This is a genomic window from Rufibacter roseolus (assembly GCF_017916365.1).
Classification (GTDB): Bacteria; Bacteroidota; Bacteroidia; order Cytophagales; family Hymenobacteraceae; genus Nibribacter; species Nibribacter roseolus.
In genome coordinates, this window is record NZ_JAFMSU010000001.1 from 57,672 (window position 1) to 173,014 (window position 115,343).

Here is a 115,343-nt window from a genome sequence, read left to right on the forward strand (position 1 = left end):
GCTCGGGGCTTCCGTTGCCGCTCTTGATTCTCTTTATTAATGCCCCGTTCCTGATTGCCGGCTACACGCAGGTGGCCCGCTCCTTCGCGCTCAAAAGCCTGCTTGCGGTAATGGGCTTGTCGGTTCTTCTGCTTACCATAGAATTTCCTATCATTACCCATGACAAACTGCTCACGGCGGTGTTTGGCGGGTTCTTTCTGGGGGCGGGCATTGGCCTGTCTATCAGGGGTGGTTGCGTGCTGGATGGCACCGAGATCATGGCGCTGCTTTTGAGCAAACGCACCAGCCTCACTATTGGCGACGTGATCTTGATCATCAACCTCTTCCTTTTCCTAGGCGCGGCTTTTCTGTTGGGCGCGGAGCCGGCCATGTACTCGGTGCTTACTTATCTCACCGCCTCCAAAACCATTGACTTTATCATCAACGGGATTGAGGAATACACCGGCGTCACCATTGTATCGGTGCACAGTGATACCATGCGGCAAGCCATCCTGACCCAGCTGGGCCGGGCGGTGACCATCTATAAAGGTCAGCGTGGTTTCACCGGCGAGGAGATTGACATCCTCTACTGCGTGGTGACCCGCCTGGAGGTACAAAGGCTGAAAACCCTTATCAATGAACTAGATGCCGGGGCCTTTATTATCATGCACAGCATTAATGATACCTCGGGCGGCATGATCAAGAAAAGACCGCTGTCGCACTAGCCCAGCCCGGACAAAGTCAATTTATCTCATTTTTATTGGGGCGGGAAACCTGAGATTGTTACTTTTGTTTTTCGGCCCAGGATCTTTGAAGAAGAATCTGGCCTTTGTGCTTCCTTTTTCAAAAAGCAGGCAAAAAACTTTTCAGGAGTTTTATAGCGTCAAACCCTAGTATTTTTTGGTGGTTTGAGGCCTTAAAAACCGCCAGAATGGGCGCCTGCTGCCTTTTACTGGTGTGATATTTGAGGCGGTTCCATTTTCTGCGTTTAACTGTTTTAAAGCGGGTTTATGGAAAAGGGCTCTAAAACGAAAAAAAAGTTTTTCAGAATATTTTTCGGCGTTGCATTTCAATGCCCTATTTTCTATATTTGGTAATCACATAAAACCAATCTTAATAACCTAACCTCACAATATGGCATAAACCTCTACGTTACCTTATTTGTAGATTTAGATGAATACAGTACAGCTAAATGATTCGGCGTTAGTAACGTCGTATATCGCTGGTAACGAGAGCGCCTTTGAGGAATTGGTTAACCGCCACAAGAGCAAGGTTTACACCACTATTCTGCTTATAGTAAAAGATACCTACACAGCCGAAGACCTGCTACAGGAGACTTTTGTGAAGGCTATCCATACCATGAAGAGCGGTCGTTACAACGAAGAGGGCAAATTTTCATCCTGGATCTGCCGTATCGCCCATAACTTGGCTATTGATTACTTCCGTCGGGAGAAACGGAGCCCAATGATTACTTTGGAAGACGGCAGCAATGTGTTCAACACTTTGAGCTTCTCTGAAGAATCAGTGGAATCCATCCGGATCAAAGAGGAAACGCATGCCCGTTTGCGGGAACTGATTCAACAGTTGCCGGCTGCGCAGAAAGAGGTGCTGATCATGCGCCACTACGCTGACATGAGTTTCCAGGAGATTGCAGAGGCTACCGGTGTAAGCATTAACACGGCTTTGGGCAGAATGAGATACGCATTAATTAACCTGCGGAAAAAAATGTCCAATGATAAAACAGCCTATGACCAAAACCTTTACTCATCATGATCTAGTACAGTACCTTTATAACGAACTGCCTAAAAAGCAACGTCTGGCCCTGGAAGAAGCCTTAATGGTGGACCAGGTACTAGCCGAAGCCTGTGCTGATCTGCTCCTCACCCAGCTTAGCTTGGAGGAAGCGCTCACCGTACCAAGCGAGCGGGTCACCGACGCTATCATCAGTTACTCCAAAACTGTAAGCCTGCATCCGTAAAAATCAAGATTAAGTAAAACAAGAAGCCCTGGCTACTACCAATAGTCAGGGCTTCTTGTTTTAAGCCTGTTTTTAAAAAAAGAGCATTTTTATAGATACTGGCCAATATTATCACGGCTACGCTTAATCATTCAGCTGATTCTTGCGCCTTGCAATTGAATATATTGCATTTGGAATGTAAAGGAGAAAACAATGTTAACCCGAACGGTTAGATTATTGAGCGCAAGTGGTTTTAAGCATTATCTTTGAAGGTTATTTAAGACCAACTTCGGCAACCGAAGGGTAAAAGACAAGACCCTGAGAATGCCTTATCCACTCCATACCAAACCAATGAAGAACACGTTCGGCTTGCCGATTATACCAGAGAATGAAGAAGAGAGACTGGACAAATTGCGGAGCCTGTACATTCTGAACACCCACCGTGAGGAAGGCACTTTCAAGCACATCGCCAGCATGGCCGCCCATATGTTTTCTGTACCCATTGCCCTGGTAAACCTGGTAGACAGTGAGTTTGTGTACACCAAAGCCAGCGCGGGAATGGAAGTCACCCCTCCGGTACCCAGGGGCACCAGCCTTTGCTCACTTGCCGTACTCAAAGATGGGGCCACTGTTTTTGAGAACGCACTGGGAGAACCCTGCCTTCTGGCCAATCCTATGGTGACGGGCGAGTTTGGGCTACGCTTCTACGCCGCAGCCCCTCTAAGAACCAACGATGGCTTTAATATTGGCGCGCTCTGCATTGTAGACAAGGAACCAAGAGGATTCTCAGAGGCCGACCAGCGGGTGCTGGAGAGCCTAGCCTCCGTAGTAATGGAGAACATAGAGCGGGGCACTACCTAAAAACAAAGCCATTGAATTCTGAATGAATGAAGCCATTCTCTACCACTTTCCAGAGCAGGCAGGTGGCCAGAAGAATGGCTCATGTCTTTGTTAACCCGCTGAGAACCTTTTCTAGCCAATTCTTTGCCTTTGACTTGCTTTCAAAAGAAACTTCTTACAACTTACCCCAATGTGGGGCAAAATACCATATCACAGTATCTCAGCAGCTTACGTTGTTGAAGCAATGAAGTGATACCCTGGTTACCCACAATTGGTAACCAAGAAACCTTCAGTCGCCAATCCGTATATATTCTTGACAAAAATACTGACAAATGACAACTGAAACGGGTCTCCAAGACATGATGCACGGCTCCATCTTCGTGCTGCTGAAGCGTTTTGTGGAAGGCACCTACGATTACAGCACCTGGGTGCGGCTGCTGGAGAAAGTGGGCGTGGAGCACGCTTCCTACCAGATGCAGGGAATGTACCCCACAGATGAGCTTTTCGCCATCGTACACCAGGCCTCTGAAGACACGGGCATTCCGGCCTATGAACTGATGGAGCAATACGGAGAGTTCTTAGTGCCCGACCTGCTGCTTGTCTACAAGAAATACATCAAGCCTGAGTGGCGCACCTATGAGATGCTGCTCAATACTGAGAAGTCTATGCACGGAGCAGTCAAAAAAGAAGACAGCAGAACTTCTCCCCCAAAGCTTCTGGTGACGCAGCAGGGAGAAAACCGCCTGGTTATTGATTATTATTCCAAGCGGCGCATGTGTGGGGTGGCCGTAGGTATCATCAAAGGCATTGCCAAGTACTACGGCGAGTCAGATATGGTAACGGTTACCCGCATGAGTGATCCTTACGCAGAAAGGGTGCAGATTCTGGTTGACTTTAAAAAGTGAGCCCATCCCTTTTAGTTTGGTTTAACCTGTCCGCACCTGAACGTGATGAATAGTTCTAAATATTGAAGCCTTGGTTATGCAAAGTAATCAAGGCTTCAATTTTTAGGGCCGATAGGTTTGACCTTCCTGGCCGTTGCGTTTTGTGCGAATCAAAAAACTTTTCCTCTTCGGCAAAGCCACATCTTCTTTCAGATTTAGGCTCTAATTTTTACAAAGAGTACCTTTTCTGGAAAGCCAGTATGTTCTGGCAAAGAGCCTCCTTTTGCCTAAGTTTGTATTCTAAACCTTCTACCCCGATGCGCAAACCAGAGCGGTACCGCCATTTAATATCTTATTTCACCCAGAACTTCCCCGAAGCGGAGACCGAACTGGATTACCGCAATCCGTATGAGCTGCTGGTAGCTGTGGTATTAAGCGCCCAGTGCACCGATAAGCGCGTGAACCTGGTCACCCCGGCTTTGTTTGAGGCTTTTCCCTCGCCAGACATCCTGGCTACCGCAACCTCAGATGACATTTTCCCTTACATCAAGAGCATCTCTTACCCCAACAACAAAGCAAAGCACCTGGCCGGATTGGGCAAAATGCTGACGGAGCGTTTCGGGGGTGAGGTACCTTCTTCTATTGAGGAGCTACAGCTACTTCCAGGCGTAGGGCGCAAAACTGCCAATGTCATTGCCTCCGTGATTTTCAACATGCCCGCCATGGCGGTGGATACGCACGTGTTCAGGGTTTCCAAACGGTTGGGGTTGGTAAGTTCCAAAGCCAAAACCCCGCTGGAGGTAGAGAAAGAGCTGTTGAAGCACATTCCGGTAGACCTGGTACCCAAAGCCCACCACTGGCTTATTTTGCACGGCCGCTACATCTGCCTGGCCCGTACCCCGCAGTGCGAACGCTGCCCCCTCACTCATTTCTGCGCCTATTACCAAAAGAACTGGCCCAACAAACCTGATGACCCGCAGAACAAGCTCGGCTAACCAGGCCGCTTTTGTTTTGGGGCTGTTTTGCTAAAAATGTACCTAAAACCATTTGCCCTTTCTTTCCTATCGCAAGACATAGTATATTAAAGATATTATTGGGGCATTGGGTTAATCTGTTCCTTTCAACGGGTAAGCTCCCAATGCCGGGTCTGGCCATTAGGTAAAAACCATTAAGAGAAAATGGATAAGATAGAAATCTACACCAGTAAGAAGAAGTCAGTATTTATGCTACTTGGCGCCTTGGTGTTCGTGGTTTTAGGGATATGGCTGTTCCTGGATGCAGAGCACCTCACCGGCTGGCCCGCACGAAATCCGCTCATCACGCAGGGAGTGGGAATAGCCTCGGTTTTGTTCTTTGGGTGCTGCGCCCTGGTGGCAGTCAAAAGAGTGATCAAAACAAAGCTGGCCTTAACACTTGACCCTAAGGGCCTGGGGTTTTACGCCAATAAACCTGCTCCTCTTCTGCTGGAATGGAAAGACATCCTCGGCTTTGACGAGGTAAGAATCCAAAGCCAGAAATTTTTAGTCATTATGGTGACAGAGCCCAACTTCTGGATTGAGAAAGAAACAAGTTTCTTCCGCCGGAAATTGATGCAGCTCAACCTGAAGAACTATGGCTCGCCCTTTAATACCGCGGCCGCCGGGCTCGACATCAGTCATGAAGAACTGACCGGAAAATTGAATAGCTATTTAGAAGAATATGGCTCTGGGGCCCATCAACCTGTATAGCACCTGCTTTAGGTGTTACTTTCTATCAATTACAAACAATTGGCTGACCATTAACTAAACTGAGAGAATATACCGCAACTTCCTTCGAGTGATATTAAAGTATGACCAATAGAGAAGAAATAATCCGGAACTACATAGACAGCTATAATCAGTTTGATGTGGACAGAATGGTACACGACTTTGATGAGACCATTGTATTTGAAAACATCTCTAATGGCGAAACTAACCTGTCCCTGACTGGCTTACAGGCCTTCAAAGAGCAGGCCGAGCAAGCTAAAAACTATTTTTCTTCCAGGAGGCAGACCATCACCTCCTTCAATCATCAAGGAAACCAAACCGAGATCGAGATTGCTTACAGCGCCACCTTGGCGACAGACTTGCCCAATGGCTTGAAAAAAGGAGAGGAACTGAATCTCCAAGGCAAATCAATCTTCACTTTCTCAGGAGATAAGATCATTAAGCTGACGGACATCAGTTAAGAAGTAGTCTCCAGAACAATTTTCAATAACGATAGGGCAAAATAGCCTTGCCGCAGGATTTCCTTGGTTTTACCTGTTGCCTGTTTTAGGCACTAATCTTCAAAAACATACCTAAAACATACCGGAAATTAATTTACTCTTTGCACAGAGGGTAAACGTCATCTTGACTGTCTCTTCTTGTAGTACTTTGGTTGTGAATCCCTTCCTCAATAAAGAACTACACTGATGACTCCTTCCACTAAACACAGGATACTGGTCCTGCTCCTCGGTTTTCTTTCTGCGCCCTTCATAGGCCAGGCGCAGGAAGCGCCCAACTCAAAGCTGTACAAAGCAATTATGGCGCAGGACAGCCTCCTCTTCAATGTGGGGTTCAACACCTGTAACATTGCCCAGTTTGAAAGCGTGGTCAGCAACAATTTTGAGTTCTACCATGACAAGGGTGGCATCACACCCTCTAAGGAGGCATTTATCTCGGGTTTTAAGAATGGCTTATGCAAATCGCCTTCTACCTACCAGTCGCGCAGGGAGTTGATACCGGGCAGTACTGAGGTGTTCCCTCTTTACAAAGACAACCATGTGCTGTATGGGGCCATCCAGATGGGAAGACACCGCTTCTATGAAAAAGAGGCCGGAAAAGAAGAGACCTTCGCCAGCACCGCCCGGTTCACGCACGTATGGCAACTGGAAAACGGCGCCTGGAAACTTATCCGTAGCCTGAGCTATGACCACGCGAATGCTACCGGTGTTACCTTTGGCGCCGCTGCATTTGCCAATGACGCCGAAATAGAGACCTGGCTCAAAGACAACAAGTTTCCGGCCATGGCCATCGGGGTTATCAATGACGGAAAGCTCCAGCAGATCAAAGTCTTTGGCGAACTGAAGAAAGGGGCCCCTGCTCCTTACAACACCATCTTCAATGTGGCATCGCTGGCTAAACCTATTACCGCCATGGTGACCATGAAACTGGTGAATGCCGGCAAGTGGAAACTGGATGAGCCTCTGGCTACCTATTGGACCGACCCCGACATTGCCCATGACCCCAGAAGCAAAAAGCTCACCACCCGCCACGTTTTAACCCACCAGACGGGTTTCCCCAACTGGCGCTGGATGAACGAATCCAAAAAGCTGGCTTTCCAGTTTGACCCGGGCACCAAGTACCAGTATTCAGGCGAAGGCATGGAATACCTGCGGCGGGCTCTGGAAAAGAAATTCCACAAAACCCTGGACCAGCTTGCCGATTCGCTCATCTTCAAGCCCTTGAACATGAAGGACACCAAATACGTCTGGGACAAAGGCGTGGATGAATCAAGGTTCGCGCTGTGGCACAACACCAAAGGCGGCCTGCATGACACCTATAAGAACACCAGCGCCAACGCCGCCGATGACCTTTTAACCACGGTGGAAGACTACAGCAAATTTCTGATCTCAGTGATGAATGGCGGCGGGCTTTCCAAAGAGACGTTCAATGAGATGGTGTCGCATCAGGTAAAAACCAAGGATAACATCTTCTTTGGATTGGGCATGGAAGTGTATGACCTGGGGAACGAAGAATACGCCTTATCGCACAGCGGCTCAGACCACGGTACCGCTGCTCTGTTCTTTATTCTACCCAAGTCTAAAAAAGGCATGATTATCATGACCAACGTGGATGACGGGTACCGGTCTTACGAGAAAATGGTAAAAACCTTCCTGGGGGATAATGGCCAGAAGATCATTGACATCGCCATGAAAGAATAAGCATCCGGCAAAAGGAAACCTGGCTCTCCCACGTGGAACGCTGCTTTTGGCAGAATCACAGGATTACTTTTTCTGCTGCACCACCTGCTCAAAGATCCTTTCTAACATAGGTATCATTTTGAGGCGATCAAACTGCTCACGGGCCACAAGGGCTGCATTCTCGCGCATGGTGGCCATAGCTTCAGGTTGGGATAACTTCTGCTCCAGGGAATGAGCCGAAGCCTGCGCATCGCCGGCCGGGACGTACCAGCCACAACCCTGCGTTTCTACCAGTTTCTTGGTCCAGCCGGGATTAGTAACGATGACAGGGGTACCTGCCGCCAGGCTATCGAACAGTTTTCCCGGAGAGTTGGCTTCTAGCACTGGCAAGTGGATAAAAGACACCACCGATACATCCGCGATAGAAAACAGCCGGAAAATTTCGTGGCGGGGCAGGGGCGGCAACAGCTTGATGTTGGTTTGCTGTTTAGCGGCCGTTTCCAGCAAAGGAGCATCAAAACCCTGCCCGGTGAAAACAAAGCAGATATCCGGCTGATGTTGCAGCAGCTTGGAGGCGTTCACCAGCATAGGAATATCATTGGCCCGGCCGTAGGTACCAGCATACAAAACCACCCTTTTCCCCTGCAACCCTAGACGCTCCCGCAAAGCCTGCTGTTCTGTCAAAGAAATTGGCGCCGGAATTTCCGTCCCATTGACCAACGTGGTCACTTTCTGGGGAGAGATGCCTTTGTCCAGGATGTACCGCTCCATATCAGAAGACAGCGGAATGATGTGGGCGGCCTGCCGGTACAAGGAGGCTTCCATGCGATACAACTGGCGCTGCGCAAGGGTAGATGGTACTGCGCCCATCTGGATGGGGAAAGAAGGCCAGAGATCCTGCACCTCAAACACCCAGGGCACCTTCCTGAACCGGGATACCTGTGCTGCCGCCCAGGCGGTAGTCAAAGGCGTGGAGACACCCCAGATGACATCGGGTTTGGGCATGCGCAGCCCTTTCACAAAGGCATGCGTAGCGAAGGAACTGAAAGCCTTCACGCGCTGCACCACGCCCATCTTGTTAGAATACGGCACATCTATGGACACCAGTTCTACACCCGGCGGTACCCAATCATACAACTTCGTGAGGCGTTTGCTCTCCCAGGCATTGGAAGTGATGAGGGTGATCTGATGTTGTTTCGCCAGTTCAGCCATAAACGTGTAATGCCGGCAGGTGGCCGGGCAGTCTGGGTTATGGTGGTATTGGTGAAACAGCGCAATGTGCATGGCAAAGGGCAAGGAGTAAAGTTTAGGGGCTGTTTTTATGAAAACAGCCCCTAAACAGAAAGTCTATTTTTTCTGCGGCTTGTATTTAGATCGCTCCAGAATCTTCCGGGCGTCTTTCTCCTCCATGAGTTGCTGCAGCGTCACGTCTGGGTTGTTTTCCATGTACTTGCGCACAATCTGCCAGCCTACCCAGGTGGCAATACGGCCCGGGCAACGTTCACTGATCTCAGGTACGTTAGGGCGCTCGCCAATGTACTTCCTAATGGTGAATTGGCTGGTCTCATACAGCAAACCTTTCTCTACCAGATGCGCCCAGATTTTGCCTTCGTTGTAGTTCACGTCGGCCAGTTCCTGGCCGGTGTACCAGATAATGAGCGAGTCTGGCGTGCAGGGCAGCACTTTCTGGGTAAAATAGTAAGATTTGCCATAATCTATCATCTCGTCCAGCATCTCCTTGTTCACAAAATCAGTCTTGTTGAATTTGTTGGAGACCAGCAGCATGACAGAGGGCACCAAGTTCTCTTTCTCGTAGCGATTGAGGATGTACTCCGGCGCCTGCGGCCGAAAAGAGGCTTTCTTCCCGATGAAGAAGTCCAGGCCCAGCACCACCAAGCTATCGCTCACGAGTAAGTCACGGCTGAGGCCCGAGATAAAGGACTGCACCTTGGGCAGGTGGAAAGAGGGGTAATAGTATTTCACGTGCTTGAACCCATTCTCCAGCCCTTGCTCCACAGCCTTCAGGTCGCCAAAGGTGGCATTACTCTGCTGGTAAAGTTTATGGATGCTGGTATCGGTGGCCAGGCGGAGCAGGTTCTGGGCCATGAGTTCTTCTGAGGGGTAGCGGTCGCGCAGCAGGAACCTGTCTCTCAGGAGCGGCTCCTCTTTGAGGTAGGCCTGCATCTCTGGCACAGTTTTTATCTTGAAAAAGCGTTCCTCCAGTCGGTCAATCTTTATGTCTACCGGAACACGGGATACTTCATCCGGAATCTCGCACGTTTCTTTCTTTGAACAACCAAAAAACAACACAACAGTAAACAGCAGCAATAAATAGCCTCGCATCCTTTTTCTTCCTTTATCTTTAAGCAAATTTAACGTACTAATTTTTAATACCCTCTTACCCTATGAAGATGATTCGTTTTACTCCCCTGGTTTTGGTTCTGGCCGCTCTTTTATTTCTCTCGCAGGAAGCGTCTGCACAGATAGAAATAGGCGTGAAAGTAGCCCCATCTGTTACCTCCACCCGCACCATTGCCAAAGACCAGTACAACTTTAAGAATGAAGGCGCCGGCGTAGGGTTTGGCATGGGCGTGATCGCCGACTATTTCTTCGGGGCGAACTACGCGTTCAGCACCGGCCTGCTCTACAACGTAAAAGGAGGCGAAGTATCGTATGATTACCGCCAAATGAATGGCACCGCTGAAACCCGCATCACTGGTTCAGACGATATCAACCTCCAATACCTGGAGATTCCGGTTTCTTTGAAGCTCTTCACCAACGAGGTAGCCACCGATACGCGTCTGTATTTCCAGGCGGGCACATCTCTGAACACCATGCTGGCCGCCAAGGTAAATGACAAGAAAGTGGACACTGAAGGCGACAAATACACCAAGCGTTTCAACACCTTTGAGATTGGCGCCGTGCTGGGTGCCGGGGCCGAGTGGCAACTGGGCGAAAGTACCAAGCTGTTCGGGGGCTTGTCTTACCACCGCGGCCTTACCGATGTGGATGATGACTACTATGCCGGTACTTTCAGCGACAACAAGGTAGAACTCAAGAACAGCTCTTTCGCCCTTGATTTCGGGATCAAGTTCTAATTCCATTCTGGGCCTCTTTCTCCAGAAACAGGCCCAGAACAGATCAACCTTATGCAACGAAAAAGCCCCCGTTTCACAACGGGGGCTTTTCTTTTATATCGCAGGCGATGGAAACGTTTTACTCTGTCTCTATCGCGCGGTCTTGTAACCCATTTACTTCAGTGTAAGCCGATTTCAGCTCAATTTCGTCGCCGTGTTCATCCATCACCTTGAAATCTGTGAGGGCGAGCGCCGTATCTTTCATCACGTTCACCCGCTTGAAGTGCTTCAGGAACCATCTCCGCTGTTTGGAGAGGATGCCTTTGGTGTAGTACGCGTGCAAGAACGGATGCACGTACAGCGTAATGTTCTTTTGATTCTGGCGGGTCAATAGATCTTCAATGGTCTGATCTATCTCGTCGGTTACCAGAATACTGGCGGATATCTTGCCGCTGCCTCCGCAGGTAGGGCATACCTCGCCGGTTACAATGTTCTGCTCAGGCCTTACGCGCTGGCGGGTGATCTGCATGAGGCCGAACTTGGAAATGGGCAGCACCGTGTACTTAGACCGGTCTTTCTTCATTTCCTCCTTCACTACATCCTGCACGCGTTGCCGGTTCTCGGCTGACTTCATGTCTATGAAGTCCACTACAATGATTCCGCCCAGGTCCCGGAGGCGCAACTGACGCGCAACCTCTTTTGCCGCAGTAAGATTCACATTGAGGGCGGTCGCTTCCTGGTCCGTCTCGGAGTTGGATTTGTTTCCGCTGTTCACATCTACCACGTGCAGGGCCTCAGTATGTTCTATTACCAGGTACCCCCCGCCGGGGATGCTCACCGTCTTCCCGAAAAGGGATTTCAGCTGCTTTTCAATGTTAAAGTGTTCAAAGGTTTTCACCTTACCCGAGTAATGCTTCAGGATCTTCAGCTTATCCGGGGCTATGGATTCAATGTAAGTTCTGATCTCGTCGTGCAGTTTGGCGTCATCCACCACAATGCTGTCAAAACTTTCATTCAATATGTCTCTCAACATGGAGGAGGAGCGTCCTAGCTCCCCAATTACCTTGTCGCGTTCCTTGGCGGTGCGCAACTTGGCAATGCCTTCTTCCCAGGTAGCCAGCATGGTGCGGAGGTCTTTGTCTAACTCCGCCACCTCGCGGCCCTCGGCCACGGTACGGATGATGACCCCAAAGTTTTCCGGTTTAATGGAAGTGATGAGGCGCTTTAGACGCGTACGCTCTTCTTTGCTTACAATCTTCTTTGACACGCTTACCGTGTTAGAGAAGGGCACAAGCACCAGGTAGCGGCCAGCCAGGGAAATCTCACAAGAGAGCCGGGGCCCCTTGGTAGATATTGGCTCTTTTACAATCTGTACTAAGATCTGCTGCCCTTTTTTAAGGACATCGGCCATCTTACCCAGCTTGTCTATTTCGGGCTCAAACTTTACAGAATTAAGCTTGGCGGGCGTGTTCTTCTGGGTCTGCACCATCTTCACGAATTTATTGAGAGTCTTGATATTCTCTCCTAAATCATGGTAGTGCAGGAACGCGTCTTTGGTGTACCCAATGTCAATGAACGCGGCGTTCAGACCAGGCATCACCTTTTTCACGGTTCCCAGGAAAATGTCTCCCACTGAGTAGTTCGTATCATTCCGGTCGAAGTGATACTCTACTAATCGCTTATCCTGAAGAAGGGCTATTCGTTCTCCATCTTGAGTAGAATTAATAATTAATTCGTTACTCAATGTATTAGATGCTTAGGTGGAAGAATATACCAAAGCCCATCATTACCTTAAAGGGTAATGTGGGCTCTCAGAATCAAAGGCCGGGCCTTATTTTTTCTTATGTCTATTCTTACGAAGACGCTTCTTTCTTTTGTGAGTAGAGATCTTATGTCTTTTTCTTTTCTTACCGCAAGGCATAGTGTTGATTTTTTATGTGTGAAAAATATTTTAACTCTCTTTTACTGTGCGCCGTTCAGGCGCTGCAGGTAACTTTCTACCGAGGCCTGCACCTCAGGGTCTTTGCTGATCTGCTTCACCTTAAGGAAAGCTTTTTGGGCATCTGCCTTTTTACCTGTCTCAGACAACGCCACGCCTAGGTAAAAGGTGCCCTCTACGTGGTTAGGATTTACCGCCAGTAGTTCATTGAACCGGTCTACCGCCTTCTCATACTGGTTAGACTGGATAGACAGCACGCCAAGGTTGAACAGGGCTTTCTCGTTCTTAGGGTCAGCGGCAATCACTTCACGCAGGAGGGTAATGCCCCGCATGGGTGTACTGCTGGAGATATAGGTCATGGCCAGGTTGTTCTTGGCATCCAGGTTAGAAGGGTTGTTTTTCAGCACCTGCTCATACAGCCCCTGCGCCTTGCCGCCCAGCTCCTGGGAGCGTTCCTGCGTGGCGGCAAAGGTGAATGCCTCAAAGTACTGATCAGCCGCCTTCTGGAAGCTTTTCTCGCCTGGTCTCACCAACGCTACCTGCTCATAGTAGTAGCCAGCGCTGTCATGTTTGGCAATGGCGGCGTATTTCTGCGCCAGCTCATCGGCCAGTTTGCCTTTGGCTTGTGAATTGCTCTCCCGGCTGAACTTGGTGCGCAGTTCTGCGATCTCCTTCAACTGGGCGGGGGTAGCCTCCACGTGCGCTGCGGCGGGAGCTGCTGCTTCTGCGGCGTGGTCTTCGTGGCCCTCATGATTAGGGTCATGGGAAGACTCGCCAGCCGAGGCAGGGGCTCCGTTAGCGGCAAATTCGCCTTTCTTATCTTTATTGATAATCACTTTCGGTAACAACGCCATCAATACGGCCAGCACCACGGCAGAAAGAATGAGGGCTATCCGACCTTTTGACATATTCTCGTTATCCGGAAATTATTATGAAGCAAATAGTTAAGGCTGCAAAGGTACAAAAAACTAAGAAACTACTGGTTCTTTGATTTTTTTGCTGTTTTTGATCTTAGCAACAAAGGTTTTAGACGGCTTGAAGGAAGGGATAAAGTGCTCGTCAATGATGATGGACGTGTTCTTGGAGATATTGCGGGCAACCTTCTTAGCGCGCTTCTTGTTTACAAAGCTCCCAAAGCCACGCACGTAAATGTTATTACCATCGGCCATGGAGTCCTTCACCACTTTGAAGAACGCTTCTACTGTGGCTGCAACATCAGACTTCTCAATCCCTGTCTTATCCGCAATTTCTGATATAACTTCTGCTTTAGTCACTTGTTTAATCTTTTAAAGTAATTGAGTAAAGATGAATATGTTTGTACAAACGTTTACTGTATCGCTACAGCACCCTGAAATCGGGGCACAAAGGTAGTCGGCCTTTTCGGAAAGTAAAACAATTTATGTAAAAATCTGCTTCTCTTATGCACGGCGTAAGAACAGCAAACCAATATGTTAAAGCCTTTTCATGGCCACCAGCACCCCCACCTTCTTTAGCAATACCCTTATAGAATGGTACCACCGCCACCAGCGCTCTTTGCCCTGGCGGGAGACCACAGACCCTTACGCCATCTGGCTCTCGGAGATAATTCTGCAGCAGACCCGGGTACGGCAGGGCCTTCCGTACTACCTTAAATTCATGGAGCGTTTCCCCACGGTGCATGACTTAGCAAACGCCCCCGAGGATGAAGTATTGCGTCTCTGGCAAGGTTTAGGTTACTACTCCCGGGCCCGGAACCTGCACCACACAGCCAAGCAGGTGGTGGCGGAATTCGGTGGTCAGTTTCCGGATAACTATCACAACCTGTTGCAGTTAAAGGGTGTGGGTTCTTATACGGCAGCGGCTATTGCCTCCTTTGCCTACCGTGAACCGGTGGCGGTGCTGGACGGGAACGTGTACCGGGTGCTGGCCCGCGTGTTTGGCCGCCACGAAAACATTGCCGCACCCTCCAGCAAGAAAGTCTTTGAGGAAATAGCCAACCACCAGATCCCCGTGGATCACCCGGATACCTACAACCAGGCCATCATGGAGTTCGGGGCCATCCAGTGCACCCCGGTGAACCCAGATTGCCTTTTCTGCCCTTTGCAGCAGGAGTGCTTCGCATTCCAGAACGGCTTGGTGAATGTGCTGCCCGTGAAAGAGAAAGCCAAAAGCAGCCGCCACCGTTTTTTGCACTATCTGGTTCTGCAGCACGAAAACAGGCTGTATTTGAGAAAACGCCCCGGAAACGACATTTGGCAAGGGCTCTATGATTTCTTCACCGTAGAGACAGACACGCTGCACCCTAACCCAAAACGTTTACAAGAAGAGGTTTCTGCGGCGTTGAATATTCCAACCGTTGCCCTCACCAGTACCGGCAAAGTGTACAAACACATCCTCACCCACCAGAAAATATCCGCGCAGTTTTATCTGATTTCGCTTCCTTTCCGTTTAAGGGAAGAAACAGAAGAATCTATAGGAATCCAGCTATATACTATTGATAAAATAGAAGAACTTCCTAAGCCTATTTTGATTCATTCATTTTTAAATGAGCATTTTTTTTAGTATTTTTATAAGCTAAATCAAAATTAAACCACCAGATTTCAATCTATGGCTAGCATTAATAAAGTTATCTTAATTGGCAACCTTGGCAAAGATCCGGAAGTGCGTCACTTAGAAGGCGGCGTGGCGGTAGCCCGTTTCCCGCTGGCTACTTCTGAAACGTTCAAAGACAAGAACGGCGATAGACAGGAGCGCACCGAGTGGCATAACATTGTGGTATGGCGCGGCCTGGCAGAGGTGGCAGAGAAATACCTGAAGAAAGGCCAGTCTGTCTATATTGAAGGAAGAATCAGAACCAACAGCTACCAGGACAAGGATGGCGTGCAGCGCTACAGCACTGAGATTGTGGCCGATAACATGACCATGCTGGGTGGCCGTTCTGAAGGCGGGGCAGCCCAAAACGGCGGAAGCTACGGCAACGACGCCGCCTCTGCCAGCGTAAGCAATACCAGCGGCAACGCCGGCCAAAGCAAAGGTGGAAGTTCTAAGTCTGTGGCCTATGACGAGGAGCCAGACGATCTGCCTTTCTAACCTATTGTTGAACCAAACATTGACTTTTGGAAAGTATACCTCCATTAGGAGAGCCCTCCAGTTGGGGCTCTCTCTTAACTTTATCCCTTCCAGCTGTCAAAGGGGTGGATTGGGTTCCTTCTGCTCTCCTGGCACTGCTCTTAGTCTGCACACTGGCCATTACCGCTGCCCTGGCGGCTTTTCAACAGTTTCTTAGCACCACCTCTTTAACGTCTGCCCAGAAGACGGCGGCCTTGCCTGCATCCCTGTATGCCGAGCCAGAGAACGCTGTGCTGGCCGGAGTATTCCTGGCCTCTACCCTACACCTTTTAGCTGGTATAACTGGCTTCTGGCTTTTAAGAGACCTCATCGCTGCTTCCACGAGTTATCCCTGGATTTGGGTTAGTGTGGGCCTTGCCGTAGTGGCAACCATCTTCCTCATGCTGCGCGGGTATTTCGCCAACTGGGGACGTCGCAGGCAGGAATCTTCTTCTACACCGGTTTTTTTGGGGGTTATTAAAGCCATTCAGGCCATTGGGGCGCCATTTGTTTCCCTCATTCTGCCGTTAAAAGGACTGGTGGGCCAGACCCGGGTGGCATTCGGCACGCCTTCACCTACAGAAGAACTTTCCCTTTCTCTTGACCAGGCCCCCACAGAACCTGCCTCGCCAGAAGAAAAAGGGCTTTTGAAAGCCATCGTGAATTTCAGTTCCATTACCGTAAGGCAGATCATGCGGTCCAGGGTAGATGTGATTGCCTTGCACCGCCGCCTGCCTTATTCTGCCCTGCTGAAGCAGATCCAACAATGGGGTTACTCGCGGGTACCGGTCTACAGCCAGGGTCTGGATAAGTTGGATGGAATCCTGTATGTGAAGGACATTCTCCCCTACCTCAACGCCCACGCAGATTTTGTGTGGCAAAACCTCATCAGAACCCCTTACTTTGTACCGGAGACTAAGAAGATAGACGAACTGCTGCGCGAGTTTCAGGAGCGGCGCGTGCACATGGCCCTGGTGGTGAACGAGTACGGCGAAACCACGGGCCTTATCACCTTAGAGGATGTGATTGAGGAGATTGTGGGCGAAATCCACGATGAGCTGGACGAGGAAGAAGACCACTACTATACGCAACTGGACGAGCACACGTTCTTGTTTGAAGGACGCACCTCGCTGCACGATTTCTGCAAGATAGTAGACCCGCCCACCGATCTCATGAAAGAGATCAAAGACAACGTGGAGTCTGTGGCTGGCCTCATGCTGCGTCTTTTCTCCCGCATACCGCATACCGGCGAAGAAATGCAGTGGGGTCCGTACCTCTTCCGCATTGAAGCCGCCGACAGTAAAAAAATAAAGAAAGTACGGGTACACGAGCCGGTACCCCATCCGCATAATGAAAAAGAATAACCTCTTCTATCTGGTTGCCCTGCTGGGCGGATTTTTGTTTCTGTCTGGCTGCGCCGAAGAGTACACTCCCAAGCCCAAAGGCTTTAACCGCATAGACCTACCGGAGCCCCGGTACATACAACTGCAAGAGAAACACCCTTACACCTTTGAGCACTCTGTTTACGCCAAGATCCTAAAAGACTCCTCGCGCATAGCAGAGCCGCACTGGATTGACATTTACTACCCCCGTTTCAAGGCCAATATTCAGATAACGTACAAGAACTTCAACCAGGATCCTAAGGTATTCAACGGCCTGGTAGAGGATGCCCGTAAACTCACCTCCCGCCACCAGATCAAAGCTTACGCCATTGAGGAAAGCCAGATCAAGACGCCCACCGGCATTACCGCCAGCGTGTTTGAACTGGAAGGCGAGGTACCCAGCCAGTTTCAGTTCTATTTGACAGACAGCACCAAGCACTTCTTCCGCGGCGCGCTCTACTTCAGAACCGCCACCTCTAATGACTCCCTTGCCCCGGTGATTGAGTACCTGAAGAAAGACGCCGTGCACCTCTTGAACACCCTCCATTGGACTGAGCAGATAAAGTAAGTTCCGATTAAGGATCATTTTTGAGGAAATCAGCCCTAAAACAGCTAGCCAATTCTAAAAGCCGAGTAGTATCTTGTGGATGCTATTCGGCTTTTTTATTTCTATTGTCAAATGAACTGGTTAGAAGCAAGCCTACAAAAAGGCCATAGGTGCACCTGAAAAGGAGAGCACTGTTATACACCTTTGCTTTTTCCTGCAGTGAAATAAAGCCTAACGAGAGGTTCATCAAAGAAATTGAGGAGAGCAGCTATTTTGATGAGTTTTCAATGCCGAAATAAACTACCTTGAAGTAAAGGAAAACACGCCTCAAGTCCCGCATTCCCATGCATCCATCACCCCGTGTTTTTGACTTAATTTTAAGGTTTTCCATCTAAAACATTGCTGCTAAATGGCCCGGGCAATTTGCATCCTTTTATGGCTGATTTCTTTTTCCATGGCCTATGGCCAGGTGGGTAGGCAGATAGTGATTGGCGTAAGAGACACCGTGGCCTCAAAGGTTTTGGACGAGAAAAGGGGTTTACTGGTGCATCTGCCCATGACAGAGCCAGACGTGTTTTCGCCAGACCAGAAGTACCCGGTTATCTATGTTCTGGATGGCGACGGAAGCCTGTTTTACTCGGTGGTGGCGATTACGGAAGGGTTGAGCGGCGGAAGCGGGAACTTCATGTTTCCGAAGATGATAGTGGTAGGCATCCCCAACACAGACCGCACCCGCGACCTGACGCCCACCCACAGCACAGATTCTACCGTAATGCCCGGCTTCTTACTCGCCAACTCCGGCGGCGGCGAGAAGTTTCTCTCCTTTTTTCAGAGGGAACTCATTCCCCATATAGAGACTCATTATCCGGCGGCGCCTTACCGGGTCATTATTGGGCACTCTTTTGGCGGGCTCACCGTGCTCAATGCCCTGGCAAACCACAAAGGGCTGTTCAACTCTTTCGTGGCCATTGACCCCAGTATGTGGTGGGACAACTTGCGCTACAGCCAGGCTCTGAAAACCACCTTGCGGCAAGGGAATTTCGCCAATAAGGCGCTGTACGTGGCCATCGCCAATTCCATGGAGAAAAAATTCACCCTGCAAACGGTGACCAAAGACCAGACCGCAGCTACCCTCCCCATCCGCTCTATTCTGGACTTCGATAAGTTTCTGAAAGAAAACCCAAAGCCCGGACTAATTTACAGATCAAAGTTCTACCCAGATTATGACCACGGAGGGGTTCCGTTGGTGGCCATCTATGACGCTCTGCCCTTTGTCTTTGACTTCTTTTCGCTCAACTTCCCGTTCTCCACCTTTTTCAACCCCACTTACAAAGACGATGGGCTTCTCGTAAACCATTACCAAAAGGTGAGCGCCAGAATGGGCTACACGGTATCGCCGCCGGGAGAATTGGTGAACGCCCTGGCCCACCAACTTATGGATACCCGCCAGTTTGACCGCGCCTACAAACTGCTCCAGTTGAACATAGACAACTATCCTAAAAGCTATAGGCCTTACAGCGCCATGGCCGAGTATTTTGAGCTGAAGGGAGACAAACGGAAAGCTAGGGAATACTACCTGAAATCGGTAGAGATCAAGCCCCTGCCCGAGACTAAGGCGAAATTAAACAACCTGAAATAAAGGAATCCGCTTGTAGCAGATGTCTTCCGTTTAGGATGTTTTTTCAGGAAACAGGGGTTAAAATACGGCTTCAGCTCTTATCTGCTGTCTTACGCTTGGCAAGGGCTATTTTATGGTTCCAACCAATTCTTTCCTTACAGGTTTACCTCAATCCAGACGGGGCCATGGTCGCTGGATTTTTCCCAGCCTCTCACCTCACGGTCTACGCCGGCGGAGACTAGCTTTCCCGCCAGATCGGGGCTGAGCAACAGATGGTCAATCCGGAGGCCGGCGTTTCGGCCGTAGGCGTTCCGGAAGTAATCCCAGAAGGTGTAGATGGTTTCGTTGGGGTGAAGCTGCCGGAGCGCATCAATCCAGCCCTGGGCTTTCAGTTCCTCAAACGCGGCGCGGCTCTCAGGCCGGAACAGCGCATCTTCTACCCAACGCTCGGGTTTGTAGGCATCCAGCTCAGTGGGGATCACGTTGTAGTCACCAGCCAGCACCACGGGGATATTGGAAGAAAGCAAATCGGCGGCATGGGCTTTCAGCCGATCAAACCACTGCAGTTTGTAGTCGAACTTTGGTCCTGGAGCCGGGTTGCCGTTGGGCAGGTACAGACAACCTATCAACACGCCGTTCACCATAGCCTCCAGGTAGCGGCTTTGCTCATCCTCTGGGTCACCAGCCAGCCCCCTGCCCACCTCCTCGGGTTTCTGTTCCTTTGCCAGGATTGCTACGCCATTCCAACTCTTCTGCCCGTGCCAAACGGCCTGATAGCCTATATCAAGTAAGGCTTGTTCCGGAAACTTCTCCTGCGGCGTCTTCAATTCCTGGAGGCAAGCCACATCTGGCTGGGTTTCTTCAAGCCAACGCAGTAAAACCGGTAGGCGGGCATGGATTCCGTTCACGTTGTAAGTCGCTATTTTCATGGGTAGAATAGTTGTGGGGAGCTGTGCATTTGATGAAACTTCCAGTAACATACGGCTTCCGCTTGTAGAAAGCTATAGGGTGTAAAGGAAAGGCTTGCCAGCCTCGGACCTTATGGCTAGTTTCACCCCACAGACCCCTAAGACGATTTGCTTTGCCCCAGATGACCTCGCAATCTTACACCATCAGAAACGCAGACCCAAATGAATTTGAAGCACTAGGCCAACTCATGGTGCAGGTCTACTCCCAGTTAGAAGGCTTCCCGAAGCCCGATGAGCAGCCCGCCTATTATCAGATGTTTTCTAACATCGGGGAGTTTACCCAAAACCCGGGCGTGGAGATTTTGGTGGCAGTATCTCAAAAAGGCACCATAAACGGAGGCGTAGTTTTCTTCCGGGACCTGCAGTATTACGGCTCGGGCGGCACGGCTACCCAGGAGAAGAACGCCGCTGGTTTCCGGCTGCTGGCGGTTTCCCCTGAATCCCAGGGACTAGGCATCGGCAAGGCCCTGACCTTGGCATGTATCCAACGCGCGAAAGATCACCAACTTTCACAAGTCATTATCCACAGTACCAAAGCCATGCAGACCGCCTGGCAGATGTACGAGAGACTGGGTTTCAGAAGGTCCGAGGACCTGGACTTTATGCAGGGAGAGTTACCGGTGTATGGGTTCAGGCTGCACCTCCCAGCCTAGGAAGAACCAAAGCCACCCGCTATCGACAGCACTTTCCCCGCGTCTATCTGATCTGCAGTCTGAGTATACAATTAAGCTGTACCAGTCCTCCATTTCGGGCCTGATTTCGGGAAAACAGCTCTGAAACGGAATCAATGTATTTTCCACGGGCTACAAAACCTGCTAATCTCATTAGCCTGCCTCCTATCTTTTGCGTAATTTTACAGGGCGGCTTTCTTTCCATTTCCGGGGTGATTTCTCAGAAACAGGTTTAAAACACGGCTGCTTCTCTTATCAGTGTCATCAGGCTTTTTCCATACCAAAATTGAGTTCTTGAAAGGGGTTGGTCCGCAACGCGCCACGCTGTTGCAGACCGAGCTGGGCATTTTCACCTACGGCGACCTTATCCAGCACTATCCTTTCCGGTACATGGACCGCACCCAGTTCCACGCCGTCGCGGACCTGAACGAGGACATGCAATACGTGCAGATCAAAGGCCGAATTTTGGAGAAGAACCTGCTGGGCGAAGGCCGAAAACAGCGCCTTTCCGCAATTATCCGCGATGCCTCTGGTGAGCTGGAGCTGGTCTGGTTCAAAGGCGTGAAGTGGCTGAACGTGCAGCTGAAAGTAAACCAGGAGTACATCGCCTTCGGGAAGCCCAGCCTGTTCAACGGCAAATTCAACATGGCTCACCCCGAGTTGGAGGAAGCCACCGAGGTAAAGCAGGGCCAGAGCTTTCTTCAGCCCGTCTACAACACCACCGAGAAACTCAAAAACCACCGGGTAGACAGCAAGGCCATCGGCAAAATGATGGCCGATCTGCTAAAACAGTCGCCCACGCACCTCTCGGAAACCCTCACGCCTGAGTTGGTGGACCATTACCGCATGGTTTCCAAACGCGAGGCCATGCTGCAGGTGCATTTCCCCACCAACTGGGATACCTTGCAGGCGGCTCGCTTCCGGTTGAAGTTTGAGGAGCTTTTCTACACCCAGCTCAAGCTGCTACGCACCCGCACCAAACGCAAAGCCGAGCTAGCCGGGCAGATCTTCAGCAAAACGCCCACGCTCACCGAGTTCTATAAAAACCATTTGCCCTTTGACCTCACCAACGCCCAGAAACGGGTGGTGCGCGAGATTTACCAGGATGTAACCGCCGGGAAGCAGATGAACCGCCTCCTACAGGGCGATGTGGGCAGCGGCAAGACCATCGTGGCCTTCGTGACCATGCTCCTGGCTACGGACAACGGCGCCCAGGCCTGCATCATGGCCCCTACCGAGATCCTCGCCGACCAGCACTACCAGGGCCTGAAGAAATACGCCGATGCCTTGGGCATTGTGCTAGGGAAACTCACTGGTTCCACCAAAAAAGCCGAGCGCCGGATATTGCACGAGCAACTGCGCAGCGGCGAAATGAAGATGATTGTGGGCACCCACGCGCTGCTGGAAGACGAGGTGCAGTTCCATAACCTTGGTTTGTGCATTGTAGACGAGCAACACCGTTTTGGCGTGGCCCAGCGCTCTAAACTATGGCAGAAGAATCCTCGCATCATCCCGCACGTGCTGGTCATGACGGCCACCCCCATCCCCCGCACCCTGGCCATGACCCTGTACGGCGACCTGGAGGTATCGGTGATTGACGAGCTGCCCGCCGGCCGTAAGGAGATCATCACGGTGCACCGCTATGACAGCAACCGCCTTAAGGTGTTTGGGTTCATCAGGGAGCAGATCAAACTGGGCCGCCAGGTGTACATTGTGTATCCTTTGATTGAGGAGTCTGAAGGCCTGGAGTACAAAGACCTGATGGACGGTTACGAAAGCGTGACCCGGGCTTTCCCGGAGTTCCGGGTGAGCATGGTGCACGGCAAGATGAAACCGCAGGACAAGGACTTTGAGATGCAGCGCTTTGTAAAGCACGAGACCCACATCATGGTGGCCACCACTGTGATTGAGGTAGGCGTGAACGTGCCCAACGCCAGCGTGATGGTGATTGAGAATGCCGAAAGGTTTGGCCTGGCCCAGTTGCACCAGTTGCGCGGCCGGGTAGGTCGGGGTGCCGAGCAAAGCTACTGTATCTTAATGACGGGCTACAAATTGAGCAAAGAAGGAAAAACGCGCATTGAGACCATGGTGCGCACGAACAACGGCTTTGAGATTGCCGATATTGACCTGAAACTGCGCGGACCCGGAGATTTGATGGGAACCCAGCAAAGCGGCGTGCTGGATTTATTGATCGCTGACCTGGCCAAGGATGCCAAGATTTTGAAGGAAAGCCGCCACGCGGCCCTGCAGATCATAGAAAAAGATCCAGACTTAAGTCTTCCGGAGCATGCCAACCTCTTGCGGCACATCCGGTCGCTGAGTGCCAACGCCGTAAACTGGAGCCGGATCAGCTAGACCAAAGTCTGGATCTTCAGGTGTTGTATACTAATTGATTGAGTAAGTAAAAGTAGCTTCAGTATTTTGTTTTTTTGAGGTTGGTACTACTAAGTTCTTGGTTTGCTGGGTACTTGGGTAACTCTCCTGGATGTTCAACGAGTAAGCGTCTTCAGTTGTACTATTACTTTTCTTACTGATTTCACTAGTGGCCTCCTCTTTCAGAAATTTTCCAACTAAGATCATCCCCACCAAAAAGAGCATTTTAAAAATGAATTTCATAAACTAACTAGAAAAAGATATTTTATCAACAATACAAGCAAAATACGTGTCTCAATTACTAAGAACCATCAACAGAAAATCATGTTTTTGTTAAGTATACATTAACAGATTTCCACCGGAGCTTCCATTTTATCTTATCACTATTTTGACAAGCCTAGGCATTTACGGCTACACTACAATTGGGTTAACCTAATGTCCAAAAAGTTATCCACAAGTTGTTTTTTGCCTGTATTCCTATATTTTAATATAATTTATTTTAACTATTTGTATACTCTTCCGCTTGACTCACAAACGGCTGCAAAGGTAGAGATTAATTTCTTAATTACATTATTCCGTTACACATTTAACATTTCTATTAAATAACCCTTATTCTTCTCCCATATAATTAATGTCTTACATAAACATATGGGGTATATTTGCCAAAATTCAAATTATACATTTATGCGTTACCCTTTCCTGCTTCTATTTTTATTCTTTCTGGTAAACTTACTGCCCGGAATAAGCCCGGCGCAGGCCCAAAAAATAAAGTCATCTCCTTTCTCCTATATCCCCGAGGCCGCCGGCGATCAGTACAACCAGCGGATTCCCAAAAAAGCTTACACTGTAAGCCCCACCGATTTCGTGATCCTTAGCCGCACCGCCGACAACACCTATGCAGTTATCCGGTACGGGGCAGACCTGAAACCTTCCTGGACCACTCCGGTTGCCCTTGTAGGCCAGGAAACTGTGGAAGCTTTCTCCCACAACAATCAGACCGTTCTCCTGATCACGCACCGGGTACAAGCCGAGCAAGGAAGCCAGGCCCTCTATGGTCGTCTTTTTGACGTGGCTACTGGCAAAGAGATAAAGCAAACCAAGCTGCTGGAAGCCCCCAGCAAAAGCCGCCGCCTGGCAGTCGCTATCTCCGCCGACGGCTCTAAACTGGTAGCTTACCATTCCATTACCCGTAATGAGGAACTGCGCTCCATGCAAGCCGCGGTCTATGACGCCTCTCTCACCAAGATCAAGGACCGAACCTATGATTTCGCCGGTGCCGGCACCCAGGTGAGCGCCCAGGTACAGATTGACAACCACGGCAACCAGTTCGTGAGCATCTTAACCAACAACTCCATGCGCCTGAGCGTGCGCCGCTACAACAACCGTGACAATGAGATCAAAGTGATGGAGGTCCAGGTGGGCGGGGTGTTCAACGGCGAGAAGGTCTACGTGATGGATACTTATTTCAAACTTCACCAGGACAGCAGCTTGTATGCGGCCGTGCTGGTGGCCGAGGAGAAAAAAGGCGAGTACCACAGCCTCAAAATGGTGCGGTTTGACTACGCCGCCGGCAACATGCGCTTCGCGGATGAGTTCCGTTTCACGCCAGAATTCACCGAAAAGCTCAACAAAGCCACCAGTGCCAAACGCCTGGAAGACATCTACCTCTCAGACATCCTCATCAGCTCGGAAGGGCAGACCCTGATCATAGCGGAGAAAAAGTACACCGAAGGCGGCGAAAACAGTGATTACCACGCCAAGGAACTCCTGCTGTTTGCCTATGACGAGTACCTGCACCCCACCTGGAATTCCGTAATCCTCAAGAACCAGACCGCCCCCGCCGCCGAGGGATTTGCCGGTATTTCCTATAATGCCCACCTCACCGGGAACCGCCTGCAGATGCTTACCCTAGAAACCCTCAAAGACAAAACCGATCTCTACACCCGATCCATCCATCTGGTGACCGGCGCCGCCGAGCCGCCCAAAGCCGTAGGCCTCAACGTGGCCAATGACCAGCAGGTAGCCTTCGTGAAAGACTTTACCACCTGGCTCAACGAGCGTACCATCACCGCCGTGAACCGACCTAACAAATCCTCCAAAGGCCTGCGCCTGAGCCGGATCACCTTTAAGGATTAAGCTGTTTCAGGGTCAGTTTCAGGAAAACACACCTAAAACGGAATCATCTGTTCATCACTTGGCAGGAATAAAAGGTCAGCAGTTCAGGCTTTTTATTCCTGCCCATATTTTTTGCTTTTCACAGTCACTTTACTTCAGTTTAATCTGCCACTTTCTAACCCTGGTTCATGCAAGACCTTTACTTTCCATTAGAATTCCAGTTTAAAATCTCTACTCTCGCCAATGACTTTTCGGTGAAGGATGCCGGTGGCCTCCCCGTGTGCTATGTACGGCAGAAGCTTTTCAAGTTAAAGGAGGAAGTGATCGTATTCAACGATGAGTCCCAGTCTGAACAGCTTTACACCATCAAAGCCAACCAATGGATTGACTTTTCAGCTGCCTATGTCTTCAGGGACAGAACCGGTCAGGAAATTGGCCGTGTGGCCCGTAAGGGTTGGGCTTCTTTGTGGAAAGCGCATTACGAGGCATATGACCAAAACCAGCAGCAGGATTTCACCATCAGGGAAGCAAATGCCTGGGTTAAGGTAGCCGATGGACTGCTGAGCGAACTTCCGATAGTAGGCATACTGACCGGGTACTTTTTCAACCCCAGCTATACCGTGACCCGTCCGGACGGCACCCTCATCGCCACCCTCAAAAAGCAGAAGTCCTTTTTCGGCCGGAAGTTCACGGTAACCCAGGAAAGCGCCTTTGAACCCGGGGAGCAGGAACGAATTGTCCTAAGCTTAATGATGATGATTCTGCTTGAGAGACGAAGAGGATAGTTTTTTTTTGCTTGGGCACCTAACCCCTGCGCCTAGTTCACCTTACTAAAAACAGAAAGCCCCGCCAAATAGCGGGGCTTTCTGTTTTACAGGCTGTTTTGGCCAAAATGGCCCCTAAACGCAAATTAGTACACGTACTCGTTCGCTTTGATCATCTCAGCAGCAATGCGGCGGCGGGCTTCTTTGGTGTTGAACGGCTCCAGTTTAGTAAAGCGCTTCAACCCAATCAGCAGCAGTTTTTGCTCATCGCCGGGCTCGCTCATGGCCGCGATGGCTTCTTTCCCGGCTTTGTTGATACGGTCGGCAGCATCGTTGATGACCACGCGAACCATGTCCAACTGGCGGGAAGTGGCCTCTTCGCCGTTACGGCTCACCAGTTTCTCCACGCGCAGCAACGTAGACTCCGCGATGTAGGCCTGGATGGCCATATCCGCGATGTACATCAACACTTCCTGCTCTTTCTCCAGGGTCATCATGAACTTCTGCACGGCGGTACCGGCAGTCAGCAGCATGGCTTTCTTGAACTTGCTGATGGCCTTTTTCTCATAGGCAAATAGGGTGGTGTCCTCGTCCCCAAAATCAGGAATCTCCATCAACTCTTGTTGCACAGCCGCGGCAGGTCCCATCAAGTCCAGTTCGCCTTTCATGGCTTTCTTCAAGACCATATCCACGATGAGCATGCGGTTGATTTCATTGGTACCTTCAAAGATGCGGTTGATGCGGGCATCGCGGTAGGCGCGGTCCATGGGGTAATCGGCGGAGAAGCCGTAACCTCCATAAATTTGCACGCCTTCGTCCACCACGTAATCCAGCACCTCAGAGCTGTCCACTTTCAGGATGGCGGCTTCCACGGCAAACTCACGGGCGGCTTCCAAAACGGCTTCGTTGTAGCTTTTACCGGCGGCCAGCAGCTCCTGCTCTTTGTTGTAGATGTCATGCCCGGCACGGTACAGCGCAGATTCCACCGCGAAGATCCGGATGGCCTGCTCGGCCAGTTTGTGGCGGATAGCCCCGAACTTAGAGATCGGAATCTTGAACTGGATGCGCTCATTGGCATACTTCACTGACAAATCAGCCACGCTCTTACAGGCTCCTAAACAAGCCGCAGCCAGCTTAATCCGGCCGATATTGAGGATGTTGAACGCAATCAAATGGCCTTTGCCAATCTCGCCCAACACGTTTTCTTTCGGCACTTTGCAGTCGGTGAAGAACACCTGACGGGTGGAAGAACCCTTGATACCCATTTTATGCTCTTCGTTGCCCAGACTCAGGCCTTCGGTGCCTTTCTCCACAATGAAGCCGGTGAACTTGTCGCCGTCTACCTGCGCAAACACAATGAAGACATCGGCGAAGCCCGCGTTGGTGATCCACATCTTCTGGCCGTTCAGGATGTAGTTGTCGCCTTCCACATCCAATATGGCTTTGGTTTTGGCGGCCAGCGCATCGGACCCGGAGCCCGGCTCAGTCAAACAGTAAGACGAGGTCCACTCGCCGGTAGCCAACTTAGGAATATACTTGGCTTTCTGCTCCTCGGTACCGAAGTACAGGATTGGCAAGGTTCCAATCCCCGTGTGCGCCGCAAAAGCCACCGGAAACGAGTGCCCTGGACCAACCGATTCGGTCACGAGCAGAGATGAGTTGAAGTCCATGTTCAGGCCGCCGTACTCCTCCGGAATGGCGATACCGAACAAGCCTAACTCGCCAGCCTTTTTCATGAGGCCTTCCAAAAGACCCTCCTCATGGTTATCCATGCGCTCCACCAACGGCTGCACCTCGGTGTCCACAAACTGCCGGGCCGTCTCAGCCATCATGCGCTGCTCCTCAGAGAAATCCTCGGGGATGAAAACGTCCTGGGCGTTGGTTTCTTTGATGATAAACTCACCGCCTCTTAATGTTCTGCTTACAGTTTCCATATGTTTAGATGCTGTTTATTTTAAAAACTCATAAATACCGGCTACACCCTGGCCACCGCCCACGCAGGCCGTCACCATGCCGTACTTCTTGTTCATCCGGCGCAGGTCACTGAAGAGTTGCACGCTCAGTTTGGCGCCGGTACAACCCAGCGGGTGACCCAAGGCAATGGCGCCGCCGTTCGGATTCAGCTTGTCTGGGTCAATGCCCAATTCGCGCATCACGGCAATGGACTGCGATGCGAAGGCCTCGTTCATTTCAATGATGTCGATGTCCTGCAGGTTCATGCCGGCATTTTTCAAGGCGCGCGGAATGGCTTTCACCGGTCCCATGCCCATGATGCGTGGGTCCACTCCTTCGGCGGCGTAAGACACCAGACGGGCAATGGGTTCAATGTTCAGTTCTTTCACCATGCGTTCGCTCATCACAATCACGAAGGCTGCGCCATCTGAAGTTTGGGAAGAGTTACCAGCGGTTACGCTACCATTCGCGGCGAATACCGGCCGCAACTTGGCTAATTTCTCAATAGACGTGTCAGCGCGCGGGCCTTCATCAGTGTCTACCACGTAGGAGCGGGTTTTCTTTTTGCCGTTCTCATCTAGGTAAGTTTCCTCCACGTTGATGGGCACAATCTGATCCTTGAACCGTCCTTCCTCAATAGCTCTGATGGCTTTCTGGTGCGAGGCAAAGGCAAAGGCATCCTGGTCTTCGCGGCTCACTTTGAAGTCATTGGCCACGGCCTCAGCGGTCAAGCCCATGCTCAGGTAATACTCGGGGTGCTCCTTGGCTATTTTGTAGTTAGGGGACGTTTTCCAGCCCACCACCGGCACCAGACTCATAGACTCCGCGCCCCCGGCAATGATACAATCGGCCATGCCGGACTGGATTTTGAAGGACGCCGTAGCGATGGTCTCAATCCCCGAGCCACAATAGCGGTTCATGATGGCGCCGGGCACGTTGATGGGCAGGGACAAAAGGGAAATCATGCGTCCCATCTGGAGTCCTTGCTCCGCCTCGGGCACTGCGTTTCCTACCAACAGGTCGTCTACACGGGCGGGATCTAATTGCGGCAACGAGGCCAGCAGATGCTTGATGACATCAGCGGCTAAATCATCGGGCCGGGTGAACCGGAATACCCCGCGGGGCGCTTTCCCCACGGCGGTTCTGAATCCGGCAACTATATAGGCAGTTTGCATTTTCTTTTCTGTTTTTGAGGTGTTTTGGAGAAAAAGGCCGCTAAACGCGACTTCCTCTTCTCCTGAAACAATTAAACTTTAACGCTAATTCCGCAGGGGCTTACCGGTGGTTAAAATGCTCTTGATGCGTTCCAGGGTTTTGCGCTCGCCGCAGAGACTCAGGAAGGCTTCGCGCTCCAGGTCCAGCAGGTACTGCTCTGAGACTTCTGATGGCATAGACAAATCGCCGCCGCACATTACGTAGGCCAATTTCTCAGAGATTTTGCGGTCGTGGTCGGTGATGAAACCGGCGGCGTGCATGGCGTGGGCACCCGTAATGAACATTCCCAGTCCGCCGCGGCCTTGCACTTTGATGTTGGTCTTTGGCGTGGGTTTGGTGTAACCGGCTTCGGCCAGAAGAATGGCTTCTGCTTTGGCTTCTGCGAGCTGACGGTTTCTGTTCAGGGTGATACCGTCTCCATGACGCATAAAGCCCAGGTCATACGCTTCGGCGGCCGAGGTGGAGACTTTGGCGGTACCAATGGTCATGAACACGTTCCGCAGCGAGTTGTATTCCGTATCGCCTTCTTCGTAGGCCGCCGAGGTGCGCAAGGTCATCTCTTTCGTGCCGCCGCCGCCCGGGATTACCCCCACGCCAAACTCCACCAACCCGATGTAGGTCTCAGCCGCAGCCTGTACTCTATCGGCGTGGAGGCAAAGCTCGCAACCGCCGCCCAGCGTTAATCCGTGCGGGGCGGCCACTACCGGTATAGCGGAGTAGCGCATGCGCATCATGGTATTTTGAAACTGCCGGATCATGAGGTTCAGCTCGTCGTACTCCTGGTCCAGGGCGTACATGAACACCAGGCCCAGGTTTGCGCCCGCGGAGAAGTTAGCGGCCTCATTGCCTACTACCACGCCCCTGAAGTTCTGCTCGGCCAGGTCAATGCCTTTGTTCAGTCCCTGGATGATCTCGCTCCCGATGGCGTTCATCTTGGAATGAAACTCCACGTTCAGGATGCCGTCACCCAGGTCAATGATGGAGCAGCCGGCATTTTTCCAGACCACGTTGGTACCCCGCAGCACGTCCAGCAAGACGAAGTTTTCGGTGCCTGGAATCTGCTTGTATTCTTTGGTGGGGATGTCGTAGTACTGACGCTGGTTGTTCTGACTGCGGTAAAAGGTCTCGTGGCCCGCCTCCAGCATGTGGTACACCCACTCTGCCGGTTTGTAACCAGCGGCTTCCATGGCGGCCACAGTCTCGCGTACGCCAAAAGCATCCCAGGTCTCAAACGGACCAAGTTCCCAGCCGAAACCGGCGCGCATGGCATCGTCAATGCGGTAGAGTTCGTCGGAGATCTCGGGAATACGGTTGGTCACGTACTGGAACAGACCGAAGGAAGTCTCCCGGAAGAAATCGCCGGCTTGGTCCTGGGCCTGGCTGAAGGCTTTGAGGCGCTTGCGCAGGTCTTCAATGGGCTTGAGCGTTTCCATGCTCTGGAATCGGACTTTCTGCTTAGGCCCGTACTCCATGGTTTTCAGGTCCAGCGTCAGGATTTCGGTGGCGCCTTCAGGGGTTTTGGTTTTCTTGTAGAAGCCCTGGCGGGTTTTATCACCCAACCAGTTGCGCTCCAGCATCTGCTGAATGTAGCCAGGCAGTTGAAACAGGTCACGCTTTTCATCGGCTTCGCCGGTTTGGTACAGGCCTTGCGCTACTTTGGCCAGCGTGTCCAGGCCCACCACATCGGAGGTTCTGAACGTCGCGGATTTTGGGCGGCCCACTACCGGACCGGTCAAGCGGTCTACTTCGTCCACGTTCAGGCCCAGTTTCTCCATTACGTGCAGCACCTGCATAATACCGTAGATACCCACGCGGTTCGCGATGAACGCGGGGGTGTCTTTGGCCAGCACGGTGGTTTTGCCCAGGTACAGATCGCCGTATTTCAGCAGGAAAGCGGTGATCTCAGGTTCGGTCTCCTCGGTGGGGATGATCTCCAGCAACCTGAGGTAACGGGGCGGGTTGAAAAAGTGGGTTCCGCAGAAATGTTTCCGAAAATCCTCGGAACGGCCTTCCAGCATCAGGTGGATGGGAATGCCCGAGGTATTGGAGGTAATCAAGGTGCCGGGTTTGCGGAACTGCTCCACACGCTCAAACACGCTCTGTTTTATCTTCAGGTTCTCCACCACCACTTCAATGGTCCAGTCGCAGGTGGCGATGCCGGCTAGGTCATCGTCGAAGTTCCCGGTCTGAATAAGGCGGGCATCGGTTTTCTTGTAGAGCGGCGCGGGGTTAGAAGTGATGGCCGTCTGCAGCGCGGTGTTCACTATGCGGTTACGCACCAACTTGTTTTCCAGCGTGAGGCCTTTGGCTTGTTCTTCGGGCAGCAGCTCGCGGGGCACCATGTCCAGCAGGAGCACCTGCACGCCAATGTTAGCGAAGTGGCAGGCAATACGCGAGCCCATAATGCCTGAGCCCAGCACCGCCACTTTCTTGATGATTCTCTTCATAGTTACTCTTTTTTGTATCTGGATGTGCGTTTCTAGGGGCGCACGTTTTTTTCTCTTAGGCACTTCTCAGGGTTCCTTCTAAAGAAACGAAGGTTTTGACAGGCTTATGCTTTAGGTCTTTTTCCCGGAAAACAGGCGCAAAACAGAAAGCTCTTTCTCTGCCTCCCAGCCTTAGAACACTTTCTTAGACTCTATGAGGTTGTTGATCTGGCCTACCACCTGGAAGAACACCTGCAACTGGCTCTCGGGGATTACCTCACGTACCTTCTGGTTGAACCGCCGCACGGTGATCCGACTCACTTCGCGCTTCTCCAGGCCCAGCTCGGTGAGCAGAATCCGCACCGACCGCTTGTCCTGCTCATCGGCTACCTTGTAGATGAGGCCTTTCTCCTCCATGCTTTTGAGGATGCGGGTGAGGCTTCTGGCCTCCAGCCCCAGCAAAGGCGCAATCTTGGTGGCCGGCGTTCCTTTTTCGGGATCTATATTGAGCAGCACAAACCCTATAGAGGTGGTAATGTCATTCTTCACCGCCTGGGTATTGTACATGCGCGCGATGGCGTGCCAACATACCTTGATGTTATAGTCTACCGTCTCGTTTGCTTTCATGTGGTGTTTCTGTCTCTTACCAAATTTAGAAAAAAATGTTATGCTTGCATACTATAAACTAAAAAATTTTCAAACTGTTAAAAGATCAAACGGCATCCTTTACTAGAATTCGGTTGTGGCAAAAGATGATTCAGTGCGTTGCCACTTTGATAACGAACAAAGGTTCTGCCTCTTTTGCAGAACTCCATTTATACGCTACTTTCTGAAAAACAAGGCCAAAACAGCTTGGCTTAAAAACAGAAGAGGAGACCCGGTTAGGGGTCTCCTCTTCTGTTTTATTCTGACCTATGCCGTGCGGTACAGGCTTTCAATTAAGCTCCGGTAATTGTTGGTGATGACCTTACGCTTGATGCTGAGTTTAGGCGTCATCTCGCCGGTTTCCACGCTCCAGAGCTTAGGCAGCAGCACAAACTTCTTAATCTTCTCGTACTGCGCCAAGTGCTCATTCGCTTTGTCTATCTCCTTCTGGAACTTGGCAATGATCTCAGGCTTCTTCACCATTTCTTCGTTGGTAGTATACGGGATGCTGTGGATGCGGCACCACTCCTGCAAGCCTTCAAAGGCGGGCACGATGAGCGCGGCCGGGAATTTCTCTCCCTCGCCTACCACCATCACCTGCTCTACCACCAGAGACTCCTTCAGTTTGTTCTCAATCAGCTGCGGTGCGATGTACTTACCGCCCGAGGTCTTGAACATCTCCTTCTTGCGGTCGGTGATTTTGAGGAACTTGCCCTCCACCAGTTCGCCTATGTCGCCGGTATGGAACCAGCCATCGGGGTCAATCACCTCAGCGGTGAGGTCTGGGCGCTTGTAGTAGCCTACCATCACGCTCTCAGAACGGGTCAAAATCTCACCGTCTTCGGCAATCTTTATTTCCACGTTGTTGATAGCCGGACCAACGGTGCCGATCACGTTGTTTTCAGGTTCGTAGCGGTTCACGGCAATTACCGGCGATGTCTCAGTAAGGCCGTAGCCTTCCATGATGCGGATGTTGGCGCCCCAGAACACGCGCGCCAACCGTGGTTGCAAGGCAGCCCCACCAGACACAATCACTTTCACGTTTCCGCCTAGCGCTTCCTGCCACTTGGAGAAGATCAGCTTGCGGGCTAATTTCAACTGGGTATCATAGAAGAAGCCCGGCGAGGTACGGGTGTCGTATTTCTGCCCTAAGGCCAGCGCCCAGAAGAACAGGCCTTTCTTCACGCCGGTCAGCTCGCCGCCTTTGGCCACAATCTTGTCATAGACTTTTTCCAGCAGACGCGGCACGGTCACAAAGATGTGCGGCTTCACTTCCTTGAGATTATCGCCTACTTTTTCAATACTCTCGGCAAAGTAGATAGACACGCCCACCGAGAAGTAAATGCAGGACACCATGCGTTCATAGATGTGGCAGAGCGGCAAGAAGCTCAAGGCGCGGTGCTCCTGGTTTACCGGCACAAAGGGCTTCACGTTGGTGAAGTTGCTCACCAGGTTGTTGTGCGACAGCATCACGCCTTTAGGGGCACCGGTTGTACCGGAGGTGTAAATAATAGAAAGCAGATCTGTTGGTCTTACGTCTGCTTTGTAAGGCTCCAACGTAGCTGGGTCCTCGCCCTCGGCGAGTTTCAATAACTCAGACCAATGTTTGGCGCCGGGCACGTGGTCAAAGGTGTAGATCTGCTGCACCTCGGGCAGGTCAGACACGGCTTCTTTGACCTTGTTATAGAGGTCCTCAGTGGAAACCAGGATGAGTTTGGTCTCAGAATCCTTCAGGATATAGCGGTAATCCTCCACCGTAATGGTAGGGTACAGGGGCACGCTCACCGCGCCGGTCTGCTGGATGCCGTAATCGGCGAAAGTCCACTCCGGGCGGTTCATGGAGATAAGCGCCACCTTGTCGTCTTTCCTGATTCCAGACTTGATCAGGGCCAGGCTCAACTTGTTAGCCGTTTCCAATACTTGCTGGGTACTGTACTTCACCCATTCTCCGTTGATTTTTGCGGCCAGACAGTCTGGTTGCGGGAACTGTTCTAACTGGTTGGTCAGTAAATCAAAAACCCGGGTCACCTTCATAGATTCTTCTTTCTAAGTGGAATAGTCGGTTAATATAACGCAAAATCATTTAAAAAAAACAAAATATGGCCGAGCCTCTTTAACCGAATTGTTAAAAATGCTTGTTCCTGCTGGCTTATAAATACCTAAATTTGATTTTTGCCACACGTAATGCATGAACCTTTCCATATTCTTTGAACCTCTTCCGGAAGAACTCTTCGGGGAGGCAGACGCCCCTAAAACCGTAGGTGGTTACCTGGCTCCTTTTATCCACTCTTTCCCAGACTGGCGCTCTGCCGAGGTGGTGCTCATTGGCTTACCGGAGTACCGCGGCACCTCCAACGCTACGGACCTCACTTACCAGGGTCCCAACCTTATAAGGCAGGAACTGTACCGCCTCATGAAAGGATCCGGCTCCTGGCTGGTCATGGATTTGGGCAACCTGCTGCCGGGCATCCACCTGGAAGACACGTACCTGCGCCTGAAAGAAGTTATTGAGATTCTGGTAGACGCCGGCAAGTTCCCTATCCTGCTGGGTGGCTCGCATGACCTCACCTACGGCCAGTTCCTGGGGTATGAGCATTTGTCTAAAACGGTGAACCTGGTGATGATAGACAGCCAACCCGATATGGCCCATGTAGAAGATACCGCTCCGGACCAACATCACCTGCACCGCATACTCCTGCATGACCCTAACTACCTTTTTGGGTTCAGCCATATAGGTCACCAGACCTATCTCACGGATACTACCACACTGGCCGCCTTTGAAAAACTCCATTTTGAACTGTACCGTCTTGGCCAGGTACGCCAGCAGATGCAGGAGATGGAACCCATCATCCGGCAAGCCGACCTGATCAGCTTTGACGTTTCCGCCATCCGGCACCAGGATGCGCCCGGCCAGGCCGTTGCCAATCCCTTCGGGCTCACGGGCGAGGAGGCCTGCCAACTGTGCTGGTACGCCGGCCAGAACGACCAACTCAGCTCGCTGGGTTTCTACGGATACCGCCCTGAGTTTGACCACCGCTCCCTTACGGCTATCACCCTGGCTACTATGGTCTGGTACAGCATTGAAGGCTTCTACCAACGGCAGGGCACGCTGGACTTCCACAGCAACCAGTTCCTGCGGTTCTCGGTGGGTTTCCATGACAACCCCAACAAGATGTACTTCTTCAAAAACCGGCAGACTGAGAAATGGTGGATGCAGGTAGACGACCTATCGGGCCGGCGCCCGTCCCTCATCGTGCCCTGCAGCTACCAGGACTACCTCACCGCCGCTGACGGCGAAGTCCCGAATAGATGGATTGTAATGCAGGCGAGGCTTTAATGTGCTAATGACTTAATGTGCTGATGTGCTAATTTTGGAAATGTGCTGATGGGTTAATTTGCTGATGTGCTATTTCAAGGAGCAAGCATTTTGTTTATGGAACTGGCATTATGAACCGACAAGACCTTAATACCAGTACCTAAGGCCTGTGCTAGCAACGTTCATCCTGGCCAATACCCTTTCCCACTTTGTCATCCTGGAAGGATCTTGTGGGCAAACTAGGTAGGCCGCTGCAATGAAACAATAGATTATTTAGCCGGCTTTCTAAGGAGCACTCCCAAAAGGAGCCTTTTGTGCATAGCCAGCAGCATTACAGTTCGCCCACAAGATCCTTCCAGGATGACAAAGAGAGAGATGACAAAAGAGGGAAGGGAAAGAAGGGTGTGTTAAGGAATTTAAATAAGTACTAGAACTGAGAAACTACTAGCGTAAAGCAAAAGACGTTTCCAGCCAATTTTCAGAAAACTGCCTTAAAAAGGAAAACAATTAGCACTACTGAACATCCATAATTAATAATTCACACATCCTCACATTTTCTAATTACCACATTACTCATCTTAGCACATCAGCACATTAACCCATTAGCACATTAAACCCATGCAAGAATACACCCGCGCGCAGTTAGCCCTTAGGAACGGACAGGACCGGGACGAGATCTGGGTGGCTTACAAGGGCGAGATCTATGACGTGACCAAGTCTAGGTTATGGCGGCGGGGGAACCATTATGAGCACTGGGCCGGGCAGGACCTCACCGAGGAACTGAAGGACGCGCCCCACACTGAGTATGTGTTCGATAAGTTTTCCGTCATCGGAATCTTAAAAAAATAGCTCTGTTTTGAGCGGTTTTTCAGAGATTTGACCTTAGTTCCTGATCCAACTTTTATGATCCTTATTGCTGACAGCGGCTCTACCAAGACCGCCTGGCGTTTACTAGACCACGAAGGCGTCAAAGCCCAGGCCCATACTCCGGGCATTAATCCGTATTACCAGAATACCCAGGAAATCCTGGTGGCTCTGAAGGACAGCCTTTTAGCGCAACTAGCTGGCCAAACTCCCCGGGAGATTTACTTCTACGGGGCCGGTTGCAGCGCCAAAGACAAACAGGAAGTAGTGGCATCGGCGCTGCGGGAGATTTATCCTGCCGCCCAGGTGCATGTGCACCATGACCTGGAGGCGGCAGCCCGCGCGCTTTGCGGCCAGAAAGAAGGTATCGCCTGCATCTTGGGGACCGGCTCCAACTCCTGCCTCTATGATGGCGAGAAGATTGTGCAGAACGTGCCCAACCTGGGCTTTATCTTGGGCGACGAGGGCAGCGGCGGCTACATGGGCAAACTGCTGGTACAGGCGTTCCTGAACCAGGAACTACCCCAGGATGTGCATGAGCTGTTCATGGCCCGCTATAACACCAACCGAGACGAGATTGTGGACCACGTGTACCGTCAGCCGTACCCTAACCGCTATATGGCCACTTATGCCCGATTCCTGTCAGACCACCGGCAGCACCCGTTTATCTACGGGCTGATTTGCCAGTGCTTTAGTGATTTCTTCCGGAAGACCGTGATGAAGTACCCAGATTACCAGCAGAAGGAAACCCATTTTGTGGGCTCCATCGCTTTCTACTTCGCAGACATCCTGCGCACGGTAGCCAAAGAGCACCAGATTAACGTAGGTCAGATATTAGAGAGTCCAATTGAAGGCCTGAGCCTGTACCACCAACAGAAAATAACCGCATGAGTACTACTGAAACCGCATCTAACTACGATCATCTAGAGCAGATGAGCGTGCAGGAACTCCTCACCAACATCAACAAAGAAGACAAAACCGTGCCTTTGGCGGTGGAGAAAGCCATTCCGCAGCTGGAGAAACTGGTGAAGGCCACGGTGGCTAAACTGAAAGAAGGCGGCCGCCTGTTTTACATTGGCGCGGGTACCAGCGGCCGTTTGGGCGTGGTAGATGCGTCTGAGTGCCCACCTACGTTTGGGGTGCCGTTTGATCTGGTCATCGGGATCATGGCCGGCGGCGACAAAGCCATCCGGAAAGCCGTGGAGTTTGCCGAGGACGACGACCAGCAGGCCATCATTGACCTGGACGCGTACGGCGTGAACGAGAAAGACGTGGTAGTGGGCATCGCGGCCTCGGGCCGAACCCCTTACGTGATTGGCGGCCTGCAGGCCTGCAACGAGCGCGGCATCACTACGGGCTGCATTGTCTGCAACGCCGACAGCAAAGTGGCCGCCGTGGCCAAGTTCCCGGTAGAGGTAGTGACCGGCCCCGAGTTCCTGACCGGCAGCACCCGCATGAAAGCCGGTACCGCCCAGAAACTGGCCCTGAACATGCTCACCACCTCCACCATGATCCAGCTGGGCCGTGTGAAAGGCAACAAGATGGTAGACATGCAGCTCACGAACCACAAACTGGTAGACCGTGGTGTACGCATGATCATGGATGAACTGAATATCTCTGAAGAGAAAGCCAAGGAGCTACTGGAGCTGCACGGCAGCGTGCGGTCGGCCATCACCTCGGCGGCTGAGCACTAGGATTTCTGTTTAGGGGCTGTTTTCTGCAAAATGGCCCTGAAACAAATCCAGGAAGATCCGCCCGTGACCGGCGGATCTTTTTTTATGCCGTTCTGCCATCCATCTAAAGAGTTTCTGCGTTATGCAATTCTGCAGTCATTCACTATTGCCATGCACACCATTGAACCTTTCTATAACTGGATAGAGGCGTACTCTGCCTCCGAAGACGAACGCTCGCCGCTGTATGGCGCCGAGAACAACGAGAACGAATACACGCACACCATCTACGGGTACTACATCCACCCGCAGTGGGACGACATTGATTCTGAGACGCTCTTCATCAAAATACTGTACGTTGACTACCATGACAACTACGCCGTGATAGAGCTCATTGGCGAGTGGAACGATACGCTCAACAATGACATCATGACCCTGAAGCGAAACGTGCTGGACTTGATGATTGGGGAGGGCATCAACCACTACATCCTCATTGGGGAGAACGTCTTTAATTTCCATGGCTCAGATGATTCTTACTACGAGGAGTGGTTTGAGGAAGTGGAGGAAGGCTGGATTGCGGCCATCGGGTTTCAGGAGTTTGTGGTGCAGGAGATGCAGCAGTACCACCTGGACTATTACATCAACTTTGGCGGTAACCTGGACAAAATTCCATGGCGCACCCTGGCGCCGCCGCAACTCTTCAACGTGGTAGACAGCATGATCCAACGCCGGCTGGGTGCCTGAGTTTCTGCGCCGTTTTCTGTAAAACAGGCCCTAAACACATCTGCTTCCCAGTAAGGAAACCTTGTAAACGATCTTCCTTTATCGGTCCTCATGAGGCATAAACAAAAAGAGACGGCACCAATCGGCACCGTCTCTTTTTGTTTGTTCTTACGGAAGAACTTAGTTTGGATCCGCAGCGTCAACGCTGTCTTCCCGCTCCTCGGCAGCTTCCTCTGGTCCGGAGTTGTCAGCGTCGTCTTGAATGTCCTCGGTTTTTTCTGTTTGGTCTTCAACCTGGTTTTCTTTGGCAGAATCACAGGAAGCGAAGGTCATCATACCAGCGGCCATGGCCACCATTAAGAATGTCTTTTTCATAGTTTTATTTTGTGTGTAGGGCTAATGTGCGGTGCGAGATCAGGTTTGCCTTATTCTGGATCTACCTGATCAATACTATCCTTGGCTTGTCTGGCTTGTCGGGCCAAAGTAGTGTCTCCGGCCATCTCGGCATGGGTTTCTACTTTTTCTGCTTGATCTTCCATGTTATTTTCCTTCTTAGAATCGCAGGCGGAGAAACTCACCAGGCCACCCAAGAAAGCAAACAGAACCAATGTCTTTTTCATAGTTTTATTTTGTCTGAACGGATAATCTCTTCTAAGCACTCTTTCTTTCTAGCGCACAGCAAATGAGCGGCTTACACAGAAAGCTTTATGCTTCTTGGGCATATGTACGCATGTATGGGAAAATGGATATATTTTCAAGACCTGATATAAGAACAATGCAATCACATTCTTTTAAACGAACAAAGGCGCAGACCCTTCCTGAAATTCAACAGGAGTGGCCCGCGCCTTTGCAAATAAGGTTATGTGAAACTGGTACTTAGTTTCCGTCTGACAGAGAATCTGTAGCCAGAGAATCAGTGCTTAGCCCGGCAGTATCCACGGGCGCTGCGGTGGTCTCGGCAACATCTGTGGCATGGGTGGCATCTTCCATGGTAGCGGAAGACGGGGCGGCGGTTTCCTGTGCTTCTTTTGATTCACAGGCAGAGAAAGACAACAAAGCTGCTGCTGCCACAAACGATAAAATAGTCCTCATAGATAAAGGTTAATAATACAGGGTTAGGTAGTAGTAGGTATGTCGCGGGTAGAAAGAAACAGGCAGTAGCCGCCTATTTCTTTCTGAATACTAAGTTAACGGGCACGCCCTCAAAACCAAAATGCTCGCGCAGACGATTCTCCAGGTAGCGTGTGTAAGACTCTTTGATATACTGCGGCAGGTTGCAGAAAAACGCGAACGTAGGTGTGTGCGTGGGCAACTGCGTCACATATTTGATCTTCACAAACTTGCCTTTGATGGATGGCGGCGGATAGCGCTCAATCTCCTTCAGCATGGCATCATTCAGCTTGGAGGTTGGGATCTTCATGGAGCGGTTTTCATACACGTCTATGGCGGTTTCAATGGCCTTGTGCACGCGCTGCTTGTTCAGCACGGAGATAAACACGATGGGTGGGTACGCGATAGGCGCGATCTTCTCCCGGATGGCGTTCTCCATGTCACGCATGGTGTTGGTTTCTTTCTCCACCAGGTCCCACTTGTTCACCAGAATCACCAATCCTTTGCGGTTTTTATCGGCTAGCCCGATGATGTTCATGTCCTGGGCTTCCAGACCACGGGTAGCATCCAGCATCACAATCACAATGTCGCTTTCCTCCAATGCCCGCACTGACCGCAGCACAGAGTAAAACTCTATGTCTTCGTGCACTTTGCTTTTCTTCCGGAGCCCGGCGGTATCCACAATGATGAACTCTTTGCCGTAGGCGTTGTAGTGCGAGTGGATAGAGTCACGGGTGGTACCGGCGATATCGGTCACGATGTTGCGGTCCTCGCCCAGCAGCAGGTTCACGAACGACGATTTACCTACGTTTGGTCTACCTACCACGGCAATGCGCGGAATACCAGCCTCGGGGTTCTCAATGCCTTCCTCGGGGAAATGGGATACTACGGCATCCAGCAATTCACCGGTACCCGAGCCGTTCTGGCTGGAAACCGGGAAGATCTCGTTCTCAAAACCCAACGCGTAAAATTCCCCAGACAAGTGACCGCGGGCGTGCGTATCGGCTTTGTTGGCCACAATGTACACGGGCTTATCGGTGCGGCGCAGCACGTTGGCGAACTCCTCGTCCAGACCGGTGAGGCCTGCCTCCACGTCTACCATGAACAGAATCACATCGGCCTCTTTGATGGCCAGTTCCACCTGCTTCCGGATTTCCTCCTCAAAAATGTCATCTGACCCGTGCACGTATCCGCCGGTGTCAATGACAGTGAAATATTTGCCTGTCCACTCGCCGTGGCCATAATGCCGGTCACGGGTAACGCCGCTCACGTTGTCCATGATGGCTTTGCGCTGACCTACCAGACGGTTAAACAGGGTTGATTTGCCCACGTTGGGGCGTCCTACAATGGCGATTGTATTTTGTGCCATATCAATTGGAATGTGCGTTTTGAGGCTCCTTTTCGGGAATCGCTCCCAAAACGCGGGTTAAACCTGCGGTATCGCCTCCGTGGCGCCGCTAGGGAATTGTTGGTATTTAGTTATTAGTGTTTGGTTGTTAATTGATCAGCTCTTAGCTTCTCTCCAACCGCAACTACTTAATTTACGCTTTCTTCTCTTTGTCATCTTGGAAAGATCTTGTAGGCGAACTAGAATGGCTTTGATTAACCATTCTACCGTTTGCTACCAAGATCCTTTCAGGATGACAGAAAGGAGATATAAACATGTGTACAATGAAAAATTTGCACATTTTCACATCTCCAAATTTTCAAATCTAAATGCTGTTATAGCCGAAACGGTCCAGGAGGCGTTTGTCGGCGCGCCAGTTCTCGTTCACGCGTACGTAGAGATCCAGGAACACTTTCTTCTGGAAGAACTCTTCCATGTCTATACGGGCCTGGGTGCCTACTTTCTTGAGCGCGGCGCCTTTGTCACCAATCACAATGCCTTTCTGACTTTTGCGCTCCACGCTGATCTCGGCACGCATTCTGATGATGTCGTCATCTTCCTTGAACTCCTCAATCACCACCTCGCAACTGTAAGGGATTTCTTTTTTGTAGTTGAGAAAAATTTTCTCCCTTATCATCTCAGCCGCAAAGAAACGCTCAGGCTTGTCGGTTAGTTCATCTTTGGGATAATACGCCGGATGCTCGGGCAGCAAGTCCAGAATTTTCTGGAACACCCCCTCCGTACCCTGGCTGTGCAGCGCCGAGATGGGCAGGTATTCCTGTGCCGGCAACTGCTCTTTCCAGTATTCTATTTTAGCGACTACCTCTTCCTGGTTGGCCTGGTCAATCTTGTTAATGAGCAGCAGAATGGGCGCTTTGGCTTTGCGCAGCCGCTCTACCACCTCGCTCTCATCGTGCTTTTCGTAGATATCAGTCACGAACAAGATCACATCGGCGTCTTCCAGGGAAGCGTGTACAAAGCGCATCATAGACTCATGCAGCTCATACTGCGGCTGAATGATGCCGGGCGTGTCTGAGTACACAATCTGGAAATCCTCTGAGTTGAGGATACCCATGATGCGGTGGCGGGTAGTTTGGGCTTTAGAGGTGATGATGGAGAGTTTCTCGCCTACCATCACGTTCATCAACGTGGACTTGCCTACGTTAGGCTTGCCTATGATGCTTACAAACCCTGCTTTGTGCGGCTTCTCTGCCATTTTCACCTCCTTTTTAAAATAGTTTGCAAAGGTACGGCTTTTTAACGAGTTCTCCCTCAGGAGCTAAAAGTCTGTCTTTTAGGTACGCAGTAACCCGGCTTACGTTTTGTAGCTGTTTTCTGGAAAACAGCTCAGAAAAATATCAAAGGTCTTCCTGGCCTCCGCTGGCGCGAGCTTCCAGCTCGTGTCCGCACGCGTTGCGGGATTACCCCTGTTGATTGTTCCGGAATATTATTGTTCTGAAAAAGAGGATCAGGAACGCGTGCGGACACGAGCTGGAAGCTCGCGCCAGCGGAGGAATGTGTTTTTGGGAAAGTGAAGTCTGCTTTATTCTCAAAGAAGAGTTAAAACATTTTCCTGTCCTATCCGCTTATCAGCTTTAGGCTTGTTTCCCAGAAAACAACCTTGAAACAGAAGTAGTCGTCTCTATAAGACATTGTTATTATCTATAGGAAAATGATGCATATCATGCCTTTGGCCCGTGCCAACTGCTTCTCAAATCCGTATCTTTGCAGCTCAATTGAAAGCGTATGAAAAGTGGAGCCACTGGCAAAACAGGAGTATTATTAGTGAACCTCGGCACGCCGGACTCTCCCAGCGTACCGCACGTGCGCAAATACCTGCGCGAATTCTTATTAGACAAACGGGTGCTGGACATTGCGGCGCCTAACAGATACATGCTGGTGAACGGCGTAATTGCCCCTTTCCGGGCCCCAAAATCGGCGAAGATCTATGCTCAGTTATGGACCGAGCGCGGCTCGCCATTGCTATTCCACGGCTTGGACCTACAGCGGATGGTGCAGGAGAAACTGGGCAAGGATTACCACGTGGCGTTTGGCATGCGGTACCAGAGTCCCAGCATTGAGAAGGCGCTAAGGGAGTTGCAGGAGAAAGTGGTGGACCGCATTGTGGTGTTGCCGCTGTTCCCGCAGTACGCCTCGGCCAGTACCGGATCTGTACAGGAGAAGGTGATGGAGATTGTGAGCAAGTGGGAAGTGATTCCCGATATCAGGTTCATCAGCACGTTCTGCAACCATCCTGGCTTTATTGGTACCTTCGCCGAGATCGCCCGCGAGCACATGGCCAAGCGCGACTATGACCATTTCGTGTTCAGCTACCACGGTCTGCCCGAGCGCCAGATTTTGAAGGCCAGCACCAAAGGCTATTGCCAGCTAGGTGCCTGCTGCAACACGTACCACAGCCGTAACCGCTACTGCTACCGGGCCCAGTGTTTTGAGACCTCGCGGCAATTGGCCAAAGCCCTGAACATCCCCGAAGACAAGTACACCGTCTCTTTCCAATCCCGTTTAGGAAAAGATCCGTGGCTGCAACCCTACACCGATTTTATCTTGAAAGACCTGGCCGCTGCCGGCGTGAAAAGCGTGCTGGCGTTCAGCCCCGCCTTTGTGGCCGACTGTCTGGAAACTACCATTGAGGTAGGAAAGGAATTCAAGGAGGAATTTGAGGCGGCTGGCGGAGAGCACTGGCAACTGGTGGAGAGCTGCAATACGCATCCCATCTGGATCAATGCCGTGACGCAGATGGTGCTGGAAGCCTAGAGCAGGATTTTCTGGATTAGAATAATTTTCAGGATTAGGTTATTAATTAAAGAAAGAGGCGTTTGGGGCTGTTTATGTAAAAACAGCTCCCAAACGCCTTCTTATTTTTAGCTGATACGAGACTTCTGCCTCCAGGCAGAAGTCTCGTATCAGCTAAATCCTGAAAATCATTATAATCCAAAAAGTCCTGCTTCTAGATACGCTTGAAATCCACCCATTTCTCAGTAATCACGGGTGAATGGTTGAGGATTTGGTCTAGTAAGACATCGCCCTTATCAGCGATGATGATGTTGTTGCGCTGCTCGGCCTTTACAAAACCTTCTGTGACGCTGTGATCCATCATCTGCAGGAATGGATTGAAGTAGCCGTTCACGTTGTACAACGCGGCCGGCTTCTGGATGATTTTGAGTTGGTTCCAGGTCACGATTTCGCAGAACTCATCAAACGTCCCGAAACCGCCGGGCATGGCCACAAACGCATCTGACTCAGCGGCCATCAAAGCCTTGCGCTCGTGCATGGTTTGCACCACATGCAGTTGGGTGAGGCCGGTATGCGCCACCTCCATGTCTACCAGGCTTTGCGGGATTACGCCCACTACTTCGCCGCCTCCGGCTAAAACGGCATCGGCAATCACGCCCATCAACCCTACCTTTCCGCCACCATATACCAGCCGGATGCCTTTCTCCGCGAACAAAGTTCCTAATGCTTGGGCAGCTTCTCGGTAAACAGGATTGTGGCCGCTGCTGGCTCCACAGAAAATAGCGATGCTTTTCATGATCTACTGACTTAAAGGTTTGTAGCGGTAAAAGTACGAAAGCCCCGATTTTCACGGCTTTGTTTTGGGGCTATTTTCCCGGAAACAGGCCAAAATCACACGCTCTACCGCTTTTGCTAGATCTGTAGCGTCGTTACACCGTAACGACGTGTTTCAACGAAGCGACAGTTGGTGTAAACAAACCCATCCCCTCGCAACGATTACTTGGCAATGATTTAAGGTTGACCCGGGAGAGACATTCCCGTTTCATAGAGACACGTCGTTACGGTGTAACGACGCTACGTTTTTGATTTAATTCCCAGAAAACAGACCCAAAACAAAACGGGAGCCGCGTAAGTGGCTCCCGTTTTTTATCCTAGTCAAAATGAGAGACATTTTCACAACTCCACATTCCCAAATCTTCAAATCTTAGTACGCTCTGGCGAAGTACACGCGTCTGCTGGAAGATTTACCGGTTACCATGTCCACGCCTTCTTCCTCTGGTGAATCCAGGGCGATGCAGCGGATGGTGGCTTTGGTTTCTTCCTTGATGCGTTCCTCGGTCTCAGGGGTACCGTCCCAGTGGGCTAATACAAAGCCTGGCTTTTCGTCCAGGATGCGCTTGAATTCGTCGTAAGTATCAACTTTGGTGGTGTTGGCTTCTCTGAAGTCCAGGGCACGTTGGAAGATGTTGGCCTGAATTTCATCCAGTAGGGCTGGGATGGTGTTCACCAGGTCATCAAAAGCTTGCGAGCCTTTTTCTTTGGTGTCGCGGCGGGCCACTTCGGCGGTGCCGTTCTCTAGGTCACGGCCTCCGATGGCGATGCGAACCGGAACGCCCTTCAACTCCCACTCGGCGAACTTGAAGCCCGGGCGCTCGGTGTCGCGGTCATCGTATTTCACGGAGATGCCTTTGGCCTCCAGTTGCTTTTTCAGGCCAAGCACCTTCTCGGAGATCTGTGCCAGCTGCTCCTCGCCTTTGTAGATAGGCACAATCACCACCTGGATAGGCGCCAGCTTTGGCGGCAGCACCAGACCTTCGTCATCAGAGTGCGCCATCACCAGGGCACCCATCAGACGGGTACTCACGCCCCAGGAAGTTCCCCATACGTGCTCCAGTCCGCCTTCCTTAGTGGCGAATTTCACGTCAAACGCCTGCGCGAAGTTCTGGCCCAGGAAGTGGGACGTACCGGCTTGCAGGGCTTTGCCGTCTTGCATCAAGCCTTCAATGCAGTAGGTATCCAAGGCTCCGGCGAAGCGCTCGTTGGGCGTTTTCTTTCCCCTGATCACCGGCAAGGCTAGGAAGTTTTCCGCGAAGTCAGCGTAAACGTGCAGCATTTGCTCGGTCTCGGCAATAGCCTCCTGGGCGGTGGCGTGGGCGGTGTGGCCTTCCTGCCACAGGAACTCGGCGGTACGCAAAAACAGACGGGTCCGCATTTCCCAGCGCACGACGTTCGCCCACTGGTTGATAAGCAAAGGCAGATCGCGGTAGCTTTGGATCCAGCCTTTGTAGGTGCTCCAGATGATGGCCTCAGAAGTTGGCCGAACAATCAGTTCTTCCTCCAGTTTGGCGTTGGGGTCAACGCGCAGTTTGCCGGGTTTGTCTGGGTCAGTTTGCAGGCGGTAGTGGGTAACTACGGCGCATTCTTTGGCGAAACCCTCGGCGTTCTGTTCTTCGGCCTCAAACAAACTTTTGGGCACGAATAGGGGAAAATAGGCGTTGGAGTGTCCAGTAGCTTTAAACATGTCATCTAACACCCGTTGCATCTTTTCCCAGATGGCGTACCCATACGGTTTTATGACCATGCACCCGCGCACCGCCGAGTTTTCGGCCAGCCCGGCCCGTTTCACTAACTCATTATACCAGAGAGAATAATCCTCACTTCGTTTAGGCAACCCTTTGCTCATTTTTTGTATCTTTGATAGAGAAGAAATATATAGCGATTCTTAAATAACGCGGCATAGATTTTGCTTTATTTCTTGGGCGAATCCATACCTTTTCGGCTCAAAAATACGTTAATATATCCGAATAGAAACGTTGGCGAACCGGATACTCTTGTTTGGGCTCGTGAATTGATCTAGCATCCATTACCAACAACTATACTCCAATGAAATATTATACAAATAAACTGCTCATACTGCCGCTGCTGGGCTTCCTGGCGGCCGGGTGTAGCACGTCATCCAATCTGCAGACCAGCGAGGCAGATGACGTGTATTTTTCCTCTTCAGACAAAGTAACCTACGTTGAGCCTGTGGCGCAGGAGCAAGAGGTGAGCGAGGCAGACGCCGCAGGAGTGGATGACGCTGACCGGGACATCACCGAGCGCGTGAGCGACCCTGAGTCTTATGCCCAGAACCGCCGCAACAGCACGCCTTACCAGTACTCTTACTATGACGCGCCGTTCGGGAACCCGTACTACGCTTACCAGGCTCCGTTCTATTATCCCGGCCGCTACTACTCCAGAGCCGTGATGATGAACCCTTGGATGGATCCTTTCTATGATCCGTTCTACGGACCAAGTATGGCAAGCATGGCTATGTATGATCCTTTCTGGCCAACCCCTGGTCTCTCTATCGGTATAGGTCTGGGCTTTGGCCGATATTATAACCCTTGGGGATATGGCCTTGGTTATGGCTATGGTTATGGTTACAACCCTTACAGATACGGCGGTGGATACTATGACAGCTTCTACGGTGGCAGGGTGATCGCTAACCGGGTGGCTTACGGACGCAGAGATGACAGAAGTTCTAACGTAGGCGGCCGCAACCCCAATATTTCCCGTGATGGCCGTGGCAGCATTGCCGCCCCAGGCACCCACAGATCCAGCAATGTAACGGCCCTGGAGCCAGGTTACAGAAACCGGTCTTCTTCCCGTAACAGTGTAACCAACGCAGACGGAACTGTACAGCCACGCCGCAGACAGATGCCAACCGGCACTCAGTCACAGGAGATAGGCGTTTCGTCTCAGGAAAGAAGAGTGCGTACCAGCTCCGGAAGCTCTGAAGGCGTACAGCCAACCAGACGCCAACGCTCAGTTGACTACACACCTGCTCCGGTTCAAAGACAAACAGAAACCCGTACCCGCTCTTATGACCCAAGCCCTTCTTATGAGCCTTCCCGTTCATCCTCCTCTGGTTCTTCTGGTGGCGGCGGAAGCAGCTCTGGTGGCGGTGGTCGCAGAGGCAGAAATTAATCCCCCTTCTCTTTAACTACATGAAACGATATAGCTTTCTTTTGGCCTGCCTGGCTTTGCTAGGCAGTGCCGGGAAGAGCTTTGCCCAGAATGAGGTAGATGCTCTCCGTTATTCCCGTACTGAATTTGGCGGCACTGCCCGCTCTATGGGCATTGGCGGTGCCAACGTGGCCTTGGGCGGTGATGCCGGTTCTTTTTCCACCAACCCCGCTGGTTTAGGTCTTTTCAGACGTTCTGAGATCACAGTATCTGCCGGGGTGAACGTGAACGAGGTCAACAGCACGGTCTATGGTTCACAGGCCACCAACAGCCGAAACAACCTCAATATCCCAGGCTTCTCGGCGGTATTCTCTACCCGCAAAGCCGATGACGAGGAAGGTGACTGGCGTTCCAGCTCTTTCGGGATTGGTTTCACCAGACAGAACAACTTCAACCAGCGTAGTTTCTACCGGGCTACCGGCCCTGAGCAGAACCTGAAGTTTGGCGAGTATGCAGCCCAACGAGCGAATGCCTTTGGCCTGAACACCAATTCACTCCAGGAACTGGCCTATGAGACGTACCTCATTGACCAGGATGCGCAGGGATATTATTATCCTAACTGGGTAGAGACAAACGCCTTTCAGGAGAACATCCAGACCACAGGCTCGCAGAACCAGTGGGACTTTGCCTACGGCGCCAGCTTTAGAGACAAGATCTTTGTGGGCGCGTCTCTGGGCTTGACCACCCTGCGTTTCAAGCAAACCAGAACGTACTCTGAGGAAGGCCCAGCCACTGACATCACAGACCTGAGCCTGCGCGATGACCTAACCACCGAAGGATCTGGTTTGAGCCTGCGGGTAGGCGCCATCTACCGGCCGAGTGATGCCTTGCGTTTAGGCTTCTCGGTGCAGACGCCTACCTGGTACACGTTAACAGACCGGTATAATACCAGCCTCACCGTGAACTTCAACCAGGCTCCGGAAGACGGCGCATCGCTGAACCAATACTTCTCCACCGATCCGGGTGAGTACGAGTACAGCCTTACCACTCCTTTCAGAGCCAGCGGTGGGGCAGCGTTCTTCCTGGGTAAAAACGGTTTCATCACTGCTGATGTGGAGTACGTAGACTACAGCAACGCCCGCCTGGACTCTGATGATTCTTTCCAGAACGAGAACCAGACCATCAAGAATGTGTATGATAAAGCCATGAACTACCGCTTAGGTGCCGAGGCTCGGTTCAACATCTTCAGGGTGAGAGCCGGCTATGCCCTGTACGGAGATCCGTTCAAAAACAGTGACGTAGATCAGGCCCGGTCTTACTATACCGGTGGTTTCGGGATCAGGCAAAACAACTTCTTTATTGACGGTGCCCTGGTGTACAGCAAATACAACAGCGTGTACTCGCCTTACACCAACCTGGAGGTGAATGATCAGAACTCAGAGTTCTACAACTTAACGGTGCCAACTGTTACTAATAAAATTTCAAATACCAACTTTATCGCTACTGTTGGCTGGAACTTCTAATAATGTTTCAAGCCTATAAAAGAAAGGGCTCTCCTGATACAGGAGAGCCCTTTCTTTTATAGGCTTGAAGTCTTTAGATATGGATGGCTCTGTTCTCAGTAGCCGCCAGACAAGCTTCTTTCATGGCCTCGGTGTAGGTAGGGTGCGCGTGGCTCATCCGGGCGATGTCCTCAGCAGAGGCACGGAACTCCATAGCTACCACGGCCTCGGCGATCATGTCTGCGGCGCGGGGCCCGATCATGTGCACGCCCAGGATCTCATCGGTTTTGGCATCAGCTAACACCTTCACGAAACCGTCGGTGTCCATAGACGCTTTGGCGCGACCTGAGGCTTTGAACGGAAACGAACCAGATTTGTAGGCTACTCCCTGTTGTTTAAGCTGCTCCTCGGTGAAACCTACGCCAGCCACTTCTGGCCAGGTATATACCACACCCGGAATCAGGTTGTAGTTGATATGCGGCTTCTGGCCTGCCAGTTGCTCGGCTACCAGCACGCCTTCTTCCTCGGCTTTGTGGGCCAGCATGGCGCCTCTGATCACGTCTCCGATGGCGTAGATGCCGGGCACGTTGGTTTGCAGATGGTCGTCTACGGCAATCATGCCGCGCTCTCCTAACTGCACGCCCGCGTTCTCCAGGCCTAAACCCTCGGTGTATGGTTTACGACCTACAGAAACTAAGCAGTAGTCGCCTTCAAACGTAACGGTTTGTCCCTTTTGATTCTCGGCAGTTACTTTCACTGCATCGCCTTCTACCTGCGCGCCAGTCACTTTGTGTCCGAAGAAGAACTCAAAACCGAGCGTTTTCTTAAGTACGCGCTGCAGTTCTTTACCTAGGGCACGGTCCATGGTAGGGATGATGGCATCAGTGAACTCCACCACGGTCACTTTCGCACCTAAGCGGGCATACACTGACCCCAGCTCCAGACCAATCACACCGCCGCCAATCACGATCATGTGCTTTGGTACCTCTTTCAAGGTTAACGCCTCGGTAGAAGTGATGATGCGGTTTTTGTCCAACGGCAGGAACGGAAGGCTGATGGGTTTAGAACCGGTGGCAATGATGGTCTTATCTGTTTCTATCTGCTGCTCGGCACCGTCCTGACCAGCGATTTTGATGGTGTTTTTGTTCACGAAAGAACCCAGACCGTTGTACACATCGATCTTGTTTTTCTTCATGAGGTAAGAGATACCGTCGTTGTTAGATTTCACCACATCGCCTTTGCGGGCAATCATCTGCTCAATGTTCACCTGCAGGTTCTCCAGCTGGATACCGTGCGTGGTAAAAGTATGCGCGGCATTGTGGAAGTGCTCAGATGAATCTAGCAGCGCTTTGGACGGAATACAGCCTACGTTCAGGCAGGTACCACCCAACACTGAATATTTCTCAATAATGGCGGTTTTCAAACCCAGCTGCGCACAGCGGATAGCGGCCACGTAGCCTCCCGGGCCTGAACCGATTACCGTTACATCGTATTTCATGTTCTTTCTTTTTATGTGAAGAAAGGCTCCGTACCCGCTCTTGTCCAGCAGCACGGAGCCTTTCGTTTTTAACTCATTTTTACGAAATCACGCGTAAAGCGCAAGGTTAGACTCCAAGAAGTAATCTCATTGGGTCTTCCAGCAACTCTTTCACGCGCACCAGGAAGCTTACTGACTCACGACCGTCAATAATACGGTGGTCATAAGAAAGCGCCAGGTACATCATTGGGCGGATTTCCACCTGATTGTTGATAGCCACCGGACGGTTCACGATGTTGTGCATACCTAAAATGGCAGACTGCGGTGCGTTAATGATGGGTGTTGACATCATAGAACCGAACACCCCACCGTTGGTGATAGTGAAGGTACCACCGGTCATCTCGTCAATGCCCAATTTGTTTTCGCGGGCACGCTTGGCCAAACGAACCACTTCTTTCTCAATCCCGTCCAGGCTCAGACCTTCGGCGTTGCGGATCACCGGAACCACTAGGCCTTTAGGCGCAGAAACTGCGATAGACACGTCGCAGAAATCATTGTATACAATCTCGGCGCCGTCAATCTGGGCGTTCACGGCTGGCCACTCCTGCAGGGCCACAGTACAAGCCTTCACGAAGAACGACATAAAGCCTAAGCCTACTTCATGCTTCTCTTTGAACTTGTCTTTGTATTTGGCCCGGATGTCCATGATCGGCTTCATGTCTACCTCGTTGAAGGTAGTGAGCATGGCCGTCTCATTTTTCACCGCCACTAAACGACGAGCTACGGTTTTACGCAAGCTGGTCATTTTCTCGCGGCGGCTGTTGCGGGAACCTGGAGCGGCCGGAGCCGGAGCAGCAGATTCTTTGGCAGCTGGTGCAGCAGCGGCAGCTGGCTGTGGAGCCGGAGCAGCCGGACGAGCCTGTGCATTCTGGGCGTCTTCTTTGGTGATGCGACCATCTCTGCCGGTACCGTTCACGTCTGCAGCGTTAATGCCTTTCTCGGAAAGGATTTTGCCGGCAGCCGGTGATGGTGTACCGCTGGCGTAGGTAGTAGCGCCTGAGGTTGCAGCAGCCTGGGCGGGTTGCGCTGCGGCCACGGTCTGCGGAGCCGGCGCAGTAGACACACCAGAACCGGCACCTACTTCAATGCGGCAGATGGTAGCGCCAATCTCCACGGTTTCGCCTTCCTGGGCCACGATTCTCAGAACCCCGGCCGCCTCGGCAGGCAGTTCAAAAGTAGCCTTGTCAGACTCAAGTTCGCAAAGCACCTCGTCCATGCTTACCTGGTCGCCATCGGCTTTGAGCCACTTGGAGATGGTCACCTCAGAGATAGACTCACCTACCGTTGGGATTTTCACGTCCAATGTCTGGCCGGCTCCACCACCTTGCGGCTGGTTAGGGATACCCTGGCTTGGGGTGTTCTCAGCAGCTACGGTGCTCTGCGGATCGGTCACTGATTTAGACTCAGTGAGGCTGTGCTGGGTAGACACAGTGGTAGGCTGCGGAGCAGAAGTACCTTGCGCGGCGCCATCAATGGTGCAGATTACTTCGCCAATGGCAATAGTATCGCCTTCCTGGGCTACAATTCTTAGAATACCGGCAGCCTCGGCGGGTAACTCAAAGGTGGCTTTGTCAGATTCCAGTTCGCAGATAACCTCGTCCATGGCCACCTGGTCGCCATCTTGCTTGAGCCATTTGGCAATGGTTACTTCCGTAATGGATTCGCCAACCACCGGTACTTTTATGTCTAATGCCATAATCTCTTTTTAGATTAAGTTATGTTGTTGAAAATCTGTTTAGGGCCTGCTTTTCAAGAAACAGGCCCTAAACAGAAATTTACCTTAGATAGAAAATGCTTTTTCAACCACCGCGCGTTGCTCTTTCTGGTGGATTTTGTTGTAACCAGTAGCCGGCGATGAGCTTGGCTTACGGGAAACCACGTCATCAATGCCTTTGCGCATCACGCTGAGGATATACGTCCAGGCACCCATGTTGTAAGGCTCTTCCTGTACCCAGAAGATTTGCGCGTTAGGGTATTTGCTCAGCTCGCGGTCTAACTGAACCTGCGGGAACGGATGCAGCTGCTCCAGACGGATAATGGCTACGTCTTTGCGGTTGGTTTTTTGCTGTTCCTCCAACAGATCATAGTACACTTTACCGGTACACAGCAACACTTTGGTTACGGCTTTTGCATCGGCGTACACATCACCAATTACCTCCTGGAAAGAACCCTGGGTAAAGTCCTCGATAGGCGACATCACGTTCTGGTGACGCAGCATAGACTTAGGCGACATGTGGATACACGGCTTCCGGAACGGCGTGGCCAACTGGCGACGCAGCATGTGGAAGAAGTTAGCCGGCGTGGTACACTGGGTCACGTACATATTGTACTCAGCGGCCAACTGCAGGAAACGCTCAGGACGGGCGTTGGAGTGCTCTGGTCCCTGGCCTTCGTAGCCGTGCGGCAAAAGCATCACCAGACCGTTCATGCGCTGCCACTTAGACTCCGTGGATGAGATGAACTGGTCAATCATCACCTGAGATCCGTTGGCAAAGTCACCGAACTGCGCTTCCCAAAGCACTAGTGCGTTAGGATTTGCCATGGCGTAACCAAATTCAAAGCCCAGCACGCCATACTCAGACAGCAGGGAGTTATAGATCTGCAGTTTCTGCTGACCTTCCTGGATGTGGTTCAGGTTGGTATAAGCGGCGCTGGTATTGGCATCATGCAACACGGCGTGACGGTGCGAGAAAGTACCCCGCTGCACGTCCTGGCCGCTCATGCGCACAATTTTGTTTTCTAAGAGGATGGAGCCATAAGCTAACAACTCTGCCGAAGCCCAGTTCAACGTCCGGCTCCCGAAGAACATGTCCTGACGCTCTTTGGTCAGTTTCTCAATCTGCTTCAGCGGTTTGAAGTTCTCTGGCAAAGTGGTCAGGGCTTTCCCTACTTTCTCCACGGCCTCCAAGGAGATACCCGTTTCAGGAGATTGGTTGAAATCCTCTGGTTTGGACCGGCGCAGTTCCTGCCATTCTTTCTCCAGCACCTGGTAGTTGTAAGGCAATGGCTTTTGTTTTACCATGTCCAGACGGTCTTGCAGCATCTGGCGGAACTCCTTGTCCATTTCCTCGGCTACCTTGGCGTCAACTTCCCCGCGTCTGATCAACTCTTTGTTGTAGACTTCTCTTGGGTTGTCATGCTTGGAGATGAGGTTATACAACTGTGGCTGGGTGAATTTAGGCTCATCTGCCTCGTTGTGGCCATGGCGGCGGTAGCACACCATGTCAATAAAGATATCGTTGTGGAAACGTTGACGGTATTCAGTTGCTAGACGCACCGCAAATACCACTGCCTCTGGATCATCACCGTTTACGTGCAGCACCGGAGCGTCAATGATTTTAGCCAAATCAGTGCTGTAGATAGAAGAACGGGCGTCCTCAAAGTCGGTAGTGAAGCCAACCTGGTTGTTGATCACGAAGTGGATGGTACCGCCGGTGCTGTAGCCTTCCAGTTTCGCCATCTGGGTTACCTCGTAACCGATGCCCTGTCCGGCCACGGCCGCATCCCCGTGGATGAGGATTGGAAGGATTTTGTTTGTGTCACGGCCGTACATAGAGTCCAGCTTGGCGCGTACAAAACCTTCTACTACTGGGTTCACCGCCTCTAAGTGCGAAGGGTTAGGTGCCAGTTTCAGGTTCACTTTTCCGCCGGATGGCGTGTTTACCTCACTGGAGAAGCCCATGTGGTATTTCACGTCGCCATCGCCCATGGTCAAATCCGGAACGGCAGTTCCCTCAAACTCAGAGAAGATTTGCTCGTAGGTTTTGCCCATGATGTTGGCCAGCACGTTCAAACGACCGCGGTGCGCCATGCCTATTACCACTTCCTCTACGCCCAGTTCAGAGCCTTTGTCAATGATAGCATCTAACGCCGGGATAGTGGTTTCGCCACCTTCCAGAGAGAAACGCTTCTGACCCAAGAATTTGGTATGCAGAAAGTTCTCAAACACCACTGCCTCGTTCAACTTAGACAGGATGCGTTTCTTATAGTCAACAGAGGGGTTGAAGCCCACCGATTCTTTCTCAGCTTTCTGCTTGAACCACTCCAATACTTCCGGGTCCCGGATGTACATGAACTCAAACCCGATGGTGCCTTCATACACCTTTTTCAGGGTGGCTACAATGTCGCGGAGGGTAGCAGTGCCTAAGCCCAGTTCTGCCCCACTCTGGAATTTGGTATCCAGATCGGCTTCAGAAAGACCAAAATCAGCGAGGTCCAACAGGGCCTTACGGTCTTTGCGGGGTCTTACCGGGTTGGTGTTAGACTTAAGGTGACCGCGGGAACGATAGGCATAAATAAAATTGCGGACTTTGATTTCCTTGTCTATCTCACCGGCAGACGCTCCGCTGGGGGCAGCAACGGCGGCAGCTGACTTGGAAGCCACCGCAACCCCGTTCCCGTTTTCGCTAGGATAGCTTTGGGAGAAATCAAATCCTTCAAAAAACTTCTGCCAACCAAAATCCACTGAACCCGGATCTTGCTGATACTGCTTGTACAGTTCATCAATGTACGCACCGTGCGCGTTGGCTATATATGAGTATTTATCCATAAAAATTGATAGTACTTACCTAATTCAAGGCAAATTATAAAATCTTGACCAATACACATAATCATAAATTCGCATAAACAAATATGCAACCATCATTATCAATTTGATATTGACTTTTGGCGTATTTGCCCGTGCGTAGAAATCTCATGTATGGGATACGTGAAAATTTTTGATTTTGGCGAAATTATGGATAAATAGATAAGAGACAAACCTTTAGTAAAACCAAGCCTTTTATTCCTCTATTCTCTCCCACTCTTTCCAATATTCAATTTTCAGCATACCCGTCTCTTTCTTTTTCCTAGACAGTAAGAACCTCTCTACTGCCTTAGAATTTCTTCTCTAAACACCCTTTGGCAGAACTTTAGTGTGTAGGTTGGCGACAGACTTTCAAGATGATTATTTTCTGTCTCCATGACATCTTCCGCAGTACTGCCGTAGAAAAGGTGAAAGCAACAACTGGTCTTATGGCAAAAATAACCGTCTATTCAGATTATGTCTGCCCTTTCTGTTTTCTGGCCGAGGAGGAAGTAGTGAAAGCGCAGCGAATACTGGGCAAGGAAATAGAGGTGGAATGGATGCCGTTTGAGCTCAGGCCCGAACCCACCCCTACCCTGCGGCCCGAGGAGAATTACCTACAAACCACCTGGAAGAATTCTGTCTACCCTATGGCCGAAGAACTGGGCGTGAAGATCCAATTGCCTGGTGTTTCGCCGCAACCTTACACGCACCTGGCTTTTGAGGGCTTCCAGTTCGCGAAAGAACAGGGCAAAGGCAACGCCTATACGCACCGCATGTTCACGGCCTTTTTCCAGGAGAGCCAGGATATTGGAGACATTGAGGTACTGACCAAACTTGCGGCAGAAGTAGGCCTGGACCCAGATGCTTTCAGAGAGGCAGTGGTCTCCCGCAAATACAAAGAGGCTCACCAGGCTGCCCTTACCCACGCGTACGAAGAACAGAAAGTCACGGCGGTGCCCACCATGATCATTGGGGAACATGCCATCAGGGGGATGCTGCGGGCTCATGATTTAGTAAAAGTGCTGCAAAGCATGGAGTAAAACCCGCAGAAGCGTTTAAAGGCTGGTTTTGCAGAAACAGGCATAAAGCGTAACGGCCTTCAAGGGCGTATCCGCACCCGCACAAAGGCAGGCACCTCACCGGCGGTTTCAGAGAGCTTTGCCTCCGTGATAGGACCCGCCTGCAACTGCACGCCACCAGAATCATCAAAGACTACTGTTTTCTTGCGCCAGCCTTCTACGCTGGACTTATCATTTACCTGGTCTGCTCCAGGGCCGCCGTAGATATTGACATAGCTGCCTTTGGCAGAAGAGCCGTTGACATCAAAAATATCGTCTCCGTTCAGGCCATACATGCTAATTTTTTCGGTTTCACCCACAAAGAAGGTGCGGCTGTAAATTTTCTCTCCGTTGATATTCCCTTTGCCTAGTTTATACACCTCTACCACCGTTCTTCCCTGCGAGAGACGCTGCACCACAAAACGTTCGGGCTCATCGGCTCCTACCACGGCTACCTCTTTGGATAGAATCTTATAGTACTCCTCGGCGGTCTGCACCAGAAGTTGCCGGCGGCTCCTCAGTTTTCTATAGGTGTCTTCTCCTACCAGTTTATACACGGGCGGCGGCATGCGCTTCACCGCTGCGCGTAAGACAGAATCAGAGAGGTTTGCCTGCATCTCCCGGGCCAGCCGCCTGAAATCAACCAATGAGACCTCAGACAGGGCGCGGGCATCCAGGAAAGCCGCATTGATGGTAAGCCCATACACATCCTTGAACTTGGGGTGGAAAGATTCAAACTTGCGCATGGCAAACTTTCTGGTGGCCAGCCAGGGAATGAGCCCGTCGTCATAGAGGCAGAGGGCCTGGTCGCGGTCTTTGGGAATGGGCTTGTACCAAACCTCTTCTTTATGGGCGTAAACGGCCCAATCCCACTGGCCTTCGTGGCGGTCCCAATCGCTGAGCAGCAAATCAAGGAGGCGGGCCCGGGCAAACGCCCACTGGTCTATGCGGTGGCGGCTGGATCTATATCGGCGCCTGAGCATCTCTTCTGTATCCACCAGATCAGTGGCCGCCCCAAACTTCTTTGCCAGCGAGGCCCGGGACGTGAACTTCTCCTCCATCATGAAAAGCTTATTCCCGAACAGGTTGGAGTACTGCTTGAAGTCCTGGTCTGCGGGCAGCACATACACCAGCTGCGGGGTAGGATGGAAAATGCCGGCGGCCTCGGCTAAGGGTGCCACCACCAGCGCGGCATAAGGGTTAGTGGCCGACACCTGGTCGCGTACAAAGGAGCCCACGAAGGTTTTGCGCCAAAAGGGAGAAAGCACGTTGACCGGGTCTTTGTCCAGGGACCGCAGCGCAAACCGCCGGCCCGAGGAATCTGTAAGGGTAAGGCTGGTGGTTTGCATACCACCCCCGATTTTTTCAATGGAGAGCCCACCCAGCACCTCGTTCATGCGAAAGACTTTGGCTTTGACCGGCTCGGCCCAGACCCGCCGGTAATGCCGGCCCAGGAAAAACTCGCCCACCCTGTTGAGCTGATAGTGGTCGCCGGCACTGACCATCACGCTATCCTGCGGAAATCTTTTAAGCCCAGAATCACCAAAGAAGCCCACTGAGCCATTCCTATTTTCAGGAGGCTCGTTGGCAAAGAACAAGCGCACTAATCCGTAAAGGAATAGCGCCCCTAACAGTGCCAGAAAAATCCTCCTCTTCATTTATAAGTTTAGATTTTGAGTTCAGCTTTACCTCAATTGGGCGGGAAAGGTTCAGAAAGAAGGGGCAAAGTCTGTCTCCTTCTTTTTACGGGAAACCGCCGGAAAACATATATCTTTAAGCTTTAGAGCAGAAGTTAACCTTGCGTTGCCCTCTGCGTTAGATTATTCTATCCACAACCTTAATACTACCCTTATGGCAAACAGTGCTACGTACAAAGGCATTACCCCAGAACTGTACAACAACCTTAGAGGCAAATTGAGCGCCGCCGGCATTGAGCTGGCAGGCAACAACGGACGTGTTTCCAAACAAGGCGTGACCGCCGACTATGCCTATGAAGAAGCTTCCCAAACGCTGCAGATCAACAACGTACAGGTAAGCTTTCCGGCCAGCATGATGTTTAGCCCAGACAAGATTATCCAGAAAATAGACGAGGCCGTGCGCGGCGCAGGTGGCCAGGTAGCGTAACTTGCAAAAAAGATTGACCTAAGCGTATTTATTTGCGTATAAAAATCCCGGCCCTGCCTTACGGCGCAGGTCGGGATTTTTCATTTACAAACAGATCACTATCACAGAGAAAAAAACTATGGAACAAACACAGAATACATCTACCCAATTGGTGCAACCAAAAGATTTCGCTAGAACCGTAGAATCTATTGTGAGCGTGTACCAAGGCAACCACGACGTGCTTCCAGACCTGCTTTCTGATGCCGGCAGAATGTTGTTGAAAGTAAGACAGAAAATGACCCCGGTGCAGCTGGTGCTGTCTGTGGCCGCAGTGGCCATTGGCGCCATTGTGCTGGTTTCTTACGGCAACAGCAACCAGTTCTCTGATGCCGAAGAAGTAGTGACTCCTTAAGGCAATTTTTACCTCTAAAGACAAGAGCCCCGCTTATTCTTTTAAGCGGGGCTCTTGTCTTTAGAGGCTGTTTTAGAAGAAACAGCCCCTAAACGGCTTCTTCTCTTCCCGGCTTTGGGGCTATTCCATTATGGGTAGCTAAAAGAAGGCATCTTGGCGGCACTCTCTGGCCAGCGTTTGCGTTTTCTGTACACACGCCACCCGCATGCCCAAGAAAAAGAAGAAATATGCAGCCACAGAAACTGCACCACTTACCGCCCAGGAACGTATTAGCCGGTACATGCGCGGGAACCGGGCCAAGCACACGCAGCCCGAGTTGCTGCTGCGCCGGGCACTCTGGCACGGCGGTTTGCGGGGTTATAGGCTGCACTGGAAAAAGCTACCGGGCAAGCCCGATGTCTGCTACCCCGGCCGCCGGCTCGCAATCTTCATTCACGGGTGTTTCTGGCATCGCTGCCCGCATTGTTTGCCGGCCATGCCTAAAACCAACCTTTCTTTTTGGACCGAGAAATTTGCCCGCAACCAGGAAAGAGACCAACGCCACCGGGAGAAACTGAAAGCCGACGGCTGGCAGGTGCTGGTGATCTGGGCGTGTCAGCTACAGGACGATCTGGATGGTTGCCTTTTCACCGTCAGAGCATTGCACGCAGGTGCCCCCGAGAGTTACTGGCTGGAGGCGGCGTAGTCTAGCTTCACTAAAGCTCTTTTTGGCCTAGCCACCATCTTAAGTTTTAGTTATCTGTTCTGGGTCTGGTTTCTGAAAATCAGATGTAAAACGAATCTGGTTGTGGATTCTTTAAAAGGAAATTCTCCAATAAAAACACAACCATACAAGTCTTTTGCAGGTTCATCCACCTTCAGGACTCCTGCCACATCTTCTATTCCTAGGCGCCTCAGGTCAAATTAATAGTTACTTTTACCATAGCGGTTAGCTACTCCCACTGCACGGGCACGCCCAATTTTCTAGCGGCGTAACCGGCGGCCGAGGCGTGCAGCCTGGGCAACATTTCGTTCACGACATCGGAAAATTCTACGTGCAGGTCTTCGTGGAGTTTTCTTAGTTTCTGCAGCATCTCCTCGGCGCGTTTGGCCAGGAAAAGACCCAGTGCTTCGGTTCCTCCGGTTAGGGTCTGCAGCATCTCTTTCTGATGCACTAACACCTCCTGCAGCAGCAACAGAAGCAGGCTGATTTCCCCATACACATCATTAGTTATTTTGGCGTGGTAACTCAGGGGCGGGCACAAGGCCCGGAGACAGATAAGCAGTTCATTAGCGTTATAATAGAAGCCTTGGGTAGCGGTTTGCACCTGTGCGGCCAATGTTTCGCGCCTAAGTTCCAATTCCTCGGGGCCTTCCAGCAGCTCAAACCGAAGCTGGTCCTGCAGCACGGGTTGGGCATTCAGCAGTTGAAGCAGCAATTTGTCTTTGCGGGTGGCAGGCAGGGCCAGAATAGCCTGGCGCAGGTCTTTCTCTAGTGTGGGCATAAAATCGTTCTCTCCCGGGATAACAAGTAAAACGGGCTACTTATTCCATCTGGGGCAACTTTCTGAAAATCCTTGTAGTCCCGGCTCTTCTCCGGAGCTAAAAATCTTAAAAAAGCTATCTTCTTAACCTAAAAGGGCCCAAACTGCGTAAACAGCGGCAAACGTGTCTGGTTGTCCCCAACTTATACCTAAGAGTTTCTTCCTGTTTTAGCCTCGGTTTTTGGAAAAGAAGCCTAAAACAAAGAAGCGGCCAGCATCTAATATCATGACCATGAGAGAACTTTTACCCTTGAGGGTAATCCTGCTTCAGATTTGCGCCTGGCTAATAGGCCCCGCTGTGGCCTTGGCCCAATTGCCGGCTCTGCCATCTGACTCCCCATCGTACACCGTACTGTTGGCCGGCCGCTCGGCGCCTGGCCAAAGCTCCACCGCGCCGCTGCCGCTGATGCAAAACCAACTCAAGAGCGCGGGCAAAAACAGCACCGTTGTATTCATCGGCAACCCGTTCCAGCCCGCCAGATTACCTAGCGTTTCTGCCGCCAACCGCAAAGAACTGGAGGCTCAACTCCAGACCCAGCTCAATTACCTGCAGGGCTATGAAGGAAAGATCATTCTCATGCCGGGCGAGCACGATGCCAAAGGCCGTTTGGTGCCCGAGGTCAGAAACCAGGAACGCTTCATCTCCCAGTACCTGAAAAACGAGCAGCTCATTCAGCCGGAGAACTACTGCCCCGGCCCCGCAGACATTGCCCTCACCGATGATGTGCACCTGCTCCTGCTGGACACCCAGTGGCTTCTGCCCAACCGCCGCATGGACGACGACAAAGAACAGCGCGGTTGCCCCACCACCGGCGGCACCGCCACACTGGCTGCCCTGGATGACGTGCTGCGCAGCAACGAGGACAAGAACCTGCTGGTAGCCATGAGCATATCGCCGGAGATAAAGGGCCTGGAATACCGCCTCATGCACCGTCAGTTGGCCCAGATGTATAGCCAGCACAAAGGGCTGGTCCACGCCGAGGGGAACTCCGCGGCCCTGACCCATGCCTTCCATGACAGCATCCATTACCTGGGCGCCGGAGCCGGCATGAAAAAACTGCCTCAGCCCCACGACACACAACCATCTTTCAAACAGGCCTCGGCAGGGCTGGTGAAGCTAATGTACTTCCCCAACGGCGAAACCTGGCTGGAGATTTGGACCGCGCCAGACGCGCAAAGCGCCCAGGGACAGGTGGCTCACCGCATGCTGCTTTCCCGCAAACCCACCCAGAAACAACTGGAGGAGCAAACAAAGAAAATGAACATCAGCTTCGCGGGGAAAACGGCCACGCTGCCCGCCAGCCAAGTGTACAGAGCCAGCGGTTTCCGGGAGTGGCTCCTGGGCCAGAACTACCGCCCTGAGTGGGAAGCGCCCGTTACCTTGCCGGTTTTTGACATAGGAACCCAGAACGGCGGCCTCAAAGTGGTGCAGCGCGGAGGTGGTTTCCAGACCGTGTCTTTGCGGCTGGAAGACAGCACCGGTCGCCAGTACGTGCTGCGTTCCGTAGAAAAGTACCCAGACGCGGCCCTGCCCCGTATCCTGCGCCAGACCCTGGCCGCCGATGTGGTAAAAGATCAGATCTCGGCCTCGCACCCGTACGGCTCCCTGGTGGCACCAAAGCTCGCCGATGCCGTGGGCGTGTATCACACCAACCCGCAGTATTTCGTGATTCCGGATGACCCCAGGTTTGGCAGGTACCTCAAAGGGTTCGCTAATACCATTGGCCTGTTTGAGGAGCGCCCCGATGAGGATATGTCTGACATGCCCAGCTTCGGGAACGCCAAAAACGTGGTAGGCACTGACAAAGTCCTGGAAAACACCCTGGAAGACCAGAACGATGAAGTAGACCAGCTGAGCCTGCTGCGCGCGCGCCTCCTGGATTTCTTCATGGCCGACTGGGACCGCCACGATGACCAGTGGCGCTGGGCCGAGTTTGAGAAAGAAGGCAAAGGAAAGATCTATAAACCCATCCCGCGCGACCGCGACCAGGCTTTCTTCGTGAACCAGGGCGTGATTCCAAACATCGCCAGCCGGCGCTGGATTCTTCCCAAGGTGCAGGGTTTTGACGAGAGCCTGCGCGACATCAAAGGCTTCAACTTCAACAACCGGTACTTTGACCGCTACTTCCTCACCGGCCTGGAGCGCTCTGACTGGGTAGCCATGGCCGATTCTGTCCGCGCCAGCCTCACCGACGAAGCCATTGAAGAAGCCGTGGGCCAATTGCCGCCTGAGATCCAGAAAATCTCCGGAGCCCGTCTGGCCAACACCTTAAAAGCACGCCGCGCCTACATAAAACGCGATGCCGAGGACTACTATGAGTTCCTGGCCCAGAAAGTAGACGTAGTAGGCACCGACCTGGACGAGCGTTTTGAGGTGCAGCGAGAGGCCGGCGGCGCCACCCTGGTGACCATCTACAAAAAAGGCGGCAACTCCGCCAAAGACCAGCTCTACCGACGCCTCTTCCAACCCGGTGAAACCCGCGAGATCAGACTGTACGGTTTAGGTGGGGCAGATGAATTCAACGTGCAGGGCAAAGCCGAAGACGGCATCAGGGTAAGAATCATTGGGGGCGATGGCCAGGACAAGATCACGGACAGTTCCAGCGTGGCAGGCTTGCGCCGCCTCACCTACGTCTATGACCAGCCCAACGGGGCGCAGCTGCAGTTAGGCCCCGAGGCCCGTAACCTCACGCACCTGCGCAAAACACCCGTGTATGACCGCAGAAGCTTCAACTACAATTACCTGGGGCCGCTGTTGTCCCTTGAATCTAACCGCGATGATGGTCTGTTGCTGGGCGCCGGCGTGTTGCTCAAAACCCAAGGTTTCCAGAAGCAGCCCTATGGCATGATGCAGCGCTTGGTGGGCACCTATGCTTTTAACACCCAATCCTTCCTGGTGGACTACGCCGCGCATTTCCCTAGACTGCGGTTAGGCATGGACGTGAAGCTGAACGTGAACTTCAAGAGCCCCGGCTTCGCCGAGAACTTCTTCGGGTTGGGCAATGAAACAGTCTTCAACCCAGACATTGACATAGATTACTACCGGTTCCAGTCATCGCAGCTTTATGCCAACGCTTTATTGGGTGGCAAGCTCAGCGAGTACGAGAGTCTCTTTGCGGGACCGGTGTACCAGAACGTGAACGTGGACCGCACCACCGACCGTTTCCTGCCAGATCAGTTAAAAGGGTCTGACCAGTTTGTGGGGTATTATGAGCCAAAAGCCTATGCTGGTGCCCGGGTAGAGTACACCCTGGATTCCCGGGATCATCCGGCCTTGCCGGCCAAAGGTGTGTTCTGGCAGGTAGCCGGTGACGTGTTGAAAGGCGTAAACCAGAGCGCTTCAGACGTGGCGCGGGTGCATTCTCAATTTGCCCTCTACCAGACCATACGCATTCCTCTGAAACTCACACTGGCTACCCGTTTCGGCGGCGGCCACACCTTCGGAGATGGCTTTGAGTTCTTCCAGGCGCAGTATCTGGATGGGCCTACCATGCTGCGGGGCTACCGGCGCAACCGCTTCAGTGGGCAGAGCAGCTTCTACAACAACACCGAGGCTCGCCTGCGCCTGTTCAGCTTCACCACGTATCTGTTCCCAGCCTCACTGGGTATCTTAGGGTTCCATGATATTGGGCGCGTATGGATGAAGAACGAAAACTCAGACAAGTGGCACCGAAGCTACGGCGGCGGACTGTGGATTTCACCCCTGAACCAGATTGTAATCTCCGCCGGGTTTGCCTCCACGCCAGAACAGAGCCAATTCCTGCTGAGAGCCGGTTTCCAGTTTTAGGGTGAACTTAGAAGGTTCTATTCTTGACGCATATCGTCCCCCTTTAAAGGGGGTAGGGGGATGACTACTCGTGCTGATCAAGGCATTCCCGAATTGTAGGGGCAATCACTTGTGGTTGCCCTTTCTCTTAGCAGAATTCACCGGTTCTTGATGCGACCTTGTCATCCCCCTATCCCCTTTAAAGGGGGACGGAATGCTTGCAAACCACTAACCTTTAAAACAGAAAAGGCTGACCTGCGGGTCAGCCTTTTCTGTTTTGGGGCTCTTTTCTTGAAAAGAGCTGTTAAACGCCTAGTTCAGGAAAATGGAGAACAGCTCAAAACGGTTTGAGGAGAAACTCCAGTGTGAGGGCGATGGGTGAATCTCTTCGCCGGCATCGTCAATAATGGTCACCGCCATTCCTTCTTCCTGGTTCAAAGGCTCTGTAAAATGCTTTACTACATAAACATGCCCTTCCTGAACCCATTCTTCAGGCTCAAAGCTAGGAAGGGTGGCATCAATGCACTTGGCGTAAACCGCCATATAGCTAGGTGGATAGATCAGATTTACCATGTCTTATTAACTATAAACAGGTGAGAAAAATTCCGACGGCACATGACTCTCTTCTTTGCTGTTCTCTTAAACTCCTCCGTCCAGATCACATGTACCTCGGGATATTGGTATGACTAGTTTACGCACGGATTCTGACTTTTCCAACTCCGCGGGTTAGAATTTCTCGGCCAGAAGACACCCTCTTTTTCATCTGCTCGTACAAACACATGCCGGCTCTGCCGGTTTTTACTTGTTTTTGAAATATAAATCATACTGCACCATGGAAAACGACAATAAGTTTAACGAAAAGGAAAAGCTGCCTAACGGAAAAGAATCTCAAGATGAGCTGAAAAACACCTCAGAGGAACCAGGTGCCGAGGCCAAAGGCAACGCCAGTTTCAAACAGGGTGGCCAGCAGCCGGGCAACAGCCAAGGCGGCCAGGGCGGCAAATCCACAGACGAAGACGAGAACTCCCGCCATGATACCGGTGATGAACTGAGCGTTTTTGGCCGTTTAGATAGTTAATCAACCTGATCTGGACAGATATATGCAAGACCAGTTAACCAACGTTCTTCGGCAGAAGCAGCACTCCACTTTTCACGTGGCACCAGGTGTCATGGGCATGGAGATTGTGTTTGTGAACCTGTACTACATTGAGAACCCAGACAAGTCCTGGGTATTGATAGATGCCGGTCTATACGGCTCTGCCGATAGGATCAGAAAGGCCGCTGAGGACAAGTTTGGCAAAGGCAACCCGCCCAAAGCCATTCTGCTCACGCACGGCCACTTTGACCACGTAGGCGCCCTGCAAACCCTGGCCGACATCTGGCAGGTGCCCGTGTACGCGCATCCGCTGGAGCTGCCTTACCTTACCGGTTTGTCCAGCTACCCTCCGCCAGACTCCAGCGTGGGCGGCGGCGGCATGGCTTACCTGTCTTTCATGTATCCTAAAAAGCCCATCACCTTCAGGGGCCGGCTGGAACTGCTTCCCTCAGACGGATCAGTACCGTTTCTGCCCGAGTGGAAGTGGCTGGAAACGCCGGGCCACTCGCCGGGGCACGTTTCCTTCTTCAGGGAGCATGACCGGTTGCTTATTGCCGGCGATGCCTTTGTGACCAGGAAACCAGAATCTGCATTGGCGGTGCTTACCCAGAAACAGGAAGTCTGCGGACCTCCGGCGTATTTCACGCCAGACTGGGTTTCGGCCCGCGCCTCGGTAAGGAAACTCCATGACCTGCGGCCGGAGATTGCGGCCACCGGCCACGGCCTGCCTATGCAAGGCCAGGAACTGAAGCAAGGCCTGGATGAGCTGTCGCGGTTGTTTGACCAATTGGCCATTCCGTCTAAAGGACGCTATGTACCCGAGCCTGCCATCACAGACCGCAACGGCGTGGTTCAGCTCCCGCCAAACGTGAGCAATACCGTGCCTAAGGTCCTGGCTACCGCCGGATTAGTAGCCCTGGCAGGTCTGGCCACTTACGCCCTCACCAAACGGCGTAAAAGCAACCGAACCTATGCCCGTGTGAAAAGAACCTGGCCAGGCTATGCCAGCAACCCTTATAACCGGTCATCGTCTGAACCGCACGTGCAGGAACATGCTTCCTTCACCCATGACCAGGATGACAACATCACCAACAATTACCCGTAAAGAGAGCCAAAGGGTTTAAATGCATAAGAGGGCACGCCGTTTAAAGCGTGCCCTCTTTTTTTGTGCCCCATTGGCTAATGCCTATAAGGTGAAAACCCGTTTTGGAGCCGATTTAGAAAAACCAGCTCCAAAACGGGATTACAATCCTACTACAAGCCGATGGCTTTCCGTTTCAAGGCAGTGAATTCCTCTTGGGTGATGGTCCCCTGCTCTAGCATTGCGCGCAGCCTTTCAATGGTGGCAATGTCTTCCTGAACAGGTCTGCTTTCCATTCCAGCGCTTGAGCCCATGGAGCCTATACTGGAGGTAGAATGCAAGCCGGTTCCTGACCCCATCCCAGAAGTGGAATGCATACCAGACCCTGAACCTAAGCCAGAGTCTGCGTGCATGCCTGGGTTAGTGTTGAAGTTGGGGTTTGTGTTGAAGTTAGACGTAGAAGTATGGAGGTGGCTTTGGTCCTGCGGCATGGTTTGGGACCGCTGGTGCCGATTTCCATAGAACCTATCCTCATTGAACTGGTCTCGGCCGTAGAAGTCTGCATTAGGAGATGCCTGGGCCGTAGTCTGCTGCGCGTAGGTGTCATTAGGGCTGGTTACCGCGTGCATAACCCGGTACTCGTACTCAGAGTCCACGGCTCCGCCCCGGTAAAAAGGGAAACGGGCCAGGGAGTTCCTATCCAGGCTAATGAACACCTGATCGCCGTCATCGTCTAACTGCGCCGCCCCAATAGGGATAAGGATATGCCGCGGGTCTGTGTCCACGAGCACGTGCTCCTTGTCTACGTCTATGTCAAGGTACCGCACTTTCATGAGCTCGCGGTCTACAATGAGGTCATCTACCTTGCCTATGCGTTTGCCGTCTGAGCCAATCACTTCCCAGCCGCGCACGTCCAGGTTATGGTTGGCCACTTTGAAATCTCTCAAATCGTGTAAGGGGGCCAGCCGTGCCAGTCCCTCGTTTGCATGGTTTGCCATTGGTTTCTTGTTTTTAGGGTTATTTGATCAATAAGACAGAAAACCAGGGACCAAGGACATGATCATCCCAGAGGTAGGGGCGCCTGTGGTTTCAGGGTTTCCGCCCTGCGCCTCAAAGAAGTATTTGTATAAAAGATAGCCTACCACCAGCAGTATAAGCAGGACTATAATCCAGGCCCAGCTGGAGCGTTTTTTGGGTTCAATGTTTATTTCAGCCATAGTTTTATTTTGTTTAGATCAATACGGCAATACCGTTTAATTGCGTACGAAGCTTTTTTACAGAGGTTTATCCTCAGCCAAACACAAACAAAACAATGGAGAGTAGCAACCGGGCGTCAACATCGGCGAAGCCAACCGCAGGCCGTGGCGCGGCACCTGGTTTAAACAACCAGGTTTCTGGAGAAAATCAGGGATATGAATTTTCTTTTACCCGCAGGCAAGTAGTCACTTAATCTCTGGGCTGAAGATGCCGCCTATCAACCTTTTGCCAGGCTATTGCTCAAAAAAGAAGCCTGCCGCTTCGGGCCTGTTTTAGGGAAAACAGGCCCGAAGCGGCAGGCTTTAGAGATCTGATAAAACTTAGGTTGCGGAGCTTTTATTTATCCTGCCCCGGTATCTGCGGAAACTGGATAAACTCGCCCTCCGGGCTGAAGAGCATGCTCATGGGCTCCTGGGGATCGCGCAGGATATCAGCTTGGGAGATGCCCCAACGGGTCCACATGGTGGCCAGTAATTTGGCGTAGGAACTGTTCTGCCAGGGGTTGAAGATCACGTTGGTGACATCGTCAATGAGTGTGTCCATGACCAGGTGATCGTCCTGGGGTTTTACGGGCCGGAGCAGGTAATCTGGGATCACATTGAGCAGATACCCCGCATAGAAAACGCGGGCGCTGAACTCGGCGGCCTGGATGGGCTGCAACTGCCGCAGCTCAATCTCTTGCCACACGCGCCGCATGGCGTCTTTGATCATGCCGTTGTCCAGGAGACAGGCCACAATAAGGATATTGTCCAGGCGCAGGCTGAACATCATGGTAGACAGTTCATCGCGGAACTCAAACCGGGTAGGCTCAGAGCTGGCGTCCACGTCTATCACAAACAACGAGCCCGGGATAAAATCTGGGAATTCCATGGGCACCCGCAGGGATTGCAGCACCCTGAAGAAAGCCTGGAACTTCATGAGCATCTTGGGCTGCTCGCTTACGGCGTGCTCTGGCTGCACCAGCGGGTTCTGCTCTTTGATGAGTTCGGTGATGAGGGTGCCGTAGAACATCTTGCCCATCCATTGGTAGAGCAGTTTATCGTCCAAGGCCTGCATGCCGGCTATGCCCTGGGAGAGCGCCTGTTGCACCTTGTCTTCCAGCGGCTGCAGGTGATTTGTCTGGCAGTTCTGGCAGCAGGGAATCTTCAGGTCCTGGTAAGTGACCACGCTTTGGTCCAGCAGCCGGAGCGGCTCATGGGCAAAACCGTACTCCTCCATGAGCCAGGCCGGAAAAACCGATGTCTGCTCGTCTGCAGTCACATTGGAGCCGCACAGAAAACAGATGTGGTTCCCGAAACGCATTCCTTCAAACGGATCAAAAATGGACAGGTGCTGCTGCATAGGGGTAAGAGACGTGTAATGAGTCTGCAAAGATACACACAAGACCGGCTTGGCCCGCACTCCTGCGCTGGTGGCATCCGTTAAACCATGCCGCCTAAAACCCGGCATGGTACTTGTAAACCCTTTTTTGAATATATTTATAACACTATGAAAACCACCCTTGCTTTCGCTCTGGCCTTTGTGGCCTCGTTCCTCTCCTTTTCTTCCCAGGCCCAGCAGACCCAGTTGCCTCCTTTGGTAAGCACCTCGGGGTTGGGAGAAGTGAAAGTGCAGCCCGACCAGGTTGTCTTTATGACCGGCGTGGAGATACGGGAGAAAACCCTGGAAGACGCTCGCCGCGTGGCCGACCAACGCACAGCCGCCCTGCTGAGTTACCTGAAGAAGAACGGAGTAGAAGACAAGCACGTGCAAACCGCCTACCTTTCCCTACAGCCAGTGTACACCGGCGAGTTTGGCCAGACCACGCCCCAGTTCTACCTGGCTACGCGTTCTATCTCCATCACGCTCAACAAGCCAGATAAGTTTGACGAACTCATGGCCGGCTTGTACAAAGCGGGCGCCAACCGGGTAGACGGCATCAACTACCAGAGCTCCCAGTTGAAGAAGCATCAGGAAGAAGCCCGCAAAAGAGCCGTGCAGGATGCCAAACAGAAAGCAGTGGCGCTGGCCTCGGAGTTGGGAGCCAAAGTTGGAAGACCTTACCAGATAAACGAAGCCGTCAACAACCTACCCATAGGTCCGGCCATGTATAAAACCGCCATGCGGGAGCAAGCCATGGATGCAGGCGGCACTACCTTGGCCTTGGGAGAGATCATCATCACCTCTACTGTGCAGGTGAGCTTCTTGCTGGAATAGCAGCTTCTTTATTCTGCTTGCGTATGGGCGGCAGATACTAGAGACCACGTGCGGGAGCAAGGGAAAGATGGCAAGGCTGGTCATTCTTCCTTTTGCTCCCGCACTATTTTTGCCTTTGCCGAAGTTATGTAAGCAGATGTTCGCATTTTTGGGGTGTTTTTCACGAAACTGCCTAAAAGCGGCAACGCGAGCCTACGGTTACCCGTCAAGGAACTAACCTGTTTTTTGGGTACATTTACAAGATTATGAAGGAACCTGCATTTACTCTGGAGGGGAAGCCTGTTCATGTGGTGCAAACCGATGACGCATTACAGGAGGCTGTGACCCATTTAAGTCAGCAGCCAGAGCTAGCCTTAGACCTGGAATTTGACCAACATCACTATACCTACGGCTTCACGCTGTGCCTGATTCAGATCTCTGACGGCCACACGTGTTTTGTAATTGATCCTTTCCCGTTATCTGACCTGCAGCCGCTCTGGAACGTGCTGGAGGACCCGGCTATCGTAAAAATATTCCACCACGCCAACAACGACCTCATGCTGCTGAGCATGCTGGGCTGCCAGGTACGCACCTTGGTAGACACGGCAGTGGCAGCCAAAATCCTGAACTACGCCAAAGCTGCCCTGGGCACCCTGCTGGAAGAAGAACTGGGCCTGCGCCTGGACAAATCCCAACAAATGAGCAACTGGAACCAGCGACCACTCTCCAGACGGCAACTGGAATACGCCGCCCAGGATGTGCTGTACCTGCACGCGCTTAAAAACGCCATGGTAGCCAAGGTGAAGGAACTGGGCCGCATGGCCTGGCTGGAAGAGGAAGACCAACTGCTGGAGTCCATCACCTATGTGGAACTGGAAGATCCCCACCTCAAGATCAAATTCCCGCAGCGGCTTACCTTGCTGCAGCAGTTCATCCTGAAGCCCATCTATGACTTCCGGGACCAGCTGGCCAAGAAGTGGAACCTGCCGGCGGGGCAGATCATCAACACCAATGCGCTCATGGCACTCCTCAGCAACCCTGAGCAGAGCATCAATGAGTGGCTTTACCATACCAAGGGCATTAACGGCCGCCTGCAGCAGGAACGTTATGAGGAGCAGCTGCAACGCATTGTGAACGGGGCTCTAAGGGAAGCGGAAAAACGACGCATCCCTAACCGGTTACCGCCTAATCCATTCCCGCCAAGGCTCAAAACGCCAGAGACGGAAGCCAGAAGAGAGTTGCTCTGCACCGTGCAGCGCGGCCTGATTGAACGGTACGGCGCCCACGCCACGCCCATGCTCCTGGACCAAAGCATTATCACCAACTACAGCCAGACCGGCGAACTGGTGATTCCAAAGAAATACGCGAGAGAGATAGTACATGCTACAGCCCAGGAGATGCAGGTGAACCTGTAACCGGGCCATTGGTTTGTACAGAAACAAAGAAGGATTATGCCTAAGAAAAGCCTTGAATTTGGTTTATACAACTGGTTCCCGGGGTATGGCTACACCCACATTCACCCGGCAAACCGGCGGGAGTTTGAGTTGCTGGAGCCCCACAACAAAGTATTTGAGAAGATTGGTGAGATAAACGGCTGGCTGCTGCTCCGTTACTCAGATGAGGAGTTCAAGGTGCGCCCAGACCTGTTTACCAGCATATCCTGGCTGCCGTTCACCTTTGGCGAATGGGTGAGGCCCGCAGACCAACCCTCTGGCCCCGTAGCCGAGATCACGGATATTTACTGGAGCGTCTCTGACGATGCCCCCTTCTTTGCTCTCAAATATGGCAAGCAGAAACTAGAAGGTGTGTACCGGCAGGAGCAATTGCGACCGGCATAAAAAAGGCCTTCCTCTTTACAGGAAAGCCTTTTTTATGAACGGTTTCTTTTATGGTTAGCTACGCTTACAGCGCATCCTTGATTTTATTGATGATTCCGCCGTCTGGGGAGCCGGTCATTTGTTCTACCTGCGCATGCGCGATAGGCACCGGCGGCGCGAGGACTGGCTCATCGGCTAACGGCTCACCGGGAACCATCGTAAACTGCCCTTTGCCATCCAGTGACGGACCGTTAGACCACCTGCCAGAAGCAGAATCATCTTTGTAGATGTTGGTGGTCACAAAGGCATAATTGAAGCCTTTCACTTCTTCGCTTTGCGGGAAACTGTTAGGAATTGGGTGCGCATTGGTTAACCCACCCAGTTCTTCAATCACCGCCAGCCATTGGTTCTGGTGCATGGTGTCGCGGGCAATGAGGAAGGAGAGCATGTCTTTCATTCCCGGATCATCGGTGGCTTCCCACAGACGCGTTGCCAGTACCCGGCCGGTAGACTCTGCCATTACGTTGGCGTACATATCGGCGGCCAGGTTATTGCTGCTCACGATCCAGGAACCGTTGAATGGCACGCCGTTCGCATCAGTGGCCATGGCGCCTAAACCCGCAGAAAGGAAATGACGCGGGTCCATGCCGCCCATTACCTGCTCCACCACAGGATTATTGCCAACAATCTCATCTTTGAGGGAGGCAGAGGCCCCTTCCAGGTTCAAGGCTACGGCGGTAGCCAACATCTCAATATGGCCTATTTCCTCGGTTCCGGTTTCCAGTAGCATGTGCTTGTACTTCACTGGTCCGCGGGAATTCCAGGCCTGGAACAGATATTGTAAACACACGCGCATTTCTCCCTCAATTCCGCCAATGGCCTGCTGCAGCATTCTGGCAAACTGGGGGTTTGGTTTGTCAACTCTTACTTTGTACTGGAGTTTTCGATCATGGTAGAACATGGGCTTGTTTTATTTTTTAGTGAATTAAACAAAAGCATACCCACTTCCTAAACGATCATATTCATATTTAGGACAATCAAAAAATCCTTAAATAAATTAATTAAACCCAATATAAAGATATAGATGTATTAAGTTTAAAAGTTTAATAATCAGTCTATTACGAAATTTTACAAACATTTTTAGCGAGAATAAAGGAGAAAATTTTTCGGCAAAATTCAGTATAAATACTGTTACAAACCGGCTGTACTTACTCTCAGGAATTTCAGTAAAATAAATATATAACTAAGATTAACTTATCATAATATTCCTTGAGAACTGCAGTCTATTTCAGGATTCAATTTAAAAAAACGAGCCTTAAACGCTTTTATGAAAAATTTAGAATAAACAAAGGAATATAGATAAGTCATAAATAGAATAGTTATAAAAATTGAAGCAGAGAAACCTCTCTGCTTCCTTTGGGCAAACAAACCGTTTCATGTAATTAACCAGGAGTACTTCAATCTTAACTGAGTATTTACCGTATATACAACCCAACGAAACCAATAAACCAAAACTATGAAAAAAGCATCTAAGGTACTGGCAATGGCCATGATGGCGCTTGCCTTTGGGTTTACCTCATGTGAATCTAAAACTGCCCAGAACGTGGAAAACACCGCAGAATCGGCTGCTGAAGAAGTATCTGCCGAAACAGATTCTGCGCTTACCCCTACAGACACTATTTCGGTAAGAGATGAACCGGTAAAAGACGGCGTTGCCGATAAGGTGGAAAACCAATAGAAATACTTCTATATATATTTGCAATAAATCCGTTGATCAGATGCATAAGCTCTGGTCAACGGATTTATTTTATAATCAGCATCATGCAAAATTATTCAATTTTTTTTTGGCATAATGATATAACTAATCAGGAGAAAGCTATATTTGTATCCCCGTTTCTCAGATCACATAAAACGCCCCTGAATTGTGGATTTAGACTGCCAAAAATCGCCTTATACTAATATATTCGTAGACACCAGTTTACGGGCTGTACATATTGAGTGTGAAGAACTTGTCCCCAGCGATACCTTTCGGCGCAGTCTGCTTTATGTGATTGAATTGATCAAGAAAAACAATCTGCTAGCCTGCATCTATGACATCCGGCAGCTTAAAAGTATCCCGCCCCAGGACCAAGATTGGTTTATTGATGAGGTGTTGCCTCTGCTCCTGAATACCCCCATCCGTAAAGTGGCTGTTCTGGAAGCCACCAACGGAACCGGCCTCCTGGACCTGAACCAGTTGGTTTACTCAAAATACCTTTCTATTCCGTTTGAGCTGCAGTATTTTGAAGACGTGGCTTCCGCCCTGGAATGGATTTCCAAAACAACTCCCTTGGATAACAATCCGTTGGTTTCTTCCCGCCAGCGCCTGGCCTCTGCCCTGTAGGCAACAATTATCTTACCTTAAAAACAACCTCAGATGCTGCTGGCCTGGGCCGGATAGGCGTAGTCATGCAGGTAGCTGTACTTCTCACACAAATGGCCATCTTTCGCGATGGTGGCATTCTTCAAAACGCCGTCTTTATCCCCGTTAAACAGATGAGGCAACACCTTGTCAATGATCTGGCGCCCGAAATCCCGAGAGGCATTGCGAGGCAACTCACAGGGCAAATTATCCACGGCCATAATGGTGATGTTCTTCTCTGAGGAATAAGCTTCTTCCAGTTCACCCGTCATTGGGTTATAGTCAAAGGCCGGATCGGCGATGGTAGACACGCGCTTGGTGCACGGGATGGACCCGCAGACATCGCAGGTGATATCAGCGATGGTGTTGATCCTGAAATCTGGGCGCTGCATATCTTCCTGGGTGAACAGCACAGGCGCCGCGGGGTTCCAGTAGGCGCAAGGCATGAGCAGATCCGTCACTCGGGAGAACTTATGGAAAGTGGACTGGTACAGGTGCGGGTTCTGGTAAAAATCTTTGGAGTCCCAGACTTCCACATCGGGGCGCACGTGGTAGTCTGAGGAACGCAGCTGTACAAACACCGGCTCAGAGAACTCTTTGTACAGGTAGTCAAACACGCTTACTTGTTTCAGGCCCATGCGGGTCAGCACTTCCATGGCACCGTGGGTCACGCGGCCGTTCCCGGTAATGGCAATCTTAATGCTGGGCAGGGTTTTCACCTTGAAGAACTCCTCCAGCATGTCTTCCATGTCTGTGCACTGGTGGGCAGGCTTGAGGTGGTAGAGGTTCCATTTGCGCCCGTAGGTGAGCAGCCCGTTGTAAGCGCCCACAATTCCGGCCCATCGACCGAAGGCCACTTCCCGTTCGCCCTGGGCGTTGGTGATAGTCTCGTAGTCAATCATGGTGATCTTCTTCTCCAGAATGGCCTGCAGCAGTTTCTGGTTATGTACCTGTTTCTTGATGGTGTGCGAAAAGAAGAAGTACGTCTTATTAGGGATGAGCTGGTCAACGGGCACCTCCTTCACCCCAAACAAGACATCGCAGGAGCTCAGGTCTTCTTTGAGGGGAATGCCCAGGTCAGTGTACTCCTCGTCTGAGAAACAGCGGATGGGGCTGGGCTGCACCACCAACTGCACCTGCGGGAAGCTATGCAGCACTTCCTGGCATTTTTTGGGCGTAAGGGGCACCCGCTTGTCTACCGGTACTTTTCCTTCGCGCAGGATTCCAATCTTTAGCTTTTTCATAGAGGATGGCCCAAAGGACCTGATGAACGTTCTGGGGCTGTTTTCCAAAAAACAAGGCAAAAACCATAACTCCCTCTCAGCCTGTAGCGCAATTTAAGGGCTCTGGCTGTAATTGTGAATTATAACCTGTACTTTTGTTAAATCATTTGCACCAAACGTTTGTTACAGGACAAAAGAAACTTATCTACCTAAATTCCAGCGATAAATGATCTTTAAAACCAAGCCTGCCGATATCTTCAAGGAGCGCCACAACGGCCCTGTAAAAGAGCAGATGCAGGATATGCTGCAGACCATTGGGGCAGCATCTCTAGACCAACTCATTGATGAGACTGTTCCGCCGGCTATTCGCCTGAAAAACCCGCTGAACTTACCTGCTGCACTCACTGAGCGTGACTTCCTCCGGAAGTTCGCTAAGATTGCGAAGCAGAACAAGCTGTACAAATCCTACATCGGGCTTGGGTACCATGACACCATCCTGCCGCCGGTGATCCAGCGTAACATCCTGGAGAACCCAGGCTGGTACACCGCTTATACCCCTTACCAGGCCGAGATTGCCCAGGGACGTTTAGAGGCGTTGATCAACTACCAGACCCTCATCATTGACCTGACCGGAATGGCCATCGCCAACGCATCTTTGCTGGATGAGGCTACTGCCGCCGCTGAAGCCATGAACCTGCAGCACTCTTTGCGCAAAGGCGCCCGCAAAAACGCCAGCCGTTACTTTGTGTCTAACCAGGTATTGCCGCAGACCATTGACGTGTTGCTTTCCCGCGCCACGCCGTTGGGCATTGAATTGGTGATAGGTGACCACCGCGAAGCCAACTTACAAGATGAAACCCTGTTCGGGGCTTTGGTCCAATACCCTGCCGCCGACGGTGAGGTATTCGATTACACTGATTTCATTTCGCAGGGCCACGAAGTTGGTTTACCGGTAGCCGTTGCCGCTGACCTGCTGAGCTTGACGCTGTTGAAGTCCCCAGGCGAGATGGGCGCTGACGTAGTGGTTGGTTCTTCGCAGCGTTTCGGGGTTCCGATGGGCTACGGCGGACCACACGCTGGTTTCTTCGCCACCAAAGACGAATACAAGCGCAATATCCCAGGCCGTATCATCGGGATTTCTCAGGATGCGTTCGGTCAGAAAGCCTACCGCATGGCCCTGCAGACCCGCGAGCAGCACATCCGCCGCGAGAAAGCGACTTCCAACATCTGTACCGCGCAGGTATTGCTGGCGGTAATGGCCGGTATGTACGCCGTCTACCACGGACCGCGCCGTTTGAAATACATCGGTCTGAACATCCACAGCCTGACCCAGATTCTGGAGAAAGGCCTGGAGCGTCTGGGCTTCGAGCAACTGAACGAGAATTACTTTGACACCCTGCAACTGCGGGTGGAGAGCGCTGAACTACAGCAAGCCATCCGTCAGGAGGCCGAGGCGGCGCAGATCAACTTCCGTTATTTCGGGGACAACAACATCGGGATTTCTCTGAACCAGAACACTGACCTGGACGAGGTGAAGGATATTCTGGCCGTTTTTGCGAAAGTAGCCGGAAAACCCGATGCTACGCTGGAGCTGGATGCCGTTCCGGAGGAAACTGAGATCACTTGGCCAGAAGCCCTGATCCGGACCTCTCCGTACCTGCAAGCCGAAGTCTTCAACAAGTACCACTCCGAGAGCGAAATCCTGCGCTACATGAAGTACCTGGAGAACAAAGATTTCTCGCTGGCGCACGGCATGATTCCGCTGGGTTCCTGCACCATGAAACTGAACGCCACCGCCGAGATGATTCCGGTGACCTGGCCAGAGATCGGGCAGATGCACCCGTTTGCCCCCGCTGACCAAGCCCAAGGCTACGCGCAGATCTTCAAAGACCTGGAAGCCTGGTTATGCGAGATCACTGGTTTTGCGGCTATGAGCTTACAACCGAACTCCGGTGCCCAGGGCGAGTACGCCGGCCTGATGGTGATCAGAGCCTACCACGAAGCCCGTGGAGATCATCACCGCAACATCTCCTTAATCCCGTCCTCAGCGCACGGCACCAACCCTGCCTCTGCGGTAATGGCCGGCATGAAAGTGGTGATTGTGAAATGCGATGAGCGCGGAAACATTGACGTAGCCGACCTGAGAGCGAAGGCCGAGGAACATAAAGACGACCTGTCCTGCCTCATGGTGACCTACCCGTCTACCCACGGCGTGTACGAGGAAAGTATCATTGAGATCTGCGAGATCATCCACCAGAACGGCGGCCGTGTGTACATGGACGGCGCCAACATGAACGCCCAGGTAGGCTTGACCTCTCCGGCGAACATCGGGGCGGACGTTTGTCACCTGAACCTGCACAAGACCTTCTGTATCCCGCACGGTGGTGGTGGACCAGGCGTTGGCCCGATTGGCGTAGTAGCCGACCTGGCTCCTTTCCTGCCAGGCCACGCGGTGGTAGACCTGCAGCGTCCTGAGGCGATCAACGCTGTTTCTGCGGCACCTTGGGGTAGCGCCAGCATCCTGCCTATCTCTTACGCCTACATCAACATGATGGGCGGCGAGGGCTTGACTGAGGCGACCAAAATGGCCATCCTGAACGCGAACTATATCAAAGCGCGTCTGGAAGAGCATTACCCAGTGTTGTACGTTGGTTCCAACGGCCGTTGCGCCCACGAGATGATCTTAGACTGTCGCTCGTTCAAAAAGGCCGGTGTGGAAGTAGAAGACATCGCGAAGCGTCTGATGGACTATGGTTTCCACGCGCCTACCGTATCGTTCCCGGTAGCGGGTACTTTGATGGTGGAGCCTACCGAGAGCGAGAGCAAAGAAGAGCTGGACCGTTTCTGCGATGCCATGATCTCCATCCGGGCAGAAATCACCGAGATTGAGGAAGGACAGGCTGATCAGAAAAACAACCTGCTCAAAAACGCTCCGCACCCGGCGCACGTGGCCCTGTCAGAAGACTGGAGCTTCCCGTACAGCCGTGAGCGTGCCGTTTACCCGGTTCCTTACACCCGTACCGCTAAGTTCTGGCCAACAGTGAGCCGTATTGATAGCGCCTACGGTGACCGTAACCTGGTGTGCAGTTGCGCTCCTATTGAGGCCTACAACGAGCAAGGCCAGGAAATGAAAGCCGTGTAAGTTTTAGATATTTCTCTTTTTGAAAACGCCTGTGGAGCCTTCCGCAGGCGTTTTCTGTTTTAGAGCCGTTTTTCTTAAAACAGGCCCTAAATGGCACCTCAGACAAGGAGAAATATTTTCTTCCAGAATAAACCGATTGGTATAATGCAGGCATAGTTTTTGCGTTATGATTGCACAAAAGGAACATCCCTAGAAACCATCCTTTCCGCCCTGATGTTATCCATTTGAAGCGGAAAGACCATTTAGACGATGTTTTTTCTGATTCTTTCACTACACTAAAACTGTACAATTCAATGAAACCATTCAATAAGATAGCGAAGTTGATCACAGGGGTAATGATGGGACTGTTGGTACTGGGTTTCACCGGTTGCGCCACCACGTACAACGTTGCCACTGACTTTGACAAAGGCACCAATTTCCAGGCCTACAAAACCTGGCGCTGGTACCAGGACCGTCCGGTAGCCAAGGATTCTACCAACCGCCGTTACACCACGTTTTTAGATAAACGCGTGAAAAACGCTGTGGAGGCCGAGATGCAGCGCCGCGGTTTTACCAAAGCCGCTGGCAAAGAGACCCCGGATATGTTGCTGGCCTATGATTTCACCATCGAGAACCAGCAGCGCCTGAACCCTAACTTTGTAAGTGTGCCATCCATCGGGTACGGGTACTGGTACGGTTACCGCTATGCCTACACCTACAACCGCCTGTACAACACCACCACCTTGCAGGATTATCAGTCAGGCACCTTGATCCTGGACGTGGTAGATGCTAAATCCAATGAGCTGATCTGGCGCGGAAGCAGCGAAACCGCCGCCTCTGAAAGATCCCTCACCGATGAGAAAGTGCAGCAGATCGTTTCCAGCATTCTGGCCAAGTTCCCTCCGCAAGCCGATGAGAGAGCCACTGCCCGCCGGTAATCGGTTGCTTCATTCAAATACAAAACAGAAGAGCCACCCAATGGGGTGGCTCTTCTGTTTTAAGGCTGTTTTTAGAAAAACGAGGCCAAAACGTTACTTGATCTTGAACTCCGTACGGCGGTTGAGTTGGTGCTGGTCCTCGGTACATTCCACGCCATCGGCGCAGCCGTTGATCAGGACGGTTTCGCCGTAACCTTTCCAGGTGAGTCGGTTCCTCGCGATGCCCTGGCTCACCAGGTATTCCACCGCCGACTGGGCGCGGCGCTCAGATAAGACCTGGTTGTAGCCGTGGCCTTCGCGGCTATCGGTGTGGGAGCCTAGCTCAATCTTAATGCTGGGGTTGTCTTTGAGCATGCGCACCAGTTTGTCCAGTTCCTTGGCGGCATCGGGGCGGATGTTCCACTTGTCCAGGTCATAGTAGATGTTCTCCATGGCAATCACCTGGTTCTTCTGGCTCTTGTCGAAGATAAGCGTCACGCGGGTGGTATCGGCTAGCTTCACCGTGTCAATGGCCACCAATGCTGACTGCGTCAGGTACCCGAATTTATCGCCTACCAGGTCATAAGTAGTTCCTTTCTGCACCCCAAACTTGTATTCGCCGTTGCGGTCTGAGAAAGCCACCACAGAATCGTTGGTTTCCTTCGGAGTCAGTTTCAGGCGGACATCGGCCAGGGGCTGGGTGATGGCGCGCTTGCCTTTTACTGGTACTCTCTCTAAAGTAGTCACAAACAGAACGGCGTTGCTCAACAGTTTGAACGAGTAGATGTCATCGGTGCCGTTTCCGCTGTCGCGGTTAGAGGACAGATAGCCTACTTGGGCGTTGTTCGCCCCGCGCATGAACACCATCCCGAAATCATCTTTAGGGGAGTTCACAGGTGCGTGCAGGTTTTCCGGTTTGCTCCAGGTGGCGCGGCTGCCTTTCACCTTGAAAACATCCAGACCACCGAAGCCGGGGTGCGTGTCTGAGGAGAAGTACAGGTTGCCGTTCTGGTCGAAGCCCGGGAACATCTCTTTGCCCACGGTATTCACCATGTTGCCGGCGTTCATCGGCTGACCCCAGGTGCCGTCGGCCTGCAGTTCTGAGTAGTAGATATCGGTCTCGCCGTAGCCGCCGGGTTTGTCAGAGACAAAGTACAGCACCTGCCCATCGGGCGAGATGGCCGGGTGGCCCACGCTGTATTCCTCCACCTTATTATGGGCGAAAGGAGTCACCTGCGTCCAATTGCCTCCGTCGCGGCGGGCCGAGAAGATCTCCAGGCGGTTCACGTAATCGCTGGAAAGCGGTTTCTTCACCCAGCTGGTAGGGTCTACGTTCACGTCTTTCTGCTTCTTTTCCACCATGTGGGTGCGGGTGAAATACATGGTCGTGTTGCCGCTATCCAGCACCGCCGGGCCGTCATGGTACACCGAGTTCAGCGTGTTACTCGCGATGGCGGGCATTTGCCAGGTGCTGTCTGCGTTGCGCTGGGCATAGAACATCTGCAGGTACGGGCGGCCGGTCCAGCCGTAGGTGCCGGCGTCTACGTCTTTGTCGCTGCTCACGTTGCCGCCGCGGTCTGAGGTAAACAGGATACCCTGATCATACACCGTCGGGCTGAAGTCGGCGTTGCCGGAGTTGAGCTGGGTCTCGTTCACCACAATGGCGGAGGCAGGCTCTTCCAACAGCTTCAACGCAGCGTCTGAGGCCTGGGCCTTCGCGTTGGCTCTTGCGGCCTCGGCGGGCACCTTGCGGGCGTAATCCTGGTACTGGGTCTTCGCCTCGAAATACTTCCCGTTGCTCCGCAGAGCCTCGGCATAGTAATAGGTGTTGATCGGGTCTGCCTCGGGCATGGCCACTACTTTGGCGTACCATTCCTCCGCCTCCTTCGTGCGTCCTGTTAGGCGGTAGGCATCTGCCAGGCGCTGGGCACCTTTTAGATCAGGTTCCTTTTTGGAAAACACCTCCTGGTACTCTTCAATGGCCAGGGAATAATCGAAGTTCTCGTACAGCCGATCGGCTTTGCGCGTAGTTTGGCAGCCGCTTAGGGCCAGGCTACCGGCAAGGAAAGAAAGTAAAAGTGATTTGTATAGATTGTGCATAGAAGCGTCTGATTAAAATTAGAAATACCGGGGGGTTACCATCTTGGTCGCTTCCTTTCTCAGGAAACTGTAGCCAACAGATATTTCGTGGGTGCTCAAATCATTCAGGCTGCCGTGCAGCGTGAAGTCATGCGCGTAACCCAGGCGCAGGCGCTTGGTTACGTACAGATCGGCCATGGCCACCACCGCATCCTTGGAGGAAAGCCCCTTCGCCTCGAAGTCATTCTTGAAGATGTTCATGGCCGTGCGGTAACTGGCGCCCAGCCAGATGCGTTCCCCGAACAGGAAGAAGGCGTTGAAGTCCACGTTCGTAGGCCCATCAAAGTTCTCCTTCAGCATGATGCTGGGCTTCACCTTGATGTTGTGGCTGATGTCGGCCACGTAGCCTACGTTGAAGAAGTAATGGCGCTCCGGGTCATAGTTGATGTCTTTGTCAATGCCCAGCAAATCGGTCACGGAAACGCCGGCGTAGAACCGCTCCGTGTGGAAGAAAATCCCCGCTTTGAGGCTGGGGCTCCAGGTGGTTTCCTTTTGGGCGTTGATCACCGCCGGGTCTTCCTGGTCGTTCCCGGTGATCAGCTTAGAGCCATCTACCGCGAAGTGGGACACCCCGGCCGCCAACCCGAAGGAGAGGATACCGGTTTCACTCACCGGCAACTTCACGGCGGCGTCTACCTCAATGTTCTTGCGGTTCTGGGCGAAGATCTCATCACGGGTCGCGTGGAAACCCAGGCCCAGGTGCTTGTTCTTGGTAAGCCCGTCAATGCTGAAGGTCTGCGTGTTGGGTGCTCCCTGCAAGCCTACCCACTGCTGGCGGTGGAAGGCATTGAGGGTAAGCGTTTCCTTGCTGCCGGCATAGGCCGGATTGATCACCAGTTGGTTGAAGATGTACTGGGAGAACTGTGACCGGTGCTGTGCCCAGCTGCTACTTGCAGCCAGCACAGTGATCAGTATGATAAAGATTCTTTTCATTTCTAAGGGAAATTAATGTTTGAACTACCTGGGCTTAGCGCACTACCTGTACCGGTCCTCTGAATACCTGGTCTTTGCCGTCACAACCGCGCACGCGCAGCACGTAGAAGTAAGTGGCTTCTTCCAGGCCGGTGGCTCGCCAATCGTTCTTGTAGCTCTTGGTTTTGTAGATTTCGTTGCCCCAACGGTTGTAGACGGTGAGGTCATTGTCAGGGAAGTTCAGCAGATTCCGGATCACGAAGGTGTCGTTGATGCCGTCGCCGTTCGGGCTGAACACCGTTGGGATCACGATCTCGGTGCCCGCATCGGCGGCTCTCACCTCTACTGAGGCTTCGTTGCTGGCGCAGGTTGAACCGGTGGTGCTGGCGCTTACCTTGAGGGTACCTACCGCATTGGCAGCAGCGGCTTTCAACGTCACGGTAGTGCCAGAAGTAGTCGTGCTGTTATCGGCGAACGTGAAGCCGGCCGGGGCGGTCCAGGTGTAAGTGACACCCGCTACTGGGTTAGAGATGGCGTAGGTCAGGCCCGTACACGGTCCGCTGTTGTCCAGGATGATCGGAGTTGCCGGTGGCGTGCTTGGGGTCACGTCTGGGGTAGAAGCCGTAGCCGTACCGCAGGTGTTAGAAGCCACTACCGTTACTTTCCCTGGGCCAGTACCTGCCTTCACCTGGATTTGCGTTCCGGTGGCAGACCCTATTCTTTCCCAACCTGTTCCAGACACGCTCCAGGTATAAGTCACGCCCGCCACTGGCTGGCTGATGCTGTATTGGTAGGTCGCCCCAGCGCACAAAGCAGTTCCCGGACCAGTGATGACCGGCGTAGTCGGCGCGGTTCTTACCACAAGTTCAATTGGGAAGGCTTGGCTGTTCTGGCAATTGCCCGTGGTCACAGCTACCACCGTAATCGGATAAGTACCCGGTGCCGTGGTGGCGCTTGCTCTCACCGTGAAGGAAGTCAGCGACTGCGCTTCAATGGTGATACCGCTGTTAGCCGGCGCCACAATGGCAAGGCTTGTCACACCCGCCGAGACGTTACTAACGGTAAAAGTAGTGGTACCGCCCACGCACACTTCCTGCGGACCTACTACGTTAGGCCTTGCCGGACGCACGCAGGTAGTGGCCTCATCGGTGCCTCCGTTGTTTTCTATAACCGCTACGTTGGTAATTTCTCCCAACATCAACGTCTTTGCAGTGATCGTCAAGGTGGCAACTGAGTTCGCTGGCAAGGTGCCGATGGTCCAGATGCCGGTGGTTCCGTTGTAGGTTCCCTTGTCCGCTACCGCTGGTGGCACCAGGGCCAGGCCCTCAGGTAATTTGTCTTCCACGATTACATTAGTAGCATCCGCGGCTCCTGAGTTTGTGACTCTGATAGTATAGATGACATTATCGCCTAAGGTCACGGTGGTGGCGTTTACTGCCTTGGTGATGCTGAGGTTCGCGCTTCCAGGGGTTGTGCCGCCGCCGCCAGTTCCTCCATCGCCATCATCTCCGTCGTCTCCATCATCGCCGCCGTTGTTAGTGGTGAGCGGCTCCGGCAAGGAAATGTTATTGTTGTTGAGGGTTACGGCTCCGTTCGTAGACAGTACCCGTCCCACCAAGGTGGAGCTAAGGCTTAGGGTGGCGTTATTCTGCACCACAAAGTTTCCACTCAAGGCAGAAGGTGTGGTTAGCATCCCTCCGGTGCCGATGGTCACATTCCCGGTCACCCGGAAGAAGATATTGTTAGGGTTGGCATTGAAGACATTGATGGCTGAGCCTGGATCAATGACCAGGTCACCGTTCACCTGGATGATGAACACCGAATTGGGGTTTCCCTGTCCGTCAAACTTCAGGCGGCCGCTGATGCGGGCATTGCCATCAAATTTATACACGCCCCGGGTAAGCAAAGTACCGCGTACGCCGGCCTCTCCGGGCGTAAAGCCCTCTCCCAGGGTTTGGCCCGTCAGGTTACGGGTGGGAGTGAATTGCCCCAGTTCATTGTAGACCCGCACCACATCGGTTTTGGCAGTGGCTGCGGCAGCGTTGCCCCGTTGCGTATCGCCGAGCACTTTGCCTGTGGGGAAGCCCACCACGACAGCCCCGGGCGAAGTGCCTAGATCGCCGTAGATAATACTGCTCCCGGTGCTGGTAACCGCACTACTCCCTAACACTGCATACTCGCGGGCCGCTCCCAGAGAAGGAGCCGTTAGGGTTTGAGCACTAGAAGAGGAAAGAACAACGTAAAACGCTGCCAAAAAGAGTAAAAGTTTCTTCATATGAAGTGGTAAACGATAGAGTGATAATGGTTAATCTCAGATATTCCTATATAGGAATGGAGCACCTGCATGTACTTAGCTTGCCGGTAAAAGTTTGCCCTTATTGGAAAGATGCAATATGCGCGAGGAGGACAGAAATTAGCTTTCTGGCAGCAGGCTTGGCTACTTGGTGCTTTTTAAGAATCCCGAAGCGGGAAAATGCTTTTCTAAAGCGCAGATGAGTAGATATGATTGCAAGGTAGTTCTAAATAAATAGGGAAAAGCATTTATTTTCAGGACCACTGCGGAAAACCGCGCCCAGTGGTTTAAATACGATTTTTATTATTTTTATTCAATTTATGGGTTACCCTCCTCTCTCCCTGATTTCTTATAACCAGAAGAAAATCGCTATGAATAGTCCTAGTAAGGCCATAAAAAAAGCCCCGCTGTTGGGCGGGGCTTTTGATGCTGTTTTACGAAAATGGGCTCAGAAACTATACGTGCACGTGGCGCTCTGCATGGTAAGATGAACGCACCAAAGGACCGGACTCAACGTACTTCAATCCGCGGCTCAGGCCTTCTTCGCGGTAATGGGCGAACAGGTCCGGGTGGATGAACTCGGCTACCTCAATATGCATCTTCGTAGGCTGCAGGTACTGGCCCAAGGTAAGGATATCCAGACCGTTGGCAGCCAGGTCATCCATGGCTTCGTACACCTGATCTTTGGTTTCGCCCAGGCCCAGCATGATGCCGCTCTTGGTACGCTTGCCGTACGCTTTGGTACGCTTGATCTGCTCTAAGCTGCGGTCATATTTGGCCTGCGGACGTACCTGGCGGTACAGGTTTCTCACAGTCTCCATGTTGTGCGAAACCACTTCCTGCCCGGCAGAAATCATCACCTCCAGCGCTTCCCAGTTCGCTTTCACGTCTGGGATAAGCGTTTCAATGGTGGTTTCCGGCGAGAGGTTCTTGATCTGCACAACGGTTTCATGCCATACACTGGCGCCACGGTCTTTCAATTCGTCGCGGTTCACCGAGGTGATCACGGCATGCTTCACGCCCATGAGTTGAATGGCTTCGGCCACGCGGCGAGGCTCATCCAGGTCATATTCGTTGGGGCGGCCTGTGGCCACGGCGCAGAAAGAACAGGAGCGGGTACATACGTTGCCCAGAATCATGAAGGTAGCCGTTCCGGCTCCCCAGCACTCTCCCATGTTAGGGCAGTTTCCGCTTTCGCAGATGGTATGTAGTTTATAGGTATCTACCAGTTGTCTGACTTTGGCGTATTCTTTACCCACGGGCAGTTTTACGCGCAGCCAGTCTGGCTTGCGGGTTTTAGTTTGAGCTTCTGCTGGTTGGATAACCGGCAACGCAATCAATTGATCCATGCTGCAAAGGTACTAAGTGAGGAGCGGATAGGCAAAAAACAGCCAAAGGGAAAGGATCGTTCAACGGCGGCGCCCGTAATACAGGGTCAGGTACACAGACATGAAGGTGTTGCGCTTAGGGGCACCGGGAATCATGGTCATATCGCCGGCAAAAGCCTCTACCAGCATACCCACCTCAATCCCGGTCACGCTTTCCATGTAACGGCCATACTCAAAAGAAACGCCGGCCTTGGCATTGGCACCTACCCTGAAACTGGGTTCGCTCAGACCTTTGAACACCCCTGGGGCTCCCACAATCAGACCTTCGTTTGTGTGGATATTGGGGTCATACTGCTCCGTGCTGATCATGACCGGACCTACCAGGTAATATTGCTGGGTTCTGGGATCCAGGACGTAATTGCTGCGGTCGTATTCAATAAAGTAGGGCGCCATAATGCCGATGGAGGGCCCGCCGGCTATTACCCCGTTCACCTGCACGCCAGATTCTGCGGCCTTTTTAAAGAAGGTGTACTCGCGGCCGTACTGCGGCCTGAGCACAAACAGGTAATTGCTTTTACCCCGCACAAAGGAGGCGCCGTTCTGCAGGTTCTGGACCGGTCTCTCTTTGGGATGCTTTACCTCTACCCCCTCCAGGGCCCAGAAATGATACCAATTCCCTTCCAGATGGTAGACCTGCTTGATCATGGCTCCGCCCAGGAGGCCACCATTGGAGTTGAAGTTCAGCCCGTAGGTAAACTCCCTGGAATAGCCTTCTTCTTCCTCAACGGTCTGGGCCATGGCCAAACCAACCGGAAGAAAGGATATGATGGCAAGCACAAGTAGAATTCTGCGCACAGGAAAGAAGGCTAAGGTTTGTTTAAATGTAAATAACTTTACAGGCACCTGCAAATCTTAAATAGTAAGACAATCAGTTCAAAGGACACCAATGCCCCGGGCTCACTCAGCCCCTAAACACGCTACTTTCACGTCCTGCCCTCCTTCCGGAAAGATACCCAGACAAGAAAGGCAACCGCCAGGTGACAGATCAGCAGTACTCCAGTCCATCAGGATTAAATCCTCAGCGAACAGAAGCTTCAGCAAGTCTCCGGCGCAAGTTTAACAAGTAGCGGGAAAGCAATGTTTGAAAATCCGGTTCCTGGCAGGTTGTTTCCCTTTCTCCCTGTTCCTACGCCAGCTAATCTGTTGCGTTCCAAGGGACTTAGCCTTGGTATAGAACGAATTATCTCACATATTTGATATAATAAAAACCCCAAAGAAAGTATTTTATAAAGACCTGCTTTCTTCGGGGTTTTCACTTACTCAGGAAGCCAGTTTCTTTACTTCCTGCAGGCTTATTCCCAGGTGGGAACCATGGTACTGGCACTGCCCGTCTTTGATGAGCAATAACTGCGGCGACTCATGCCTCACGTCAAAGGATTGGGCAATCTCATTTGACACCGGCCGGTAGTTCAATAAATCAAGGTAGTAAGGCTTCACGTTAGCCAGGCCCGCATCGGCCCACTGGCGCTCCAGCCGACTTTTGGCCGTGGCACTGATAGAACACGTGGTGCTGTGCTTGAAAATAACTACCGGTTGCTCTTTTGACTCTTCTTTAATCTGCTCTATCTGCTCAATGCTGTTTATCTGGTTCCACTGCATAATTTCTGATCTGTAATTAACTTAAAAAATGAACGCCTCAGCTTTTTCTGGCCCGCGTTGCCGCGTTCTTTCTGGTAAATACCTTGGGTTTGATGACCGCTGTCCCATCTTCGTTGATGGGCATAAGGTCTCTTTTCCTGCTCTTTTTCAGTTTACGGCCACTTTCGCCTTTCCGGTGGTTGTACGCACTCACATCCAGATGTGATTCACTGTAGTCGGTCTCCACCCGTTTGGCTTCCCTGAGGCTGTTCTTCAGTTGCCGCTTCTGCTGCTTGGGACTAAGGTAAGCGGTCTGGGCCTGCGCCGAGGACGCTATGCCGAATACCAGCGCCACAACAGCGCACAAGAAAATAAGGGGTAGCTTGTGTTTCATCCTAGTCCTACTTTTTCCAAGAGGCTTTGCTTGCGTTTAGGGGTGGGAATGCGGGTTTTCTTTTTCTTGAGCAATCCCTGTTTGTCATACTCCATGTCCCGACCACCGTAATCACGGCCTTCGTTCGCCTGGTCTTCCTGGGTGACCTCTTTCTTCTTGAACATGCCAAACATAGAACCCTTCTTCTTCCCGGAGACATCCGGGCAGGCGATTCTGCTGGAGTTACATGCTCCCAAAGTCAGCCCTATGGACAACACCACAAGCCCTACGGCAAAGCGCATCTTTATCATACCTAATATTCAACTTATGGTATACGTGTACCAACCTTTGTTGGCTATACCTGTTTCTGTTTTAAGGCCGCTTTAGAGAAAACAACCCTAAAATAGACCAGATGACTTAGAAACTCAGTAAGGCCTCTACCTTTTCGCGCAAGCGCTTCACCGGCAGGAACTCCTGCTCCAGCGGCGGCGCAAACGGGATAGCGGTGTCCAGGCCACCCACGCGCACCACCGGCCCATCTAACTGGGTGAAGCAGTTCTCCGAGATCCAGGCGGCGATCTCCGCGCCTATGCCTCCGGTAAGCGTGTCTTCGTGCAGCACAATCACGCGGCCGGTTTTGGTTACGGTCTGGCGCACGGCCTCTTTGTCCCAAGGCAGCAGCGAACGCAAATCCAGGATATCAGCGGATACCTCTGGCATGGTGTTCAGGAGCTGCTTGGCCCAGTGCACGCCCATGCCGTAGGTGATGATGGAGAAGTCATTTCCTTCCTGCGCCAACCTCGCCCGCCCGATCTCTACGGTGTAGTAATCGTCTGGAATGGCTTCTGACAAGGCGCGGTACAGCAGTTTGTGCTCAAAGAACATCACCGGGTTCGGGTCCTCGATGGCGGCGTTCAGCAGGCCTTTGGCGTCATAGGGCGTGGACGGGTACACGATCTTGAGGCCCGGCGTATGGAAAAACCAAGCCTCGTTGCTCTGAGAGTGGAACGGACCGGCCGCGGCGCCCGCGCCCGTAGGCATGCGTACCACCACATCGGCGTTCTGGCCCCAGCGGTAGTGGCTTTTGGCCAGGTTGTTCACAATCTGGCTGAAACCAGCGCTCACGAAATCGGCGAACTGCATCTCAATCACTGACTTTTTCTTCCGGATAGACATGCCCAATCCGATGCCCAAGATAGCCGATTCGCATAAAGGCGTGTTGCGGATGCGCTCTTTCCCGAACTTGTCCACAAAGCCCTCGGTCACTTTGAAAACCCCTCCGTACTCCGCAATATCCTGACCCATAATCACCAGATCGGGGTAACGCTCCAGGCTTTGGCGCAGGGAATCTGAGATGGCATCCACGAAACGGCGCTCTGAGCGGGCGCTGTCTTTGGGCTTGATCACCTCCTGGATGAACGGCTGGTACATATCGGCGAGCTCTTCCCTTACATCCGGGGTAGGCATGGGTGTGCTGTGCGCCACTTCCAGCCCGCGCTCAATCTCCTCACGGAACTCCTCTCTGATTGCCGCCAGCGATTTAGGCGTGAGCACTTTCTCGTCCAGCAGGTACTTCTCAAAGTTCTCTACCGGGTCTTTCTTGCTCCAGCGCTCAAACAGCTCCTGTGGCACGTACTTGGTGCCGGAGGCCTCTTCGTGCCCACGCATTCTGAAGGTCATGGCCTCAATCAACATAGGGCGCGGATTCTTTCTGATGCTGTAGGCGGCCTGGCGTACGGTGTCATAGACCTCCAGCACGTTGTTGCCGTCTATCTGCAGCGCATCAATGCCGTAGGCCGGGCCTTTGTCAATGAAGTACTGGCATTTGAACTGCTCGTTGCTGGGCGTAGACAAACCGTAGCCGTTGTTCTCGATCATGAAGATCACGGGCAGTCCCCACACGGCGGCCACGTTGAGCGCCTCGTGGAAGTCGCCTTCGCTGGCGCCGCCGTCTCCGCTGTACACCAGGGTTACTTTCTCGCGTTTGTCCAGCATCTCAGCTAAGGCAATGCCGTCAGCTACAGCCAGTTGCGGTCCCAGGTGCGAGATCATGCCCACAATGTGGTGATCGTTCGTCCCGAAGTGGAAAGAACGGTCGCGACCTTTGGTGAAACCGGTTTTCTTGCCCTGGAACTGGGCAAACAGGCGGTCCAACGGAATGTCGCGGCAGGTGAAAACGCCCAGGTTGCGGTGCAGGGGCAGAATGTATTCATCGGGCTCCAAAGCCAGGGTAGAACCCACGGAGATAGCCTCCTGCCCGATGCCCGAGAACCACTTGCTCACCTTGCCCTGGCGCAGCAGAATCAGCATTTTCTCCTCAATCATGCGGGGTTTGAGAATGCCCCGGTACAGGTGCAGCAGATCGTCGTCTGTATAGTCTTTTCGGTTGAATTTCATGGTTTTCGCGTTTTCTGCGAGGCGTAAATTTACGGCAATCCCTGATGGGGCGAAATAGTAGCCTAGTTATTTTTACTTTTGCCGTTTAGAGGCCAGTTTAGGGAAATTATGCTAAAAACGACCTTCAACCTGGGTTTGGTCTGCGCGGCTAAACCATATACCTGATTTATTTAACGAAATGAACGCGAAAGCTATCCATCCTATTACCAGCTAAACTAGCGCGACTGCAAGAAGCAGGAAGAACGTTCACCAAAACGAGCAAATAAGCATCCATAAAGCCTTATCCTGGAGATAACTACTTCACAGACAAACCAAGGCACATAAAAAACCCTCGCACCTCTCAAATGAAAGAAGCGAGGGTAAATAATTTACGTTAGGCTTGATACCCTTAATTCACCGCATTCACAATAGCTTCTAACTGAGCGTTAGTTGGTGTCACGTTAAAGCTGAGAACATTGATTTTCCAGGAGTCTCCGTCTTTGATCAAATGGCTTACCAAGCGCCAGGGAATATTGGGCGTAAACGTATCCATCTTAAACTGCTCAATCACCGTGGCAGAGGTAGCGCTCTCATCAATCTTTATTTCCCGGAGGTCTACCTTATGGTTGGAAACTTTCACCGTGGAATCCCCAAGCACCTGCGCCATGTAATCTGAATATTGTTGCTTATCAAACAACTCCGTTGGGTCTGTAGCACTAAAGTGTCCGTCTTCAGCAAGCAAAGTAGCCATTTCTGTGGCTTGTTTATTCGCCAGGGAAGAATGGAATCTGTCCATTACTTCAGAGACATTGGCATGGGATGCAGTAAGGTTATCAGGGGCTTCCTGGTCTGTTGTTGACAAGATGTTTTCCATAAAATGTAATTATAGATTTTAGATATTTATTTACTAAACATAACCTTATTTAATTACATAAAAAAATGGATATGTTCAAATGCAACAATAAACAACCCACCTCTTGAAACACTGAGGTATTTACGTGTGTTTCACTGCTATTACCGCTAACTACCCTCTTTCTTGGAGGCAACTTTAATTTTCAGACTGGGTTTACGTACTTTCGTACATTGTCTCCCCCTATCATTAAGAGAGGACACCTTTGATTATGATTCAGTATAAAGAATTCACTTTAGATAATGGCCTGCGCTGCATTGTGCACGAAGATACCACCACGCCGCTGGCGGTTTTGAACGTGCTCTACAATGTGGGTTCCCGCGATGAGGACGAGACCCACACTGGTTTCGCCCACCTGTTTGAGCACCTGATGTTCAGCGGATCGGTGAACGTGCCCAACTACGACGAACCCTTGCAACTGGCCGGCGGAGAAAACAACGCCTTCACCTCGCCGGATATTACCAACTACTACCTCACCGTACCGGCTCAGAACATTGAGACTGGCTTCTGGCTGGAGTCTGACCGCATGCTGGATCTGGCGTTCAGCGAGAACGGCCTGGAAGTGCAGCGCAAAGTGGTGGTAGAGGAGTTCAAGCAGAATTACCTGAACCAACCCTACGGCGATGTCTGGCTCAAACTTCGGCCGCTGGCTTACCAGCACCACCCCTACAAATGGGCGACCATCGGGAAAGAGATCAGCCACATTGAGAACGCGGTAATGGATGATGTGCGGACCTTTTTCAAGAAACATTACTCACCCGCCAACGCCATTCTGGTACTTGCCGGCAACATCACCTTTGAGCGCGCCAGGGAACTCACCGAGAAATGGTTTGGGCCTATCCCCGGCGGCGTGAAATACGAGCGCAACCTGGCCCAGGAGCCCCGCCAAACTGAGGCCCGCTATCTGGAAGTAGAGGCCGAGGTGCCTCTCACCGCGCTCTACAAAGCCTACCACATGCCGGCCCGCACTAGCCCAGACTACTACGCCGCCGATCTGTTGAGCGATGTGCTGGGCCACGGCGACTCTTCCCGCCTTTACCAGGAGCTGGTGAAAGAGCAGAAACTGTTCAATTCCATCTCCTCGTTTGTGACCGGCTCCATGGACCCGGGCTTGCTCGTGATCCAGGGCAAACTGAACGTGGGCGTAGAACCGCAGGTCGCCAACGCCGCCATAGAAACCATCGTGGCCAGGATCAGGGCCGAGCACGTGAGCGAGGAGGAACTGCAGAAAGTGAAAAACAAAGCCGAGACCTCCATTGTCTTCTCCGAGATTGAGCTCCTGAACCGTGCCTTGAACCTGGCCGTGGGCAAACTGATGGGTAACCCCAACTTCATCAACGAGGAAGGCGCCCTGGTACAGGCCGTCACCTCACAGGCCATCTACCAGCAGGCCCAGGAAATCCTGAGACCCGAGAACTGCTCTACCCTCATCTACAAAGCCGCTCCCGGCAGCGAGGCGCAAGAGGAGTTGGAAGAAGCTTTGGAACAGGATTAGTTTGTTTAGGGACTGATTTTTAGAAATCAGCCCCTAAATGACCCCATCTGCTTTCTCTCTAATTTATTGTCATCCTGAAAGGATCTTGTGAGCAAACGGTAGTAGGGCTTAATAAAAGCTATTCTAGTTCGCCCACAAGATCTTTCCAAGATGACATAATTTATTACCCTGCCTTTATTGGTGTTATCACCAACAAACCGCAGGAGCAGATATTGGCAAGGCCAGCGTAAACTGCTTGTTGGTGATAACACCAACAAGGGCAGGCCTTACTCATCTAAAATCTCAAAATAAAGCAATCAATACCTCATTCATGAGCTTTAACATAAGAACCGGCTTCGGCTATGACGTGCACCAATTGCAGGAAGGATTGGATTTCTGGCTGGGTGGCATTAAAATACCCCACACTCATGGCGCCCTGGGTCACTCAGATGCCGATGTCCTGATCCACGTGATTTGCGATGCCCTGCTGGGTGCCGCCAACCTGAGAGACATCGGTTACCATTTCTCAGACAGAGATCCTAAGTACAAAGGCATAGACAGCAAGATCCTGCTGCGCGAGGTCATGGAACTCATCCGGGAGAAAGGCTACGAGGTGGGCAACATTGATTCTACCGTCTGCCTGCAGGAACCTAAGGTGAACCCGCACATCCCTGGCATGAAAACCTGCCTGGCTGAGGTCATGGGTATTCCGGAGGATGATATCTCTATCAAGGCTACTACCACCGAGCAGCTTGGCTTTGTGGGCAAAAAGGAAGGCGTGGCCGCCTACGCCACGGTGCTGATCCATAAATAAGAACGACAACGATGCGGCATCGTTTTTGCCCTGTTTTCCCAAAAACGGCCCCAAAACAGCTATCGTTTGTTCGTTACCCGAAAATTCAGTAGCATTAAGGTCTTATACCAGAACAACAAACAACCTCAATGAAAAAGCATTTGTACACGTTGGGCATGGCCGCCGCTTTCCTGTCGGCTTGTTCCTCGTCCCAAACTCCTTCGGCGTCTACCGCGGACAGTACCGCCTCGGGCGCCAACGGAGCGGCAGCAGCGGGTGCCATCGCGGCTAACCCCACCGATTACGCAAAGACCATTACCGCCGCCGACCTGGAGAAATACCTGCGCGTGCTGGCCTCCGATTCTTTGGAAGGCCGCGAGACCGGCGAGCGCGGACAGAAGATGGCCGCCGAGTACATCTCCAACCACTTCAAGGCCAACGGCCTGGTAGGTCCGGTAAAAGGCGGTTCTAACCCGTATTACCAAACCTTTGACCTGGAGAAAAGCTCCTGGGGCGAAGGCTACGTAACCGTAGGTTCAAAGAAATTCACCATGGGCAAAGATTTCTTCGTGCTGGGCACATCGCCGTACCAGAATGAGGAAACTGCTCAGGTGGTGTTTGCCGGCTATGGCATAGATGACCCGGCGTACTCAGACTACACCAACCTGGACGTGACCGGCAAGGCCGTAGTAGTGCTGGCTGGGGAGCCTAAAAAAGCAGACGGCAAATATATCATCAGCGGAACCGACAAAATGAGCACCTGGTCACAGGATACCCGCACAAAAGCCACTGCCGCCACCAAGAAAGGCGCTAAAAGCGTGTTAGTGGTGATGGGTACCACTGATGCCGAGTTCCAGCAGCAGACGGCCCGTTACGCCGGTATGTTGAATCGCTTCTCCATCGGGTTTGCAGCTTCCACTACCCAGCCTCGCGCTGCTAACATCTACGTGTCACCTTCTATGGCTGCCGCGTTACTGAACACCAAACCAGAGCAACTGACTTCTTACGGTGCCTCCGTGGCCAAAGCGGGCAAAACCGTAGCTTCACCTTTCAAAGCCGCTACGAACGTGAAGATCAAAACCGCCCGTAACCGCCAGCCGCTCCCAACGGAGAACGTGTTGGGTTACCTAGAAGGCTCTGACCTGAAAAACGAACTCATCGTGATCAGCTCGCACTATGACCATGAAGGCATCAAGAACGGCGTGGTGTACAACGGCGCCAACGACGATGGCTCCGGCACCATGGCAGTGATGGAACTGGCCCAGGCGTTCGCGCAGGCGAAGAAGAACGGCCATGGCCCGCGCCGCAGCATCCTGTTCCTGGCCGTAACCGCCGAGGAGAAAGGCCTTCTGGGTTCTGAGTACTACACAGACCATCCTGTTTTCCCGCTGGAGAACACTGTGGCAGATTTGAACATCGATATGATCGGGCGTACTGATAAAGAGCACGAAGGCAAAGCCGACTACATCTACGTGATAGGCTCTGACAAGCTTTCCTCTGAGCTGCACGCCATCTCTGAGAACGCGAACAAGACGTACACCAACATCGACCTGGACTATACCTTCAACGACCCCAACGACCCGAACCGGTTCTACTACCGTTCAGACCACTACAACTTCGCGAAGCACAACATTCCGATTGCCTTCTATTTCAACGGCGTGCACGAGGACTACCACCAGCCAACGGATGACGTGGACAAGATCAACTTCCCATCGGCCGAGAAAGTAGCCCGCCTGGTGTTCTACACCGCCTGGGACCTGGCTAACCGTACCGAGCGCATCAAGGTAGACAGCAATAAGAAATAAGCGCCGACGCTGCGCGTTAGCCCTGATTCTAGAGCGCTGAGTTGAAATAAAGACTTTGGACTCAGAACTCTAGACTCAGGACTAGCCAAAAGAAAAAGGAGAGGGTTTTCCCTCTCCTTTTTCTTTTGGCCTATATCTTATTGGCCGGTTCGCCGTTATTTTTGTAGCTTGACCGCTTCTTTTACAAGGCATTGCGGTAATTGCCCCTCTTATTTAGGCCTGTTTTCTGAAAAATGGCTTAAAAACTGAGAAGTAGAAATGATCATGGCCCGGGCAGACGCTGGCGCCTAAAAGTAATTACAGGAGAAAATAACTTGAGCATAAAATTAAAGCAGTTCCTGCAGGACTCAGAGAACAAGGCGTTTGACCTGGAGCATCGGCAGAAAATCCGCTTCAACATAGGCAAGTACAATGCCGCCGTGCAGAACGGTATGATGGCCTATGAGCACCATGAACTAGCGCGAGAGCGGGCCTCGTTCCTCAAGACCCAGACCATCAACAACCTGGACAAGTACCTGGTGGAGTTTGAGAACAATTTCACCAAACGAGGCGGGAAAGTGATCTGGGCCCAGAATGCCGAGGAAGCCCTGCGTGAGATTGGGGCCATTATGAAGCGCAAGCGCGCCAAATCGGTGGTGAAGTCCAAGTCCATGAGCACCGAAGAGATCCACCTGAACGATTTCCTGGAGAAGAACGGCGTAGAGACAGTGGAGACCGACCTGGGCGAATACATTGTGCAACTGGCCGGGCAGCGCCCGTACCACATTGTGACGCCGGCCATGCACATGTCCAAGAAAGACATTTCGGAGCTGTTTTCTAAGAAACTGGGCATTCCGCGCACCGATGACGCGCAACAGTTGGTGCTCACGGCCCGCAAACTCCTGCGCGAGAAATACACCCAGGCCGAGGTAGGCATCAGCGGAGCCAATTTCCTGATCGCGGACGTAGGCGGGATTGCCGTGACGGAGAACGAAGGGAATGCCCGCTTGTCCACCACCTTCCCGAAGACGCACATCGCCATTGTGGGCATTGAGAAGCTGATCCCGTCCATGCTGGATCTGGACCTTTTCTGGCCTTTGCTCAGCACCAGTGGTACCGGGCAGAACGTGACCATCTACAACACCATCCTGACCGGCCCGCGCCAGCCCACCGAGAAAGACGGCCCCGAGGAAATGTATGTGGTGCTATTGGACAACGGCCGCACCAACCTGCTGGCCCAACCAGACCAGCGAGAAGCCCTGAACTGCATCCGGTGCGGGGCTTGCCTCAACGTGTGCCCGGTGTACAAGAACATCGGTGGCCATACCTACGAGACCACGTATAGCGGACCTATCGGATCGGTGATTACGCCGCACCTGGCGGGCATGGAAGAGCACAAGCATTTGAGTTACGCCAGCTCTCTGTGTGGCGCCTGCACCAGCGTGTGCCCCGTGAAGATCAACCTGCACAATCTGCTCCTGCTCAACCGCAAGCAAAGCGTAGACGAAGGCCTGGTGGACAAGAATGAGAAACTGGCGTTCCGCTTCTGGGCCAAGGGCATGCAGAGCCGCCGGTTGCTGAACCTGGCCCCGGCTTCGGTGAAGAACTTTGTATTGGGCCACGTGCAGAAAGAAACCTGGAGCAAACGGCGCGAGCCGCTGGTGGCCGCCCCGCTTTCTTTCAATGAGATGTGGCGAAAACAACGCAATAACCTCTAAACAAGAAAATGCCTTCTGAGAACCAGAAGGCATTTTTCATTTCTTCAAAGACGAGCAGTTTCCCGCCTTTCCAGAAGTATTAGGCAAATGGCCGGCTATTAGCGGGAGGCAATTTGCTGGAAGAAAGATTTCTTCTTGCGGTTTGCGGTAGTCCGCTTTTTCATATAACTCCCATTATTCCGCTTGATCTGCTTGTATCTGGCCATAGAACCTTTCTTCTTTTTGAAGAATGGGAGTGACTCAGCTGCAAGCGTGGCATCGGTGGCCGCGTTGGCCACAGGAGAAACAGAAACTGCGAAAGCGAAAACCAAAAGCGTAAGTAAAAATTTCTTCATCGGAATACTGTTGTTTTAGTTATATTTAATACTTCCTATACCCAAAATTAGAAGTAAAGTTTCACTATATCAAGTATAAATATACCCAAAACAGCATATTCCTTTTTACATACAATTATAGCCGTTTTAGTATTTGGATTAAATCTTCTACTTCCTGCCCTGAAATAGCCGGAAAATTGGCTATTCTGATCTGTTTTTCTTTGAATGCTCCATATCCGCTTCCTACTATATTTCCTTCTTTTTTTAATATAGAAATAATTTCGGCGGCAGGCCTCTCCAGCACATCGGCCACTATCACTGTGGGGGAGCGATGCGCTTTCTCCTGCACGAAGGGAGAGAACAGGGCGCTTTCTTCCAAAAAACCATAGAGTTGTTGGGCTTTGGCCTCGGTTTCTCGCCTGATCACGTCCAAGCCTTTAGCCAGCATGTCTTCCACCACATGAGCCAGCAGGTAGATATCCAACACATTGGGGGTGCTGGGTGTCTGGAAGCCTTGGTACTGGTCCTGCAGAGAGGCGATGCTGTGGTGCCCGCCGGTATATTGCTTCCCTTCCAGTTGGACGGCTTTGGTGCGGCAGCGCTCGTTCACAATCCAAACCCCCAGACCGGCCGGCAAGCCAAACCCCTTCTGCACCGACAGGAAAGCCATGTCTATTTTGGAGAAATCCAGCGGCGCATACGGCGCCCCAGAGACAATGTCCACGGAGATCAATGGCTCAGGATTCCTTTCCCGCAGCAGGTGGATGTCGGCGACAGGAACGCAGACGCCGGAGCTGGTCTCGTTCTGGGTGATGGCCAGCAACTCGGTACCGGCGGGCACCTGCACCTGGTCTATGGCAAACCCCTGCCCAAATGGTACCTGCAAAACCTGCGCATCGCGGCCCAGCCATTTGGCGTGGTCCAGGTACTTCTTGGAGAAGGAACCGTTCACCAGGTGGTAGGTGCGCTCAGCAGTCAGACTCTGCAGGCTGCGCTCCCAGATCTCGGTGGCCGATCCGGTGAAATAAATGGCGTAATCATAGGGCAACCCAAACAGCGCCCGCAGGCCTTCATCAGCGCGTTTGTACAAGTCTTTGAACGCCTGGCTGCGGTGCGACTGGGAGAACACCTGCTGGTCTAACGCGTTTTGCAAATGCCCTGCCACCGTTGGGTACAGTTGCGAGGGGCCGGGAGTGAAATATACAGAAGCCATTTTTGAATGAGTGAATGGGTGATTGAGAGATTGAATGAATGGATTGAACGATAGTTCTTGCCTACCGTGGTTTATAAATGAGAATGGAGCAGGTTAAATGCAAGAGCCGTTTTGCCGCCGTTTCCTGGAAAACAGCCTTAAAACGGCTCTTGTACTATATTTTTCCATCAGACGCATTGTGCCCGATTTCTTGAAAACAATCCCAAAACACCAGAAAACCTTGCTACATCCTGCTACCTGCTACTAGTACAGCGTCCGGGATTTGATGGTGTCCGGGATCTGTTTCAGTTGCTGGATCACGGAGCGGTCATACTTGGTATCCACGTCTGTGATCACGTAACCAATGGTTTCGTTCGTTTTCAGGTACTGGCCCAGGATGTTGATCTGGTTATCTGCCAAGGCATTGTTGATCTTGGCCAGGATGCCCGGTACGTTGCGGTGGATGTGGATGAGACGGTGCGCGTTGCGCAGGGCCGGCAACTGCAGGTTAGGGAAGTTCACGCTGTTGTATGAACCGCCCGTGTTGATGTAGTCAATCATCTTGGACGGCACGTACTGCGCGATGTTCTCCTGGGCCTCCTCGGTGCTGCCGCCCACGTGCGGCGAAAGCAGTGTGTTGGGCAAGCCGCGGAGCGCCGATTCAAACTTCTCCTGGTTGTTCTTAGGCTCGTACGGGAACACGTCCACGGCGCAGCCCCTGATTTTTCCGCTCTTGATGTTCTCGGCTAAGGCCTCGATGTCCACCACGTGGCCGCGGGCCAGGTTCAGGAACAGTACACCCGGTTTCATCAGCTCAAATTCCTTCGGTCCGATGATGTTCTTGTTCGCGGCGCGGCCGTCTACGTGCAGCGTCACGATATCGGCTAAGGCTAACAACTCGGCCAGGGAATGGCAGACCTTGGCGTTGCCCAGGGCCAGCTTGTCTACAACGTCATAAAAATAGACCTCCATGCCCAGGCTCTCGGCTAAGACAGAAAGCTGCGACCCGATGTTGCCGTACCCAATGATGCCCAGTTTCTTGCCCCTGATCTCGTTGGATCCTTTCGCTGATTTGTCCCACTCGCCCTGGTGCAGGCGGTTGCTTTTCTCCACCAGTCCGCGGGAAAGCATGATGATCTCCCCGATGGCCATCTCCACCACGCTACGGGTATTGCTGTAAGGCGCGTTGAACACGATGATGCCGCGTTCAGTGCAGGTCTGCAGGTCAATCTGGTTTGTTCCTATACAGAAGGCACCTACCGCCATCAGGCGCGGGGCGTGCGCCAGGGCTTTGGCCGTCACTTGCGTCTTGGACCGGATACAAAGAATAGACACATCATGCAGCTGCTCGCACAACTCGTCTTCTTCCAGCGCTCCCGCGACTACCTCTACCTGGTAACCTTCCTGCCGGAACATATTGATGGCCCGCTCATGGATACCCTCCAGCACCAGCACTTTGATACGGTTCTTGGGGTAAGAGAGCGCGCTGGGCAGCTTGTTCACGTACAGGAACTCATCCAGACTGGGGGTCACGTGGTCGGCTTTGCCCACTACGCTGTCGCGGCTCACGTTCTCGGTGAAAGCGTAGAATTTATCGGCGATGCCGGCTTCTTTGATCTCATAATCGGTATAGCCGTCCCCGATGACGTAGACCTCGCCGGGCAGGTTCAGGCTCTTGATCTGCTTGGCCTTGCCCTGGTTCTGGGTGAGTACATTGGCGCGGTCAAACCCGGTAATGTTACCGTTCTCGTCATACGTGAAGCTGTTGGCGAACACGTTCTCGGGCTTCACGCCCAGTTCCTGCACAATGGGCACAATGAACTCCTTAAACCCGTTGGAGATGATGTAGATATCGTCTTTGAAGGCCTCAAAGAAAGCTTTGTTATGCTTGAATGACTCTGAGATCTGGCCCTTCAGGTGTTGGATGAGGGTATCCAGGTGCTCCCGGTTGGCGCTGAGCAGGGCCAACCGCTGGTCCAGGGAGTCTACCAGGGGAATCTCGCCTTCCATGCCCAAGTCGGTGATGCGCTGGATTTCGGAGAGTACTTTCTGGCGACGGGCCGGGTCTGGGATGCAGATGGCGCAAAGTTCGTCCAGGGCCTCTACCTTGGTGAAGGTGCTGTCAAAGTCAATGATGAAATGCTTGTGCGTACTCATGGAGAAGGAGTTAACGAGGCTGGGCCGCTAAGAATGCCCGAGCCTCTGGTTTCCGTACTGCCGTCCCAACAGGAATGGCGCCCCAATATCGGAGAGGTTACGGTGAAATGAAAAGCGTTTTTAGGGAGTTTTCTAAAAACCGCCTAAAAACGCTACTTTTTACTAGTAAATACCTGACTTTGTTAGAAAAGTGCCGGTGTGCCGGGCCTACGCGGAAACAAAGCCACGTCATTGATGTCTTTGATGCGGCAAATAAAACGAGCCATGCGTTCTACCCCAAACCCGGCACCGGCAGAGCGCGGCAAGCCTTGTTGGGCTACTTTCAGGTAATGCTTGAAGGCCTGCTGGTCAGTGCCGGCCTCTTCCATCCGTTTCAGGATCTGGTGATACTCGTTCTCACGCTCTGCTCCGGATAATCCTTCTCCAAAACCCTCGGGCCAGATAAGGTCATAGTTCAGGTACGTGCCCGGCTTGGCGGGGTCTTCCTTGTCATAGAACTCGCGGCGGTGGTTCAGGAGCCAGAAGGGCAGCTGCGCCTCCTTGGACTTGACGTGCTCATAGTCGGGGCCGTACTGCGCCTCCAGGTCCTCGGTGCGGAAGATCTCCAGCTCGCCTATCTGGCACAACCCTTCGGGGCGGTACTTGGAGACGATCTCGGGCAGGTCTTTCTGCACGGCGGCAAAGAGGTAACGGAGCAGGTCTTCCATGAAGGAGCGCACAAAAACGCCGTCCTTGTCCCGGAATTCAAAGTCTATCTGGGTGAACTCAAACAGGTGGCGGCCCGTAAACGCACGGTCGGCAAACTCCAAACGAACATTAGGTGACACAATGTACAATGCCTCCAAGGCTGGGTTCAAGAGTGCCAACTGCTTATGGAAGATCATAGACTTGGTCAGGCTCCAGCGGCAACCGGCATAGGCAATGGATGCATCTACCACGCCATGGTTCAAAGGATCTGTGATGGGCGAGAGCATGAGGGGCATGACCTGCACCAAACCGCGCTCAAACATGAACTGGTGCGCGGCCCTGATGATGGCTTGCTGCACCTTGAGCACGTCTACGGTTTCCGTGCCCTGCAATTGGGCAAGAGTTGCCTCCAGGCTCACCTCTAGCTCTTCAACCAAATCGCCTTCCATATAAATTTTATAAATATGTTAACCTTTCTTTTGTTTCATTAAAACAAATATATGATTTTATTGATTAAATTGATAAATCCATAAAACAATTTTTCGTATCTTAGCACATCCCTAAAAAGGATTATTGTTCGTTGTAGAATTGTTAAAAATAGATCTATAAAATGGCCCAAGTTTCAGAAATTGACAATCTTGACAGAAGAATTCTTTCCATGCTGATGCTAGATGCTACCAGAGCCTACACAGACATTGCCAAAGAATTACAAGTTTCTGGGGGTACCGTACACGTGCGCATGAAGAAGTTGGAAGATTTAGGGGTGATCAAAGGATCGCACCTCTTCATCAACCCCAACGCGGTAGGTTATGACATCTGCGCCTTTATTGGTATCTACCTGGAGAAAGGCTCAGCGTACCAGACGGCGGTCACTTCAATGCGGCAAGTACCCGAGATTGTTGAGATGCACTACACCACTGGCCAGTGGAGCATGTTCGCTAAAATCATCTGCCGTGACACCCTGCACCTGCGCGAGGTGTTGAACGAGAAAATACAGGCCATTGAGGGTGTGGAGCGCACAGAAACCTTCATTTCTTTGGAAGAAAGCATTACCCGCCAGGTAGACATCCTGTAATTAGGCAATTGCTTTCTGCGGCCGTTGGCTGAATTAGAAAACTGTATTATCTTTCAACGCTGAAGTCTACAGATAGGCCAGCGCGTCTATGAGCGAAAGATCCCGTACCCGTAAGATACAATGGTGGAAGAGGCAGGCAATCCTGCCTCTCCTGTTGTTTTTTCTCTGGGCCTGCGGCGATTCTGGCAACGCTGAGCCAGGCATCACGCTGAAGAAAAATGCCCGTAAGGTGCAGGTCATTGCCCACCGGGGCGCTGCCGGCCTGGCGCCGGAGAACACCCTGGCCGCCGTGAAGAAAGGCCTGGAAACCCAGGCCGATTACATTGAGGTAGACGTGCACCAGAGCAAAGACGGCGAGGTAGTGGTCATCCATGACCCCACCGTGGACCGCACCACCAACGGCACCGGCCGCGTGGCCGACCTCACCCTGGCCGAGCTGAAGAAACTGGACGCCGGCAGCAAGCTGGACTCCGCCTTCGCGGGCGAGCGCATCCCTACCCTGGCGCAGGTCCTGCGCGCGGTGAAAGGCAAAAAGAAACTGCTCATTGAGCTGAAGAAAGGCGAAGAAGACTATTACTCCGGCCTGGAGGAAAAGACCATCCAGCTTATCCGGGAGAATCGCGCCGAGGACTGGTGCGTGCTGCAGTCTTTCTATGACCCCATCCTGGACCGCATCTGGAAAGCCGATTTCGTGATTCCCACGCAAAAGCTGATCATCGGCAAGATCCCGTTCCTGCCTGTCTTCATTGACCATGAGCTCAAGTTCGGGAGTTTTGACCGCTACTCAGAAGCCACCGCCATCAACGTGCACCGCTTCTTCGCCTCCAAGGCGTTTATCACCTCGCTCCACAACCAGGGCTTCAAGACCTTTATCTGGACCGAGGATGAGCCCCAGAACATCCAGAAGCTCTTTCAGATGGGCGCCGATGGCGTGATGACGAACCACCCGGAGCTGATCAAAAGACAATAACCCGTTTAGAGCCTGCTTTTGTGAAAACAGCTCCAAACCGCTGCAATAGCCTATATCCTACTTTAAAGCCGATTTTCAAAAAACGGCCTTAAAACAGCCGGTTGCGGCAGTTTAAAAATTATCCATGTAGCTCTCGGTCTCGCGGCGGATTTTCTCTTTGCCGGTTCTGAGGCGGGCGTGGGCGTTGGTGCGGGCCAGTTCCAGGTCGGTGTCGGCGTCTACCTTCACGGTCTCGCGGCGGTTGTGGCTGTAGTGCTCCATGCGGGATTCTTTGCCAGCCTCATCAATGACTTTGCGGGTGTCGTACTCGCGGCGGCGGTGCTCCAGTTTCTCCAGGCTGTCCAGCTCGGTAGTAGACTCCACGTCGCGCAGCAGATCGTCATAAGGACCGCGCTTAGAGATCAGTTTGGTGAAGATGGGCGCGGTCTCCAGGCAGATGAACAGCAGCATGATGAAGAAGCTGGGCATGAACGGCAATTTCTCCAGGGCCTCCATACGGGCCATGATGCCGCCGTAATCCTCAAAGCGGGCTTTTCCCTGGGCAATGGCTTTGTCGCGCTGGGCAGCAAGGGTGTCAATGCGCTGCTGGCGCTGGGCAATCAACAAGGAAGCCTGCTCCTGCAGCACCTTCAATTCGGCGTCTATTTTGTCATATTGGGCCTTTTTCTCCTGGAAGATCGGGCCGCGACCGATTTTCTTCGTGCCGCCGGTACCGTCGCTCTCGGCGCTCATCTGTGTGTAGAGCGTGTCGCGCTGGGCAGACTTGGTTCCTATCTCGGCTTTGATACGGTCAATGTCCTTGCGCACAGAATCAGCCTCGGTAAACTGCTGGTTGATGAGTTTCTGGTGCTCCAGAGCCAATTGGGCCTTTTTCTCCTCCAGCACGCTGTCAATCTCCTTCTGAAAGATGCGCAGCTCCAGCGGTTTGGAAATCACGATGGCTAATACCAATGCCAGCACCAGGCGCGGCAGAATCTGCAGAAACTCCTTGCCAAACCTGCCCTCCTTGCGGATGGTGGAGACAATGAAGCGGTCCAGGTTGAAAATAACGGCACCCCACAGCAACCCGAAAGCCGCCGCGGCCACTACAGAGTCAAAAACGGTGTAGAGCGCGTAGCCGCCCGAAAGGGCCGCCAATATGCCGGTAAACAAGACAGTGGCGCCTATGCTCCCGAATTTGATGTGCTCAGACTTAGGGCATTGGGACAGAATGTGGTCATCGGCCCCGGCACACCACCAAAAGAAATCTCTCATATAAGACAGAAGCACGGAAGTGCCTCTCAGGTTAGGATTAGATAATTGTTAAACGAAGATGCGAAAGGATTTTTGATACTGCGGGATTTAAATAAATTCAGGATAAACAAAAACCGCCACAGGCGCCTTTTAAGCGCATCTGTGGCGGTAACTTACTGGGGATGAGATTGGTTCCGGCGGGTTATTGATTGTTTTCGTCAAGTTTGTTGTAGAGGAGCAGCGAGCCGCAGGCACTGGCCAGCACCAGCCGCAGATCTGGGCTGAGGGTGTTCCTGAACCACACTTTGCCGTTGTTCACGGTCTGCACACTGGCCAGGACCTGCCCGTCGCGGGAGAACTCGTAACCCAGGGCCGTGCCGGAGGGCAAGGATTTCCCCTCCCACCTGTACAGCGGCAAAACCTCTATCTCATAGGTGCCGTTGGTAAGCTTTCCGGTGAAATTACGTCGCTCCATGAAGTTCCCGGGATCTGCCAGGGCCAGTCGCCAGTCGCCGCTCTCTGGAGACCGGAAGGCCACCTGCAGGAACTCACGCTGCTTGTTCAGGTTCGCAGACCAGCCATCGGCCTGGGCCGTGACGGCGTTGAGCATGGCTGCGGCCTGCACGTCCACCGTTTTCCCCTGCACCGTATCTCGCAGCAAGAAACTGTATTTCTGGTAAGCCTCGGTTGCCTGGATCAGGCTCCCCAGATCTGAACGCCGGGTCCAGCCCCGGCTGATGTCTTCCAGGCGGTACGAGCCAAACCCAAAGCCCTTTTCTTTGCCCAGTGACACCCTGAAAGCCGAGCGCCCTACCACGGGCATGACGGTGGCTTCCTGCTGAAAGCTCTCGCTTACTTTCATATCAGGCACAGAGCAACCGGAGAAGCCTAGCAGGGCAGAGGCTATGGCAGAGAAGAATAGTTTTTTGGAGCCAATGGTAAGAGAGGCGAGTGGTTTCATAAAGTCAGGTAAAGCTTTGTTCAAGCTGTATAAATAATCAAAAGATAATCAGTCCAAGAAGCCAGAACCTACCCAGGCAAAGACTTTTCCCGTAAAAAGAGATTTCTATCTTAGTTGCGAGAAGAAGACCAGCCAGGAAACTTTTACCCCTACTGGCCGCTTCTATATTTCAATACTTTTCAAATACAAGGTGCGTTTTCCTTTCTGTAGAAGCCGGCCTTGTATTATTTTTCCACCTAACCGCACGGCATGATATTAGACGCATATACCTTTCTGATCATTCTTAGCAGCCTCATTATTCTGTCATATGTCTTTGACCTGGTGGCCAAAAGATCAAAGATACCATCCGTCATCCTGCTGCTTTTCACCGGAATTATCCTTCAGGTACTTGCCTCTTCTTTCAACGTTTCTCTGCCGGGTCTGCGCAACATACTGGAGTTGTTTGGCATCATAGGCCTTATTCTCATTGTGCTGGAAGGTGCCCTGGACTTGGAACTAAGCCGCGATAAACTCCCCCTCATCCGGAAAACCCTGCTCACGGCTACCCTTACCCTGCTCATCACGGCGGCGCTTATTGCCTGGTTTATTTATTTCTGGCTGGAAGTACCCTACCAAGTGGCTATTGTCAACGCCATCCCGCTGGCGGTGATCAGCAGCGCGATTGCCATCCCCAGCGTGAGTAATCTCACTGCCCAGAAAAAAGAGTTTATCGTCTACGAGGCTACCTTTTCAGACATCATCGGGATTGTGGCCTTTAACTTTGCCATTCAGAACGAGCAGGTGGGAATAGGGTCTTTCGTTTCCCTAGCGGTGGACCTGGGCAGCATCCTGCTGATCTCCGTGGTGTGCTGTCTGCTCCTGTTGTTTTTCGTGGACAAGATCAGGAGCCACATCAAGTTCTTCCTGATCATTGCCATCCTCATCCTGCTGTACTCCATCGGGAAGAAATTCCACCTGTCATCGCTGCTCATGGTGCTGTGCTTCGGCCTGATGCTGAACAATGCCGCGCTATTCATCAAAGACCGGCTGGCTAAGTACATCAGCCTGGCGTCGCTGCAAGCGGAGATCATTCAACTCAAACAGATCAACGGAGAGAGTGCCTTCGTGATCAGGACCTTCTTCTTTTTGCTCTTCGGGTTTTCCATTAACCTGCAGGAACTCTTCCAACTGGATGTCTGGGTCATGGGCTTCACCATTTTCTCTATCATTCTGCTGGTACGCTTTGCCTACCTGCAGTACATTGCCCGGGTGCCGCTTATCCCGGAGCTTTTCATTGCGCCCAGGGGCCTGATCACCATCCTGCTGTTCTTCAGCATTCCGCCGCAGTATGACATTGTGGGCATGAACGAGAGCGTGCTTTTCTTTGTCGTTTTGCTTTCCAGCCTACTCATGATGCTGGGCCTGTTGCTGACCAGAAACAGCGTGAGCAACATTCCAAACTATTAAGATAAGCCAAGGAAAACCTTCCACTTCCCTTGGATTTAGGTTTCCATAAACGAAAAGGCTTGTTGCTGGCGTTCTTTTATAAAAAGCTGTAGCTTAGCTTCATGGGAAAAACACTGGCAGTTCTCTTGTTAGGCGTCCTTTTCTCCGCCAGCGGCTGGGGCCAGCTCCTTTACGGACAGGCATTACCCAGCTTGGAACCTATTCCGGCGAAGCCCATGCCCAGATTAACGGCATCGGTTCAGATGTATGAGCCCCTGTTGCTGCTGGGTTCACAGGAAACCGATTATGCTTCTTTGGTGGTAGACCCCAAGGAAATTATTGTGGTGAAAGCATTCCGAGACTCGGCTGTTCTGGCATCTATGGGTCCGGCAGCCAGTAGCGGCGTGTACCTGATCAAGCTTAAAAACAAGAAAACGCTCCTGAAACTGGAAGACGTGCTGGATTACTTCCAGGTACCGCAGGAACAGCGCCATCTGCGTATCCTCCTGAACAAACAGCCCTTCAACAAAAACCGGTTCCTGGCTGATGTCAAAAGAATCATCAGAATTGAGGTGATGACGCAGGACAAAGTAAGCCCGTACCGGCTTAGCTGGGATGAGCATGAACAGTTCCTGAACATAGTGACGGTGCAGGAGGCGCAGTTATAGTTTATAGGGGCAATCCCTTTTGGTTGCCCTTCCGTAAGGAGCATCTTTGAAGCCTCTTCTCTGTAGTAAAGCCACTGGTTCTTCAAACCGCATTGTCATCCCCCTACCCCCTTCAAAGGGGGACGGAATGCGTGTTCCTTTATTGAGTTATTCCCAACAATCTGGATTTTGTTGACAAACAAAGGGCAACCACAAGGGATTGCCCTTACATTGCTTTCCCGAAAGGCTAAAACACCAATCCCCGTTTAGGGCCCCGTTTTTTAAAAACAGCCTTAAACGGGGATTCGTCACTCACTTACTCACTCACTGTCTTCATCGGGGAGGATTTCCACGTCCTGCACCAGCACCAGGTTCTCAATCTCCCGGCCTCTGGGAGTATTGGCCAAACCGCCGAGGGCGGTTTCCTTGTACTTGGTTTCCATGCTTTGGCCAACCTCGCCCAGCGCCATGACACATTGGTCTACGGGGATGACCGGGTTCACGCCGGCAATGGCAATCTGGGCACTGGAAAACGCGATGGCCGCCGCACTGGCGTTGCGTACAATGCAGGGAACCTCCACCAGGCCCGCCACGGGGTCGCAGATCAAACCCAGCATGCACTGAATGGTAATGGCCACCGCCGCAAATGCCTGCTCTACGGTACCACCCAGGCAATACACAATCGCGCCGGCGCCCATGGCCGCTGCACTACCGGTCTCGGCTTGGCAACCGCCTACGGCACCGGCCAACGAGGCATTCGTTTCTATAATAAGCGCAATACCGGCGGCCACCAGCAAACCCTCGTGGATTTTACGGTCTTCCAGTCCGTGCAGGTCCTGGATGGTGGTCAAAATGCCTGGCAAAATGCCTGAAGCCCCGGCAGTGGGCGCCGCCACTACCCGACCCATGCACGAGTTCACTTCCTTAGCACCCAGCGCCCGGCTGATGAGCTGCTGGAACTCCGGCGACAGAACCGTTACCGGTGCGGCCGCCACTTTCTTGGCCCCATTATTCACCATGCCCGAGCGCGAGGTCATGTCCTGGGTGAGCCCGGTCTTCACGGCATCCTTCATGACATCGTACGCCCGCTGCAGCCCGTCCCAGATCTGTTCCTCGGTGCGGCCCTTCTGCTCTATCTCATAGGCCAGCACTGCCTTGTACAACGGCTCTCCCGTGGCCTGGCAATGCTGTCCCCAACTCGCGAAATCATTAAAAAGTAAAGCCATATCTTGTCTGTATCTTCTGGTCTGTAAACCTTCTGCCTTTCGTAGCAAAGAACTCATTCTTCATTAAAGCAGAGCTTTCCCAGCGGGTTTAGCCTTTAAAATTACGTGAAAGAAAAGAGATAACCAGTATCTTTAGGTATACGCAAGAGAAAAAAACCTAACATTAGTTCTAGGTCTGTTTTTCTCTTATTTTCCTAAAAATAGCCCCTAAACTCGCTGCCCATGCTGGCCTCTCTGCTCAACCAGGTTCCGCTTTTCACCCCCGATGACGTGGACGCTTTTCTGCCCCTTTGGAAGAAGCGCTATACCGTGAACCGCGGCGATTTCCTCATCAGGGAAGGTCAGGTGGAGCAGCATCTGTATTTTGTGGAGAGCGGGGCGCTGCGACTGTATCTGCCCACCCCGGAAGAAGACATATGTGTAGGCTTCGCGTACCCCAACACCCTCATTACATCCTTTCCCTCGCTGGTGACGCAGACGCCTTCTTTGTACTGCATCCAGGCCCTGCGCCGGAGCGAGCTGCTGGCGATATCTAAGACCGATTTTGATCTAATTCAGGAAAAACGGCCAGTATTCATGAAATTCTGGCGAATGGAGCTGGAGAAGGCGTTGGTAGGCAAGATTGAGCGCGAAGTGGACCTGCAACTCCCTGACCCCGTGCAGCGCCTGGAACGGCTGCTGCGCCGAAGCCCGCATATCTTTCAGCTGGTGCCCAAGAAGTACATTGCCTCCTATTTGCGCATGACCCCGGAGACTCTGAGCCGCATCATGTAATTCTTGATTTGAATCAAGGTTTGGCGGGGAAGCGGCTTCTACCTTTGAGTAAACCAAAAGACAAAGACCATGGACACAGCCACTTTCCTCTCCCAATTGCAACAGCAGGCTCAGGCTCAGAAGGGCATTATCCAGTCTGAGTTCCTGCCCCTGGACAGCGCCACCCTCAATTTCAAGCCCCACGCCACCGGCTGGAGCGTTCTGGAGTGCCTGGAGCATCTGAATCGCTACAGCCGTTTCTATCTGCCGCACCTGGAGCGCGCCATTAACGCTACTGCCACTCCTCTCTCTCCGCAGCCGGTGCGCTACTCTTGGATCGGGAAGAAATCACTGGACCTGGTGAACCCCGCCAACGCGAAGAAACACAAGACCCTGAAGCACATGAATCCGCACAACAGCAAACTCACCACCCAAGTGTTGACGGAGTTTCTACAGCACCAGGAAAAGCTGCTGCGCGTGTTGGCCTCCGCCGCCAAAGCCGACCTTAACCAGAAAGCTATTCCGGTGGAGTTCTTCAAATTGCTTAAGATGCGGTTGGGAGAAGCCCTGGAATTCTTGATTCTGCATCAGCAGCGGCACATCCAGCAAGCCCAGCGCGTGCAAGCACAATCCCTCCAACCCATCAGCCTGGTGGTGTAAGGATTGTTGGTTGTTCACCACCCCACTTTACGGGTGCTCTTCCTAAATCAGAAGGTGGAGTCTCTGCCTGCGCTATACCGCTTGCTCTAGACCTCGCAGCGTCCGGAGGTCTTGCGAGCGTCTGCGCCTATAGACTTGCGCCAGATATACGGTGGTTTGAGGCGAATTTTGGAAAATGAATAAGAAAACGCCTACCCATTCCTAACCCTCCGAGGAGGGGAATCACAGCAGGGAGAGGAAGAATCTCAGAAACAAGCGCTCTGACCATATCTGGCGAAAAACGGTGTAAGACAGGAAACTTATTGGGATGCCTAAGGCAATCTCCGGTTCTAACCCTTAGCTAAGGCGGCCTAGTTCTCTACTGGCAGGAGATCGTTTACCAGCACAATCTCCCGTTCGCCGGTATTCAGGTTCACTTTCCAGAGCTCGTGGGCGTTGGTGTTGGTGATCCAGAGGGAGCCTTGGTGGAAGAGAACATCGTTGGGTTCTTCCAGGCCCGCTACAATTGTTCTGATGCGCTCTTTATCTAGGTCTATTTCTTTGACTTTTCCGTTGTAGCTATCGGCCAGGTAAAGGGTTCTGTTGTGGTTGGTGATACCCATGCAGTGCTGCAGATATGCTTCATCGAAGTCTCCGTCCTCATCCCCGAACTCAAAGAGCCCGCGGCCGATGAGTGTCTTCACGGTGCCTTTGTCCAGGTTCACGGCACGTACGGCGCTAGCCTCGGGATCGGCTATGTAGAGGATGCGCCCTTGCAGCGAAAGGCCGCTGGGTTGGTTGAAGGCCGCCTCGTGGATAGTACCATCAGCGAGGGCCTCGCGGCCAGTGCCGGCAAAACGGTAGACTTGCTCTGAGCCTAAATCCATGCGCAGAATCTGGTGGTTTCCGGCGCTGGCAATGTAGAGGTGGTTTCCTTCTATGGCCAGATCCCAGGGGCTGTTAGGATTAACGGGCACGCCCATCTCCTCATGGAAAAAGTAGTAGCTCAGCTCCCCCGTGCCGGCAACGGTTTTCACCTGCTTGTGGAGAAGGTCCACCTTCCGGATGGCGTTGTTCCGGGTATCGGCTACGTAAAGGAACTGGCCGAGCAAGGCCAAGCCGTGCGGTTCATGGAAAGCGGCCTCCTCAGAGGAACCATCGGTGAAGCCTTCTCGGCCGCTGCCGATGATCTCCAGCACCTTGCCGGTGGTATCCAGTTTCAGAATCCGGTTATTGCCGCTGTCAGACAGGTACAGGTGGCCTTCTTCATCCGAGATTAGCTTGGAAGGGAACCTCAGGGAAGAGGGCTCCAGGGTCTCGGGCCTGAACACGTAGGGCTCGCGGTTGAGGCGGTCAGAGAAAGTTTCTATCAGGTCATCCAGGTGCGGCTTGATGATGTCATAGATGCCTTCACCGGACCGCTGGCCTACTACTTTGCCGTCTGGGTCAATGAGGGCCACGGTAGGCCAGGCGTTTACGGCATATTGCTTCCAGACCTCAAAATCGGCGTCGTTGACCACGGGGTGCTCAATCCCGAACTTGAGAATCGCCTGCCGAATGGCATTCTGCCGCTTCTCGGCATCGAACTTAGCAGAGTGCACGCCAATGACCACCAGTTCATTGGCGTATTCTTTTTCCAGCCGCTTCAGATCCGGCAGAATGTGCTGGCAGTTAATACACCCAAAGGTCCAGAAATCCAGCAGCACAATCTTTCCTCGGAAATCGCGGAGGGTGTAGGAGCGGCTAGTGTTCAGCCAACCGTGGCGGGTGTTTATCTCTGGTGCATTGACACGTCCGGTAAGCATAAGCTTCTGTTTAAGTTTAACACTGAGTTAATATATGATTTAACTTAGTATAAAAATTACTTTTCCTGCATTTATTTAAATTCATTAACCTGAAAAATCAAGTAAATTCACATTTTATATATACGCATATTTATATAACACATTGATAACCAAGTATTAAGATCAGTACTGTTTAAAGATTTTTTTGATTCTGCAGTTCATAGAGTACATTAGGCTCTTGATTGAAACGAAAGACCAAAACGGACCCTTTTCAGGCAGATGAGCTTATAAGAAAAGCGTCTACGGGATATGTTTAGCGGCTGTTTTGAAAATTATGGGCCTGAAACGAAAAAATCCTGGAGCACAGGCCCCAGGACTTAGTCAGGTACGAACGAAAGATTCCAAAAAAGTAATAAAGGGTAAGTTATTTCTGCAGCACCATGACTCCGTTCATGAGGAAAGTAGTGCCTTCGGTGGCCACCATATTGTAGACTTTCTGCACGCCGCCGGCGTATTCCTTTTTGCGTAACACCGTGAACGGCTCATAGGCCCGGGTTTTCTGATTGAAGCACAGCACCTCCTCGCCCTCCAGGATCTCGCCTATCTTCTTCTGCCCGGCCCGGGTCAACATGGGATGGTTGGGGGTAGCCTCCAGCACCTTGCCAGACAGCAGCACCTCGGTGGCCGTGTTCCCGGTTTTCTCCTGGGCAGCTACCACCACCAGCTGCGTAATGGCGTAGTTTTTGGCCTCGTGTGCCACCAGTTCCTGCACCTGGGTCACGGTGGCCTGCTTGGTCTCGGGGTCCACGGTTACTACCCGGTCACCGGGGAGAATGTCTTTCAAAAGTTTCTTGCTGCCGTTCTCCAGCGCCACTTCCTGGGTGCCGGGGAAACAGATGTCGTTGCCGTAGGTCGCCGATTCCACCTTGAGGTCCTTGCCCTGGTTCAGGACTTTGTACTGCTGGAAAGCCAGTTCCTTGGACAAAATGTAAGACAGCTTGAGCACGAAGTTCTTTTCCTCTCTGTCTACGGCGTGGATGTCCTCAAAATACTGTTCCCAGACCTTGCCGTCGGCGGTGAAGTTGGGCAGCAGGGCCTGGTAGCGTTTGCCTTTTTCATTGGTGTAAAACACCATAAGGCCCAGTTCCTGCAGGCCTTCCTTGGCCAGGAGGCGGTACAGGTCCATGCGCTTGCGCAGGCCATCGTCACCGGTGATGAAGTAGGGCTTGCGTAGCTCGTAGCGGTCCAGGATGTAGGCGTTCTCAATCTTCACATAGGTATCGGCGTCCAGGTCTTTTATTTGGAAAGCTTTGGCTTTTTGGTACTCCTCCAGACGGAGCGGCCGAGGGTTGGTCTGGGCCTGAACGTGAAGGGCAGAAACAAGCCATAGAAGCGTGAGAACGGGGAGAAGCAGTTTAGACATGGGGTTGTGCTTAGTGATTGTTTGTGGAAAATGACCGGGGTGGAAAACCACCCGCTGCGGTCCCGCCAGACCCGGGGCGGGAAACTGTTTTTGCCGCTGAAGAGAAGTGACTGTAACATCTTGGTATGAATTCTTAGCTTAGCCGATGCCGTTTTAGGGCTTGTTTTCAGAAATCAGGGGTGAAACGCCGCTTCTCCGGGTTTTAATCCGGGGGAGAGACGTGCTAGGAGAGCTGTTGAAAAGCCTCGGCGAAGGCCTGCATTTCATCCATCCGGCCCAGGCTCACGCGGCACCAGTCTTTGCCAGCGAATTTCCAGTACCTGATGCCCACGCCGCGCTTTATCATTTCGTCAGAGAACCGTTTACCGTCCATCCTTAAGGGGAACATCACAAAGTTGGCCGAGGACGGGATGTATTCGTAGCCTTCTTTCTTGAGGGTGTCATACAAGAACTGTTTGGAGGCCATGGTCTTCTGCAGGGCCTCAGCCAAGTAGGTTTTGTCCTGGAAGCTGGCCAGGGCCGCCATGATGGCCGGGCCCGAGATGGACATGGCGCCGTTGGTGTACTTAGACAGGGTCTTCACCATCTCGGGTTGGGCCACCACGTAGCCCACGCGCAATCCGGCAAAGCCGTAGAGCTTGGAGAAAGTGCGGGCCACCAGAATGTTCTGGTTTTTCTTCACAGCGTCCATCAAGGTGACCGCCTCGGGATTGGGCAGGTAGTCAATGTAAGCCTCGTCCACGAATACGGGTACTTTCTTAGAGACGCGCTCGCAGAAGGCTTTCAGTTTGGCCGTGTCCAGCACGGTGCCGGTGGGGTTGTTGGGGTTGCAGATGTAAACCAGCGCGGTTTTGGCATCCACTTTTTTCTCCATAGCGTCCAGGTCCAGCTTGTAGTCTGCGGTGAGCGGCACGGCGGCAATGATGGCGTTGAACTCTTTGGCACTTTCCACCAGGTCATCATAGGAAGGATCGCCGGTGATGATGGTGCCGCCTTTCTGGCTGAAGTGCATGGCCGCCGCCAGCAACAACGGACTGGAACCCGCGCTCAAGAGAATAGATTCCGGCGAGACGCCCTCGTGCGCAGCGATCTTCTGCACCAACTCACGGTAATGCATGAACGGGTACTGGTAACTGGTGTTGAGGGAGTCTACCATGGCCTGCTTGGCTTTCTGTGAGGGCCCGAAAGGGTTCTCGTTGGCCAGGAGCCGGGCCCGCATGGGCGGCGGACCATCGGTCAAGAGCGACTCCTCCGTGATTCGTTCCCGCAGGGCCGGCGCAGCCGGTCTGGGCATGGCAACCAAAGAAGATATCCCCGAGGGAAAGAAAGCGGTGCCTCCGGCGAGTAAAGCGCTTGCCTTAAGCCAGGTTCTGCGGTCCATTGAAGTTGCCATGCGGGTATAGGTTTACAATAGGTGGATGTTTAGTTT

At 52.2% G+C, this 115,343-nt stretch carries 101 protein-coding genes (2 of these 101 cut by a window edge); 51 read left to right on the top strand and 50 right to left on the bottom strand.

Translation table 11 applies throughout. The annotated features are described in order from the left end of the window. The 9 genes from J3P35_RS00240 to J3P35_RS00280 form a co-directional block, all read left to right on the top strand. On the top strand, positions 1–704 hold the 3' portion of the coding sequence (locus J3P35_RS00240) for a YitT family protein (RefSeq protein WP_246849878.1). It extends 184 nt beyond the left edge of the window; 704 of the gene's 888 nt are visible here — the last part of the coding sequence; the start codon falls outside the window, past its left edge; its stop codon occupies positions 702–704. 448 nt (positions 705–1,152) lie between these two features. After that, on the top strand, positions 1,153–1,752 hold the full coding sequence (locus tag J3P35_RS00245) for an RNA polymerase sigma factor (protein WP_062543751.1): 600 nt from the start codon (positions 1,153–1,155) through the stop codon (positions 1,750–1,752). Next, positions 1,727–1,957, top strand: coding sequence for a hypothetical protein (locus J3P35_RS00250; protein WP_210461972.1), 231 nt, complete (start codon positions 1,727–1,729; stop codon positions 1,955–1,957). Before J3P35_RS00245 ends, J3P35_RS00250 begins: the two co-directional genes overlap by 26 nt. A 330-nt stretch (positions 1,958–2,287) precedes the next feature. Continuing rightward, positions 2,288–2,797 carry a GAF domain-containing protein gene (locus J3P35_RS00255; protein ID WP_210461974.1) on the top strand — a complete coding sequence of 170 codons (510 nt, stop codon included), beginning with the start codon at positions 2,288–2,290 and terminating at the stop codon, positions 2,795–2,797. A gap of 311 nt (positions 2,798–3,108) precedes the next feature. Next, positions 3,109–3,681: a heme NO-binding domain-containing protein gene (locus J3P35_RS00260; RefSeq protein WP_210461976.1), complete on the top strand. Its 573-nt coding sequence runs from the start codon at positions 3,109–3,111 to the stop codon at positions 3,679–3,681. 296 nt (positions 3,682–3,977) lie between these two features. Continuing rightward, the gene (nth, locus tag J3P35_RS00265; RefSeq protein WP_210461978.1) at positions 3,978–4,655 is read left to right on the top strand and encodes an endonuclease III; all 678 of its coding nucleotides are present in this window, start codon (positions 3,978–3,980) and stop codon (positions 4,653–4,655) included. A gap of 183 nt (positions 4,656–4,838) precedes the next feature. Then, on the top strand, positions 4,839–5,387 hold the full coding sequence (locus J3P35_RS00270; protein ID WP_210461980.1) for an STM3941 family protein: 549 nt from the start codon (positions 4,839–4,841) through the stop codon (positions 5,385–5,387). 101 nt (positions 5,388–5,488) lie between these two features. Further along, positions 5,489–5,866, top strand: a complete 378-nt coding sequence (locus J3P35_RS00275) for a nuclear transport factor 2 family protein (RefSeq protein WP_210461982.1) — start codon at positions 5,489–5,491, stop codon at positions 5,864–5,866. Between the two features lie 225 nt (positions 5,867–6,091). After that, positions 6,092–7,603, top strand: coding sequence for a serine hydrolase (locus J3P35_RS00280; protein ID WP_210461984.1), 1,512 nt, complete (start codon positions 6,092–6,094; stop codon positions 7,601–7,603). Between the two features lie 63 nt (positions 7,604–7,666). On the opposite strand, the gene J3P35_RS00285 is transcribed toward J3P35_RS00280, so the two are convergent. Further along, the gene (locus J3P35_RS00285; protein WP_210461986.1) at positions 7,667–8,866 is read right to left on the bottom strand and encodes a glycosyltransferase family 4 protein; all 1,200 of its coding nucleotides are present in this window, start codon (positions 8,864–8,866) and stop codon (positions 7,667–7,669) included. Positions 8,867–8,929: 63 nt separating this feature from the next. Beyond that, complete coding sequence (gene gldB / locus J3P35_RS00290) at positions 8,930–9,925, bottom strand: gliding motility lipoprotein GldB (protein WP_246849880.1); 996 nt, start codon at positions 9,923–9,925, stop codon at positions 8,930–8,932. A 62-nt stretch (positions 9,926–9,987) separates the two neighbouring features. On the opposite strand from gldB, the gene J3P35_RS00295 reads away from it, so the two are divergent. Beyond that, positions 9,988–10,680 (top strand): porin family protein, encoded by a 693-nt coding sequence (locus J3P35_RS00295; RefSeq protein ID WP_210461988.1) that lies wholly within the window; start codon positions 9,988–9,990, stop codon positions 10,678–10,680. Positions 10,681–10,798: 118 nt separating this feature from the next. Here the strand turns inward: J3P35_RS00295 and J3P35_RS00300 are convergent, their stop codons facing one another. The 3 genes from J3P35_RS00300 to J3P35_RS00310 all read right to left on the bottom strand — a co-directional run bounded on the left by J3P35_RS00300 (position 10,799) and on the right by J3P35_RS00310 (position 13,872). Beyond that, entirely contained in the window at positions 10,799–12,403 is a 1,605-nt protein-coding gene (locus tag J3P35_RS00300; protein ID WP_210461990.1) for an Rne/Rng family ribonuclease, read from the bottom strand. A 218-nt stretch (positions 12,404–12,621) separates the two neighbouring features. Next, complete coding sequence (locus J3P35_RS00305) at positions 12,622–13,506, bottom strand: tetratricopeptide repeat protein (RefSeq protein ID WP_246849882.1); 885 nt, start codon at positions 13,504–13,506, stop codon at positions 12,622–12,624. A 60-nt stretch (positions 13,507–13,566) separates the two neighbouring features. Then, a complete protein-coding gene (locus tag J3P35_RS00310) occupies positions 13,567–13,872 on the bottom strand; it encodes an HU family DNA-binding protein (RefSeq protein ID WP_149090371.1) in 306 nt (101 codons plus the stop codon). A 190-nt stretch (positions 13,873–14,062) separates the two neighbouring features. Here J3P35_RS00310 and mutY point away from each other — a divergent pair, with 190 nt between their 5' ends. The 5 genes from mutY (at position 14,063) to J3P35_RS00335 (ending at position 19,253) form a co-directional block, all read left to right on the top strand. After that, on the top strand, positions 14,063–15,139 hold the full coding sequence (gene mutY, locus J3P35_RS00315; RefSeq protein WP_210461992.1) for an A/G-specific adenine glycosylase: 1,077 nt from the start codon (positions 14,063–14,065) through the stop codon (positions 15,137–15,139). 45 nt (positions 15,140–15,184) lie between these two features. After that, complete coding sequence (locus J3P35_RS00320; RefSeq protein ID WP_210461994.1) at positions 15,185–15,667, top strand: single-stranded DNA-binding protein; 483 nt, start codon at positions 15,185–15,187, stop codon at positions 15,665–15,667. Positions 15,668–15,900: 233 nt separating this feature from the next. Next, positions 15,901–17,049, top strand: a complete 1,149-nt coding sequence (locus J3P35_RS00325; RefSeq protein ID WP_246849884.1) for a transporter associated domain-containing protein — start codon at positions 15,901–15,903, stop codon at positions 17,047–17,049. After that, positions 17,036–17,635, top strand: coding sequence for a gliding motility lipoprotein GldD (gldD, locus tag J3P35_RS00330; protein WP_210461996.1), 600 nt, complete (start codon positions 17,036–17,038; stop codon positions 17,633–17,635). Before J3P35_RS00325 ends, gldD begins: the two co-directional genes overlap by 14 nt. A 388-nt stretch (positions 17,636–18,023) precedes the next feature. Then, positions 18,024–19,253 carry an alpha/beta hydrolase-fold protein gene (locus J3P35_RS00335; protein WP_210461998.1) on the top strand — a complete coding sequence of 410 codons (1,230 nt, stop codon included), beginning with the start codon at positions 18,024–18,026 and terminating at the stop codon, positions 19,251–19,253. A 134-nt stretch (positions 19,254–19,387) separates the two neighbouring features. Here J3P35_RS00335 and xth read toward each other — a convergent pair whose 3' ends face one another. Next, positions 19,388–20,161 (bottom strand): exodeoxyribonuclease III, encoded by a 774-nt coding sequence (gene xth, locus J3P35_RS00340; protein WP_210462000.1) that lies wholly within the window; start codon positions 20,159–20,161, stop codon positions 19,388–19,390. Between the two features lie 161 nt (positions 20,162–20,322). On the opposite strand from xth, the gene J3P35_RS00345 reads away from it, so the two are divergent. From J3P35_RS00345 to J3P35_RS00360, 4 genes are all read left to right on the top strand, one after another. Beyond that, positions 20,323–20,853, top strand: a complete 531-nt coding sequence (locus tag J3P35_RS00345) for a GNAT family N-acetyltransferase (protein WP_210462002.1) — start codon at positions 20,323–20,325, stop codon at positions 20,851–20,853. A 276-nt stretch (positions 20,854–21,129) separates the two neighbouring features. Then, positions 21,130–23,226: an ATP-dependent DNA helicase RecG gene (gene recG / locus J3P35_RS00350; RefSeq protein ID WP_210462004.1), complete on the top strand. Its 2,097-nt coding sequence runs from the start codon at positions 21,130–21,132 to the stop codon at positions 23,224–23,226. A 702-nt stretch (positions 23,227–23,928) separates the two neighbouring features. Next, the gene (locus J3P35_RS00355; RefSeq protein ID WP_210462006.1) at positions 23,929–25,380 is read left to right on the top strand and encodes a hypothetical protein; all 1,452 of its coding nucleotides are present in this window, start codon (positions 23,929–23,931) and stop codon (positions 25,378–25,380) included. Positions 25,381–25,547: 167 nt separating this feature from the next. Next, entirely contained in the window at positions 25,548–26,144 is a 597-nt protein-coding gene (locus J3P35_RS00360) for an LURP-one-related/scramblase family protein (protein WP_210462008.1), read from the top strand. Positions 26,145–26,269: 125 nt separating this feature from the next. Here J3P35_RS00360 and J3P35_RS00365 read toward each other — a convergent pair whose 3' ends face one another. From J3P35_RS00365 to J3P35_RS00385, 5 genes are all read right to left on the bottom strand, one after another. Continuing rightward, positions 26,270–28,057 (bottom strand): acyl-CoA dehydrogenase family protein, encoded by a 1,788-nt coding sequence (locus J3P35_RS00365; protein WP_210462010.1) that lies wholly within the window; start codon positions 28,055–28,057, stop codon positions 26,270–26,272. A 15-nt stretch (positions 28,058–28,072) separates the two neighbouring features. Further along, positions 28,073–29,251 carry an acetyl-CoA C-acyltransferase gene (locus J3P35_RS00370; protein ID WP_210462012.1) on the bottom strand — a complete coding sequence of 393 codons (1,179 nt, stop codon included), beginning with the start codon at positions 29,249–29,251 and terminating at the stop codon, positions 28,073–28,075. Positions 29,252–29,335: 84 nt separating this feature from the next. Next, entirely contained in the window at positions 29,336–31,738 is a 2,403-nt protein-coding gene (locus J3P35_RS00375; RefSeq protein ID WP_210462014.1) for a 3-hydroxyacyl-CoA dehydrogenase/enoyl-CoA hydratase family protein, read from the bottom strand. Positions 31,739–31,909: 171 nt separating this feature from the next. After that, positions 31,910–32,344 carry a MarR family winged helix-turn-helix transcriptional regulator gene (locus J3P35_RS00380; protein WP_210462015.1) on the bottom strand — a complete coding sequence of 145 codons (435 nt, stop codon included), beginning with the start codon at positions 32,342–32,344 and terminating at the stop codon, positions 31,910–31,912. A 285-nt stretch (positions 32,345–32,629) separates the two neighbouring features. Next, a complete protein-coding gene (locus tag J3P35_RS00385) occupies positions 32,630–34,396 on the bottom strand; it encodes an AMP-dependent synthetase/ligase (RefSeq protein WP_210462017.1) in 1,767 nt (588 codons plus the stop codon). A gap of 154 nt (positions 34,397–34,550) precedes the next feature. Here J3P35_RS00385 and J3P35_RS00390 point away from each other — a divergent pair, with 154 nt between their 5' ends. The 5 genes from J3P35_RS00390 (at position 34,551) to J3P35_RS00410 (ending at position 38,956) form a co-directional block, all read left to right on the top strand. Then, entirely contained in the window at positions 34,551–35,699 is a 1,149-nt protein-coding gene (locus J3P35_RS00390) for a formimidoylglutamase (RefSeq protein WP_210462019.1), read from the top strand. 597 nt (positions 35,700–36,296) lie between these two features. Further along, positions 36,297–36,527 (top strand): cytochrome b5 domain-containing protein, encoded by a 231-nt coding sequence (locus J3P35_RS00395; protein WP_210462021.1) that lies wholly within the window; start codon positions 36,297–36,299, stop codon positions 36,525–36,527. A 54-nt stretch (positions 36,528–36,581) separates the two neighbouring features. After that, a complete protein-coding gene (locus J3P35_RS00400) occupies positions 36,582–37,433 on the top strand; it encodes a BadF/BadG/BcrA/BcrD ATPase family protein (RefSeq protein ID WP_210462023.1) in 852 nt (283 codons plus the stop codon). After that, positions 37,430–38,236, top strand: coding sequence for an N-acetylmuramic acid 6-phosphate etherase (gene murQ / locus J3P35_RS00405; protein ID WP_210462025.1), 807 nt, complete (start codon positions 37,430–37,432; stop codon positions 38,234–38,236). The genes J3P35_RS00400 and murQ overlap by 4 nt, the downstream gene beginning before the upstream one ends. Positions 38,237–38,386: 150 nt before the next feature. After that, positions 38,387–38,956 (top strand): hypothetical protein, encoded by a 570-nt coding sequence (locus J3P35_RS00410; RefSeq protein WP_210464014.1) that lies wholly within the window; start codon positions 38,387–38,389, stop codon positions 38,954–38,956. Positions 38,957–39,115: 159 nt separating this feature from the next. Here J3P35_RS00410 and J3P35_RS00415 read toward each other — a convergent pair whose 3' ends face one another. The 5 genes from J3P35_RS00415 to era all read right to left on the bottom strand — a co-directional run bounded on the left by J3P35_RS00415 (position 39,116) and on the right by era (position 42,648). Further along, entirely contained in the window at positions 39,116–39,310 is a 195-nt protein-coding gene (locus J3P35_RS00415) for a hypothetical protein (protein WP_210462027.1), read from the bottom strand. A gap of 50 nt (positions 39,311–39,360) precedes the next feature. Further along, positions 39,361–39,555: a hypothetical protein gene (locus J3P35_RS00420; protein WP_210462029.1), complete on the bottom strand. Its 195-nt coding sequence runs from the start codon at positions 39,553–39,555 to the stop codon at positions 39,361–39,363. Between the two features lie 256 nt (positions 39,556–39,811). Further along, on the bottom strand, positions 39,812–40,027 hold the full coding sequence (locus J3P35_RS00425; RefSeq protein ID WP_210462031.1) for a hypothetical protein: 216 nt from the start codon (positions 40,025–40,027) through the stop codon (positions 39,812–39,814). A 73-nt stretch (positions 40,028–40,100) separates the two neighbouring features. After that, positions 40,101–41,414 carry a ribosome biogenesis GTPase Der gene (gene der, locus J3P35_RS00430; protein ID WP_210462034.1) on the bottom strand — a complete coding sequence of 438 codons (1,314 nt, stop codon included), beginning with the start codon at positions 41,412–41,414 and terminating at the stop codon, positions 40,101–40,103. 343 nt (positions 41,415–41,757) lie between these two features. Next, positions 41,758–42,648, bottom strand: coding sequence for a GTPase Era (gene era, locus J3P35_RS00435; protein ID WP_210462036.1), 891 nt, complete (start codon positions 42,646–42,648; stop codon positions 41,758–41,760). A gap of 530 nt (positions 42,649–43,178) precedes the next feature. Here era and hemH point away from each other — a divergent pair. Then, the gene (gene hemH / locus J3P35_RS00440; RefSeq protein ID WP_210462037.1) at positions 43,179–44,207 is read left to right on the top strand and encodes a ferrochelatase; all 1,029 of its coding nucleotides are present in this window, start codon (positions 43,179–43,181) and stop codon (positions 44,205–44,207) included. A gap of 193 nt (positions 44,208–44,400) precedes the next feature. Here the strand turns inward: hemH and J3P35_RS00445 are convergent, their stop codons facing one another. Together J3P35_RS00445 and proS are read right to left on the bottom strand one after the other, a co-directional pair. Continuing rightward, entirely contained in the window at positions 44,401–44,982 is a 582-nt protein-coding gene (locus J3P35_RS00445; RefSeq protein WP_210462039.1) for an LOG family protein, read from the bottom strand. A gap of 408 nt (positions 44,983–45,390) precedes the next feature. Beyond that, on the bottom strand, positions 45,391–46,869 hold the full coding sequence (gene proS / locus J3P35_RS00450) for a proline--tRNA ligase (RefSeq protein WP_210462041.1): 1,479 nt from the start codon (positions 46,867–46,869) through the stop codon (positions 45,391–45,393). A gap of 200 nt (positions 46,870–47,069) precedes the next feature. On the opposite strand from proS, the gene J3P35_RS22150 reads away from it, so the two are divergent. Together J3P35_RS22150 and J3P35_RS00460 are read left to right on the top strand one after the other, a co-directional pair. After that, the gene (locus J3P35_RS22150; protein WP_210462044.1) at positions 47,070–48,155 is read left to right on the top strand and encodes a hypothetical protein; all 1,086 of its coding nucleotides are present in this window, start codon (positions 47,070–47,072) and stop codon (positions 48,153–48,155) included. Between the two features lie 20 nt (positions 48,156–48,175). Continuing rightward, positions 48,176–49,657 (top strand): OmpP1/FadL family transporter, encoded by a 1,482-nt coding sequence (locus tag J3P35_RS00460; RefSeq protein WP_210462046.1) that lies wholly within the window; start codon positions 48,176–48,178, stop codon positions 49,655–49,657. Between the two features lie 73 nt (positions 49,658–49,730). On the opposite strand, the gene lpdA is transcribed toward J3P35_RS00460, so the two are convergent. From lpdA to J3P35_RS00475, 3 genes are all read right to left on the bottom strand, one after another. Next, entirely contained in the window at positions 49,731–51,134 is a 1,404-nt protein-coding gene (gene lpdA, locus J3P35_RS00465) for a dihydrolipoyl dehydrogenase (protein WP_210462048.1), read from the bottom strand. A gap of 106 nt (positions 51,135–51,240) precedes the next feature. Then, on the bottom strand, positions 51,241–52,869 hold the full coding sequence (odhB, locus tag J3P35_RS00470; RefSeq protein ID WP_210462050.1) for a 2-oxoglutarate dehydrogenase complex dihydrolipoyllysine-residue succinyltransferase: 1,629 nt from the start codon (positions 52,867–52,869) through the stop codon (positions 51,241–51,243). A gap of 84 nt (positions 52,870–52,953) precedes the next feature. After that, complete coding sequence (locus tag J3P35_RS00475) at positions 52,954–55,722, bottom strand: 2-oxoglutarate dehydrogenase E1 component (RefSeq protein ID WP_210462052.1); 2,769 nt, start codon at positions 55,720–55,722, stop codon at positions 52,954–52,956. Between the two features lie 464 nt (positions 55,723–56,186). On the opposite strand from J3P35_RS00475, the gene J3P35_RS00480 reads away from it, so the two are divergent. Continuing rightward, a complete protein-coding gene (locus J3P35_RS00480; protein WP_210462054.1) occupies positions 56,187–56,780 on the top strand; it encodes a DsbA family oxidoreductase in 594 nt (197 codons plus the stop codon). Between the two features lie 59 nt (positions 56,781–56,839). Here J3P35_RS00480 and J3P35_RS00485 read toward each other — a convergent pair whose 3' ends face one another. Beyond that, the gene (locus J3P35_RS00485) at positions 56,840–58,456 is read right to left on the bottom strand and encodes a hypothetical protein (RefSeq protein WP_210462056.1); all 1,617 of its coding nucleotides are present in this window, start codon (positions 58,454–58,456) and stop codon (positions 56,840–56,842) included. 193 nt (positions 58,457–58,649) lie between these two features. Between J3P35_RS00485 and J3P35_RS00490 the strand changes: the two genes are divergently transcribed. The 3 genes from J3P35_RS00490 (at position 58,650) to J3P35_RS00500 (ending at position 59,998) form a co-directional block, all read left to right on the top strand. Beyond that, the gene (locus J3P35_RS00490; protein WP_210462057.1) at positions 58,650–58,922 is read left to right on the top strand and encodes a hypothetical protein; all 273 of its coding nucleotides are present in this window, start codon (positions 58,650–58,652) and stop codon (positions 58,920–58,922) included. Positions 58,923–59,040: 118 nt separating this feature from the next. Further along, positions 59,041–59,313 (top strand): hypothetical protein, encoded by a 273-nt coding sequence (locus J3P35_RS00495; protein ID WP_210462058.1) that lies wholly within the window; start codon positions 59,041–59,043, stop codon positions 59,311–59,313. A gap of 205 nt (positions 59,314–59,518) precedes the next feature. After that, positions 59,519–59,998, top strand: a complete 480-nt coding sequence (locus tag J3P35_RS00500) for a very short patch repair endonuclease (RefSeq protein WP_210462059.1) — start codon at positions 59,519–59,521, stop codon at positions 59,996–59,998. A 247-nt stretch (positions 59,999–60,245) separates the two neighbouring features. Here the strand turns inward: J3P35_RS00500 and J3P35_RS00505 are convergent, their stop codons facing one another. Further along, positions 60,246–60,797 carry a hypothetical protein gene (locus J3P35_RS00505; protein ID WP_210462060.1) on the bottom strand — a complete coding sequence of 184 codons (552 nt, stop codon included), beginning with the start codon at positions 60,795–60,797 and terminating at the stop codon, positions 60,246–60,248. A 271-nt stretch (positions 60,798–61,068) separates the two neighbouring features. On the opposite strand from J3P35_RS00505, the gene J3P35_RS00510 reads away from it, so the two are divergent. Continuing rightward, entirely contained in the window at positions 61,069–64,623 is a 3,555-nt protein-coding gene (locus tag J3P35_RS00510; protein ID WP_210462061.1) for a BamA/TamA family outer membrane protein, read from the top strand. Positions 64,624–64,914: 291 nt separating this feature from the next. On the opposite strand, the gene J3P35_RS00515 is transcribed toward J3P35_RS00510, so the two are convergent. Next, the gene (locus tag J3P35_RS00515; RefSeq protein WP_210462062.1) at positions 64,915–65,175 is read right to left on the bottom strand and encodes a hypothetical protein; all 261 of its coding nucleotides are present in this window, start codon (positions 65,173–65,175) and stop codon (positions 64,915–64,917) included. A 259-nt stretch (positions 65,176–65,434) separates the two neighbouring features. Here J3P35_RS00515 and J3P35_RS00520 point away from each other — a divergent pair, with 259 nt between their 5' ends. After that, positions 65,435–65,680 (top strand): hypothetical protein, encoded by a 246-nt coding sequence (locus J3P35_RS00520; RefSeq protein WP_210462063.1) that lies wholly within the window; start codon positions 65,435–65,437, stop codon positions 65,678–65,680. Between the two features lie 22 nt (positions 65,681–65,702). After that, on the top strand, positions 65,703–66,803 hold the full coding sequence (locus tag J3P35_RS00525; protein ID WP_246849886.1) for an MBL fold metallo-hydrolase: 1,101 nt from the start codon (positions 65,703–65,705) through the stop codon (positions 66,801–66,803). A gap of 149 nt (positions 66,804–66,952) precedes the next feature. Here the strand turns inward: J3P35_RS00525 and J3P35_RS00530 are convergent, their stop codons facing one another. The 3 genes from J3P35_RS00530 to J3P35_RS00540 form a co-directional block, all read right to left on the bottom strand. Next, on the bottom strand, positions 66,953–67,777 hold the full coding sequence (locus J3P35_RS00530) for a PRC-barrel domain-containing protein (RefSeq protein ID WP_210462064.1): 825 nt from the start codon (positions 67,775–67,777) through the stop codon (positions 66,953–66,955). Between the two features lie 27 nt (positions 67,778–67,804). After that, positions 67,805–67,996: a hypothetical protein gene (locus tag J3P35_RS00535; RefSeq protein ID WP_210462065.1), complete on the bottom strand. Its 192-nt coding sequence runs from the start codon at positions 67,994–67,996 to the stop codon at positions 67,805–67,807. Positions 67,997–68,372: 376 nt separating this feature from the next. Continuing rightward, complete coding sequence (locus J3P35_RS00540; RefSeq protein WP_210462066.1) at positions 68,373–69,377, bottom strand: hypothetical protein; 1,005 nt, start codon at positions 69,375–69,377, stop codon at positions 68,373–68,375. A gap of 147 nt (positions 69,378–69,524) precedes the next feature. Here J3P35_RS00540 and J3P35_RS00545 point away from each other — a divergent pair, with 147 nt between their 5' ends. The 3 genes from J3P35_RS00545 to J3P35_RS00555 all read left to right on the top strand — a co-directional run bounded on the left by J3P35_RS00545 (position 69,525) and on the right by J3P35_RS00555 (position 72,049). Then, entirely contained in the window at positions 69,525–70,232 is a 708-nt protein-coding gene (locus J3P35_RS00545) for an SIMPL domain-containing protein (RefSeq protein ID WP_210462068.1), read from the top strand. A gap of 245 nt (positions 70,233–70,477) precedes the next feature. Beyond that, positions 70,478–71,626 (top strand): ribonuclease D, encoded by a 1,149-nt coding sequence (locus tag J3P35_RS00550; protein ID WP_210462070.1) that lies wholly within the window; start codon positions 70,478–70,480, stop codon positions 71,624–71,626. 36 nt (positions 71,627–71,662) lie between these two features. Continuing rightward, complete coding sequence (locus tag J3P35_RS00555) at positions 71,663–72,049, top strand: DUF6960 family protein (RefSeq protein ID WP_210462072.1); 387 nt, start codon at positions 71,663–71,665, stop codon at positions 72,047–72,049. 64 nt (positions 72,050–72,113) lie between these two features. Here the strand turns inward: J3P35_RS00555 and J3P35_RS00560 are convergent, their stop codons facing one another. Beyond that, positions 72,114–72,989, bottom strand: a complete 876-nt coding sequence (locus tag J3P35_RS00560) for a manganese catalase family protein (RefSeq protein ID WP_210462074.1) — start codon at positions 72,987–72,989, stop codon at positions 72,114–72,116. A gap of 555 nt (positions 72,990–73,544) precedes the next feature. Here J3P35_RS00560 and J3P35_RS00565 point away from each other — a divergent pair. Together J3P35_RS00565 and J3P35_RS00570 are read left to right on the top strand one after the other, a co-directional pair. Further along, on the top strand, positions 73,545–73,766 hold the full coding sequence (locus J3P35_RS00565) for a hypothetical protein (protein WP_210462076.1): 222 nt from the start codon (positions 73,545–73,547) through the stop codon (positions 73,764–73,766). 309 nt (positions 73,767–74,075) lie between these two features. Beyond that, positions 74,076–74,411 (top strand): hypothetical protein, encoded by a 336-nt coding sequence (locus J3P35_RS00570; protein ID WP_210462078.1) that lies wholly within the window; start codon positions 74,076–74,078, stop codon positions 74,409–74,411. A 29-nt stretch (positions 74,412–74,440) separates the two neighbouring features. Here J3P35_RS00570 and J3P35_RS00575 read toward each other — a convergent pair whose 3' ends face one another. Beyond that, positions 74,441–75,673 carry an NAD(P)-dependent oxidoreductase gene (locus tag J3P35_RS00575; protein WP_210462080.1) on the bottom strand — a complete coding sequence of 411 codons (1,233 nt, stop codon included), beginning with the start codon at positions 75,671–75,673 and terminating at the stop codon, positions 74,441–74,443. 205 nt (positions 75,674–75,878) lie between these two features. Here J3P35_RS00575 and gcvP point away from each other — a divergent pair, with 205 nt between their 5' ends. Further along, positions 75,879–78,794: an aminomethyl-transferring glycine dehydrogenase gene (gene gcvP / locus J3P35_RS00580; protein ID WP_210462082.1), complete on the top strand. Its 2,916-nt coding sequence runs from the start codon at positions 75,879–75,881 to the stop codon at positions 78,792–78,794. A 293-nt stretch (positions 78,795–79,087) separates the two neighbouring features. Then, the gene (locus J3P35_RS00585) at positions 79,088–79,711 is read left to right on the top strand and encodes a DUF4136 domain-containing protein (protein WP_210462084.1); all 624 of its coding nucleotides are present in this window, start codon (positions 79,088–79,090) and stop codon (positions 79,709–79,711) included. A 93-nt stretch (positions 79,712–79,804) separates the two neighbouring features. On the opposite strand, the gene J3P35_RS00590 is transcribed toward J3P35_RS00585, so the two are convergent. From J3P35_RS00590 to J3P35_RS00635, 10 genes are all read right to left on the bottom strand, one after another. Then, entirely contained in the window at positions 79,805–81,790 is a 1,986-nt protein-coding gene (locus J3P35_RS00590; RefSeq protein WP_210462086.1) for an OmpA family protein, read from the bottom strand. Positions 81,791–81,808: 18 nt separating this feature from the next. Then, entirely contained in the window at positions 81,809–82,762 is a 954-nt protein-coding gene (locus J3P35_RS00595; RefSeq protein WP_210462088.1) for a PorP/SprF family type IX secretion system membrane protein, read from the bottom strand. 34 nt (positions 82,763–82,796) lie between these two features. Beyond that, entirely contained in the window at positions 82,797–85,016 is a 2,220-nt protein-coding gene (locus J3P35_RS00600; protein ID WP_210462090.1) for an ice-binding family protein, read from the bottom strand. A 473-nt stretch (positions 85,017–85,489) separates the two neighbouring features. After that, complete coding sequence (gene lipA / locus J3P35_RS00605; protein WP_210464016.1) at positions 85,490–86,374, bottom strand: lipoyl synthase; 885 nt, start codon at positions 86,372–86,374, stop codon at positions 85,490–85,492. A gap of 69 nt (positions 86,375–86,443) precedes the next feature. Further along, complete coding sequence (locus J3P35_RS00610; RefSeq protein ID WP_210462092.1) at positions 86,444–87,217, bottom strand: hypothetical protein; 774 nt, start codon at positions 87,215–87,217, stop codon at positions 86,444–86,446. Positions 87,218–87,682: 465 nt separating this feature from the next. After that, positions 87,683–88,021, bottom strand: a complete 339-nt coding sequence (ytxJ, locus tag J3P35_RS00615) for a bacillithiol system redox-active protein YtxJ (RefSeq protein ID WP_210462094.1) — start codon at positions 88,019–88,021, stop codon at positions 87,683–87,685. A gap of 37 nt (positions 88,022–88,058) precedes the next feature. Further along, positions 88,059–88,394 (bottom strand): hypothetical protein, encoded by a 336-nt coding sequence (locus J3P35_RS00620; RefSeq protein ID WP_210462096.1) that lies wholly within the window; start codon positions 88,392–88,394, stop codon positions 88,059–88,061. Then, positions 88,391–88,684 (bottom strand): hypothetical protein, encoded by a 294-nt coding sequence (locus J3P35_RS00625; RefSeq protein ID WP_210462098.1) that lies wholly within the window; start codon positions 88,682–88,684, stop codon positions 88,391–88,393. The genes J3P35_RS00620 and J3P35_RS00625 overlap by 4 nt, the downstream gene beginning before the upstream one ends. A 106-nt stretch (positions 88,685–88,790) precedes the next feature. Further along, positions 88,791–90,770: an alpha-ketoacid dehydrogenase subunit alpha/beta gene (locus J3P35_RS00630; protein WP_210462100.1), complete on the bottom strand. Its 1,980-nt coding sequence runs from the start codon at positions 90,768–90,770 to the stop codon at positions 88,791–88,793. Between the two features lie 388 nt (positions 90,771–91,158). Next, positions 91,159–91,623: a nuclear transport factor 2 family protein gene (locus J3P35_RS00635; protein ID WP_210462102.1), complete on the bottom strand. Its 465-nt coding sequence runs from the start codon at positions 91,621–91,623 to the stop codon at positions 91,159–91,161. A gap of 247 nt (positions 91,624–91,870) precedes the next feature. Between J3P35_RS00635 and J3P35_RS00640 the strand changes: the two genes are divergently transcribed. The 4 genes from J3P35_RS00640 to J3P35_RS00655 all read left to right on the top strand — a co-directional run bounded on the left by J3P35_RS00640 (position 91,871) and on the right by J3P35_RS00655 (position 97,428). Then, a complete protein-coding gene (locus J3P35_RS00640) occupies positions 91,871–93,154 on the top strand; it encodes a M16 family metallopeptidase (protein WP_210462104.1) in 1,284 nt (427 codons plus the stop codon). 310 nt (positions 93,155–93,464) lie between these two features. Beyond that, positions 93,465–93,947, top strand: coding sequence for a 2-C-methyl-D-erythritol 2,4-cyclodiphosphate synthase (gene ispF, locus J3P35_RS00645; RefSeq protein ID WP_210462106.1), 483 nt, complete (start codon positions 93,465–93,467; stop codon positions 93,945–93,947). A gap of 128 nt (positions 93,948–94,075) precedes the next feature. After that, on the top strand, positions 94,076–95,731 hold the full coding sequence (locus J3P35_RS00650) for a M28 family peptidase (protein WP_246849888.1): 1,656 nt from the start codon (positions 94,076–94,078) through the stop codon (positions 95,729–95,731). Between the two features lie 314 nt (positions 95,732–96,045). Continuing rightward, positions 96,046–97,428 carry a LutB/LldF family L-lactate oxidation iron-sulfur protein gene (locus tag J3P35_RS00655; RefSeq protein ID WP_246849890.1) on the top strand — a complete coding sequence of 461 codons (1,383 nt, stop codon included), beginning with the start codon at positions 96,046–96,048 and terminating at the stop codon, positions 97,426–97,428. 98 nt (positions 97,429–97,526) lie between these two features. Here the strand turns inward: J3P35_RS00655 and J3P35_RS00660 are convergent, their stop codons facing one another. The 4 genes from J3P35_RS00660 to J3P35_RS00675 all read right to left on the bottom strand — a co-directional run bounded on the left by J3P35_RS00660 (position 97,527) and on the right by J3P35_RS00675 (position 102,227). Beyond that, the gene (locus J3P35_RS00660; RefSeq protein ID WP_210462108.1) at positions 97,527–97,763 is read right to left on the bottom strand and encodes a hypothetical protein; all 237 of its coding nucleotides are present in this window, start codon (positions 97,761–97,763) and stop codon (positions 97,527–97,529) included. Between the two features lie 115 nt (positions 97,764–97,878). Then, positions 97,879–98,955, bottom strand: coding sequence for an aminotransferase class V-fold PLP-dependent enzyme (locus J3P35_RS00665; protein ID WP_210462109.1), 1,077 nt, complete (start codon positions 98,953–98,955; stop codon positions 97,879–97,881). Between the two features lie 243 nt (positions 98,956–99,198). Further along, positions 99,199–101,091 carry a phosphoglycerate dehydrogenase gene (serA, locus tag J3P35_RS00670; protein WP_210462111.1) on the bottom strand — a complete coding sequence of 631 codons (1,893 nt, stop codon included), beginning with the start codon at positions 101,089–101,091 and terminating at the stop codon, positions 99,199–99,201. A gap of 182 nt (positions 101,092–101,273) precedes the next feature. Continuing rightward, positions 101,274–102,227: an asparagine synthetase A gene (locus J3P35_RS00675; protein ID WP_210462112.1), complete on the bottom strand. Its 954-nt coding sequence runs from the start codon at positions 102,225–102,227 to the stop codon at positions 101,274–101,276. 161 nt (positions 102,228–102,388) lie between these two features. Here J3P35_RS00675 and J3P35_RS00680 point away from each other — a divergent pair, with 161 nt between their 5' ends. Further along, positions 102,389–102,853 (top strand): Lrp/AsnC ligand binding domain-containing protein, encoded by a 465-nt coding sequence (locus tag J3P35_RS00680; protein ID WP_123128412.1) that lies wholly within the window; start codon positions 102,389–102,391, stop codon positions 102,851–102,853. A gap of 88 nt (positions 102,854–102,941) precedes the next feature. Beyond that, a complete protein-coding gene (locus J3P35_RS00685; protein ID WP_210462114.1) occupies positions 102,942–103,823 on the top strand; it encodes a glycerophosphodiester phosphodiesterase in 882 nt (293 codons plus the stop codon). Between the two features lie 111 nt (positions 103,824–103,934). Here J3P35_RS00685 and J3P35_RS00690 read toward each other — a convergent pair whose 3' ends face one another. Both J3P35_RS00690 and J3P35_RS00695 read right to left on the bottom strand, forming a co-directional pair. Beyond that, complete coding sequence (locus tag J3P35_RS00690) at positions 103,935–105,077, bottom strand: DUF4407 domain-containing protein (protein ID WP_210462115.1); 1,143 nt, start codon at positions 105,075–105,077, stop codon at positions 103,935–103,937. Between the two features lie 181 nt (positions 105,078–105,258). After that, positions 105,259–106,017, bottom strand: coding sequence for a hypothetical protein (locus J3P35_RS00695; protein WP_210462117.1), 759 nt, complete (start codon positions 106,015–106,017; stop codon positions 105,259–105,261). Positions 106,018–106,266: 249 nt separating this feature from the next. Here J3P35_RS00695 and J3P35_RS00700 point away from each other — a divergent pair, with 249 nt between their 5' ends. Both J3P35_RS00700 and J3P35_RS00705 read left to right on the top strand, forming a co-directional pair. Further along, entirely contained in the window at positions 106,267–107,463 is a 1,197-nt protein-coding gene (locus J3P35_RS00700) for a cation:proton antiporter domain-containing protein (RefSeq protein WP_210462119.1), read from the top strand. Between the two features lie 101 nt (positions 107,464–107,564). After that, complete coding sequence (locus J3P35_RS00705; RefSeq protein WP_210462120.1) at positions 107,565–108,110, top strand: hypothetical protein; 546 nt, start codon at positions 107,565–107,567, stop codon at positions 108,108–108,110. 299 nt (positions 108,111–108,409) lie between these two features. Here J3P35_RS00705 and sdaAA read toward each other — a convergent pair whose 3' ends face one another. Then, a complete protein-coding gene (sdaAA, locus tag J3P35_RS00710; protein WP_210462122.1) occupies positions 108,410–109,315 on the bottom strand; it encodes an L-serine ammonia-lyase, iron-sulfur-dependent, subunit alpha in 906 nt (301 codons plus the stop codon). Positions 109,316–109,537: 222 nt separating this feature from the next. On the opposite strand from sdaAA, the gene J3P35_RS00715 reads away from it, so the two are divergent. Continuing rightward, positions 109,538–110,089 (top strand): Crp/Fnr family transcriptional regulator, encoded by a 552-nt coding sequence (locus J3P35_RS00715; protein ID WP_210462123.1) that lies wholly within the window; start codon positions 109,538–109,540, stop codon positions 110,087–110,089. A 69-nt stretch (positions 110,090–110,158) separates the two neighbouring features. Next, positions 110,159–110,728: a DinB family protein gene (locus J3P35_RS00720; protein WP_210462125.1), complete on the top strand. Its 570-nt coding sequence runs from the start codon at positions 110,159–110,161 to the stop codon at positions 110,726–110,728. A 350-nt stretch (positions 110,729–111,078) separates the two neighbouring features. Here J3P35_RS00720 and J3P35_RS00725 read toward each other — a convergent pair whose 3' ends face one another. The 4 genes from J3P35_RS00725 to J3P35_RS00740 all read right to left on the bottom strand — a co-directional run. After that, the gene (locus J3P35_RS00725) at positions 111,079–112,512 is read right to left on the bottom strand and encodes a thioredoxin-like domain-containing protein (RefSeq protein ID WP_210462126.1); all 1,434 of its coding nucleotides are present in this window, start codon (positions 112,510–112,512) and stop codon (positions 111,079–111,081) included. Positions 112,513–112,915: 403 nt separating this feature from the next. Beyond that, the gene (locus J3P35_RS00730; RefSeq protein WP_210462128.1) at positions 112,916–113,914 is read right to left on the bottom strand and encodes a Hint domain-containing protein; all 999 of its coding nucleotides are present in this window, start codon (positions 113,912–113,914) and stop codon (positions 112,916–112,918) included. Positions 113,915–114,137: 223 nt separating this feature from the next. Further along, positions 114,138–115,307 (bottom strand): pyridoxal phosphate-dependent aminotransferase, encoded by a 1,170-nt coding sequence (locus J3P35_RS00735; protein ID WP_210462130.1) that lies wholly within the window; start codon positions 115,305–115,307, stop codon positions 114,138–114,140. Positions 115,308–115,336: 29 nt separating this feature from the next. Beyond that, positions 115,337–115,343, bottom strand: the end of a protein-coding gene (locus J3P35_RS00740) for a flavin monoamine oxidase family protein (protein WP_317195340.1). The gene runs 1,589 nt beyond the window's last position; 7 of the gene's 1,596 nt are visible here — the last part of the coding sequence; the start codon falls outside the window, past its right edge; it ends in the stop codon at positions 115,337–115,339.

What these genes read in the sequence shown, in the direction of transcription:
- J3P35_RS00245 (WP_062543751.1), top strand. Translation starts at nt 1,153, where the DNA reads ATGAATACAGTACAGCTAAATGATTCGGCGTTAGTAACGTCGTATATC.
- J3P35_RS00250 (WP_210461972.1), top strand. Translation starts at nt 1,727, where the DNA reads ATGACCAAAACCTTTACTCATCATGATCTAGTACAGTACCTTTATAAC.
- J3P35_RS00255 (WP_210461974.1), top strand. Translation starts at nt 2,288, where the DNA reads ATGAAGAACACGTTCGGCTTGCCGATTATACCAGAGAATGAAGAAGAG.
- J3P35_RS00260 (WP_210461976.1), top strand. Translation starts at nt 3,109, where the DNA reads ATGACAACTGAAACGGGTCTCCAAGACATGATGCACGGCTCCATCTTC.
- nth (WP_210461978.1), top strand. Translation starts at nt 3,978, where the DNA reads ATGCGCAAACCAGAGCGGTACCGCCATTTAATATCTTATTTCACCCAG.
- J3P35_RS00270 (WP_210461980.1), top strand. Translation starts at nt 4,839, where the DNA reads ATGGATAAGATAGAAATCTACACCAGTAAGAAGAAGTCAGTATTTATG.
- J3P35_RS00275 (WP_210461982.1), top strand. Translation starts at nt 5,489, where the DNA reads ATGACCAATAGAGAAGAAATAATCCGGAACTACATAGACAGCTATAAT.
- J3P35_RS00280 (WP_210461984.1), top strand. Translation starts at nt 6,092, where the DNA reads ATGACTCCTTCCACTAAACACAGGATACTGGTCCTGCTCCTCGGTTTT.
- J3P35_RS00285 (WP_210461986.1), bottom strand. Translation starts at nt 8,866, where the DNA reads ATGCACATTGCGCTGTTTCACCAATACCACCATAACCCAGACTGCCCG.
- gldB (WP_246849880.1), bottom strand. Translation starts at nt 9,925, where the DNA reads ATGCGAGGCTATTTATTGCTGCTGTTTACTGTTGTGTTGTTTTTTGGT.
- J3P35_RS00295 (WP_210461988.1), top strand. Translation starts at nt 9,988, where the DNA reads ATGAAGATGATTCGTTTTACTCCCCTGGTTTTGGTTCTGGCCGCTCTT.
- J3P35_RS00305 (WP_246849882.1), bottom strand. Translation starts at nt 13,506, where the DNA reads ATGTCAAAAGGTCGGATAGCCCTCATTCTTTCTGCCGTGGTGCTGGCC.
- mutY (WP_210461992.1), top strand. Translation starts at nt 14,063, where the DNA reads ATGGCCACCAGCACCCCCACCTTCTTTAGCAATACCCTTATAGAATGG.
- J3P35_RS00320 (WP_210461994.1), top strand. Translation starts at nt 15,185, where the DNA reads ATGGCTAGCATTAATAAAGTTATCTTAATTGGCAACCTTGGCAAAGAT.
- gldD (WP_210461996.1), top strand. Translation starts at nt 17,036, where the DNA reads ATGAAAAAGAATAACCTCTTCTATCTGGTTGCCCTGCTGGGCGGATTT.
- J3P35_RS00335 (WP_210461998.1), top strand. Translation starts at nt 18,024, where the DNA reads ATGGCCCGGGCAATTTGCATCCTTTTATGGCTGATTTCTTTTTCCATG.
- xth (WP_210462000.1), bottom strand. Translation starts at nt 20,161, where the DNA reads ATGAAAATAGCGACTTACAACGTGAACGGAATCCATGCCCGCCTACCG.
- J3P35_RS00345 (WP_210462002.1), top strand. Translation starts at nt 20,323, where the DNA reads ATGACCTCGCAATCTTACACCATCAGAAACGCAGACCCAAATGAATTT.
- J3P35_RS00355 (WP_210462006.1), top strand. Translation starts at nt 23,929, where the DNA reads ATGCGTTACCCTTTCCTGCTTCTATTTTTATTCTTTCTGGTAAACTTA.
- J3P35_RS00360 (WP_210462008.1), top strand. Translation starts at nt 25,548, where the DNA reads ATGCAAGACCTTTACTTTCCATTAGAATTCCAGTTTAAAATCTCTACT.
- J3P35_RS00365 (WP_210462010.1), bottom strand. Translation starts at nt 28,057, where the DNA reads ATGGAAACTGTAAGCAGAACATTAAGAGGCGGTGAGTTTATCATCAAA.
- J3P35_RS00370 (WP_210462012.1), bottom strand. Translation starts at nt 29,251, where the DNA reads ATGCAAACTGCCTATATAGTTGCCGGATTCAGAACCGCCGTGGGGAAA.
- J3P35_RS00375 (WP_210462014.1), bottom strand. Translation starts at nt 31,738, where the DNA reads ATGAAGAGAATCATCAAGAAAGTGGCGGTGCTGGGCTCAGGCATTATG.
- J3P35_RS00380 (WP_210462015.1), bottom strand. Translation starts at nt 32,344, where the DNA reads ATGAAAGCAAACGAGACGGTAGACTATAACATCAAGGTATGTTGGCAC.
- J3P35_RS00385 (WP_210462017.1), bottom strand. Translation starts at nt 34,396, where the DNA reads ATGAAGGTGACCCGGGTTTTTGATTTACTGACCAACCAGTTAGAACAG.
- J3P35_RS00390 (WP_210462019.1), top strand. Translation starts at nt 34,551, where the DNA reads ATGAACCTTTCCATATTCTTTGAACCTCTTCCGGAAGAACTCTTCGGG.
- J3P35_RS00395 (WP_210462021.1), top strand. Translation starts at nt 36,297, where the DNA reads ATGCAAGAATACACCCGCGCGCAGTTAGCCCTTAGGAACGGACAGGAC.
- J3P35_RS00400 (WP_210462023.1), top strand. Translation starts at nt 36,582, where the DNA reads ATGATCCTTATTGCTGACAGCGGCTCTACCAAGACCGCCTGGCGTTTA.
- murQ (WP_210462025.1), top strand. Translation starts at nt 37,430, where the DNA reads ATGAGTACTACTGAAACCGCATCTAACTACGATCATCTAGAGCAGATG.
- J3P35_RS00410 (WP_210464014.1), top strand. Translation starts at nt 38,387, where the DNA reads ATGCACACCATTGAACCTTTCTATAACTGGATAGAGGCGTACTCTGCC.
- J3P35_RS00415 (WP_210462027.1), bottom strand. Translation starts at nt 39,310, where the DNA reads ATGAAAAAGACATTCTTAATGGTGGCCATGGCCGCTGGTATGATGACC.
- J3P35_RS00420 (WP_210462029.1), bottom strand. Translation starts at nt 39,555, where the DNA reads ATGAAAAAGACATTGGTTCTGTTTGCTTTCTTGGGTGGCCTGGTGAGT.
- J3P35_RS00425 (WP_210462031.1), bottom strand. Translation starts at nt 40,027, where the DNA reads ATGAGGACTATTTTATCGTTTGTGGCAGCAGCAGCTTTGTTGTCTTTC.
- der (WP_210462034.1), bottom strand. Translation starts at nt 41,414, where the DNA reads ATGGCACAAAATACAATCGCCATTGTAGGACGCCCCAACGTGGGCAAA.
- era (WP_210462036.1), bottom strand. Translation starts at nt 42,648, where the DNA reads ATGGCAGAGAAGCCGCACAAAGCAGGGTTTGTAAGCATCATAGGCAAG.
- hemH (WP_210462037.1), top strand. Translation starts at nt 43,179, where the DNA reads ATGAAAAGTGGAGCCACTGGCAAAACAGGAGTATTATTAGTGAACCTC.
- J3P35_RS00445 (WP_210462039.1), bottom strand. Translation starts at nt 44,982, where the DNA reads ATGAAAAGCATCGCTATTTTCTGTGGAGCCAGCAGCGGCCACAATCCT.
- proS (WP_210462041.1), bottom strand. Translation starts at nt 46,869, where the DNA reads ATGAGCAAAGGGTTGCCTAAACGAAGTGAGGATTATTCTCTCTGGTAT.
- J3P35_RS22150 (WP_210462044.1), top strand. Translation starts at nt 47,070, where the DNA reads ATGAAATATTATACAAATAAACTGCTCATACTGCCGCTGCTGGGCTTC.
- J3P35_RS00460 (WP_210462046.1), top strand. Translation starts at nt 48,176, where the DNA reads ATGAAACGATATAGCTTTCTTTTGGCCTGCCTGGCTTTGCTAGGCAGT.
- lpdA (WP_210462048.1), bottom strand. Translation starts at nt 51,134, where the DNA reads ATGAAATACGATGTAACGGTAATCGGTTCAGGCCCGGGAGGCTACGTG.
- odhB (WP_210462050.1), bottom strand. Translation starts at nt 52,869, where the DNA reads ATGGCATTAGACATAAAAGTACCGGTGGTTGGCGAATCCATTACGGAA.
- J3P35_RS00475 (WP_210462052.1), bottom strand. Translation starts at nt 55,722, where the DNA reads ATGGATAAATACTCATATATAGCCAACGCGCACGGTGCGTACATTGAT.
- J3P35_RS00480 (WP_210462054.1), top strand. Translation starts at nt 56,187, where the DNA reads ATGGCAAAAATAACCGTCTATTCAGATTATGTCTGCCCTTTCTGTTTT.
- J3P35_RS00485 (WP_210462056.1), bottom strand. Translation starts at nt 58,456, where the DNA reads ATGAAGAGGAGGATTTTTCTGGCACTGTTAGGGGCGCTATTCCTTTAC.
- J3P35_RS00490 (WP_210462057.1), top strand. Translation starts at nt 58,650, where the DNA reads ATGGCAAACAGTGCTACGTACAAAGGCATTACCCCAGAACTGTACAAC.
- J3P35_RS00495 (WP_210462058.1), top strand. Translation starts at nt 59,041, where the DNA reads ATGGAACAAACACAGAATACATCTACCCAATTGGTGCAACCAAAAGAT.
- J3P35_RS00500 (WP_210462059.1), top strand. Translation starts at nt 59,519, where the DNA reads ATGCCCAAGAAAAAGAAGAAATATGCAGCCACAGAAACTGCACCACTT.
- J3P35_RS00505 (WP_210462060.1), bottom strand. Translation starts at nt 60,797, where the DNA reads ATGCCCACACTAGAGAAAGACCTGCGCCAGGCTATTCTGGCCCTGCCT.
- J3P35_RS00510 (WP_210462061.1), top strand. Translation starts at nt 61,069, where the DNA reads ATGAGAGAACTTTTACCCTTGAGGGTAATCCTGCTTCAGATTTGCGCC.
- J3P35_RS00515 (WP_210462062.1), bottom strand. Translation starts at nt 65,175, where the DNA reads ATGGTAAATCTGATCTATCCACCTAGCTATATGGCGGTTTACGCCAAG.
- J3P35_RS00520 (WP_210462063.1), top strand. Translation starts at nt 65,435, where the DNA reads ATGGAAAACGACAATAAGTTTAACGAAAAGGAAAAGCTGCCTAACGGA.
- J3P35_RS00525 (WP_246849886.1), top strand. Translation starts at nt 65,703, where the DNA reads ATGCAAGACCAGTTAACCAACGTTCTTCGGCAGAAGCAGCACTCCACT.
- J3P35_RS00530 (WP_210462064.1), bottom strand. Translation starts at nt 67,777, where the DNA reads ATGGCAAACCATGCAAACGAGGGACTGGCACGGCTGGCCCCCTTACAC.
- J3P35_RS00535 (WP_210462065.1), bottom strand. Translation starts at nt 67,996, where the DNA reads ATGGCTGAAATAAACATTGAACCCAAAAAACGCTCCAGCTGGGCCTGG.
- J3P35_RS00540 (WP_210462066.1), bottom strand. Translation starts at nt 69,377, where the DNA reads ATGCAGCAGCACCTGTCCATTTTTGATCCGTTTGAAGGAATGCGTTTC.
- J3P35_RS00545 (WP_210462068.1), top strand. Translation starts at nt 69,525, where the DNA reads ATGAAAACCACCCTTGCTTTCGCTCTGGCCTTTGTGGCCTCGTTCCTC.
- J3P35_RS00550 (WP_210462070.1), top strand. Translation starts at nt 70,478, where the DNA reads ATGAAGGAACCTGCATTTACTCTGGAGGGGAAGCCTGTTCATGTGGTG.
- J3P35_RS00555 (WP_210462072.1), top strand. Translation starts at nt 71,663, where the DNA reads ATGCCTAAGAAAAGCCTTGAATTTGGTTTATACAACTGGTTCCCGGGG.
- J3P35_RS00560 (WP_210462074.1), bottom strand. Translation starts at nt 72,989, where the DNA reads ATGTTCTACCATGATCGAAAACTCCAGTACAAAGTAAGAGTTGACAAA.
- J3P35_RS00565 (WP_210462076.1), top strand. Translation starts at nt 73,545, where the DNA reads ATGAAAAAAGCATCTAAGGTACTGGCAATGGCCATGATGGCGCTTGCC.
- J3P35_RS00575 (WP_210462080.1), bottom strand. Translation starts at nt 75,673, where the DNA reads ATGAAAAAGCTAAAGATTGGAATCCTGCGCGAAGGAAAAGTACCGGTA.
- gcvP (WP_210462082.1), top strand. Translation starts at nt 75,879, where the DNA reads ATGATCTTTAAAACCAAGCCTGCCGATATCTTCAAGGAGCGCCACAAC.
- J3P35_RS00585 (WP_210462084.1), top strand. Translation starts at nt 79,088, where the DNA reads ATGAAACCATTCAATAAGATAGCGAAGTTGATCACAGGGGTAATGATG.
- J3P35_RS00590 (WP_210462086.1), bottom strand. Translation starts at nt 81,790, where the DNA reads ATGCACAATCTATACAAATCACTTTTACTTTCTTTCCTTGCCGGTAGC.
- J3P35_RS00595 (WP_210462088.1), bottom strand. Translation starts at nt 82,762, where the DNA reads ATGAAAAGAATCTTTATCATACTGATCACTGTGCTGGCTGCAAGTAGC.
- J3P35_RS00600 (WP_210462090.1), bottom strand. Translation starts at nt 85,016, where the DNA reads ATGAAGAAACTTTTACTCTTTTTGGCAGCGTTTTACGTTGTTCTTTCC.
- ytxJ (WP_210462094.1), bottom strand. Translation starts at nt 88,021, where the DNA reads ATGCAGTGGAACCAGATAAACAGCATTGAGCAGATAGAGCAGATTAAA.
- J3P35_RS00620 (WP_210462096.1), bottom strand. Translation starts at nt 88,394, where the DNA reads ATGAAACACAAGCTACCCCTTATTTTCTTGTGCGCTGTTGTGGCGCTG.
- J3P35_RS00625 (WP_210462098.1), bottom strand. Translation starts at nt 88,684, where the DNA reads ATGATAAAGATGCGCTTTGCCGTAGGGCTTGTGGTGTTGTCCATAGGG.
- J3P35_RS00630 (WP_210462100.1), bottom strand. Translation starts at nt 90,770, where the DNA reads ATGAAATTCAACCGAAAAGACTATACAGACGACGATCTGCTGCACCTG.
- J3P35_RS00635 (WP_210462102.1), bottom strand. Translation starts at nt 91,623, where the DNA reads ATGGAAAACATCTTGTCAACAACAGACCAGGAAGCCCCTGATAACCTT.
- J3P35_RS00640 (WP_210462104.1), top strand. Translation starts at nt 91,871, where the DNA reads ATGATTCAGTATAAAGAATTCACTTTAGATAATGGCCTGCGCTGCATT.
- ispF (WP_210462106.1), top strand. Translation starts at nt 93,465, where the DNA reads ATGAGCTTTAACATAAGAACCGGCTTCGGCTATGACGTGCACCAATTG.
- J3P35_RS00650 (WP_246849888.1), top strand. Translation starts at nt 94,076, where the DNA reads ATGAAAAAGCATTTGTACACGTTGGGCATGGCCGCCGCTTTCCTGTCG.
- J3P35_RS00660 (WP_210462108.1), bottom strand. Translation starts at nt 97,763, where the DNA reads ATGAAGAAATTTTTACTTACGCTTTTGGTTTTCGCTTTCGCAGTTTCT.
- J3P35_RS00665 (WP_210462109.1), bottom strand. Translation starts at nt 98,955, where the DNA reads ATGGCTTCTGTATATTTCACTCCCGGCCCCTCGCAACTGTACCCAACG.
- serA (WP_210462111.1), bottom strand. Translation starts at nt 101,091, where the DNA reads ATGAGTACGCACAAGCATTTCATCATTGACTTTGACAGCACCTTCACC.
- J3P35_RS00675 (WP_210462112.1), bottom strand. Translation starts at nt 102,227, where the DNA reads ATGGAAGGCGATTTGGTTGAAGAGCTAGAGGTGAGCCTGGAGGCAACT.
- J3P35_RS00680 (WP_123128412.1), top strand. Translation starts at nt 102,389, where the DNA reads ATGGCCCAAGTTTCAGAAATTGACAATCTTGACAGAAGAATTCTTTCC.
- J3P35_RS00685 (WP_210462114.1), top strand. Translation starts at nt 102,942, where the DNA reads ATGAGCGAAAGATCCCGTACCCGTAAGATACAATGGTGGAAGAGGCAG.
- J3P35_RS00690 (WP_210462115.1), bottom strand. Translation starts at nt 105,077, where the DNA reads ATGAGAGATTTCTTTTGGTGGTGTGCCGGGGCCGATGACCACATTCTG.
- J3P35_RS00695 (WP_210462117.1), bottom strand. Translation starts at nt 106,017, where the DNA reads ATGAAACCACTCGCCTCTCTTACCATTGGCTCCAAAAAACTATTCTTC.
- J3P35_RS00700 (WP_210462119.1), top strand. Translation starts at nt 106,267, where the DNA reads ATGATATTAGACGCATATACCTTTCTGATCATTCTTAGCAGCCTCATT.
- J3P35_RS00705 (WP_210462120.1), top strand. Translation starts at nt 107,565, where the DNA reads ATGGGAAAAACACTGGCAGTTCTCTTGTTAGGCGTCCTTTTCTCCGCC.
- sdaAA (WP_210462122.1), bottom strand. Translation starts at nt 109,315, where the DNA reads ATGGCTTTACTTTTTAATGATTTCGCGAGTTGGGGACAGCATTGCCAG.
- J3P35_RS00715 (WP_210462123.1), top strand. Translation starts at nt 109,538, where the DNA reads ATGCTGGCCTCTCTGCTCAACCAGGTTCCGCTTTTCACCCCCGATGAC.
- J3P35_RS00720 (WP_210462125.1), top strand. Translation starts at nt 110,159, where the DNA reads ATGGACACAGCCACTTTCCTCTCCCAATTGCAACAGCAGGCTCAGGCT.
- J3P35_RS00725 (WP_210462126.1), bottom strand. Translation starts at nt 112,512, where the DNA reads ATGCTTACCGGACGTGTCAATGCACCAGAGATAAACACCCGCCACGGT.
- J3P35_RS00730 (WP_210462128.1), bottom strand. Translation starts at nt 113,914, where the DNA reads ATGTCTAAACTGCTTCTCCCCGTTCTCACGCTTCTATGGCTTGTTTCT.
- J3P35_RS00735 (WP_210462130.1), bottom strand. Translation starts at nt 115,307, where the DNA reads ATGGCAACTTCAATGGACCGCAGAACCTGGCTTAAGGCAAGCGCTTTA.